The sequence below is a fragment of the Micrococcus luteus genome (genome assembly GCF_014138885.1).
Taxonomy (GTDB): Bacteria; Actinomycetota; Actinomycetes; order Actinomycetales; family Micrococcaceae; genus Micrococcus; species Micrococcus luteus.
The window spans coordinates 2,045,269-2,156,732 of record NZ_JACJIK010000001.1; the positions used below are offsets into that span (position 1 = coordinate 2,045,269).

Annotated in this window: 117 protein-coding genes, 4 tRNA genes and 1 pseudogene (2 of these 122 only partly in view); 93 read left to right on the top strand and 29 right to left on the bottom strand. The window is 72.8% G+C overall.

Features of this window, described 5'->3' with window-relative positions; all coding sequences use genetic code 11:
* The 3 genes in view from HDA34_RS09455 to HDA34_RS09465 are tightly spaced (at most 2 nt apart) and all read left to right on the top strand, a layout consistent with a single transcriptional unit that may run on beyond the window.
* Positions 1-159: the 3' portion of a thiamine pyrophosphate-dependent enzyme gene (locus tag HDA34_RS09455; protein WP_036382945.1), read on the top strand. Its footprint begins 1,044 nt before the window's first position; 159 of the gene's 1,203 nt are visible here — the last part of the coding sequence; the start codon falls outside the window, past its left edge; it ends in the stop codon at positions 157-159.
* A gap of 2 nt (positions 160-161) precedes the next feature.
* Positions 162-1,211, top strand: a complete 1,050-nt coding sequence (locus tag HDA34_RS09460) for an alpha-ketoacid dehydrogenase subunit beta (RefSeq protein ID WP_060775670.1) — start codon at positions 162-164, stop codon at positions 1,209-1,211.
* The gene (locus HDA34_RS09465) at positions 1,208-2,680 is read left to right on the top strand and encodes a dihydrolipoamide acetyltransferase family protein (RefSeq protein ID WP_134377262.1); all 1,473 of its coding nucleotides are present in this window, start codon (positions 1,208-1,210) and stop codon (positions 2,678-2,680) included. Before HDA34_RS09460 ends, HDA34_RS09465 begins: the two co-directional genes overlap by 4 nt.
* Before the next feature lie 130 nt (positions 2,681-2,810).
* Here the strand turns inward: HDA34_RS09465 and HDA34_RS09470 are convergent, their stop codons facing one another.
* Positions 2,811-3,671 carry a phosphatase PAP2 family protein gene (locus HDA34_RS09470; protein WP_044658908.1) on the bottom strand — a complete coding sequence of 287 codons (861 nt, stop codon included), beginning with the start codon at positions 3,669-3,671 and terminating at the stop codon, positions 2,811-2,813.
* Between the two features lie 110 nt (positions 3,672-3,781).
* On the opposite strand from HDA34_RS09470, the gene HDA34_RS09475 reads away from it, so the two are divergent.
* From HDA34_RS09475 to HDA34_RS09500, 6 genes are all read left to right on the top strand, one after another.
* Positions 3,782-4,468, top strand: a complete 687-nt coding sequence (locus tag HDA34_RS09475; RefSeq protein WP_044658909.1) for a hypothetical protein — start codon at positions 3,782-3,784, stop codon at positions 4,466-4,468.
* Between the two features lie 79 nt (positions 4,469-4,547).
* A complete protein-coding gene (locus HDA34_RS09480; protein WP_044658910.1) occupies positions 4,548-5,621 on the top strand; it encodes an o-succinylbenzoate synthase in 1,074 nt (357 codons plus the stop codon).
* 227 nt (positions 5,622-5,848) lie between these two features.
* Complete coding sequence (locus tag HDA34_RS09485) at positions 5,849-8,005, top strand: PhoX family protein (protein WP_170721456.1); 2,157 nt, start codon at positions 5,849-5,851, stop codon at positions 8,003-8,005.
* Between the two features lie 116 nt (positions 8,006-8,121).
* Entirely contained in the window at positions 8,122-10,059 is a 1,938-nt protein-coding gene (gene menD, locus HDA34_RS09490; RefSeq protein WP_041104939.1) for a 2-succinyl-5-enolpyruvyl-6-hydroxy-3-cyclohexene-1-carboxylic-acid synthase, read from the top strand.
* Entirely contained in the window at positions 10,056-11,456 is a 1,401-nt protein-coding gene (locus HDA34_RS09495) for a geranylgeranyl reductase family protein (protein ID WP_101967399.1), read from the top strand. Before menD ends, HDA34_RS09495 begins: the two co-directional genes overlap by 4 nt.
* Complete coding sequence (locus tag HDA34_RS09500; RefSeq protein WP_101967400.1) at positions 11,453-12,517, top strand: polyprenyl synthetase family protein; 1,065 nt, start codon at positions 11,453-11,455, stop codon at positions 12,515-12,517. The genes HDA34_RS09495 and HDA34_RS09500 overlap by 4 nt, the downstream gene beginning before the upstream one ends.
* 43 nt (positions 12,518-12,560) lie before the next feature.
* Here the strand turns inward: HDA34_RS09500 and HDA34_RS09505 are convergent, their stop codons facing one another.
* Together HDA34_RS09505 and HDA34_RS09510 are read right to left on the bottom strand one after the other, a co-directional pair.
* Positions 12,561-13,058, bottom strand: coding sequence for an HIT family protein (locus HDA34_RS09505; protein ID WP_036318075.1), 498 nt, complete (start codon positions 13,056-13,058; stop codon positions 12,561-12,563).
* Entirely contained in the window at positions 13,055-13,549 is a 495-nt protein-coding gene (locus tag HDA34_RS09510) for a hypothetical protein (RefSeq protein ID WP_041104945.1), read from the bottom strand. Before HDA34_RS09510 ends, HDA34_RS09505 begins: the two co-directional genes overlap by 4 nt.
* Positions 13,550-13,675: 126 nt before the next feature.
* Between HDA34_RS09510 and HDA34_RS09515 the strand changes: the two genes are divergently transcribed.
* A complete protein-coding gene (locus HDA34_RS09515) occupies positions 13,676-14,683 on the top strand; it encodes an IS481 family transposase (RefSeq protein ID WP_101967401.1) in 1,008 nt (335 codons plus the stop codon).
* Here the strand turns inward: HDA34_RS09515 and rarD are convergent.
* Positions 14,680-15,699, bottom strand: coding sequence for an EamA family transporter RarD (gene rarD, locus HDA34_RS09520; RefSeq protein ID WP_044659539.1), 1,020 nt, complete (start codon positions 15,697-15,699; stop codon positions 14,680-14,682). The two genes, HDA34_RS09515 and rarD, sit on opposite strands and share 4 nt — an antisense overlap.
* A 142-nt stretch (positions 15,700-15,841) precedes the next feature.
* Between rarD and HDA34_RS09525 the strand changes: the two genes are divergently transcribed.
* Both HDA34_RS09525 and HDA34_RS09530 read left to right on the top strand, forming a co-directional pair.
* Entirely contained in the window at positions 15,842-17,260 is a 1,419-nt protein-coding gene (locus HDA34_RS09525; RefSeq protein WP_044659540.1) for an FAD-dependent oxidoreductase, read from the top strand.
* 41 nt (positions 17,261-17,301) lie between these two features.
* Positions 17,302-18,597 carry an MFS transporter gene (locus tag HDA34_RS09530; protein WP_044659541.1) on the top strand — a complete coding sequence of 432 codons (1,296 nt, stop codon included), beginning with the start codon at positions 17,302-17,304 and terminating at the stop codon, positions 18,595-18,597.
* Between the two features lie 187 nt (positions 18,598-18,784).
* Here the strand turns inward: HDA34_RS09530 and HDA34_RS09535 are convergent, their stop codons facing one another.
* Complete coding sequence (locus tag HDA34_RS09535; RefSeq protein WP_134377084.1) at positions 18,785-19,288, bottom strand: hypothetical protein; 504 nt, start codon at positions 19,286-19,288, stop codon at positions 18,785-18,787.
* Between the two features lie 40 nt (positions 19,289-19,328).
* Positions 19,329-19,817: a YajQ family cyclic di-GMP-binding protein gene (locus HDA34_RS09540; protein ID WP_002856881.1), complete on the bottom strand. Its 489-nt coding sequence runs from the start codon at positions 19,815-19,817 to the stop codon at positions 19,329-19,331.
* Between the two features lie 209 nt (positions 19,818-20,026).
* Here HDA34_RS09540 and HDA34_RS09545 point away from each other — a divergent pair.
* Both HDA34_RS09545 and HDA34_RS09550 read left to right on the top strand, forming a co-directional pair.
* Positions 20,027-20,108, top strand: a tRNA-Tyr gene (locus HDA34_RS09545).
* 220 nt (positions 20,109-20,328) lie between these two features.
* Positions 20,329-22,095 (top strand): AMP-binding protein, encoded by a 1,767-nt coding sequence (locus HDA34_RS09550; RefSeq protein WP_134377083.1) that lies wholly within the window; start codon positions 20,329-20,331, stop codon positions 22,093-22,095.
* Between the two features lie 15 nt (positions 22,096-22,110).
* Here the strand turns inward: HDA34_RS09550 and HDA34_RS09555 are convergent, their stop codons facing one another.
* Positions 22,111-22,575, bottom strand: a complete 465-nt coding sequence (locus tag HDA34_RS09555; RefSeq protein WP_134377082.1) for a hypothetical protein — start codon at positions 22,573-22,575, stop codon at positions 22,111-22,113.
* Positions 22,576-22,780: 205 nt separating this feature from the next.
* Positions 22,781-23,809, bottom strand: a complete 1,029-nt coding sequence (locus tag HDA34_RS09560) for a DNA-3-methyladenine glycosylase family protein (RefSeq protein WP_134377081.1) — start codon at positions 23,807-23,809, stop codon at positions 22,781-22,783.
* Between the two features lie 162 nt (positions 23,810-23,971).
* On the opposite strand from HDA34_RS09560, the gene HDA34_RS09565 reads away from it, so the two are divergent.
* The 3 genes from HDA34_RS09565 (at position 23,972) to HDA34_RS09575 (ending at position 28,133) form a co-directional block, all read left to right on the top strand.
* Entirely contained in the window at positions 23,972-25,537 is a 1,566-nt protein-coding gene (locus tag HDA34_RS09565) for a pyridoxal-phosphate dependent enzyme (protein ID WP_134377087.1), read from the top strand.
* 61 nt (positions 25,538-25,598) lie between these two features.
* Complete coding sequence (locus HDA34_RS09570; RefSeq protein ID WP_082067610.1) at positions 25,599-26,858, top strand: cystathionine gamma-synthase; 1,260 nt, start codon at positions 25,599-25,601, stop codon at positions 26,856-26,858.
* Between the two features lie 66 nt (positions 26,859-26,924).
* On the top strand, positions 26,925-28,133 hold the full coding sequence (locus tag HDA34_RS09575; protein ID WP_044659544.1) for an amidohydrolase: 1,209 nt from the start codon (positions 26,925-26,927) through the stop codon (positions 28,131-28,133).
* A 40-nt stretch (positions 28,134-28,173) separates the two neighbouring features.
* Here HDA34_RS09575 and HDA34_RS09580 read toward each other — a convergent pair whose 3' ends face one another.
* Positions 28,174-28,803 (bottom strand): hypothetical protein, encoded by a 630-nt coding sequence (locus HDA34_RS09580; protein WP_044659545.1) that lies wholly within the window; start codon positions 28,801-28,803, stop codon positions 28,174-28,176.
* Positions 28,804-29,112: 309 nt separating this feature from the next.
* On the opposite strand from HDA34_RS09580, the gene HDA34_RS09585 reads away from it, so the two are divergent.
* From HDA34_RS09585 to HDA34_RS09615, 7 genes are all read left to right on the top strand, one after another.
* Positions 29,113-31,230 carry a DEAD/DEAH box helicase gene (locus HDA34_RS09585; RefSeq protein ID WP_044659546.1) on the top strand — a complete coding sequence of 706 codons (2,118 nt, stop codon included), beginning with the start codon at positions 29,113-29,115 and terminating at the stop codon, positions 31,228-31,230.
* 87 nt (positions 31,231-31,317) lie between these two features.
* Positions 31,318-31,389 (top strand) — tRNA-Thr (locus HDA34_RS09590).
* Positions 31,390-31,449: 60 nt separating this feature from the next.
* Positions 31,450-31,523, top strand: a tRNA-Met gene (locus tag HDA34_RS09595).
* An 89-nt stretch (positions 31,524-31,612) separates the two neighbouring features.
* On the top strand, positions 31,613-31,906 hold the full coding sequence (locus HDA34_RS09600; protein ID WP_041103577.1) for a hypothetical protein: 294 nt from the start codon (positions 31,613-31,615) through the stop codon (positions 31,904-31,906).
* 40 nt (positions 31,907-31,946) lie between these two features.
* On the top strand, positions 31,947-32,396 hold the full coding sequence (locus tag HDA34_RS09605) for an FAS1-like dehydratase domain-containing protein (protein WP_002854745.1): 450 nt from the start codon (positions 31,947-31,949) through the stop codon (positions 32,394-32,396).
* Entirely contained in the window at positions 32,396-32,887 is a 492-nt protein-coding gene (locus HDA34_RS09610; RefSeq protein WP_044659547.1) for a MaoC/PaaZ C-terminal domain-containing protein, read from the top strand. The genes HDA34_RS09605 and HDA34_RS09610 overlap by 1 nt, the downstream gene beginning before the upstream one ends.
* Complete coding sequence (locus HDA34_RS09615; RefSeq protein ID WP_044659548.1) at positions 32,884-34,083, top strand: UDP-N-acetylmuramate dehydrogenase; 1,200 nt, start codon at positions 32,884-32,886, stop codon at positions 34,081-34,083. The genes HDA34_RS09610 and HDA34_RS09615 overlap by 4 nt, the downstream gene beginning before the upstream one ends.
* A gap of 204 nt (positions 34,084-34,287) precedes the next feature.
* On the opposite strand, the gene asd is transcribed toward HDA34_RS09615, so the two are convergent.
* The 7 genes from asd to mshD form a co-directional block, all read right to left on the bottom strand.
* A complete protein-coding gene (gene asd, locus HDA34_RS09620; RefSeq protein WP_044659549.1) occupies positions 34,288-35,460 on the bottom strand; it encodes an aspartate-semialdehyde dehydrogenase in 1,173 nt (390 codons plus the stop codon).
* 10 nt (positions 35,461-35,470) lie between these two features.
* A complete protein-coding gene (locus HDA34_RS09625; RefSeq protein ID WP_044659550.1) occupies positions 35,471-35,701 on the bottom strand; it encodes an NF038396 family protein in 231 nt (76 codons plus the stop codon).
* A gap of 1 nt (position 35,702) precedes the next feature.
* Positions 35,703-36,263, bottom strand: a complete 561-nt coding sequence (locus HDA34_RS09630; protein WP_044659551.1) for a dihydrofolate reductase — start codon at positions 36,261-36,263, stop codon at positions 35,703-35,705.
* A 22-nt stretch (positions 36,264-36,285) separates the two neighbouring features.
* Complete coding sequence (locus HDA34_RS09635) at positions 36,286-37,116, bottom strand: thymidylate synthase (protein ID WP_002854751.1); 831 nt, start codon at positions 37,114-37,116, stop codon at positions 36,286-36,288.
* A gap of 82 nt (positions 37,117-37,198) precedes the next feature.
* On the bottom strand, positions 37,199-37,555 hold the full coding sequence (locus HDA34_RS09640; RefSeq protein ID WP_041103569.1) for a GNAT family N-acetyltransferase: 357 nt from the start codon (positions 37,553-37,555) through the stop codon (positions 37,199-37,201).
* A 75-nt stretch (positions 37,556-37,630) separates the two neighbouring features.
* Entirely contained in the window at positions 37,631-38,641 is a 1,011-nt protein-coding gene (locus HDA34_RS09645) for an NUDIX hydrolase (protein WP_041103568.1), read from the bottom strand.
* A gap of 138 nt (positions 38,642-38,779) precedes the next feature.
* Complete coding sequence (mshD, locus tag HDA34_RS09650) at positions 38,780-39,733, bottom strand: mycothiol synthase (protein WP_041103567.1); 954 nt, start codon at positions 39,731-39,733, stop codon at positions 38,780-38,782.
* 101 nt (positions 39,734-39,834) lie between these two features.
* Between mshD and HDA34_RS09655 the strand changes: the two genes are divergently transcribed.
* The 3 genes from HDA34_RS09655 to ygfZ all read left to right on the top strand — a co-directional run bounded on the left by HDA34_RS09655 (position 39,835) and on the right by ygfZ (position 42,690).
* Complete coding sequence (locus HDA34_RS09655) at positions 39,835-40,641, top strand: hypothetical protein (protein WP_230594474.1); 807 nt, start codon at positions 39,835-39,837, stop codon at positions 40,639-40,641.
* Between the two features lie 187 nt (positions 40,642-40,828).
* The gene (locus HDA34_RS09660; RefSeq protein ID WP_036337900.1) at positions 40,829-41,497 is read left to right on the top strand and encodes a nitrobindin family protein; all 669 of its coding nucleotides are present in this window, start codon (positions 40,829-40,831) and stop codon (positions 41,495-41,497) included.
* A complete protein-coding gene (gene ygfZ / locus HDA34_RS09665) occupies positions 41,494-42,690 on the top strand; it encodes a CAF17-like 4Fe-4S cluster assembly/insertion protein YgfZ (RefSeq protein WP_041103565.1) in 1,197 nt (398 codons plus the stop codon). Before HDA34_RS09660 ends, ygfZ begins: the two co-directional genes overlap by 4 nt.
* A 13-nt stretch (positions 42,691-42,703) precedes the next feature.
* Here ygfZ and HDA34_RS09670 read toward each other — a convergent pair whose 3' ends face one another.
* The 3 genes from HDA34_RS09670 to HDA34_RS09680 form a co-directional block, all read right to left on the bottom strand.
* A complete protein-coding gene (locus HDA34_RS09670) occupies positions 42,704-43,456 on the bottom strand; it encodes a GNAT family N-acetyltransferase (RefSeq protein ID WP_041103564.1) in 753 nt (250 codons plus the stop codon).
* On the bottom strand, positions 43,453-44,484 hold the full coding sequence (locus HDA34_RS09675; protein ID WP_036317733.1) for a 6-phosphofructokinase: 1,032 nt from the start codon (positions 44,482-44,484) through the stop codon (positions 43,453-43,455). Before HDA34_RS09675 ends, HDA34_RS09670 begins: the two co-directional genes overlap by 4 nt.
* Before the next feature lie 89 nt (positions 44,485-44,573).
* Positions 44,574-45,638 (bottom strand): PspC domain-containing protein, encoded by a 1,065-nt coding sequence (locus tag HDA34_RS09680; RefSeq protein WP_041103563.1) that lies wholly within the window; start codon positions 45,636-45,638, stop codon positions 44,574-44,576.
* A gap of 96 nt (positions 45,639-45,734) precedes the next feature.
* On the opposite strand from HDA34_RS09680, the gene HDA34_RS09685 reads away from it, so the two are divergent.
* Both HDA34_RS09685 and HDA34_RS09690 read left to right on the top strand, forming a co-directional pair.
* A complete protein-coding gene (locus tag HDA34_RS09685; RefSeq protein WP_036317738.1) occupies positions 45,735-46,994 on the top strand; it encodes an ATP-binding protein in 1,260 nt (419 codons plus the stop codon).
* The gene (locus HDA34_RS09690; RefSeq protein ID WP_041103562.1) at positions 46,991-47,689 is read left to right on the top strand and encodes a LuxR C-terminal-related transcriptional regulator; all 699 of its coding nucleotides are present in this window, start codon (positions 46,991-46,993) and stop codon (positions 47,687-47,689) included. The genes HDA34_RS09685 and HDA34_RS09690 overlap by 4 nt, the downstream gene beginning before the upstream one ends.
* Before the next feature lie 47 nt (positions 47,690-47,736).
* Here HDA34_RS09690 and HDA34_RS09695 read toward each other — a convergent pair whose 3' ends face one another.
* Positions 47,737-48,945: a pyridoxal phosphate-dependent aminotransferase gene (locus HDA34_RS09695; protein ID WP_041103561.1), complete on the bottom strand. Its 1,209-nt coding sequence runs from the start codon at positions 48,943-48,945 to the stop codon at positions 47,737-47,739.
* Positions 48,946-49,118: 173 nt separating this feature from the next.
* Between HDA34_RS09695 and HDA34_RS09700 the strand changes: the two genes are divergently transcribed.
* The 48 genes and pseudogenes from HDA34_RS09700 (at position 49,119) to ppk2 (ending at position 86,720) form a co-directional block, all read left to right on the top strand.
* Positions 49,119-49,191, top strand: a tRNA-Trp gene (locus HDA34_RS09700).
* An 80-nt stretch (positions 49,192-49,271) separates the two neighbouring features.
* Positions 49,272-49,523 (top strand): preprotein translocase subunit SecE, encoded by a 252-nt coding sequence (secE, locus tag HDA34_RS09705; protein ID WP_036317743.1) that lies wholly within the window; start codon positions 49,272-49,274, stop codon positions 49,521-49,523.
* 104 nt (positions 49,524-49,627) lie between these two features.
* Positions 49,628-50,512, top strand: a complete 885-nt coding sequence (gene nusG, locus HDA34_RS09710) for a transcription termination/antitermination protein NusG (RefSeq protein ID WP_036317744.1) — start codon at positions 49,628-49,630, stop codon at positions 50,510-50,512.
* A 132-nt stretch (positions 50,513-50,644) separates the two neighbouring features.
* Entirely contained in the window at positions 50,645-51,076 is a 432-nt protein-coding gene (rplK, locus tag HDA34_RS09715) for a 50S ribosomal protein L11 (protein WP_010080374.1), read from the top strand.
* Positions 51,077-51,153: 77 nt separating this feature from the next.
* Positions 51,154-51,861: a 50S ribosomal protein L1 gene (gene rplA / locus HDA34_RS09720; RefSeq protein ID WP_036317746.1), complete on the top strand. Its 708-nt coding sequence runs from the start codon at positions 51,154-51,156 to the stop codon at positions 51,859-51,861.
* A gap of 344 nt (positions 51,862-52,205) precedes the next feature.
* A complete protein-coding gene (gene rplJ, locus HDA34_RS09725) occupies positions 52,206-52,727 on the top strand; it encodes a 50S ribosomal protein L10 (protein WP_002854782.1) in 522 nt (173 codons plus the stop codon).
* A 69-nt stretch (positions 52,728-52,796) separates the two neighbouring features.
* Positions 52,797-53,186: a 50S ribosomal protein L7/L12 gene (rplL, locus tag HDA34_RS09730; RefSeq protein ID WP_036317747.1), complete on the top strand. Its 390-nt coding sequence runs from the start codon at positions 52,797-52,799 to the stop codon at positions 53,184-53,186.
* Between the two features lie 285 nt (positions 53,187-53,471).
* Positions 53,472-56,978, top strand: coding sequence for a DNA-directed RNA polymerase subunit beta (rpoB, locus tag HDA34_RS09735; protein WP_036317750.1), 3,507 nt, complete (start codon positions 53,472-53,474; stop codon positions 56,976-56,978).
* A gap of 83 nt (positions 56,979-57,061) precedes the next feature.
* Positions 57,062-60,958 carry a DNA-directed RNA polymerase subunit beta' gene (locus HDA34_RS09740; protein WP_036317751.1) on the top strand — a complete coding sequence of 1,299 codons (3,897 nt, stop codon included), beginning with the start codon at positions 57,062-57,064 and terminating at the stop codon, positions 60,956-60,958.
* A 310-nt stretch (positions 60,959-61,268) separates the two neighbouring features.
* Positions 61,269-61,643 (top strand): 30S ribosomal protein S12, encoded by a 375-nt coding sequence (gene rpsL / locus HDA34_RS09745; protein ID WP_002854787.1) that lies wholly within the window; start codon positions 61,269-61,271, stop codon positions 61,641-61,643.
* Positions 61,643-62,113 (top strand): 30S ribosomal protein S7, encoded by a 471-nt coding sequence (rpsG, locus tag HDA34_RS09750; protein WP_010080379.1) that lies wholly within the window; start codon positions 61,643-61,645, stop codon positions 62,111-62,113. Before rpsL ends, rpsG begins: the two co-directional genes overlap by 1 nt.
* A 118-nt stretch (positions 62,114-62,231) precedes the next feature.
* The gene (gene fusA, locus HDA34_RS09755) at positions 62,232-64,346 is read left to right on the top strand and encodes an elongation factor G (protein WP_036381535.1); all 2,115 of its coding nucleotides are present in this window, start codon (positions 62,232-62,234) and stop codon (positions 64,344-64,346) included.
* A 281-nt stretch (positions 64,347-64,627) separates the two neighbouring features.
* On the top strand, positions 64,628-65,818 hold the full coding sequence (tuf, locus tag HDA34_RS09760; RefSeq protein ID WP_036317754.1) for an elongation factor Tu: 1,191 nt from the start codon (positions 64,628-64,630) through the stop codon (positions 65,816-65,818).
* A 128-nt stretch (positions 65,819-65,946) separates the two neighbouring features.
* The gene (locus HDA34_RS09765) at positions 65,947-66,087 is read left to right on the top strand and encodes a hypothetical protein (protein ID WP_162833779.1); all 141 of its coding nucleotides are present in this window, start codon (positions 65,947-65,949) and stop codon (positions 66,085-66,087) included.
* Positions 66,084-66,551 (top strand): DUF3817 domain-containing protein, encoded by a 468-nt coding sequence (locus tag HDA34_RS09770; RefSeq protein ID WP_041103558.1) that lies wholly within the window; start codon positions 66,084-66,086, stop codon positions 66,549-66,551. Before HDA34_RS09765 ends, HDA34_RS09770 begins: the two co-directional genes overlap by 4 nt.
* A gap of 326 nt (positions 66,552-66,877) precedes the next feature.
* On the top strand, positions 66,878-67,186 hold the full coding sequence (gene rpsJ, locus HDA34_RS09775; protein WP_002857463.1) for a 30S ribosomal protein S10: 309 nt from the start codon (positions 66,878-66,880) through the stop codon (positions 67,184-67,186).
* A gap of 20 nt (positions 67,187-67,206) precedes the next feature.
* The gene (gene rplC / locus HDA34_RS09780) at positions 67,207-67,857 is read left to right on the top strand and encodes a 50S ribosomal protein L3 (RefSeq protein WP_036317759.1); all 651 of its coding nucleotides are present in this window, start codon (positions 67,207-67,209) and stop codon (positions 67,855-67,857) included.
* A 4-nt stretch (positions 67,858-67,861) separates the two neighbouring features.
* Entirely contained in the window at positions 67,862-68,497 is a 636-nt protein-coding gene (gene rplD, locus HDA34_RS09785; RefSeq protein ID WP_041103272.1) for a 50S ribosomal protein L4, read from the top strand.
* Positions 68,494-68,799, top strand: coding sequence for a 50S ribosomal protein L23 (rplW, locus tag HDA34_RS09790; RefSeq protein ID WP_002857471.1), 306 nt, complete (start codon positions 68,494-68,496; stop codon positions 68,797-68,799). The genes rplD and rplW overlap by 4 nt, the downstream gene beginning before the upstream one ends.
* Positions 68,800-68,836: 37 nt before the next feature.
* Complete coding sequence (gene rplB, locus HDA34_RS09795) at positions 68,837-69,676, top strand: 50S ribosomal protein L2 (protein ID WP_010080386.1); 840 nt, start codon at positions 68,837-68,839, stop codon at positions 69,674-69,676.
* A 15-nt stretch (positions 69,677-69,691) separates the two neighbouring features.
* Complete coding sequence (gene rpsS / locus HDA34_RS09800) at positions 69,692-69,973, top strand: 30S ribosomal protein S19 (RefSeq protein ID WP_002857475.1); 282 nt, start codon at positions 69,692-69,694, stop codon at positions 69,971-69,973.
* A gap of 51 nt (positions 69,974-70,024) precedes the next feature.
* Positions 70,025-70,390 (top strand): 50S ribosomal protein L22, encoded by a 366-nt coding sequence (gene rplV, locus HDA34_RS09805; protein WP_017487837.1) that lies wholly within the window; start codon positions 70,025-70,027, stop codon positions 70,388-70,390.
* Between the two features lie 2 nt (positions 70,391-70,392).
* Positions 70,393-71,211: a 30S ribosomal protein S3 gene (gene rpsC / locus HDA34_RS09810; protein WP_002857479.1), complete on the top strand. Its 819-nt coding sequence runs from the start codon at positions 70,393-70,395 to the stop codon at positions 71,209-71,211.
* Positions 71,211-71,627, top strand: a complete 417-nt coding sequence (gene rplP, locus HDA34_RS09815; protein WP_036317764.1) for a 50S ribosomal protein L16 — start codon at positions 71,211-71,213, stop codon at positions 71,625-71,627. The genes rpsC and rplP overlap by 1 nt, the downstream gene beginning before the upstream one ends.
* A 4-nt stretch (positions 71,628-71,631) precedes the next feature.
* Positions 71,632-71,901 carry a 50S ribosomal protein L29 gene (gene rpmC / locus HDA34_RS09820; protein WP_036317766.1) on the top strand — a complete coding sequence of 90 codons (270 nt, stop codon included), beginning with the start codon at positions 71,632-71,634 and terminating at the stop codon, positions 71,899-71,901.
* Positions 71,898-72,179 carry a 30S ribosomal protein S17 gene (rpsQ, locus tag HDA34_RS09825; RefSeq protein WP_036317768.1) on the top strand — a complete coding sequence of 94 codons (282 nt, stop codon included), beginning with the start codon at positions 71,898-71,900 and terminating at the stop codon, positions 72,177-72,179. Before rpmC ends, rpsQ begins: the two co-directional genes overlap by 4 nt.
* Before the next feature lie 342 nt (positions 72,180-72,521).
* Positions 72,522-72,890 carry a 50S ribosomal protein L14 gene (gene rplN / locus HDA34_RS09830; protein WP_002857487.1) on the top strand — a complete coding sequence of 123 codons (369 nt, stop codon included), beginning with the start codon at positions 72,522-72,524 and terminating at the stop codon, positions 72,888-72,890.
* Positions 72,891-72,894: 4 nt separating this feature from the next.
* Positions 72,895-73,236, top strand: a complete 342-nt coding sequence (gene rplX, locus HDA34_RS09835) for a 50S ribosomal protein L24 (protein WP_036317770.1) — start codon at positions 72,895-72,897, stop codon at positions 73,234-73,236.
* Positions 73,236-73,811, top strand: coding sequence for a 50S ribosomal protein L5 (gene rplE, locus HDA34_RS09840; RefSeq protein ID WP_036317773.1), 576 nt, complete (start codon positions 73,236-73,238; stop codon positions 73,809-73,811). Before rplX ends, rplE begins: the two co-directional genes overlap by 1 nt.
* 73 nt (positions 73,812-73,884) lie before the next feature.
* Complete coding sequence (rpsH, locus tag HDA34_RS09845; protein ID WP_002857494.1) at positions 73,885-74,283, top strand: 30S ribosomal protein S8; 399 nt, start codon at positions 73,885-73,887, stop codon at positions 74,281-74,283.
* A gap of 30 nt (positions 74,284-74,313) precedes the next feature.
* The gene (rplF, locus tag HDA34_RS09850) at positions 74,314-74,847 is read left to right on the top strand and encodes a 50S ribosomal protein L6 (RefSeq protein WP_036381545.1); all 534 of its coding nucleotides are present in this window, start codon (positions 74,314-74,316) and stop codon (positions 74,845-74,847) included.
* Entirely contained in the window at positions 74,847-75,221 is a 375-nt protein-coding gene (gene rplR, locus HDA34_RS09855) for a 50S ribosomal protein L18 (RefSeq protein ID WP_002857498.1), read from the top strand. The genes rplF and rplR overlap by 1 nt, the downstream gene beginning before the upstream one ends.
* Entirely contained in the window at positions 75,218-75,967 is a 750-nt protein-coding gene (gene rpsE / locus HDA34_RS09860) for a 30S ribosomal protein S5 (RefSeq protein WP_002857500.1), read from the top strand. Before rplR ends, rpsE begins: the two co-directional genes overlap by 4 nt.
* Before the next feature lie 3 nt (positions 75,968-75,970).
* Positions 75,971-76,195 carry a 50S ribosomal protein L30 gene (gene rpmD / locus HDA34_RS09865; protein ID WP_002857502.1) on the top strand — a complete coding sequence of 75 codons (225 nt, stop codon included), beginning with the start codon at positions 75,971-75,973 and terminating at the stop codon, positions 76,193-76,195.
* Positions 76,188-76,640, top strand: a complete 453-nt coding sequence (gene rplO / locus HDA34_RS09870) for a 50S ribosomal protein L15 (RefSeq protein ID WP_036317776.1) — start codon at positions 76,188-76,190, stop codon at positions 76,638-76,640. Before rpmD ends, rplO begins: the two co-directional genes overlap by 8 nt.
* Positions 76,641-76,805: 165 nt before the next feature.
* Positions 76,806-78,113, top strand: coding sequence for a preprotein translocase subunit SecY (gene secY / locus HDA34_RS09875; RefSeq protein WP_036317778.1), 1,308 nt, complete (start codon positions 76,806-76,808; stop codon positions 78,111-78,113).
* A gap of 51 nt (positions 78,114-78,164) precedes the next feature.
* Positions 78,165-78,782: an adenylate kinase gene (locus HDA34_RS09880; RefSeq protein WP_036381548.1), complete on the top strand. Its 618-nt coding sequence runs from the start codon at positions 78,165-78,167 to the stop codon at positions 78,780-78,782.
* Between the two features lie 4 nt (positions 78,783-78,786).
* A complete protein-coding gene (map, locus tag HDA34_RS09885; protein ID WP_036381552.1) occupies positions 78,787-79,629 on the top strand; it encodes a type I methionyl aminopeptidase in 843 nt (280 codons plus the stop codon).
* A 204-nt stretch (positions 79,630-79,833) separates the two neighbouring features.
* Positions 79,834-80,055 carry a translation initiation factor IF-1 gene (gene infA / locus HDA34_RS09890; RefSeq protein ID WP_010080397.1) on the top strand — a complete coding sequence of 74 codons (222 nt, stop codon included), beginning with the start codon at positions 79,834-79,836 and terminating at the stop codon, positions 80,053-80,055.
* A gap of 35 nt (positions 80,056-80,090) precedes the next feature.
* Positions 80,091-80,204 (top strand): 50S ribosomal protein L36, encoded by a 114-nt coding sequence (gene rpmJ, locus HDA34_RS09895; protein WP_002857509.1) that lies wholly within the window; start codon positions 80,091-80,093, stop codon positions 80,202-80,204.
* A gap of 274 nt (positions 80,205-80,478) precedes the next feature.
* Complete coding sequence (rpsM, locus tag HDA34_RS09900) at positions 80,479-80,847, top strand: 30S ribosomal protein S13 (RefSeq protein WP_017487821.1); 369 nt, start codon at positions 80,479-80,481, stop codon at positions 80,845-80,847.
* 83 nt (positions 80,848-80,930) lie between these two features.
* Positions 80,931-81,335 (top strand): 30S ribosomal protein S11, encoded by a 405-nt coding sequence (gene rpsK, locus HDA34_RS09905; protein ID WP_002857513.1) that lies wholly within the window; start codon positions 80,931-80,933, stop codon positions 81,333-81,335.
* Positions 81,336-81,467: 132 nt separating this feature from the next.
* A complete protein-coding gene (locus HDA34_RS09910; RefSeq protein WP_041103317.1) occupies positions 81,468-82,466 on the top strand; it encodes a DNA-directed RNA polymerase subunit alpha in 999 nt (332 codons plus the stop codon).
* Positions 82,467-82,541: 75 nt separating this feature from the next.
* On the top strand, positions 82,542-83,270 hold the full coding sequence (rplQ, locus tag HDA34_RS09915; RefSeq protein ID WP_041103274.1) for a 50S ribosomal protein L17, sunset domain variant: 729 nt from the start codon (positions 82,542-82,544) through the stop codon (positions 83,268-83,270).
* Between the two features lie 114 nt (positions 83,271-83,384).
* A complete protein-coding gene (locus HDA34_RS09920; protein ID WP_044659555.1) occupies positions 83,385-84,278 on the top strand; it encodes a tRNA pseudouridine synthase A in 894 nt (297 codons plus the stop codon).
* 277 nt (positions 84,279-84,555) lie between these two features.
* Positions 84,556-84,999, top strand: coding sequence for a 50S ribosomal protein L13 (gene rplM, locus HDA34_RS09925; RefSeq protein WP_002857519.1), 444 nt, complete (start codon positions 84,556-84,558; stop codon positions 84,997-84,999).
* Between the two features lie 41 nt (positions 85,000-85,040).
* Positions 85,041-85,529, top strand: coding sequence for a 30S ribosomal protein S9 (rpsI, locus tag HDA34_RS09930; RefSeq protein WP_036317791.1), 489 nt, complete (start codon positions 85,041-85,043; stop codon positions 85,527-85,529).
* A 200-nt stretch (positions 85,530-85,729) separates the two neighbouring features.
* Positions 85,730-86,720, top strand: a pseudogene (gene ppk2 / locus HDA34_RS09935) (polyphosphate kinase 2).
* Positions 86,721-86,788: 68 nt separating this feature from the next.
* Here ppk2 and HDA34_RS09940 read toward each other — a convergent pair.
* A complete protein-coding gene (locus HDA34_RS09940; RefSeq protein WP_134377080.1) occupies positions 86,789-87,589 on the bottom strand; it encodes a peptidoglycan recognition protein family protein in 801 nt (266 codons plus the stop codon).
* A gap of 160 nt (positions 87,590-87,749) precedes the next feature.
* Here HDA34_RS09940 and glmM point away from each other — a divergent pair, with 160 nt between their 5' ends.
* Positions 87,750-89,105 carry a phosphoglucosamine mutase gene (gene glmM / locus HDA34_RS09945; protein ID WP_180949557.1) on the top strand — a complete coding sequence of 452 codons (1,356 nt, stop codon included), beginning with the start codon at positions 87,750-87,752 and terminating at the stop codon, positions 89,103-89,105.
* A gap of 8 nt (positions 89,106-89,113) precedes the next feature.
* On the top strand, positions 89,114-89,341 hold the full coding sequence (locus HDA34_RS09950) for a hypothetical protein (RefSeq protein WP_010080407.1): 228 nt from the start codon (positions 89,114-89,116) through the stop codon (positions 89,339-89,341).
* 94 nt (positions 89,342-89,435) lie between these two features.
* On the opposite strand, the gene mscL is transcribed toward HDA34_RS09950, so the two are convergent.
* The 3 genes from mscL to coaA are packed head-to-tail and all read right to left on the bottom strand — an operon-like array spanning position 89,436 to position 91,681.
* Positions 89,436-89,858 (bottom strand): large conductance mechanosensitive channel protein MscL, encoded by a 423-nt coding sequence (gene mscL, locus HDA34_RS09955; protein ID WP_044659423.1) that lies wholly within the window; start codon positions 89,856-89,858, stop codon positions 89,436-89,438.
* A 59-nt stretch (positions 89,859-89,917) separates the two neighbouring features.
* Complete coding sequence (locus tag HDA34_RS09960; protein ID WP_123243874.1) at positions 89,918-90,667, bottom strand: M15 family metallopeptidase; 750 nt, start codon at positions 90,665-90,667, stop codon at positions 89,918-89,920.
* A gap of 3 nt (positions 90,668-90,670) precedes the next feature.
* Positions 90,671-91,681, bottom strand: a complete 1,011-nt coding sequence (gene coaA / locus HDA34_RS09965; RefSeq protein WP_044659424.1) for a type I pantothenate kinase — start codon at positions 91,679-91,681, stop codon at positions 90,671-90,673.
* A gap of 74 nt (positions 91,682-91,755) precedes the next feature.
* Between coaA and galE the strand changes: the two genes are divergently transcribed.
* The 12 genes from galE (at position 91,756) to HDA34_RS10025 (ending at position 104,489) form a co-directional block, all read left to right on the top strand.
* Entirely contained in the window at positions 91,756-92,811 is a 1,056-nt protein-coding gene (gene galE, locus HDA34_RS09970; protein ID WP_044659425.1) for a UDP-glucose 4-epimerase GalE, read from the top strand.
* A 50-nt stretch (positions 92,812-92,861) separates the two neighbouring features.
* The gene (glmS, locus tag HDA34_RS09975; protein WP_044659426.1) at positions 92,862-94,733 is read left to right on the top strand and encodes a glutamine--fructose-6-phosphate transaminase (isomerizing); all 1,872 of its coding nucleotides are present in this window, start codon (positions 92,862-92,864) and stop codon (positions 94,731-94,733) included.
* Positions 94,734-94,890: 157 nt separating this feature from the next.
* Positions 94,891-97,020, top strand: coding sequence for a glycogen debranching protein GlgX (glgX, locus tag HDA34_RS09980; protein ID WP_063190075.1), 2,130 nt, complete (start codon positions 94,891-94,893; stop codon positions 97,018-97,020).
* The gene (locus HDA34_RS09985) at positions 97,017-97,748 is read left to right on the top strand and encodes an ElyC/SanA/YdcF family protein (RefSeq protein WP_101967419.1); all 732 of its coding nucleotides are present in this window, start codon (positions 97,017-97,019) and stop codon (positions 97,746-97,748) included. Before glgX ends, HDA34_RS09985 begins: the two co-directional genes overlap by 4 nt.
* Positions 97,745-98,125 carry a holo-ACP synthase gene (locus tag HDA34_RS09990; RefSeq protein ID WP_010080417.1) on the top strand — a complete coding sequence of 127 codons (381 nt, stop codon included), beginning with the start codon at positions 97,745-97,747 and terminating at the stop codon, positions 98,123-98,125. The genes HDA34_RS09985 and HDA34_RS09990 overlap by 4 nt, the downstream gene beginning before the upstream one ends.
* Complete coding sequence (locus HDA34_RS09995) at positions 98,122-99,699, top strand: NAD(P)H-hydrate dehydratase (protein WP_101967420.1); 1,578 nt, start codon at positions 98,122-98,124, stop codon at positions 99,697-99,699. Before HDA34_RS09990 ends, HDA34_RS09995 begins: the two co-directional genes overlap by 4 nt.
* Positions 99,696-100,901, top strand: coding sequence for an alanine racemase (alr, locus tag HDA34_RS10000; protein WP_101967421.1), 1,206 nt, complete (start codon positions 99,696-99,698; stop codon positions 100,899-100,901). The genes HDA34_RS09995 and alr overlap by 4 nt, the downstream gene beginning before the upstream one ends.
* Positions 100,898-101,524, top strand: coding sequence for a tRNA (adenosine(37)-N6)-threonylcarbamoyltransferase complex ATPase subunit type 1 TsaE (gene tsaE / locus HDA34_RS10005; RefSeq protein ID WP_122054536.1), 627 nt, complete (start codon positions 100,898-100,900; stop codon positions 101,522-101,524). The genes alr and tsaE overlap by 4 nt, the downstream gene beginning before the upstream one ends.
* Before the next feature lie 10 nt (positions 101,525-101,534).
* Positions 101,535-102,206: a tRNA (adenosine(37)-N6)-threonylcarbamoyltransferase complex dimerization subunit type 1 TsaB gene (gene tsaB, locus HDA34_RS10010; protein ID WP_044659434.1), complete on the top strand. Its 672-nt coding sequence runs from the start codon at positions 101,535-101,537 to the stop codon at positions 102,204-102,206.
* Positions 102,203-102,790, top strand: coding sequence for a GNAT family N-acetyltransferase (locus HDA34_RS10015; protein ID WP_123243873.1), 588 nt, complete (start codon positions 102,203-102,205; stop codon positions 102,788-102,790). Before tsaB ends, HDA34_RS10015 begins: the two co-directional genes overlap by 4 nt.
* Positions 102,791-102,816: 26 nt before the next feature.
* A complete protein-coding gene (gene tsaD, locus HDA34_RS10020) occupies positions 102,817-103,908 on the top strand; it encodes a tRNA (adenosine(37)-N6)-threonylcarbamoyltransferase complex transferase subunit TsaD (RefSeq protein ID WP_049160281.1) in 1,092 nt (363 codons plus the stop codon).
* A gap of 50 nt (positions 103,909-103,958) precedes the next feature.
* A complete protein-coding gene (locus tag HDA34_RS10025; RefSeq protein WP_123243872.1) occupies positions 103,959-104,489 on the top strand; it encodes a hypothetical protein in 531 nt (176 codons plus the stop codon).
* An 8-nt stretch (positions 104,490-104,497) separates the two neighbouring features.
* Here the strand turns inward: HDA34_RS10025 and HDA34_RS10030 are convergent, their stop codons facing one another.
* The 5 genes from HDA34_RS10030 to HDA34_RS10050 all read right to left on the bottom strand — a co-directional run bounded on the left by HDA34_RS10030 (position 104,498) and on the right by HDA34_RS10050 (position 109,508).
* The gene (locus HDA34_RS10030) at positions 104,498-105,529 is read right to left on the bottom strand and encodes a cation diffusion facilitator family transporter (RefSeq protein ID WP_134377079.1); all 1,032 of its coding nucleotides are present in this window, start codon (positions 105,527-105,529) and stop codon (positions 104,498-104,500) included.
* Entirely contained in the window at positions 105,526-106,020 is a 495-nt protein-coding gene (locus tag HDA34_RS10035) for a transglycosylase SLT domain-containing protein (protein ID WP_123243871.1), read from the bottom strand. The genes HDA34_RS10030 and HDA34_RS10035 overlap by 4 nt, the downstream gene beginning before the upstream one ends.
* A 5-nt stretch (positions 106,021-106,025) precedes the next feature.
* Positions 106,026-107,057, bottom strand: a complete 1,032-nt coding sequence (locus HDA34_RS10040; protein WP_036315887.1) for an NAD-dependent epimerase/dehydratase family protein — start codon at positions 107,055-107,057, stop codon at positions 106,026-106,028.
* Positions 107,054-108,229, bottom strand: a complete 1,176-nt coding sequence (locus tag HDA34_RS10045; protein ID WP_123243870.1) for a zinc-dependent alcohol dehydrogenase — start codon at positions 108,227-108,229, stop codon at positions 107,054-107,056. The genes HDA34_RS10040 and HDA34_RS10045 overlap by 4 nt, the downstream gene beginning before the upstream one ends.
* Positions 108,230-108,311: 82 nt before the next feature.
* Positions 108,312-109,508: a glutamate--cysteine ligase gene (locus tag HDA34_RS10050; RefSeq protein WP_123243869.1), complete on the bottom strand. Its 1,197-nt coding sequence runs from the start codon at positions 109,506-109,508 to the stop codon at positions 108,312-108,314.
* A gap of 69 nt (positions 109,509-109,577) precedes the next feature.
* Between HDA34_RS10050 and HDA34_RS10055 the strand changes: the two genes are divergently transcribed.
* Together HDA34_RS10055 and HDA34_RS10060 are read left to right on the top strand one after the other, a co-directional pair.
* Positions 109,578-110,909, top strand: a complete 1,332-nt coding sequence (locus HDA34_RS10055) for a THUMP-like domain-containing protein (RefSeq protein ID WP_134377078.1) — start codon at positions 109,578-109,580, stop codon at positions 110,907-110,909.
* Positions 110,910-111,079: 170 nt separating this feature from the next.
* Positions 111,080-111,464 carry the 5' end (the start) of a siderophore ABC transporter substrate-binding protein gene (locus HDA34_RS10060; RefSeq protein WP_123244478.1) on the top strand. 680 nt of this gene lie beyond the right edge of the window, so only the first 385 of its 1,065 coding nucleotides appear in the window; its start codon is at positions 111,080-111,082; its stop codon lies beyond the right edge, outside the window.

Sequence of the window (111,464 nt, forward strand, 5' to 3'; positions counted from 1 at the left end):
GACGTCGCGCAGCAGCTGCGCGACGCCATGAACGCCGAGACGGAGCTCGATCCGCTCGAGCTGTTCGACCACGTCTACTCCGTGCAGACCCCGCAGCTCGCCGCCCAGCGCGCGCAGCTGGCCGAGGAGCTGTCCCGTTCCGAGAACCAGGAGGCCTGAGCATGGCGACCCTGACCTTCGCCGCCGCGCTCAACGCGGCGCTGGCCGACGAGATGGCCGCCGACGACATGGTGGTGGTGTTCGGCGAGGACGTCGGCACCCTCGGCGGCGTCTTCCGCATCACGGACGGGCTGACCGCGCGCTTCGGCGAGGAGCGCTGCTTCGACACCCCGCTGGCCGAGTCCGGCATCGCGGGCATGGCCGTGGGCATGGCCCTCGGCGGCGCCCGCCCCGTGATCGAGATGCAGTTCGACGCGTTCGCGTACCCGGCCTTCGAGCAGATCGCCTCGCACGTGGCCAAGATGCGCAACCGCACCAAGGGCGCCACGCCCATGCCGATCACCCTCCGCATCCCCTACGGCGGCGGCATCGGCGGCGTGGAGCACCACTGCGACTCCTCCGAGTCCTACTACGCGCACACCCCGGGCCTGAAGGTGTACACCCCGGCCTCGGTGAAGGACGCGTACATGATGCTGCGCTCGGCCATCCGCCTGGACGACCCGGTGGTCTTCATGGAGCCCAAGAAGATGTACTGGACCAAGGCCGAGCTCGACCTCGACCAGCTGCGCGCCGAGTTCGAGGAGGGCTGGGCCCGCGTCGAGGACAAGAAGGAGCACGGCGAGGCCTGGGCGCGCGCCGCCGTCGTCCGCGAGGGCACGGACGTCACCCTCGTCTCCTACGGCCCCTCCGTGCCCACCTGCCTCGCCGCCGCCCACGCGGCCGCGGAGGAGGGGCTCTCGGTGGAGGTCGTGGACCTGCGCACCGTGAACCCGCTGGACGAGGACACGATGACCGCCTCGGTCGCCAAGACCGGCCGCGCCGTCGTCGTCGCCGAGCCGCAGGGCTTCGCGTCCGTGGCCTCCGAGCTGGTGGCCCGGATCCAGCAGCGCTGCTTCCACTCGCTGGCGGCGCCCGTGGGCCGCGTGACCGGCTTCGACATCCCGTTCCCCGCGCCGAAGCTCGAGGAGCACCACCTGCCGAACATCGACCGCATCCTGGACGCGATCGACGATCTGAACTGGGACCTGGACGCCGAGGAGGCCCGCGCATGAGCAACACCTTCCTGCTGCCCGACCTGGGCGAAGGCCTGACCGAGGCCGACATCGTCCGCTGGCTCGTCGCCGAGGGCGACACCGTGGCCGTCGACCAGCCCATGGTCGAGGTCGAGACCGCCAAGGCCCTCGTCGAGGTGCCGAGCCCGTACGCCGGCACCGTGCTGACCCTGCACGGCGCCGAGGGCGAGACGATGGACGTCGGCAGCCCGCTGATCACCGTCGGCGAGGCCGGCGAGTCCGGTGAGGGCTCCGCGCCCGTCGCCGGCACCGATGCCCAGGCCGTCCCGCCTTCGACCGGTGCGGCCGCGGCCGAGGCCGCCCGCCCCGGCGCGCTGAGCTACCGCGAGGAGGAGATGGCCGGGGTCCAGCCGAAGCCGGACAAGGCCCGCGGCGGCGACGGCGACGTCGCCGGCTCCGACGACGAGGCCTCCGGCGCCGTGCTCATCGGCTACGGCACCTCCGGCCACAGGGCCACCTCCCGCAGCCGTCCGTCCAAGCGCGGCCGCGGCGCCGCCCGCCCGACACCGGCCCCCACGGCCGAGGCCGGCGCCCCGCGCGTGACCTCCCCGATCGTCCGCAAGCTCGCCCGCGAGAAGGGCGTGGACGTGGCCGCGCTGACCGGCACGGGCCCGGACGGCCTGATCACCCGCGCCGACGTGCTCGCCGCGGCCGAGGGCTCCACCCCGCAGACCGCCCCGACCCCGGCCCCGTCGGCCGCGGCCGCCGCGCAGGCGGGCGCCGTGGACGGGCGGACCGGCCTGGCCGTCGTCGCCCGCACCCCGATCTCGGGGGTGCGCAAGGTGATCGCGGACCAGCTCTCCCGCTCGCGCCGCGAGGTCCCGGAGGTCACGGCGTGGCTGGACGTGGACGTCACCGCCCTGCTCGAGCTGCGGGTCGCGCTCAAGGCGAAGGACCCGGAGAACGCGCCCTCGCTGCTCGGCCTGATCGCCCGCTTCACCCTGGCCGGCCTGCGCCGGTACCCGGTGATGAACGCGCGCATCGAGGCCGGGGCGGACGGCAAGGACGAGATCGTGGAGGTCGACGGCGTCCACCTCGGCCTGGCCGTGCAGACCGACCGCGGCCTCATGGTGCCCTCCGTCGAGCACGCGGAGAAGCTGTCCGCGGACGAGCTCACCGCCGCGATCAACGACACCGTCAGCCGTGCCCGCGCGGGCAGGGCCGCCCCGGCCGAGCTCACCCGCGGCACGTTCACGCTGAACAACTACGGCCCGCTGGGCACGGACGGCGCCACGCCGATCATCAACGTGCCCGAGGTCGGGATGCTCGGCATCGGCCGGATCATCGACCGCCCGTGGGTCGTGGACGGGGAGATCGTGGTCCGCAAGGTCACCGAGATGACCGTGACCTTCGACCACCGCGTCACCGACGGCGCCACCGCGAGCGCGTTCCTCACGTTCGTGGCGGACTGCCTCCACGATCCGACGGCGGCCCTCGCCCGGATCTGATCCGGACGATCCCGGCCCGCCCCCGGCCCCTGACGAGCCCTGCGATGTGGCGGCCATTCCTCGCGGATGGCCGCCACATCGCAGGGCTCGTCGTCTGGTGGGGGTGCGGCGAGCGTGCGGGGAGGGGCGGTCAGTCGGCGCGGCTGCGGCGGAAGGCCGTGCCGAGCGCACCCCACAGCAGGACCGCGGGGGAGGCGCTGAGCAGGATCCCGGCCGGCTCGGCCGCCGGGTGGGGGCCGGCGCCGCTGGTCGCGGGGGTGTCGAGGGTGAGGGCCAGCAGCGTCAGCCCGACCGCCAGGCCCGCGACGCCCAGGGACCAGAGCGTGGCCTCCACGCCGCGGGCGCCGCGCGGTGCGGGCCGGGGTGCGCCGTCGTACCGGACGAACGGCACGGCGAGCAGCCCCCAGGCGGCGGACACGAGCGCTGCGGCGGCCATGTCCGACGGCCGGTGCCAGGCCTCCGTGTAGGCGACGGCGCCGGTGCAGGCGCTGACCACGGCGCCGAGGACGGTGGTGAGCGGTCGCCACCGGGCGGGCACGAGCAGCAGCGCGGCCACCGCGGCGCCCGTCGCGAGCGTCATGTGGCCCGAGGGCAGTGAGTTGCCGCCGGACCACGGGACCCCGTCGGCGTGCTCGGGCCGCGGAAGCGCCGCCTTGAGCAGCTGCGTGGTGAGGTTGGACCCGGCCAGCACGAGGAGGGCGAGCAGCCCCCGCCGCCGCCACCGGGCCACGGCGAGCGCGCCGAGCGAGGCCAGCGCCATGCCGACCGCCAGTCCGAGCGGCAGGATCCGCACCACCTGGGAGGCCACGTCCGGCACGGTGTCCCCGTAGCGCTCCTCGACGGCGCGGAACACCTGGTACTCGAGCACCTGGCCGGCGGAGGACCACACCAGGGCGGCGTAGACCAGCACGACGCCGGCCACGCACGCGGCCAGCGCCAGCCACCACGTCCACGAGGGGAGGCGGCGGGGGGCGCGGGCGGTGGGGGGCATGGGTTCCATTGTGTCGGACGCGCAGCCGTCATGCAGGCTTCATCGGACGGTCACGCCCCCGTCGCCGCCCCGTCCTCCGCGCCTCTGAGCCGCCTGCCTAGCCTGGGGCCATGACCCGCGTGCCCCCCGCCCACGGACATCGCCCGGCCCTCCGCGACTCCACCGGCTCGGCCCCCGGCCCGGGTGCCGAGCCGGGCGCCCGGCCCCGTCTCTCGGCCGAGGACCTGCTGGCCGCCCGGGACGCCCTGGCCCCGTTCGGCCGGCTGAGCCGGCAGGAGCCCATCGAGTGGGCCGCCGAGGAGCCCCTCGCCCCGGACCTGGCCGACTTCTACCGCTACGTGGGGCCGGAGTGGCTGGAGATCGACACCCTCGGCCTGCCCGTGATGTTCTTCCCACTGGACCGCCTGTGGGACGAGCAGGCCGGCTACCGGTGGAACCACCGCACCGGTGCGCTGCTGGTGGACTGGAACGAGGACTGGACGGTGGTGGCCAAGCAGGGCGCCGACCCGTTCATCCACGCGGCCTCCACCGGCCAGGTGCTCATGGCCCCGGGAGACGAGGGCTGGGAGGACCGCCTGGACGAGCCGCGACCGGTCTTCGGGGACCTCACGGAGATGACCCGCGCGCTCGCGGCCGTGGGCACGGCGTGGGCGCGCTTCGACGACCCGTTCACCGCCGACTGGCACCTCACCGAGGAGGTGACGGCCGCCGTCGTCGCCGGCCTGGAGGGGGCGCTCGGCGCCCACGACCGCGCCGTGGACCTGGCCCGTGCCCTCGGCTACCTCCGCGCCGTCTGAGCGTCGGCGCCGACACAGACAGTCCCACCCCGCGGCGCCCGTCGGAACGGGAGCCGAGCGCCCTTTCTACACTGGCCGCATGAGCACCGCCCCCGCCCTGCCCCCGCTGCCCGGCGCGCCGGGCGGTCCCGCCCTGCCGAGCGTCGAGGAGCTGCTGGCCGACGCCGTCGCGGTCGCCGTGCCGATGCGCGTGCGGTTCCGCGGCACGGACCTCCGCCACGCCCTGCTGCTGCGCGGCCCGGCGGGCTGGGCCGAGTTCTCCCCGTTCCCGGAGTACGGTCCGCACGAGTGCGCCGCGTGGCTGGCCGCCGCGATCGAGACCGGCTGGCAGGGCTGGCCCGCCCCGGTCCGCGAGACGGTCCCCGTCAACGCCACCGTGCCCGCGGTGGACGCGGACGACGTCGAGGCCGTCCTGGCCCGCTACGGCGACGGCATCACCGCGGTCAAGGTCAAGGTGGCCGAGCACGGACCCGAGGGCGGTCTCGTCCCCGGCGGCCGCGGGGCCGACCTGGCCCGCGTGCGGCGGGTGCGCGCGCTGCTGCCCCACGCGCAGGTCCGCGTCGACGCCAACGCCGGCTGGACGCCCGCCGAGGCCGTGGACGTGCTCACCGAGCTGGCCGACGTCGGCCTCGAGTACGCCGAGCAGCCCGTGCCCGGCATCACCGACCTCGCGGAGGTCCGCGCGGAGCTGCGCGCTCGGGGCGTGGCCACCCCGATCGCCGCGGACGAGGCGGTCCGCAAGGCCGAGGACCCGCTCGCCGTCGCGGCCGCCGGGGCCGCGGACCTGATCGTGGTGAAGGTCCAGCCGCTCGGGGGCGTGCGCCGCGCCGCGGCGATCGTGGCGGCCGCGGGGCTGCCCGCGGTGGTCTCCTCCGCGCTGGACACCTCCGTGGGCATCGCCGGCGGCGCCGCGCTCGCCGCCTGCCTGCCGTCCCTGCCGCACGCGTGCGGGCTCGGCACCGCGGCCCTCTTCGAGCACGACGTCGTCGCCCCGGCCTGGCGCCCGCGCGCGGGGGCCCTCCCGGCACCGGGGGAGCGGGCACCCGCCCCCGACCCGGAGCTGCTCGACCGCATCCGGGCGGACGGGACGCGGCAGGCGTGGTGGGCCGACCGCCTGCGCGCGGCCCACGCGGTGCTGGCCGCGCAGGGCTGACGAGCCCGCCCGGTCCCCGTCGACGCGGGGCATGTGAGCCGGATTACAGCATGTCGACGGGGCGAAATCCGGCGGCCGGGAAGAGTTCAACTCGCGGCCACCTGGGCGTGGCTCGCCGCTCGGAGCGAGGGGCCAAGGTGATGGCGGCCCCGGCCGGTCTCACCCCGGGGTCGTCTCCGGCCCGGCACCGGACCCCGGACCATCCCCACGACGCGAAGGACCCCGTCATGCTGAAGCGCCTCCTCCCCATGGCCGGCCACACCCGTGGCAACCGCTCCGCCGTCACGTGCGAGCTCAAGTGCGGCAACGCGTGCGCCCACCCGGTGCCCAACACCTCGGCGAACCCGACCTTCCAGCAGATCGCGGAGACCGCCATCTCGCGCCGCTCCGCCCTGGTCGGCGGCACCGGTCTCGCCGCCGCCGTCGTCATCGGCTCCCAGGTGGCCCAGGCCCCCGAGGCGCTCGCGGACAACGGCCGGCGCCCGACCGGCGGCGGCAAGCTCCCCTTCGAGCCCATCGCGCCGGTGAGCCGCACCGTGGACACCATGACCGTGCCGGAGGGCTACGACTGGGGCACCGTGATCCGCTGGGGCGACCCGCTGTTCGCCGACTCCCCGGAGTTCGACATCGAGCACCAGACCGGTGCGTCGCAGGCCGCCCAGTTCGGCTACAACAACGACTACCTGAACATCATCACCGACGGCGGCAACGACCGCTCCGGCTACCTCGTCTCCAACCACGAGTACACCAACGAGAACATCATGTTCTCCCCGGAGTACATCGCCTCGAACTTCGAGGACGTCGTCAACGTCGGCCTCCAGGCCCACGGCCTGTCCATCGTGGACCTCAAGCGCGCCAAGCGCGGCGCCCCGTGGGAGTACGTCCGCGGCGGCCGCCGCAACCGCCGCATCACCGGCACCACCGAGTTCGAGGTCCGCGGCCCGGCCGCCGGCCACGCGCTGCTCAAGACCGTCGAGGACCCGACCGGCACCCGCGTGCTGGGCACCCTGAACAACTGCGCCGGCGGCACCACCCCGTGGGGCACCGTGCTCTCCGGCGAGGAGAACTTCAACCAGTACTTCAAGGGCCGCGGCACGGCCGAGGAGAAGCGCTACGGCATCTCCGCCGCCGCCACCAGCCGCGGCTGGGAGAAGGTCCACGACCGCTTCGACCTGACCAAGCCCGGCTACGAGAACGAGGCCAACCGCTTCGGCTGGGTCGTCGAGATCGACCCCGAGGACCCGACCTCCACGCCCGTGAAGCACACCCTCCTGGGCCGCTTCAAGCACGAGGCCGGCACCGCCGTGATCTCCCCGTCCGGCCACGCCGTGGTCTACTCCGGCGACGACGAGCGCCACGACTACCTGTACAAGTTCGTCTCCGCCGAGAAGGTCCGCGAGGGCGACAAGAAGCACAACATGCGCCTGATGGACAAGGGCACCCTCTACGTGGCCAAGTTCTCCGGCGACTCCCCGGCCGCCCAGATCGACGGCAGGGGCACCCTGCCCTCGGACGGCGCCTTCGACGGCTCCGGCGAGTGGATCGCCCTGGCCGACGAGAAGACGTCCTTCGTCCCGGGCATGTCCCTGGCCGAGGTCCTCGTCTACACCCGCCTCGCGGCAGACAAGATGGGCGCCACCAAGATGGACCGCCCGGAGGACGTCGAGACCAACCCGGTCACCGGCAAGGTCTACGCGGCCCTGACCAACAACACCAAGCGCACCGCCGTGGACGAGGCCAACCCGGTCATCGGCAACCGCGACGGCCACGTCATCGAGATCACCGAGCGGGGCGGGGATCACACCTCCACCACCTTCACCTGGGTCATCCTGCTGCTCGCCGGCGACCCGGCGGTCTCCTCCTCGGCCTACTTCGCCGGCTACCCGAAGGAGAAGGTCTCCCCGATCTCCTGCCCGGACAACCTGGCGTTCGACTCCGAGGGCAACCTCTGGATCTCCACCGACGGCCAGCCCGGCACCATCGGCTACGCCGACGCGCTGCACAAGGTCACCCTCGACGGCGCCGAGCGCGGCCGCGTCCAGCAGTTCCTCGCCGTCCCCCGCGACGCCGAGACCTGCGGCCCCGTGATCCACGACCGCGACAACTCCGTGTTCGTCAACGTCCAGCACCCGGGCGAGGACGGCACCTGGGGCGCGCACACCTCCTCCTTCCCGGACTTCCTGAGCCCGACCGGCCCGGTCCAGGTGGGCGACAAGGTCGCGGCCCCGCGTCCGTGCGTCGTCCAGGTGTTCAACGCCACCGGGAACAACGGCATCGGCAAGGGCGCCGGCAAGGAGAAGGGCAACAAGGGCAAGGGCAACGGCAACGGCAACGGCAAGGGCAACGGCAAGGGCAACGGCAACGGCAAGGGCCCGAAGGGCTGACCCCCGCCTCCGCGAGGACCCTCGACGAGGCCGTCACGGCCGGCGCCACCGCGTCACCGTGGCGGCCTCGCCGCGTCCGGGGCCCGTCCGCGCCCGGGCCTAGACTGGTGGCCACCATGACCTCCGTCGACTCCCTCTCCGTGGCACGCGCCGTCGCCACCGCCCTGATCGACGCCGGCATGCGGGACGCGGTGGTCTGCCCCGGCTCCCGCTCCGCCCCGCTGGCCTACGCGCTCGCGGCCCTCGAGCGCGCCGGCGAGGTCCGCCTGCACGTGCGGGTGGACGAGCGCTCGGCCGGCTTCCTCGCCCACGGGCTCTCGCTGGCCTCGGGGCGCCCGGTGGGCGTGCTGACCACCTCGGGCACCGCCGTCGGGAACCTGCTGCCCGCCCTGATGGAGTCCATCCACGCCGGCACGCGCGTGATCGCGCTGACCGCGGATCGTCCGCCCGAGCTGCACGGCACCGGCGCGAACCAGACCACGGACCAGAGGGGCGTGTTCGGCACGCACGTCCGCCATGCCGCCTCCCTCGGCTGCGACGCCGCCGACGGCGTGGATGCCGAGCAGCATCTGCGCCACGTGCGGGCCACCGTGCGCCGGGCCCTGCTGGCGGCCGAGGGGGTCGTCGCCGAGGCCGGTTCCGACGACGGCGCGCCCGGTCCGGTGACGATGGCAGAGGCCCCGGCCGGGCCGGTCCACCTGAACCTGCACTTCCGCGACCCGCTCGTGCCGAGTCCTGAGGAGGCGGCCGCCATGGGCGCCGCCGCGGCGCCGCACACCCCTGCTCCGGCCGTCGCCCCGACCGGCGCGAGCCCGGCCGCCGCCGCGTCGGCCTACCGGGCGCCCGGGGCGGTGCTCTCGGGGCTGCCCGAGCTGGACGTCGCCCGCCTGGACCAGCGGCGCACCGTCGTGCTGGCCTGCCACGGCGCCGGCCCCGTGGCCGCGGCCTTCGCGCTGTCCCTGGGCCTGCCCCTGCTGGCCGAGCCGTCGTCGAACGCGCGGTTCTCCGCCAACGCCATCGCCGCCTATCCGCTCCTGCTGGGCGCGGCCGGCGGGCGCGACGCGGACGCACACCCCCTTGCCGCCCGCATCGAACGGGTCGTGCTGTTCGGCCGGCCCACGCTCACCCGGACGGTCAACGCCCTGCTGGCCCGCCCCGACGTCGCCACGGCCCTGCACGCCCCCGAGCCCGCACCATGGTTCGAGCCGGGCCGGCGCCGGGAGACGCCCGTGGAGACCCTCGAGGAGCTCGCCGCCTTCGCCGGGCAGGGCGAGCCCGGCTGGCTCGCCGCGTGGCAGCACGCCTCGATGCGCGCCCAGGCCGCCGTGGAGGACGCGCTCGTCACCACCGACGCCGGCGACCGGCTCAGCCCGCAGACGGTGGCGCACGTGAGCGCCGCCATGGTCCGGGGTCCGCTCGTGCTGGGCTCGTCCTCGGTGATCCGGGACGTGGACCTGACCTGGCGGCCCCCCTCGGCGCCGGACGCGGAGGTGTACGCCAACCGCGGGCTCGCCGGGATCGACGGGACCGTCTCCACGGCCGCGGGCGTCGCACTGGCGCGCGGACGGCGGACCGTGGCCCTGCTCGGCGACCTCACCGCCCTGCACGAGGCGGGCGGCCTGCTCGTGGGCCCCACCGAGACCGAGCCGGACCTCGACCTCGTGGTCGTCAACGACGACGGCGGGGCGATCTTCGCGAGCCTCGAACACGGGGCCGTGGCCGAGGCGCCCGGCATGGCGGACCCCGTCGAACGGCTCTTCGGCACCCCGCACGGCGTGGACCTGGCCGCCCTGGCCGCCGCGTACGGCCTCCCGCACACGCGGGTCACCGACCGCGTCGACCTCGTCCGGGCCCTGTCCGACCCGGTGCGCGGCCGGCGTCTGCTCGAGGTCCGCTGCGACCGCGCCGACCGCCCGCGCGTCGCCGCCGCCCTGGCCGCGGCGGTGCGCGCCACGTTCCCGCCCGCGTGCCCCGTCCCGGACCCCGCGCCGGACGCCGGCCCGGCCCCCGCCCCGCCCACCGCCGAGCTCGCCGCCGAGGAGGCCCCCCAGTGACCGGCACGCCGACGTCGCCCGCGCCCGCCTCGACCCCCGCCGTCGTGCGCCGTGCCGACGTGCTGATCTCCGGCTGCGGCCCCGCCGGCGCCACCGCCGCCGCCCACCTCGCCGCGGCGGGGCTGGACGTGGTGGTGCTCGAGAAGACCGCGCACCCGCGTGAGAAGGTCTGCGGCGACGGCCTGACCCCGCAGGCGGTCCGGGAGCTGCAGCTGCTCGGCGTGCCCCACCGGGGTGAGCCCGGCGACGACGGCGGCTGGCGCGTCATCCGCGGCCTGCGGCTGCGCGCGGGCGAGCGCAGCGTGGACGTGCCGTGGGCGCCCACCCAGACGTGGCCGGACTACGCGCTCACGCGCACCCGACGCGATTTCGACGCCCTCCTGGCGGACCTGGCGCGCACCCGCGGCGCCGAGGTCCGCGAGCGGCACGCCGTCACCGGCGTCGTGCGGGACGAGGCCGGACGCGTGGTCGGGCTGGACGCGGAGCTGATCGCGCCGAACGGCCGCAAGACCGGGGAGACCGCCCGCTTCACCGCACCGATCGTGCTCGCGTGCGACGGCGTCTCCGCCCGCGCCGCCGTCTCCGCGGGCCTGCACCGCCGCGAGGACCGGCCCATGGGCGTGGCCGTGCGGGCCTACTACACCGCCGGCGCCGCCGTCGACGGGGCGATCCCCGCCCCGCCCGGCGACCGGGGGGAGTGGATGGAGTCCTGGCTGCGCCTGCCGGATGCCGAGGGCAACCCGCTGCCCGGCTACGGCTGGCTGTTCCCGCTCGCGGACGGCACCGTGAACGTGGGCCTGGGCATCCTGGACACCTCCCCGCAGTTCGGGAAGCTGGACTACCGCGGGCTGCTGAAGTCCTGGACCGAGGCGCTCACCGCGGACTGGGGGATCGCCGAGCAGACGTGCACCTCGCGGATCCTCGGCGCGGCCCTGCCGATGGCGTTCAACCGCACCCCGCAGCACGTGCCGGGCATGCTCCTGGTGGGCGACGCGGCCGGCATGGTGTCCCCGTTCAACGGCGAGGGCATCGGGTTCGCGATGGAGGCGGCCCGCCTCGCCGCGGAGCTGGCGGTGCAGGCGCACGCGGCCGGGACCGACGGCGCCGCGGACGCGATCCTGTCCCGTTACCCGGTGATCACCCAGCACCTGTGGGGCCGCCACTTCGCCCTCGGCGCCCGGTTCGCCCGCCTGATCGGCGATCCGCGCGTGATGAAGGCGGCGCTGGGCGCCGGGATGGCCGCACCCCCGCTGCTGCGGGCCGCGGTGAAGGTCATGGGCAACACGGTGGACGCGCGGGGCGGCGACGCCGTCGACCGGGCCGTCCGCGTGCTCGAGGCGCTCACCCCCGCGCTGACGACCGCGGGCGGCGCGCCGTTGGGTAGGCTTGCCCGGTGACCACCGCAGACCCCGGCTTCGCCCTGCCCTCCGGCTTCGAACCCCTCGCCGAGCATGGCCGTGTCCTGGAGGTCGTGCTGACCGCGCTCGAGCAGGTCGAGGAGCAGCTGGACAGCGCCCTCGGCTTCGACGACCTCTTCTCCGACACCGCCGCCCACCACCTGCTGGCCGCCGGCGGCAAGCGGGTCCGTCCGGTCCTGACGGTGCTCGCCTCCCTCCTGGGCGACCCCGCCCTGGCCTCCGGCGAGGTCGCCGACGTGGACGCGCCCGCCCGCCAGGCCGCCGTCGTGATGGAGCTGACGCACCTGGCCACGCTGTACCACGACGACGTGATGGACGAGGCCCCCGTGCGCCGCGGCGCCCCCGCCGCCCACCGACTGTGGGGAAACTCGGCGGCGATCCTGGCCGGCGACCTGATCTTCGCCCGCGCCTCCCAGCTCATGGCCGAGCTCGGCCCGCGGCCCGTGCAGATCCAGGCGGACACCTTCGAACGCCTCGTGCAGGGCCAGCTGTGGGAGACTCGCGGCCCGGCCGAGGGCGCGGATCCGATCGAGCACTACTACGCGGTGCTCTCCGGCAAGACCGGCTCGCTGATCGCCGCGGCGGGCATGCTCGGCGCGCTGCTGGGCGGGGCCGACGAGGCCGCCGTCCAGGTGATGCGCGCCTACGGCGAGAAGGTGGGCCTGGCCTTCCAGCTCGCCGACGACCTGATCGACCTCACCGGCGACGCCGAGCGGATCGGCAAGGTCCCCGGCACGGACCTGCGCGAGCGCGTGCCCACCCTGACCACGCTGCTGCTGGCCCGGGCGGCGCAGGGGGAGGGGCCGGAGGCGGAGGACGCCCGCCGGGTGCGCGCGCTCGTGGACGGGCCGCTCGACACCGACGAGCAGCTGGCCGCCGCCGTCGCCGCGCTCACGGGCCACCCCGCCATCGACGAGGCGTGGGCGATCACCCGCGGCTGGGCGGAGCAGGCCAAGCAGGCGCTCGCCCCGTTGCCGGACTCCGCCGTGAAGACGGCGCTCGAGGCGTTCGCCGACTACGTGGTGGGGCGCTCGGCCTGACGCCGCGGTCCGCGGCGTCACCGCCGTGATCCGGGGCGGCCGCTCAGTCCAGGCGGGTCGGGGCGGGGTCCAGCGCGGCCGCGAGCTCCCGGGCCTTGAGGGCGCGGACCTCCGGGGCCACCGGGTGGCGCAGCTGCCGGTAGAGCAGGTCCCCCTCGAAGCGCGGGAAGACGTGCAGGTGGTAGTGCCACACGTGCTGGTTGCCGGCGGGCTCGTTGTGCTGGCGCGTGGAGATTCCCTCCGGGGCCCACGCACGCTTCATGGCCAGCGCCACCTGCTGGGCCATCAGGGCGATGCGCTGCAGCACGCGCGGGGGCAGGTCGTAGAGGTTCTCGTAGTGCTCGGCCGGGCAGACCATGGCGTGTCCCTCGTGCTCGCCGAACCCGTCCACGGCGATGAGCACGAGCAGGTCCTCGTCCTGGTAGACGGTGTCCCCGAGCTCGCAACGGTTGCCCGGGTCGGAGACGTCGCCGGCTGCGAGCCCGCAGAACGGGCAGACGTAGCCGTCCGGGGCGTGGGAGACCGGGGCGGGCGCGGTCACCGGTCCGGCCCCTCGTCGTCGTCCTCGGGGTCCTCGAAGGTCCACGCGAGCAGGTCCGTCAGGAACTCGCTGAAGGTGCCGCCCTCGTCCTGCCACTCGCCCTCGGGCGCGTCGGCACCGGCGGAGCGCCGCCACACCAGCGGGTCCGGCAACGCCAGGTTGTCCACCGGCAGGCCCCACACGACCGTCTCGTCCGCATCCTCCAGGAACATGAGGAAGCCGTCCCGCACCTCGAGGTCCTCGGGGTCCCACACGTAGTGGTCCGTCTCCATGAGGTCGCCGCAGTTGCCCAGGGCGAGGTAGAACTCGCGGAGAGCAGCCGGGATCATGAGCCCGGCGCCGAGCTGCTCCGCCGCGGGGGACTGGGCCAGCCGGGCGTCGACGTCGGCGGGGGCGAGGCCGTCGTCCTCGGCCCAGGCGTCGCCCAGCAGGTCCGGGACGAGCCGCTGGAAGGCCGGGAGGTACACGGGGGCGGGGGGCTTGGCGGGCATGCCGCCAGTCTAGGTGTTGTGGGTCATGAGGTTCTTGCCACGAGGCGCCGGCTGAGATGAGACGAGTGGGCCTCTCCCGCAGGATGGAAGTTCCTCAACAACCCACCTGCCAGAAGAGACCCACTCATGACTCACGCTAACGCACCCCTGACCCCCACCGGCCGACTCAGGATGGTCCACCGCCACCTGCACGACGGGATCCCGCAGGCACACGTGGCCGCCGAGTTCCGGGTGAGCCGGCCCACGGTGGCCACCTGGGTCGCCCGCTACCGCGCCCAGGGAGAAGCCGGCCTTCAGGACCTGCCCAGCCGGCCGCACCGTTCACCTGCCCAGCTCGATCCGGTCCTGGTCGCCCGGATCCACGCCCTGCGGCGGGAGCGCAAGTGGTCCGCACGGCGCATCCATCACCACCTCGTCTCCGAGGGCCACCGGGTGTGTCTTCGTACCGTGGGACGGTGGCTGCACCGACTCGGGATCTCCCGCCTACGGGACCTGACCCCGGCCGGAGAAGACCTGCGCCAACGACCCCAGAAGATCACCGCCCGCGGCCCGGGGCACATGGTGCACCTGGATGTGAAGAAGATCGGGAAGATCCCAGACGGGGGCGGCTGGCGTGCTCACGGACGTGACAGTGAAGCAGGCCGTGCTTCCAAGCGCGGGCCTGGCCGGCGGGTCGGCTACACCTACCTGCACTCGGCGATCGACGGGTACACCCGCCTGGCGTACACCGAGGCGTTGGAGGACGAGAAGGCGGTGACCACGATCGGGTTCTTCTGCCGGGCCCGCGCGTTCTTCGCCGCCCACGGCATCACCGTGGACCGGGTGGTCACGGACAACGGGAACAACTACCGGGCCGTGGACTTCACCGCCAAGGTGGTCTCGCTCGGGGGCCGGCACCACCGGATCCGCCCCTACACCCCGCGCCATAACGGGAAGGTCGAACGGTACAACCGGCTGATGGTCGATGAGGTCCTCTACGCCCGCCCGTATACCTCAGAGACAGCTCGGCGTGAGGCGCTGGCCGTGTGGGTGAACCACTACAACTACCATCGGCCTCATACCTCCTGCGGGGACGCCCCTCCGGCCTCGTTGGCCCCGGCCCGAGTCAACAACGTCATGCCCTCCTACATCTAGGCGTGCGCGCCCTGCCCGGCCCGGACCGCCCGACGCTGCAGGCGGGAGGCGTTCAGCTGGTCGAGGGTGAAGACCGCCAGCGAGAGCCAGATGAGCCCGAAGCCCGCCCAGCGGGCCGCGGGCATCTGCTCGCCGAGGACCGTGACCGCCACGAGGAACTGCAGGATGGGCGCCGTGTACTGCAGCATCCCGAGCGTGGTCAGCGTCAGGGAGCGGGCCGCCGCCGAGAACAGGATGAGCGGAACGGCGGTGAGCACGCCGAGCCCGGCCATGAGCCAGAAGTGGCCGGGCCCCTCGGTGACGGTGGTGAGCAGCCCGGCCTGCGCCAGCAGCACGCTGCCCACCACGAACACGGGGATCAGCACCACGGTCTCGGCGGTCATCGCGGTCACCGCGTGCACGGGGGAGGGGAAGCGCTTCTTCACGAAGCCGTAGAGCCCGAACGAGGTGGCCAGCCCGAGCGCGATCCACGGCACCTGCCCCATCGCCGCGGACATCACGACGACGGCGGCCACCGCGATCCCGACGGCCACCCACTGGCCCCGCCGCAGCCGCTCCCCGAGGAAGAGCACGCCGAGCAGGACATTCACCAGCGGGTTCATGAAGTAGCCCAGCGACGCCTGGAGCACGTTGCCCGTGGTGACCGAGACCGCGTACAGCAGCCAGTTCACCGCGATGATCCCGGCGGCCAGACCCGTGGTGCCCCAGCGGCCGGGCGTGGCCAGCGCCGTCCCCAGCTCGCGCAGGCGGCGCATCACGGTCAGCAGCAGCAGGCAGAAGATCAGGGCGAAGCCGATGCGCACCACCACGATCTCCAGGGCCCCGGCGGGCGCGAGCACCGCCATGTAGAGCGGCAGCAGGCCCCACACGAAGTAGGCGGTGAAGCCGAGGGCCAGCCCACGCGGGTCATCGGCCGGGGCGGGGGAGACGGTGGGCAGGGCGCCGGTGTCGGGGGCGGCGCCGTCGGGGGTCACGCCGGGCCGGACAGCGGGGGAGGAGGGGCTCACGCGGACCACTGTACGGTCCGGGTGAGCACTCTCACCCAGGTTCCTCCCGGTCACGGCGGTAGACTGGGGGGTCGATCCCGCGCGCCGGTGCCGGGCCTTGCCCCGCGCTCCGCCGGCGTGCCCCGCCGTCGTCGAAAAGGACCCACCCACCGTGACCGTTCGCCCTGACCGCCCGTTGCGCATCGCCATCATCGGTGCCGGACCCGCCGGGGTGTACACGGCGGACATCCTGACCAAGGAGGAACGGGACTTCCGGGTCAGCATCGACCTGTTCGACCGGTACCCGGCCCCGTTCGGCCTCATCCGCTACGGGGTGGCCCCGGACCATCCGCGCATCAAGGGCATCGTCACCGCCCTGCACAAGGTCATGGACCGCGGGGACATCCGTTTCCTCGGGAACGTGGACTACGGCACGGACCTGAGCCTGGCGGATCTGCGTCGGCATTACGACGCGATCGTGTTCTCCACCGGGGCCGTGCGGGACGCGGCCCTGGACGTTCCCGGGGTGGAGTTGGCCGGCTCGTTCGGTGGCGCCGACTTCGCGTCCTGGTATGACGGGCACCCGGATGTGCCGCGGCACTGGCCGTTGGAGGCCACGCAGGTGGCGGTGATCGGCAACGGGAACGTGGCCCTGGATGTGGCCCGGATCCTGTCCAAGCATGCCGAGGACCTGCTGCCCACCGAGATCCCGGACAACGTGTACCGGGACCTGGCCGCCTCCCCGGTCACGGATGTGCACGTGTTCGGCCGGCGCGGGCCGGCGCAGGTGAAGTTCACCCCGCTGGAGCTGCGGGAGCTGGCGCACTCCCGGGATGTGGACATCGTGTTGTACGAGGAGGACTTCGACTTCGATGAGGCCTCGGAGAAGGCGATCGAGGAGAACAACCAGGTCCGCACCATGGTGGGGACGCTGACGAACTGGCTCATGGAGCAGGAGGACCGTCAGCAGAGCGCCTCGCGTCGGCTGCACCTGCATTTCCTCCAGGCCCCCGAGGAGTTCCTGGACGAGGACGGCGACGGCCGGGTGGACGGCCTGCGGATGCGCCGAATGGAGCTGGACGGTTCCGGTGGGGTCCGCCCGACGGACGAGACCGTGGACTACCCGGTGCAGGCGATCTACCGGGCGGTGGGCTACTTCGGTTCGCCCGTGGAGGGGGTGGAGTTCGATGAGGTGCGCGGGGTGATCCCGAACGCGCAGGGCCGGGTGCTCGACGCGGACGGTGCCCCCGTGCCGGGCCTGTACGCCTCGGGGTGGATCAAGCGGGGCCCGGTGGGCCTGATCGGGCACACCAAGGGTGACTCCCTGGAGACGATCAAGCATCTGATCGAGGACGAGCCGGGGCTGTGGACGGCCCAGGAGCCCTCCGAGGAGTCGGTGATCGAGCTGCTCGAGTCCCGTGAGGTGCCGTACACCACGTGGGCCGGCTGGCATGCTCTGGATGACCACGAGAAGTCCTTGGGTGCGCAGGCGACGGAGGCCGGTCCGGTGGCGCGGGAGCGGGTGAAGGTCGTGGACCGGGAGGAGATGACCCGCATCTCCCGCGACGGGGCCTCCGTCCCGACCGCCTGATCCGGGGCGGGCCCTGGCCGCCCCGGCGCTAGGCTTCCGGGGTGGCCCGCCTCCTCGTCGACATCACCCCGCTGCGGGTCTCACCCGCCTACCGGCGGCTGTGGCTCGGCAACACGCTCGCGTACGTGGGCACGCAGCTCACGCTCGTGGCGGTGTCCCTCGAGGTGTTCGCCCTGACCGGCTCCTCGTTCGCGGTGGGCCTGCTCGGCCTCGCCGCGCTCGTGCCGCTCGTGGTCGCGGGCCTGTACGGCGGCGCGATCGCGGACCGGCACGACCGCCGCCGCGTCGCACTGACCTCGTCGGCCGTCATGTGGCTGACCACGGTCGGCATCGCCGCGCAGGCCTGGGCCGGGCTCGAGTCGGTGCCGGTGCTGTACGCCCTCGTGGCCCTGCACTCCGGCGCGTCCGGCATCAACCAGCCCACCCGCGGCGCGATCATCCCCGCGCTCGTGGGCCTGCCGCTCGTGCCGGCGGCGAACGCGCTGAACATGATGACGTTCTCCGTGGCCCTGATGGTCGGCCCCGTGCTGGGCGGCGTGCTCGTGGCGGCGGTCGGCTACGCGTGGACCTACTCGATCGACGTCGTCACCTTCCTCGCCGCCCTGTACGCCGTGTGGCGGCTGCCGTCCCTGCCGCCGCAGCGGGGCGAGGCCGCGGCCGCCTCGGGGACGCGCGGGGGCCTGGCCTCGGTGGTCGAGGGCCTGCGCTTCCTCGGCTCGCGACCGAACCTGCGGATGACCTTCCTCGCGGACATCGTGGCCATGACGACGGCGTTCCCGCGCGCCCTGCTGCCCGCCATCGGCGCCGTGGTGCTCGGCGGCGGTGAGGCCGCCGTCGGCGTGCTGCTGGCCGCGATGGCGGCGGGCGCGTTCCTCGCGGGGCTGTTCTCCGCGCCGTTCACACGCCTGCATGCGCAGGGCTGGGGCGTGTACGTCTCGATCCTCGTGTGGGGCGCGGCGGTGGCCGCGTTCGGCGGCGTGGTGTGGTGGGCGCAGTCCCTGCCCGACGGCGATCCCCGCCTCACGCTCGCGTTCGCCCTCGCCGCGCTGTGCATGGCGGTGGGCGGGGCCGCGGATTCGCTCTCCGGCGTCTTCCGCGGCTCGATCCTGCAGTCCGCGACCCCGGACCACCTGCGCGGCCGGCTGCAGGGCGTGTTCGTCGTCGTGGTGGCGGGCGGGCCGCGCCTGGGCGAGCTGCTCACCGGCGGCGCCTCCGTGGGCCTGGGGGAGGGGCCGACCCTGCTGGCCGGCGGTGTGCTGTGCATGCTCGGCGTGACCGCGCTGATGCGGTGGGAGCCCGGCTTCCTGCGCTACGACGCGCGGAACCCCACACCCTGAGCGGGCGCGGGGTTCCGTGGCGGGAGGCTGCGAGCCCGCGACCGCCGAGGAGCGCCGAGCCAGACGTTTTTGCCCGTGAGCCAGATGATTCTGCTGCAGATCGGGCCGCGAAACCGCCGAAACGTCTGGCTCGCGGCAGCCTGAGCCGCCGTCCACGGGAGCCACCACGACGACGGCGGCCGGCGGGTCAGCGGTCGCGGTCGGCCTGGAGCGTGGCCGGCACCGCGCCGCCCAGGCGCGTCCAGTGGCGGACGAGGTCCTCGTCCGGGGCCGCCTGGAGCGTCTCGCGGGCCGCCTCCTCCGCCTTCTTGATGCGGCGCTCCAGATCCTGGTCCGCGCCCTCGTAGGCGGCCGCGTGCCGGTGGGAGCGCAGCGATCCGACGTCCTCCGTGCGACGCTCCACCACCGCGAGCTGCTCGGCGATCGCGTCCTGGTTGGCGCGCTGGGCCTTCAGGTTCGCGGGGGCGAGCACCTGGGCCACGAACCCGTGGTCGAGGAGGAGGCCCCGCGGGGCGGCGACGCCGTGACGCAGCGCGAGGTCCACATGGTCGTCGAAGGTCAGGAGCATGGCGGCCTTGGTGAACTTCAGGTCGTCGACCGGGCGGCCGTCCACGCGGGCCCGGGCCCGCGCCCGGCCGATCGTGGTGTCGGCGGACCACACGGCCCCGCGAGGGTCGATCAGGTACAGCATGGGGACTCCTGGTGGGATCGGAGGGGAGGCGGCGTGCGGATCAGCGGAAGTTCACGAACTGCAGGTCCGCGTCCTCGAAGTCCTTGAGCATCGCGATGACCGACTGCAGGTCGTCGCGGGACTTGGAGGACACGCGCAGCTCGTCCCCCTGGATCTGGGCCTTGACGGACTTGGGGCCCTCGTCGCGGATCAGCTTGGTGATCTTCTTCGCGGTGGGCTGGTCGATGCCCTCCTTCATGGTCGCCTCGATGCGGTACTCCTTGCCGGAGGCGAACGGGGCGCCGGCGTCGAGGGACTTGAGGGAGATGCCGCGCTTGACGAGCTTGGACTCGAACACGTCCTTGACGGCCTTGACGCGCTCCTCGGAGGAGGCCTTCATGAGGATCTTCTCGCCGGAGAAGTCGATCTCGGCGCCGACGCCCTTGAAGTCGTAGCGCTGGGCGATCTCCTTCTGCGCCTGGTTCAGGGCGTTGGACACCTCCTGGCTGTCCACCTTGCTGACGACGTCGAACGTGGAATCGCTGGCCACGGGTGCTCTCCTTCAGGGTCTGCGGACGGGGCGCGCCCGTCGTCGACGGCCACTGCGGGGCCGCGCGGAGCGCTCTGCGGGCCAGCCTACCGGGGACGACGGACGCGGTCCCGGGCCGATTGGCGGCGTGGCGCGGAGATGCTGTACAGTGGACTCTCGCCCGACCGGTGCGGTCGTCCTCGAGACGTCCGGCAGCCGCCGGGTGGCACGGCAGATTTCCCGAGCGGCCAAAGGGGGCTGACTGTAAATCAGCTGGCACTGCCTTCACTGGTTCGAATCCAGTATCTGCCACCGGAACGAAGACCCCGGGACCGTACGGTCCCGGGGTCTTCTGCCGTCCGGGGCCGTGGCACACCCCGCGTCCCCGCCCCGGGAGGTGGCGGCCTCCCGCCAGGCGACGTAGCCTGCCTGTGGTCCGTGTCACACCCGATGCCCTCCGCGGTCCGGCGGCGGCACGGCCGTGCATCGTGACGCCGTGCGGCGTCGCCCGACCGTCCGCGAGGAGCGCCCGATGACCGAGTCCACCGCCCCCGAGTCCTTCACCCAGGGACCGACCGACGTCGAGCTGCTCGAGCAGACCCTGGCCCAGAACCTCGACGACACCGCCCGCCGGTTCGCCGACCGCGCCGCCCTCCTGGAGTGTGGACCGGACGGGGACCCGGCCACCGGACGCACCTGGACCTACGGGCAGCTGCGGGAGGAGTCCGTGACGGTGGCCAAGGCGCTCATGGCTGCGGGCTACGAGGCGGGGGACCGGATCGGGATGTGGAGCCCCAACGTCGCCGAGTGGGTCTCGCTGCTCTACGGCGCGGCACGCGCCGGCGTCATCCTCGTGAACCTCAACCCGGCGTACCGCGCCCACGAGCTGACGTACGTGGTCGAGCAGTGCGACATGCGCGGGCTGGTGGTGGCCTGCGCGGACGCACGCATGGACCCGCCCGCCACCGCGCGGGCCGTGGCCCGTGAGTCGGCGCCGCACCTGCGGCAGCTGATCATGCTGCCGGCCGGGAGCGGCGAGGACGCCTACGCCCACGTGCAGGACGGTGACGTGGCCGGCCGGCACGCCGCCGATCCCGTGGCCGAGGGCACGTGGGCCGCCTTCCTGGCCGGGGCCGCGCGGGTCTCGGACGAGGACCTGGCCGCGCGCGAGGCCGCCACCCGGCCGGCGGACCCCGTGAACCTGCAGTACACCTCGGGCACCACCGGCTTCCCCAAGGGCGTCACGCTGACGCATCGCAACGTGCTGAACAACGGCTTCCACATCGGCGAGCTGCTGGGCTACACGGAGGAGGACACCGTGGTGATCCCGGTGCCGTTCTTCCACTGCTTCGGCATGGTGATCGGCGTGATCGCCACCGTCTCCCATGGCTCGCTCGCCGTCATCCCGGCGCGCAGCTTCGAGCCGGTCTCGGCGCTGCGGGCCGTGGCCGCCACCGGCGCGACGAGCCTGTACGGCGTGCCGGCGATGTTCATCGCCATGCTCGCCCGGCCCGAGGCGGACGAGCTGGACCTGTCCACGCTGCGCACCGGCGTGATGGCCGGCTCGACGTGCCCTGTCGAGGTGATGAAGAAGGTCATCGACCGGTTCCACATGTCCGAGGTCGCCATCTGCTACGGCATGACGGAGACCGCGCCCGTGTCCACCATGACCCGCCGCGACGACTCCCTACAGGTGCGCACCCAGACCGTCGGCCGGACCATGCCCCACGTGGAGACGAAGATCGTGGACCCCGCCACCGGTGACGTCGTCCCGCGCGGGGCCACGGGCGAGCTGTGCACCCGCGGCTACTCCGTGATGCTCGGCTACTGGGACGCCCCCGAGAAGACCGCCGAGGTGCTGGACGCCGACGGCTGGATGCACTCCGGCGACCTCGCCTCCATGGACGAGGACGGCTCGGTGCGCATCGAGGGCCGCATCAAGGACCTCGTGATCCGCGGCGGCGAGAACATCTCCCCGCGCGAGGTGGAGGAGTTCCTCTACACCCACCCGGACATCCAGGACGTCCAGGTGGTGGGCGTGCCGGACGAGAAGTACGGCGAGCAGCTCATGGCCTGCATGATCATGAAGGACGGTGTCGAGCCGCTCACGGTGGACGCCGTCCGCGAGTTCGCCGCGGGCCGGATCGCGCACTTCAAGATCCCGGCCTACGTCCGCGTGCTCGACGCCTTCCCCATGACCGTCTCCGGCAAGGTCCGCAAGGTCGAGCTGCGCGAGGAGGGCGCGAAGGTCGTCCAGGCCCAGGCCCAGGCCCACGCCCACGCCCAGGGTGCGGGCTGACGACGACCGTCACCCTCAGGCGGCGGGCAGCGGGAACACGTCCCAGATGGTGCAGACCGCCTCGGGGGCGGCGCCCAGGATCGCGGCACGGTACGTGGTCGACCACTCCCGCGGGTCGGCGTCGCGCAGGCGCCACGTGCCGTCCGTGAGCACCGCGTCCACGAACGCGGAGGTGTCGGCGGGGCTGCCGTCCTCGTGGACCAGGGGGCCGCGACGCAGGGCCTCACCCAGGTCGCCCGCTCGGCCGACGGCGTAGAGCGCGGTCTCGTCCGTGTCCAGCACGAGGCCGCAGTCCTCCTCGAAGGCGGTGATCCAGGCCATCGCGTGCCGCATGGCCTCGTCCGGGTCGGGGTGGCGGGTCACGATGAGCACGGAGCCGCGCTCGCCTGGACGCAGGGAGCCGGGCGTGCCGGGGCCGTGCGGGTCGGGCTCGCGCGGGGCGGCGGCGGTGTGCGGGCGGGGCTCGAAGGCGGTGGTCATGGCGGTCTCCTCCCGGGTGGGGACTCATCAGGGTCCCGGCGGCGCCGCGCCGGTCGGAGCGGCATCGCCCACGCTAGGAACCCGGGGCGGGCGGCCGGCCGGACCCGGCCGGGGCTGGGGAGGACACGCCGGGAGCAGCGGCCTGTGCAGGAGCGAAGGGGCCGCCCGAACGCGCCGGCACGGCCTCGGCCGGCCCGGCGTCGCGTCAGTGGGCGCGGTGGTCGGCCGGGGCGAGCTTGGGCCCGAACGCCTGCTTGCGCTCTCCGGAGAGCCCGATCATCCGCACCACCCGCTGCCGGTGTCCGGCCCACGGCGCGAGCAGGCGGAGCATCCCGGCGTCGTCGGTCCGGCGTCCCGTGAGGACCTGCCCCACGTACTGCGCCAGGTGGTAGTCGCCCACGGAGACGAGGTCCGCCGCCCCGTGGCTGCGCTGCAGCGCCTCGGCCGTGGTCCACGGCCCGATCCCGGGCACCGATTCCAGGCGCCGGGCCAGCGCAGCCACCCCGGCCGTGTCCCCGGGGGCGACCGCGTCGCCGAGCCGGTCGATGCTCGCGGCCCGCCGGGCGACCTCCAGCATGGTCCGTGACTGGGAGGGCTGCACCCAGGCCCGCGCATGCCAGTCCCACGAGGGGATCCGCAGGACGGCGGCCGGGGTCGGCGGCGGCAGCATCCCCGGCGGCACCGGGCCGGGGGCGGGCCCGTCTCCGTCGATCCGGGCGGCCAGCCGCACGAGGGTGCGCCAGCCGTGCCGCGCCTGGTCATGGGTGACCTTCTGCTCGAGCACGGCGGTGAGCAGCTGCCGGGACAGCGCGCCCGCCGCCGGCAGCCGCAGCCCGGCCCGCGTCCGCCGCGCCTCGCGCACGTGCCGCGGCAGCGCGGGCGCACCGGAGTCCGCCCGCAGCAGGGCGTCGAAGGCGGCCCAGCCGTCGTCGTGCAGGCCGAGCAGGCGCTCCACGCCGGCGACGGCGGCGCTCGCGCCCGCGCCCCACGCGCGGGCCGTCACGGCGGTGCCACCCCCTGCGGCCTCCCGGACGCCGGAGACCAGCAACGACGTCGGCCGGCCCGGCCCGCCCGACGCCGCGTCCGGGGCGGGGGAGCGCAGAGTGAGCCAGACGCCCTGCGGTGTGGCGCGGACCGTGGGGTCGGCCGCACCGCGTTGCAGGGGGCGCAGGGTGAGCGCGACGTCCACGGGGACGGGCACGCGTACGCGGCGCTCGGCGTCCGGGGCGGTCATGCCCGCACCGTACACCCGGGCCCGGACAGGACGACGTCGGCCGTGACGGCGCGCACGCCGGGCGTTGCCCCGCGTGTCCGGAGCCCTCCTTCGGCGTCCGGCCCCTGGCGTAGCGTGGGGTGCGTGACTGAACAGACCCCCGCGCCCACCCCTGCGCAGCCCATGCAGTACGCCGAGAACGTCCTCGAGCTGATCGGGCACACCCCGCTCGTGAAGCTGCACTCCGTGACGGAGGGCATCGAGGCCACCGTGCTGGTGAAGGTCGAGTACCTGAACCCCGGCGGCTCCGTGAAGGACCGCATCGCGCTGAAGATGATCGAGGAGGCCGAGCGCGAGGGCCTGCTCGGCCCGGGCGGCACCGTCGTGGAGCCCACCTCGGGCAACACGGGCGTGGGGCTGGCCCTGGTCTCGCAGCTCAAGGGCTACCGCACCGTGTTCGTCACCCCGGACAAGGTGGGTCAGGAGAAGCGGGACGTGCTCAGCGCGTACGGCGCCGAGCTCGTCGTCACGCCCACCGCCGTGGACCCGACGTCCGAGGAGTCCTACTACGGGGTCGCCGACCGCCTCGTGCGGGAGATCCCCGGGGCCTACCAGCCCAACCAGTTCTTCAACCCCGCCGCCCCGGCCTCCCACTACGAGACCACCGGCCCCGAGATCTGGGAGGACACGGCCGGCCGCGTCACCCACGTCGTGATGGGCGCCGGCACGGGCGGCACCATCACGGGCACCGGCCGCTACCTCAAGGAGGTCTCGGCGGACCGCCCGTCCGGTCCCGTCCGCGTGATCGGCGCGGACCCCAGCGGCTCGGTGTACTCCGGCGGCGCCGGCCGGCCCTACTTCGTCGAGGGCGTCGGCGAGGACATGTGGGTGGACAACTACGACCCCGCGGTCCCGGACGAGGTCATCGCCGTCGAGGACGCCGAGGCCCTGGCCATGACCCGCCGCCTCGCCGCCGAGGAGGGCCTGCTCGTGGGCGGCTCCTCCGGTCTGGCCGTCGTCGCCGGCCTGCGCGCCGCGCGCGAGCTCGGCCCGGAGGACGTCATGGTGATCGTGCTGCCCGACTCGGGCCGCGGCTACCTCGCCAAGATCTTCAACGACCCGTGGATGGACGAGCGCGGCTTCGACTACGACGTCCGCGAGACCGTGCTGCCGGCGTGGGCGCGCGGGCGCACCCGCTCGGCGGTCCCGCAGACGGACGACGACGGCGCCACGGGGGCCGCCGGCGGGGCCGGCACGCCCGTCGAGGCGCTCGAGCACGCCGACGCCGAGCCGGCGACCCGCGCGGGCACCCCCGCCGAGGCCGACCGCTGGTCCGCGACGGCGGGGGAGCTGCTGACCGAGAAGGCCGACCTGTTCCCCGGCTCCGTGCCCACCCTCGTCACCGCGGCCCCGACCACCTCGGTGGCGGACGCCGTCGCGACCATGAACCGGTACGGCGTGGACGCGCTGCCCGTGATCCTCGAGCCCCGGCACGACCTGCGGATCGGCGAGGTCCGCGGCACCGTCTCCTCCGCCGCGCTCGCGGACGCCCTCGCCGCGGGGCGGGCCACCGCGCAGACCCCCGTGGCCGACGTCATGGGCCCCGTGTTGCCCTGCCTGGGGGCGCGCACCCCGCTGCGCGCCGTCGCCCGCCGCCTCGCCCAGGACCCCGTGCTGCTGGTGCTCGAGGCCGGCCGCGTCCAGGGCGTCGTCACCCTGCACGACGTCCTCGCCCACGTCACCGCCTGAGGCCGGCCGCACCGGCCGCGCCCGCCCCACCCGACCCGATCTCTCCGAGGAGGCTCCCGAGATGACCGAGCAGAACGTCCACGAGGACCCGCACGCCACCACCCCCGACACCGGCGCCGAAGACGCCGCCGCCCACCCCCAGGGGGGAGGCTTCGGCACGCGCGCCGTGCACGCGGGCCAGCACCTGGACGAGGTGTTCGGCGCCGTCGTCCCGCCGATCCACCTCTCGAGCACGTACGCGCCCACGGCCGTCGGCGAGCTGCGGCGCGGCTACGACTACGGCCGCGGCACCAACCCCACCCGGGACGCCCTGCAGGAGCAGCTGGCCGCGCTCGAGGCCGGCGTCGACGAGTCCGGCGCGCCCCGGGCCACCGGCCTCACGTTCGCCTCCGGCCTGGCCGCGGAGACCGCGCTGATCATGGGCGCGGGCCGGCCGGGCATGACGATCGTGCTCGGCAACGACGTGTACGGCGGCTCCTACCGCCTCATCTCCCGCGTGCTCGCCCCGTGGGGCGTGGAGCACGTCGTCGTGGACATGGGGGACGCCGAGCAGGTCGCCGCCGCCGTCGAGCGCGCCGCCGCCACGGGGCCGGTCATGGTGTGGCTGGAGACCCCGTCCAACCCGATGATGAAGATCTCCGACGTCGCCGCGGTCGCCGAGGCGGCCCACGCGCACGGCGCGCTGCTCGTGGTGGACAACACCTTCGCGACGCCGTACCTGCAGTCCCCCATCGCCCTCGGCGCGGACGTGGTGGTGCACTCCACCACGAAGTACATCGGCGGCCACTCGGACGTGATCGGCGGGGCGCTCGTGATCCCGGACGCCGCACTCGCCGAACAGGTGAAGTTCCAGCAGTTCGCGGCGGGGGCCGTGAACGGGCCCATGGACGCGTACCTGACCACGCGCGGCCTCAAGACGCTCGGGGTGCGCATGGACCGCCACCAGGCCAACGCCCAGGCCGTCGCCGAGTGGCTCACCGGCCGCGCCGAGGTCTCCCAGGTGCTCTACCCGGGGCTGCCGGACCACCCCGGCCATGACCTCGCGCAGCGCCAGATGCGCGGTTTCGGCGGCATGGTCTCGCTGCGCCTGTCCGGCGGCGCCGCGGCGGCCCGCCGCGTGGCCGAGTCGACCCGCCTGTTCCAGCTCGCCGAGTCCCTGGGCGGCATCGAGTCGCTGATGAACTACCCGGCGGAGATGACCCACGCCTCCGTGGCCGGCACCGAGCTGGCCGTGCCGGACGACCTGCTGCGCCTGTCGGTGGGCATCGAGGACGCCGAGGACCTCGTGGCGGACCTGGAGCGGGCTCTGGGCAGCCTCTGACCCGCCGACGTCCGCCAGAGGTCTAGCGCACGGGTGGGGAGCACCCGGCGGCGTAGTGTGACGGGCATGACCCTCACCGCCTTCGTCAACGCCCATGTCGTCCCCATCGCCGCCGAGCCGTTCGACGGCACCCTGCTCGTCGAGGACGGCCGCATCACCGCGCTCGGCCCCGACGTCGAGGCGCCCGACGGCGCCGAGGTGGTGGACTGCGAGGGGCGCTGGCTGCTGCCCGGCTTCGTGGACGCCCACGTCCACCTCGGCATGCACGCCGAGGGCGAGGTCGGTGCGACCGCGGACGTCAACGAGATGACGGACCCGGTGATGGCCGGGGTGCGGGCGATCGACGCCGTCGACCCGAACGAGCCGGGCTGGAAGGACGCCCTGGCCGGCGGGGTGACCACCGTGAACGTGAACCCCGGCTCGGGCAACCCGATCGGCGGCCAGGCGGTGGCGCTGCACACCCACGGACGCACCGTGGACGAGATGGTGCTGCGCAGTCCCTCGGGCGTGAAGTCCGCCCTCGGCGAGAACCCCAAGAACGTCTACAAGGAGAAGGGCCGCACCCCGTCCACGCGGCTGGGCACCGCCCTCGTGATCCGCGAGGCGTTCCTGCGGGCGCAGGGCTACATGGCCCGCCGCGCGGAGGCCGAGCGCGAGGACAAGCCCTTCACCCGCGACCCCCACCTCGACGCCCTCGCCCTCGTCCTGGAGCGCACGATCCCCTGGCGCCAGCACTGCCACCGCACCGACGACGTCGCCACCGCCCTGCGCCTGGCCGACGAGTTCGGCTACGACCTCGTCCTGGACCACGGCACCGAGGCGCACCCGCTGGCCGACCAGCTCGCGGCCCGCGGCGTGCCGGTGCTGATCGGCCCGCTGTTCACCACCAAGTCCAAGCCGGAGCTGCGGGGCCGCTCGATGCGCAACCCGGGCCGTCTGGCGCGGGCCGGCGTCGAGATCAGCATCATCACCGACCACCCGGTGGTGCCCATCGACTTCCTCGTCTACCAGGCGGCGCTGTCGGTGAAGGAGGGCCTGGACCGGGAGACCGCCCTGCGCGCCATCACCCTGCATCCCGCGCGCGTGCTCGGGCTGGACGACCGCATCGGCTCCCTCGAGGTGGGCAAGGATGCCGACCTGGTGCTCTGGTCCGGCGACCCGCTCGATGTCATGCAGCGGGCCCTGCGCGTGTGGATCGGCGGCCGTCAGGTCATGGAGTACGACCTCGCCACGGCCCGGCCCGTCGTCGCCTCCGCCCGTCCCGTGGAGGACTGAGCGGCGCCGCCGCCCGGCGGCGGGGGCGGGACGCGCGGGCTCAGCGCCGCACGCGCGAGCGCACGGGCGGCAGCCAGACGAGCGCGGCGCCCAGGAGCATCACGACGGCGAGGATGATCAGCAGGCCGTTGGCCCGCAGGAACGCGGGGGCGGCCAGCAGGACGGCGATGAACGTCAGGGTCCCGATCGCCGAACGACGGCGGCGCAGCAGACCGATCCAGCCCCACAGGGACGCCGCGGCCAGCAGGGCGACGGCGGTGCCCATCGTGAACTGCCCCGTCGCGCCGCCCAGCACGCCCACCGACTCCATGCCGGTGAGCGGATCGATGACGGGCTCGCCGCTGTCCTGTGCGCGGGCCCCGTTCCAGAGGAACGCGCCCGCGATGCCGACCAGCACCACGGTGACCGCGAGCCAGTAGAGGCGCGCGACCTTCAGGAGCGGGTGGACGAGGCCGGCATCGGACTCGGCCGCGTCCCGCGCGACCAGGTCGCGCTCGCGGTCCGCGCGGCGCCGTTCCAGGCGCTCCTCGTCCTCGGCGGTGAGGCGGGCGCGCTCGGCGCGCAGCCGTGCGTCGTCGGCCCGCTGATTCTCCCGGAAGGACTGGGCGGCACGGCCGGCGGCCCGGCCGAGCCCGCGGGCGAGGGGGCGGTCTTCGCTGTTCTGGGGCACCTGCCGAGCCTATCGCCCCGGCCGGTGCGCGGCCGGGGTGTCCGAGGGCACAGCCCGGCCCGGGATCCGGTGGCGTAGACTGGGCGGACCGGATCCGGTCTCTCCCCCTGTGATGAATGAGCGTGGACGCGTGTGCCACGCCGGACTGCAGATGTCTGTGCAGATGTGTGTGCGGGTCACGAACGTCGTGGCCCTCGGGGGCTGCCGGGTGGACGGAATCATCTGACCCAGCTGGCCCCTGCGCCCCACGACGTCGACCCGCGACCGACGTCCTCCGGCGTGCGCCCGCGCATCCCCACAGGAGGACCCATGTCCGACATCCTCGATCCCCAGACCACCGCCGAGGTCGCCCCCGAGCTCGCCGAGGCGGAGCAGGAGGCCACCGGGACCGTCCCGCAGGTCGACGCCGCCGAGCCCGCCGCCCCCGAGGCCCCGGCCGGGCCCGCCGGCCCCACCTTCCTGGACCTCGGCCTGGACGCCCGCGTGCTGGCCGCCGTCGAGGACCTGGGCTACACCCGCCCCTCGCCGATCCAGGAGGCGACCATCCCGCTGCTGCTGGACGGCCGCGACGTCGTGGGCCTGGCCCAGACCGGCACCGGCAAGACCGGCGCGTTCGCGCTGCCGGCCCTGTCCCGCCTCGCCGAGACCACGGACGTGACCGGGCGCGCGGACACCCCGCAGGTGCTCGCGCTCGCCCCGACCCGCGAGCTCGCCCTCCAGGTGGCCGACGCCTTCGACAGCTACGCCAAGCACCTCGACGACGTCTCCGTGCTCGCCGTCTACGGTGGCTCCCCGTACGGCCCGCAGCTGGCCGGACTGCGCCGGGGCGCGCAGGTCGTCGTCGGCACGCCGGGCCGCGTGATCGACCATCTCGAGCGCGGCTCGCTGGACCTCTCCGACCTGCAGACCCTCGTGCTGGACGAGGCGGACGAGATGCTGCGCATGGGCTTCGCGGAGGAGGTGGACCGCATCCTCGCCTCCACCCCGGACACGAAGCAGACCGCCCTGTTCTCCGCCACCATGCCCCCGGCCATCCGCCGCATCTCCGCCCAGTACCTGAACGCCCCGGAGGAGGTGGCCGTCGCCCGTCAGTCGACGACGTCCGCCACCATCCGCCAGCGCTACCTCCAGGTGGGCCACCAGTGGAAGTTCGAGGCCCTGAGCCGGATCCTCGAGACCGAGGAGCACGACGGCGTCATCGCCTTCGTGCGCACCCGTGCCGGCACCGAGGAGCTCGCCCAGAAGCTCACGCGCGCCGGGTTCAAGGCCGTGGCCATCTCCGGCGACATCGCCCAGAAGCAGCGCGAGAAGACCGTCGAGGACCTGAAGGCCGGCCGCGTGGACATCCTCGTGGCCACCGACGTCGCCGCCCGCGGCCTGGACGTCGAGCGCATCTCGCACGTGGTCAACTACGACATCCCGCAGGACGCCGAGTCCTACGTGCACCGCATCGGCCGCACCGGCCGCGCCGGCCGACAGGGCGACGCCGTGCTCTTCATGACCCCGCGTGAGCGCTTCCTGCTCAAGCAGATCGAGCGGACCACCCGCCAGCAGGTCGAGGAGATGGCCGTGCCCTCCGTCGCCGACGTCAACGCGGCCCGCAAGCGCCGCTTCGCCGACGGCATCACCCGCACCCTCGAGCGCGCCTCGGAGGAGGAGCTGGCGGTGTTCGGTGAGATCGTCGCCGCGTACGTCGACGAGCACGAGGCCGAGCCGGCGCGCGTGGCCGCCGCACTGGGCATGATGGCCCAGGGCGGCCGCCCGCTGCTGGCCCGCGAGCAGGAGATCCCGTTCGGCGGCGCCCGCGGCCGCAAGGACCGCGACGGCGGCCGCGAGGGTGGGCGCGACGGCGGCCGTGAGCGCGGCACGAGTGACGGCCGCGGCTCGCGTGGCCCGGCCCGGGAGCCCGCGGCCGGCAACGCGACGTACTGGATCGCCGTCGGCCACCAGGACCGCGTGCGGCCGGGCAACATCGTGGGCGCGCTGGCGAACGAGGTGGGCCTGCCCGCCTCCGCCATCGGCGCGATCGACCTGCGCGGCAACCACTCGCTCGTCGAGCTGCCGGCGGACCTGACCTCGGCCCAGCTCGAGGCCGCGGCCAACGCGGAGATCAACGGCCGTCGCCTCGGCCTGCGCAAGGACACCGGTCGCCCGACCCGCGCCGAGCGCGACGGCGAGGACCGCGGCGGCTTCCGCAAGGACCGCGGCGAGCGCGGCGAGCGCGGCGGCTTCCGCGGGGACCGCGACGGCGGCCAGCGCGGCGGGTACCGCAAGGACCGGGACGACCGCGGCTCCCGCGAGGATCGTGGCGGCTTCCGCAAGGACCGGGACGACCGCAGCTTCCGTGGCGACCGCAGGGGACGCCCCGGCGGCCGCAAGCCCCGCTGGGGCGCCCAGGAGCGCTCGGATCGGGGCGCCCGCCGCTGATTCCGCCGGGGTGCCGACCCCGCCGGAGGCCGTGACCGGGGCCGATTTTGCATCGGCCCCGGGGCCCTGGTAGAGTCTCACCTCGTTGCCCCGATAGCTCAGTGGTAGAGCGCCATCTTGGTAAGATGGAGGTCCCGGGATCGATTCCCGGTCGGGGCTCTGACATGAGAGCCCGCCCTCGCGGCGTGAAAACCGTGAGTGCGGGCGTTCTCGTGTCGTGGCGGCGTAGCTCAGCTGGTTAGAGCGCACGACTCATAATCGTGAGGTCGGGGGATCGAGTCCCCCCGCCGCTACGGAATCGGACGGACCCGGTCACCTCCTCGGAGGGGCCGGGTCCTTTCGCGTTCCGGGGCCCGTCCGTCGCCCCGGTAGCCTGGCGGGCATGTCCACGCGTCGCCCCGCCCACCAGCCCACCCGCGGCACCGCCGCGCCCCGCGGCTTCGTCTCCCCGTGGGAGCACGGCTCCCGGCTGTACCGGACCCTCGTGCTGACCGGCTCCGCGCTGTTCCTCGTGGGCATCGTGCTGGCGGTCGTCGGCGGCACCACCGGACGCCTCGCCGTCTCCGGGACCGCCCTGGGCGTGCTCGGCGCGGGCGTCGCCGTTCACCTGTCCGCTCAGCTCGTGCGCTTCCGCCAGGCCGCCCGCCGGCAGGGGGAGCGGCGCCCCGGCCGTTAGGCTGGACGGCAGTCGAGAACCGTCCCGCAGGAGGCCCGAGTTGAGCGTGAACCCCGACGTCGCCGGGCGGAGCTATCCGCCCGCGCCCCCCTTCCAGGTCGGTCGTGAGGCGGTCCGCGGCTTCGCCGAGGCCGTGCAGGCCCAGCATCCCGCGCACCACGACGTCGCGGCCGCCCGGGCCCTGGGACACGCCGACCTGGTCGCCCCCCCGACCTTCGCCGTCGTCATCGCCCAGCGCGCCGAGGCCGCCGTCGTCGCCGATCCCGAGCTGGGCATCGACTTCTCGCGCGTGGTCCACGCGGACGAGCGCTTCGTCCACCACCGCCCGCTGGTGGCCGGGGACGAGGTCGTGGCGACCGTGCGGGTCGAGGCCGTGAAGTCCCTCGGCGGCAACCGCATGGTCACCACCGTCACAGAGATCGCGGATCTGGACGGCGCACCCGTCTCCACCGTCACGTCCACCCTGCTGGTCCGGGGAGAGGAGTCCTGATGAGCACCGCCCCCCGCCTGTCCGACCTCGCCCGGGGCGAGGTGGTCGGCACGCGCACCGTCACGTTCACCCGCGCTGACCTCGTCGCCTACGCGGGTGCCTCCGGCGACCGCAACCCGATCCACTGGTCCCCGACGTTCGCCGAGCACGTCGGCCTGCCCGGCGTCATCGCCCACGGGATGCTCACCATGGGCGCGGCCGTGCAGCTCGTCTCGGACTGGGCGGGCGACCCGGGCGCCGTCGTCGACTACCAGACCCGCTTCACCGGCATGGTGCCCGTCGCGGACACCACGGTCCGCACGGACGACGACGGCGCGCCCGTCCCCGGTGCCACGCTCGAGGTCGTCGGCACGGTCGGCGCCGTGGACGAGGCTGCCGGGACGGTGCGGATCGACCTGAACGTCACCAACCCGGACGCGGCGAAGCCGCGCGTGCTGACCAAGGCGCAGGCCGTGGTGCGCCTGGCCGACCCCGCGGGGGAGAGCGCGTGAGCGAGCGGCTGGCGGACCACACCACCACCCGCGTCGGCGGGCCCGCGCGCGCGTGGGTCACCGCGCGCACCGAGGCTGAGGCGATCGAGGCCGTGCGCGCCGCCGACGCGGCGGGCGAGCCCCTGTTCGTCCTCGGCGGCGGTTCCAACACCCTCATGGCGGACTCCGGCTTCCCCGGCACCGTCGTGCGGCTGGCCTTCGAGGGCATCGGGGTGCTGGACGGGCCGGTGCCCGGCGAGGGTGAGGCGCCGCCCGTCGGCGACGGGGCCCGGCTCGCGGACCACGAGGGGGAGGCCGTCGTCGTGCGGGTCGCGGCGGGCCATCCGTGGGACGACGCCGTCGCATGGACCGTGGCGCACGGGCTCGGCGGGATCGAGGCGCTCTCGGGCATCCCGGGCTCGGCCGGCGCGACGCCCGTGCAGAACGTCGGCGCGTACGGCGCGGACGTCTCGCAGGTGCTCGTCGCCCTGCGCGCGTGGGACCGGGAGGCGGGCGACGTCGTCGAGCTGACGCCCGCGGACCTGCGCTTCGGCTACCGCGACTCCGTGATCAAGCGCTCCATGCTGGAGACCGGCGCGCCGAGTCCCCGGTGGATCGTGCTCTCGATCGACCTGCGGCTGCGTCGCGCCTCCTCCGACGCCGAGCCGACGGCGCCGGTCCGCTACGGGCAGCTGGCGGCCGCGCTCGACGTCGAGGAGGGCGCCCATGCCCCGCTCGCGGTGGTCCGCCGCGAGGTGCTGGCCCTGCGCGCCGCCAAGGGGATGGTGTCCGATCCGGCGGACCCGGACACGTGGTCCACGGGCAGCTACTTCACAAACCCGATCGTGCCCGCGTCCGTGCGGGCCTCCCTGCCCGACGGCGCCCCGGCGTTCGCCGCCGGCCAGGCCGAGGACGGGACGCCGCTCGTGAAGCTCTCGGCGGCCTGGCTGATCGATCGCGCGGGCTTCGCGAAGGGCTTCGGGCTGCCCGAGGTCGCCCCCCGCGAGGGCGGGCCGGACGGCCGCGGAGCCGACGGCACCGGCCTGGCCGGGGGCCGCGCGTCGGTGTCCACGAAGCACACCCTCGCCATGACCAACCGCGGCGACGCGACCACCGAGGACGTCCTGACGGTCGCGCGCACCGTGCGCGACGGCGTGCGCGAACGCTTCGGCGTCGAGCTGCACCCCGAGCCGATGATCATCGGCACCAGCCTCTGACCCCTCACTTTCGTTCGGGAAACGGCGCCCTCAGGAGTGCTTTCGTTCGGGAAACGGCGCCCCTTGGCGGGGCGGGCGCCGTTTCCCGAACGACAACGACCGAACACCCGCCGTTTCCCGAACGAAAACGGGGGCCGGGGGCGGGGGGCCGGGTACGGGGGCCGGGGCTGGGCCGGGTGCGCGCCGCCGCGCCGGCGTCGCGGCTCAGAGGTTGCCGGTGGCGATCATCAGCATGCGGCGCACGGGCTCGGCCGCACCCCACAGCAGCTGGTCGCCGACGGTGAACGCCGACAGGTACTCGGGACCCATGTTGAGCTTGCGCAGCCGGCCGACGGGGATCTGCAGGGTGCCGGTCGCGGCGATCGGGGTCAGGTCGGTGACCGTGGCCTCCTTGGTGTTCGGCACCACCTGCACCCACTCGTTGTCCGCGGCGATGATCTGCTCGACCTCGTCCAGCGGCACGTCCCGGGTGAGCTTGAGGGTGAGGGCCTGCGAGTGGGAGCGCATGGCGCCGATCCGCACGCACAGCGAGTCGAACGGGATCCGGTCCGCCCCGGTCAGTCCGAGCACCTTGTTGGTCTCGTCGTAGGCCTTGCGCTCCTCGCGGGAGACGCCGTCGCCCAGGTCGGAGTCGATCCAGGGGATCAGCGAGCCGCCCAGCGGCACGCCGAACTGCGTCGAGTCCAGGCCGTCGCGCTGCAGCTCGATCACCTTGCGGTCGATCTCGAGGATCGCCGACGCCGGATCGGCCAGCTCGGCCCGCACCGCGCCGCCCAGCTCGGCGTACTGGATGAGCAGCTCGCGCATGTGCCGGGCACCGCCGCCGGAGGCCGCCTGGTAGGTCATGGCGGTGCCCCACTCGACCAGGCCCGCCTTGAACAGGCCACCGAGGCCCATGAGCATGCAGGAGACGGTGCAGTTGCCGCCGATGAAGTCCTTCGTCCCGTTCGCCAGGGCGGCGTCGATCACGCCGCGGTTCACGGGGTCCAGTGCGATCACGGAGGTGTCCGCCATGCGCAGGGTGGAGGCGGCGTCGATCCAGATGCCGTCCCAGCCGGCGGCGCGCAGCTTCGGGTACACGGCCTGCGTGTAGTCCCCGCCCTGCGCGGTGAGGATCACGGGCAGGGCCTTGAGCGCGTCCACGTCGTACGCGTCCTGGAGCACGCCCGGGTCACCGGCCATGCCCTCGAGCACGGGCGCGGGACCGCCGGCGTTGGACGTGGAGAAGAAGACGGGATGGATACGGGCGAAGTCGCCCTCCTCGGCCATGCGCTGCAGGAGGACGGACCCCACCATGCCGCGCCAGCCGACCAGGCCCACGGTGGGCACGGCGGCCGCGTCGGGGGCGTTCACAGATGCGGGGGCAGCGGAAGTCATGCCCTCCAGGCTAGCGGCCCTGCTGCGCGCGCTTCCGCTTGTTCCACGCGATGAAACCGCCCACGGCGAACACCTGGGTCAGCACGAGCAGGAACACCAGCCCGGCGATGGTCTTGCCCTGCAGCACGAGGATCAGCCCGAACACGGCGCACACGAACGCCAGCACGGGCAGGACGACGAGCGCGAGGAACGAGACCGCCTGCGGGGAGAGCAGACGCTGGTCGGAGTCGGTCGGGGCCATGTCAGTCGCGTTCCCATCGTTCGAAGCGGTGGCGCGGGCCGGAGGCGGAGTCCAGCCACGCGTCGGGGGCGGGCTCGACGGCGGTGCGCCGCCAGCGGGCGTCGAGCAGCGGGGCGTGCGTGTCGCCGTCGACGTCGGCGTCGATCACGGTCACCTCGGCGCGCGAGGCCACGTCGAGGGCCTGCTCGTAGAGCGTCGCCCCGCCGATCACCCACACGGTGTCACAGCCGTCGGCCTCGGCCGCGGCGGCCAGGGCCGCCCCGAAGTCCGGCACGACGACGGCGCCCGCGGCCCGCAGCTCCGCGCCGGCCTCCTCGGTGGCCGTCAGGGTGCGGGAGACCACGATGTTCGTGCGCCCGGGCAGCGGGCGGAAGCGCGCCGGGAACGACTCCCACGTGCGCCGGCCCATGATCACGGGGTGGCCGTGCGTGTGGGCCCGGAAGTGCGCGAGGTCCTCCGGGACGTGCCACGGCATGGTGCCGTCGCGACCGATGACGCGCTCGGGGGTCTGGGCCCAGATCATGGCGATCACGGGCTCGGTGGGACGGGTGGCCCGGCTCATGGGGTCGCTGCGCATCCTCGGCTCAGACGGCGATCGGCGCCGTGATGGTGGGGTGGTGACGGTAGTCGAGGACCTCGAAGTCCTCGTAGTCGTAGTCGAAGATCGACGCGGGGGTGCGCCGCAGCCGCAGCCGCGGGTACGGGTACGGCTCGCGGGAGAGCTGCTCGCGCACCTGCTCCTCGTGGTTCGCGTAGATGTGCACGTCCCCGCCGGTCCACACGAACTCGCCGGGAGTCAGCCCGGTCTGCTGCGCGACCATCACCGTGAGCAGCGCGTACGAGGCGATGTTGAACGGCACGCCGAGGAACAGGTCCGCCGAGCGCTGGTAGAGCTGGCATGAGAGCCGCCCGGGGGCGCCGTCCTGACCGGGGGAGACGTAGAACTGGAACAGCGCGTGGCACGGCGGCAACGCCATCTCGTCCACCTCGGCGGGGTTCCACGCGGTGACGATGTGCCGGCGCGAGTCGGGGTTCGTCCGGATCTGCTCCACGACCTTGGCGATCTGGTCGATGTGGCCCCCGTCCGGGGTGGGCCACGAGCGCCACTGCACGCCGTAGACGGGGCCGAGCTCGCCGTCCTCGTCCGCCCACTCGTTCCAGATCCGCACGCCGCGCTCCTGGAGCCACCGCACGTTCGAGTCCCCGCGCAGGAACCACAGCAGCTCGAGCGCGACCGACTTGAAGTGCACGCGCTTGGTCGTGATCAGCGGGAAGGACTCGGCCAGGTCGAAGCGCAGCTGGCGGCCGAACACGCTGCGCGTGCCCGTGCCGGTCCGGTCCGTCTTGACGGCCCCGTGGGCCATCACGTCGGCGAGGAGGTCCTCGTAGGGGGTGGGGATGCTCACCCGGCCCACTCTAGCGATCCGAGCGGACGCGCTGAGCGTCGTCGACGGCCCGGCGGAGGCGGGTACCGGCAGGGCAGGGCCCCGCCCCCGGTCAGCCGTGGAAGACCATGTCCTGGTACTCGGGGTAGCGGCGCAGGTAGTCCTCCACGTAGGAGCACTCGGGCACGATCCGGTCACCCTCCGCGCGCAGCCGGTCCAGGACCATGGTCACGAGGGCGCGGGCATAACCGCGGCGGCCGAACTGCTCGTCGATGATGGTGTGCTGCAGGCGCAGGACCACGGTGTCCTCGCCGTCCGCGCCGCGCACGGTCTCCTGGTCGTAGCCGAGGAACCCGATGAAGGTCCCGTCCTGGCGCAGCTCGAAGCGCTGACGGTCCGGGTCCCGGGTCACCGTGAGGCGCTCGTGGACGATCTTCTCGGGCTGGCTCTGGGCGGCGGTGTTCTCCATGACCCGAGCCTAGGGCCGGGGGCGGGCCCGCTCAACGGTGGCCCGGTCGTGCGGGCCGAGGCCGGCGCGGGCGGCTCAGTCGTCCCAGGGGTCGTAGACCTCGACGGCCACCACGTCGCCGTCGAGGTCGAGCGCGCGGTGCGCCACCAGCACAGCGCCGGGCCGCAGCCACGGATCCTCGGTCGGCAGGGCCCGCAGCACGCGGTCCGCCTGGCCGGCGGCCGCGTCCTCGACCACCTCGAACAGGGTCGGCAGCACCGGCCGGTGCGTGCACACGACCAGCGGCCGGGAGCGGCCCATGAGCTCGGCCATCACCTTGCGGGTCTTCTTGGGCTTCTCCCGGGCCGTGGTCTCCGTGAACGCGCCCTTGGTCTTCAGCGGCAGCCGGCTGGACTTCACGAGCGGGGCCAGCGTCTCCACGCAGCGGCGCCACGGGGAGGAGACCAGCCGCTCCGGCCGCCAGGCCGACACGAGGCCCTCGACGGCGAGCGCCTGCCGCCGGCCCGTCGCCGCCAGCGGGCGCTCCTGCTCGGCGCGGGACCACGAGGAGCGGGGCTTGGCCTTGGCGTGGCGCAGCACCAGCAGCGGCACGGTCCGCAGGCGCCCCCGGGAGGCGGCACGCAGCAGCAGGTCGAGCGGTTCGTGATCCGAGTCGTTCGTCAGCAGCCGCCGGGCCTCGTCCGGCCCGACCCAGCGGACCTCGTCCACCTCGTCGCCGTCGGGGAGGGCGCGCTGGCCGTCGACCTCGGCGGCCCAGTACCAGACCTCCTTGCTCTGACGTGCGCCCCGCTTGCCGGGCACCTCGTACGCCGTCACGCACAGCGGGATGCCCGGCCGCAGCTCGAGGCCGACCTCCTCGCGCAGCTCGCGCACCGCGCACTCCGGCAGGGTCTCACCCGGATCGAGCTTGCCCTTGGGCCACGACCAGTCGTCGTAGCGGGGCCGGTGGATCACCATCACCTCGAGGCCGCCGGGCACGCGGCGCCACGGCAGCATGCCGGCGGCCAGCACCTCGGCGCGGGGGCCTTCCGAGACACGGTCCTCCGTGGACCAGCGGGCGACGCGGTCGGCGTGGGACGAGGGCATGGGGCGGGTTCCTCTCGGGGTGCGGCGGCCGCGACGACTGCTGGGGCAGGGCACGGGGCGTGGCCGACCCCGCGGGGGCCGGCCACACCAGGATACGAGGCCGCCGGGATGTGCCCGGCCGGCCCCCGCCCGAGGGTCTCAGGGGCGGCGGTACTGGGCGTCGGCGGCGAACAGCTCGAAGCCGAGGGACGCGTAGAGCGCGACGGCGGCCGTGTTGTCCGCGTCCACGTACAGGTCCACGACGTCGACTCCCTGTTCCGCCATCCGGTGCAGCCCCGCCAGCGTCAGGGCCCGACCGAGGCCGAGGCCCTGGGCGTCGGGGGAGACGCCCACGGCGTACACCTCCCCGACGCGCGGGCCGTCGGCTCCGGCATCCGGCTCCACCTTCGTCCAGTGGAAGCCGAGCAGCCGCCCGTCCGCCTCGCGGGCGGCGAGCAGGAGGCCGTCGGCGTCGAACCAGTCCTCCGCCATGCGGTCGTCGAGGTCGGCGCGGGTCAGGCTGCCCTGTTCGGGGTGGTCCGCGAAGGCGGCGGCGTTCACGTCCAGCCAGGCCTGCTCGTCCTGGCCGGGGACGAAGCCGCGCAGGGCCACCCCGTCGGCGAGCCGCACCTCCGGCAGGGCGGCGAGCGCCGCGTGCGACAGGCGCATCCGGCGCAGCTCGCGGACGGGCTCGAGGCCGTGCCGCCGGGCGAGCCGGACCGCCCCCGGGAGCATGCCGTGGGCCCAGACGCTCGTGGTCGCCTCCCGCGCCAGGTCCCGGACCGCGGCGGCCGCGGCGTCGGCCAGGACGGTCCCCCGTCCGGTGCGGCGTGCGGTCGGATCGACGACGAGCTCGAGCACGGCCGCCGCGCCCTCCGGCACGAGCACGGCCGCCCCGTCGATCGCCCCGTCCGTGCCCCGGGTGGCCCCCCACCAGAGCTGCCCGCCGCGGGCGAGCAGCACGCGCGTCTGGTCCGAGAGCGGGGGATGGCCGTCCGCCGCCCCGGCACGGTCGGCCAGGTCCAGGACGGCGCTCGCCTCCTCCGGGCGCGGGGTGACGACGCGCGGCATGCCGTCGGCGTCGGAGGTCGTGGGGGTGGGGTGTTCGGCCATGCCGGCCACCCTACGGAAGGAGGACGGTGGCCCGCGAGGTGCGCCCCGCCGTCGCCCGCCCAGGGCCCAGCCGGTGCGCACCTGGCAGGATGGGGCAGGTGATGCGCTTGTCCATGGCCCTGAGTGCGGCCGTCGCCGCCCTCGTCCTGGGCGGTGCCGCGTTGCTGGGCCCGGTCCCCGCCGCCCTCGCCGCCGCCGTCGTGATCCTGGTCATCGCCTGGGGCTGGCCGCGGCAGATGGGGGCGCCCGCGCGCCTCTCGCTCAGCGTCACCCTGGCCGTCGCCGGGGGCATCGCGGTGCTGCTCATGCTGCTGTGGCCGCCGCTCGAGGACGGCCACAGCGGGGCCTGGACGCTCTTCGAGCCGCTCGCCGTCGTCGTCGCCTGGAGCACCATGGCCTCGTTCGTCGTCCAGCTGGTGCGCGGGACCGGCCGGCCGCTGCGCCTCGAGTCCACCGTCGCCACGATGGGCGGGGCGTTCATGGCCGTCGTGACGGCGTGCTGGGTGGCCGTCTCACGCTGGAGCGACACCCCTGCGGTCGCCGGGCTGGTCATCACGCTGGCGGTCACGGTGGCCGCGGTCTCCCTCGTCGGCCTCACCCCGTGGATGCAGGGCCGGCCGGGAGTCCTGGCGCTCGTCGTCATCCCCCTCGGCACGGTGCTCGCCTGGCCCGTCTCGGCGCTGGCCGGCGTGGGCGCCCGGGACCGGCCGGCCGTCACGGCCGCGGCGCTCGCGGTGGCCGTGCTGGTGTCCCTGACCGCCGCCACGGCGCCGTCGTCGCGGCCGCGACCCGAGGACCGGCCGGTGGGCACCACCCTGCGCCCGCGCCGGGCGGGTTACGCCCTCGCGTTGGCGCCCGTGGGCGCGGCCGGCGTGGTGGCGCACGTCATGGTGGGCTTCCTGGCCTGACAGGTCGGGCCCGCTCGGTAGGATGTCCCGCATGGATACCCTTCTTGCGCTCGAGATCTTCTTCCTGGCCCTCGTGGTCCTGGCCGGCCTGGGCATGGCCGCCGTCGCCGCGGTCGTCATCAGCGGCCTCTTCAAGGGCCAGCGCTGAGGACGCGCGGCCCGCTGTCGGGCCGCGCCGTGATCTGCCATGGCGACTGAACTCCCGTACGACCTCACCCCCGAGCTCGCGCCCCTGTCCTGGCTCATCGGCAGCTGGGAGGGCCAGGGCCGCCTCGGCGACGGCTCCGCCGGGACCGAGATCTTCTATCAGCGGGTGGACTTCACCGAGCACGGTCTGCCGTTCGTGGAGTACCGCGCCGAGTCGTGGCTGTGCGAGGCGGACGGCACGCTGCTGCGTCCGCTGACCGTGGAGTCCGGCTTCTGGCAGGTGGACCGGGCGCGGCGCGACGGCGACGTCGGCCCCGGCATGCGCCCGGCGGACATCGTCCCCGCGTTCCGCTCCGCCGAGGACGTCGAGCGGCTGCGCGCCGGTGACGAGGGCTTCGGCCTGACCGCCACCATCACGCATCCGGGCTCGCTGTCCGAGCTGTACTACGGCCGCATCAAGGGCCCGCAGCTGCAGCTGGCCACGGACGCGGTCCTGCGTGGCTCCGCCGCCGGCCCGTACCACCGGGCCACCCGCATGGCCGGTCTCGTGAACGGGCAGCTGTTCTGGCGCTGGGACGTCGCGGACGCCGCGGGCGCCGAGCTCGAGGCGCACGCCTCCGCCATCCTGGACCGCATGCCGAGCGCGGCCGAGGGTCGGCTCGCTCCGGGGGCCGAGCGTCCTCGCGGGGCTCGCGGGGAGCAGTCGTGACGACCTCCCGCAGCCCGCTGCTGGACCTGGCCGTGGCCGAGCCGCAGGGGCCGGCCGGCGGCGCCGTCGAGGGCCGCGGCCCGGACGCCGGCGTCGCCGCGCACTACGGTCGCCCCCTGCCAGAGCAGCGCGCCCTCGCCCGGGGCCGCGCCCTGGTCGACCTCTCCCACCGGGCCGTGCTCTCCGTGTCCGGCCCGGACCGGCTGAGCTGGCTGCACACGCTCGGCACGCAGCACGTCGAGACGCTGCCCCCCGGCACGAGCACCGAGATCCTCTTCCTCGACGTGCAGGGGCGGATCGAGCACGCCGCCCACCTGCTCGAGGACGGTACCGCGGCCTGGCTCGTCACGGACCGCGAGGACGGCCCGGGCCTGGCCGCGTGGCTCACCTCGATGCGCTTCTCCCACGACGTCACGCTGCGGGACCACACCGGGGCGGTCGCCGTCGTGGGCGCCACCGCGCCCGTGCCCGGCTGGGAGGACCGCACCGTGTGGCTGGACCCGTGGCCGCGCGTCGGGGCGGGCGGCTGGGCCTACACGGCCGATCCGGATCCGGCGACCCACCCGGGTGCGGACTGGTCCTGGCGCGAGTACCTCATCACCCGGGCCGACCTCGAGGCCACCGTCCGCGCGCTCGGCACGGGCGTGCTCGCGGGCTGGTCCCTGGCGGGCACGACGGCGGCCGAGGCGCTGCGCATCGAGGCCGGCCGCCCCCGCCGGGCCCTCGACGTGGACGACCGCGCGATCCCGCACGAGCTGGACCTGCTGCGCACCGCCGTGCACCTCGAGAAGGGCTGCTACCGCGGTCAGGAGACCGTGGCGCGCGTGCACAACCTGGGCCGCCCGCCCCGCCGCCTCACCCGCCTGCTCCTGGACGGCTCCGTCCACGCGCTCCCCGAGCACGGTGCCCCCGTGATCCTCCGGCCGGCCGAGGACACGCCCGAGGCCCGCGCCGCCGCCCGTCCGGTGGGGACGGTCACCGCCGCGGCCCAGCACCATGAGGCGGGCGCCGTCGCCCTGGCGCTGCTCAAGCGCACGGTGCCCGTGGACGCCGAGCTGCTGGTCCGCGAGGACGCTCCCGGCGAGGACGGTGCCGCCGAGGGCGGCTGGATCGCCGCGAGCCAGGAGCCGCTCGTGTCCCCGGACGCCGGGCAGGTCGTCGGCCGACCGCGCGGCGTGGGCCGCCTGCGCTGACCGACTCGCCGGCTCAGTCCAGCGCGAGGACGGTCCGCGTGCCCGCCGCCTCCAGCCCGACGGCGATCGCCACGTGGTGCGCGGCTGTGTGGCCCGCCAGCACCTCGGCGAACGGCAGCAGCCCCTCCAGCGCCGCCCGGTCCATCGCCACGGCCACCGCGTAGCGGCCGAGCCCACGACCGCGCAGCCGCGGTGGGGTGAGGGTGCCCAGCGAGGCCAGCACGCCGCCCGTCACGCGATGCCCCGCCGCCGCCACCGCGGCTTCGATCGCCCGTCCCGCGCCGTCGTCGGGAACGAGCGCGACCGAGGACTCCCAGGAGGGGACACCCGCCTCGGCCATGTCGTCTGCGGGGGCCTGCGCGACCACGGCGTGGACGTGGGCGGGGTCGTCGGACACGGCGACGGTGCGCGAGGGGTCGACCGGCGGCGGTTCCTCGGTCGCGTAGAGCGTGAACTCGCCACGCGAGCGCACCGCCTCCCCGGCGGCGGCCCGCACCGCCGTCCGCAGCAGGGCCGACTCCACGCCCAGCGCCTCGGCGGGCACGCCGCGGCAGGCACGCGTGAACCACGCCGGCCCCGCCACGACGGTGGCCCAGGGCAGGGCCAGCACCTCCGCCTCGGCCCCATCCGGCCGGACCACCTCGATGCGGCGCGGCTCGGCGCCCGCCGCCGGGGCGTCGCCGGGCAGCAGCGCGGTGTCGGGCAGGCCGAGCCGACGCGCCAGCCCGAGGGCCAGCACGCCGACGGCGGGGTGGTCGGGTCTCACCGGCCGAACAGGATCTTCGCCTCGTCGTAGCGCGAGACCGGCACCTTCTTGAGGCCCTTGAGGGCGGCGCTCATGGGGATGGAGATGATCTCCGTGCCGTTGGCCGCCACCATCTGTCCCCAGCGGCGCTGCGCGACGAGGTCGACGGCGCCCATGCCGAAGCGCGTGGAGAGCACGCGGTCCGTGGCGGTGGGGGCGCCGCCGCGCTGGATGTGGCCCAGGATGGTGCTGCGCGTCTCGATGCCCGTCATCTCCTCGATCTCGCGGGTCACCCACTCGCCGATGCCGCCCAGACGCGGCCGGCCGGACGCCTCGACGCCGGCCTCGGCCAGCGGGTCGTCGTGGCCCTCGGGGACGAAGCCCTCCGCCACCACGACCAGCGGGGAGCGACCGCGGTCGTGGACCTGCTGCACCCACTCGGCGACCTGGGACATCGGGGTGCGGACCTCGGGGATGAGGATCGCGTGGGCGCCGGCGGCCATGCCCGAGTGCAGGGCGATCCAGCCGACGTGGCGGCCCATGACCTCGGCGACCATGCAGCGGTGGTGGGACTCGCCCGTGGTGCGCAGCCGGTCCATGGCGTCCGTGGCGATCTGCACGGCCGTGTCGAAGCCGAACGTGTAGTCGGTGCCCTGCAGGTCGTTGTCGATCGTCTTGGGCACGCCCACGATCGGCAGCCCGTCCGCGGCCAGGCGGTTCGCGCCGGCCAGGGTGCCCTCGCCGCCGATGGCGATGACGGCGTCGATGTCCAGCTCGCGCAGGTTGCGGAGCATGTTCTCCGGGCCGCCGCCCTCCGCGTTGTAGGGGTGCGTGCGGGAGGTGCCGAGGATGGTGCCGCCGGTGCGGGCCAGGCCGCGCACGCGGGAGCGGGGCAGGTCCTCGACGTCCTTCTCGATCAGGCCGGACCACCCGTTGCGGATGCCCACCATCTCCATGTCGTACGACTTGATGCCGTGCAGGACGGCGGAGCGGATGACGGCGTTGAGGCCGGGGCAGTCGCCTCCGGAGGTGAGCATTCCGACGCGCATGGGGGTCCTCTCGGGCGTTCTCGTGGGGGTCGGCACCACCCTAGGCGTGCCCGCCGCGTCGCGTCAGGGGACGGGCGACGGGCGGCGGGTCAGCCGAGGGCCACGAGGACGGCGACCTGGAGGGCCGTCGCACCCACGAGGATGCCGCTCGCCGGGCCGAGGGTGCCGGGACGACGGCCGCTGAGCAGAGCGCCCAGCAGGACGGGGGCGATCACCGCGAGCGCGGCGACGAGCATGGGCACCGCCAGCAGCGTGGGGGTCGGACCGACGCCGAGCAGCAGGCTGATCCCGAGGGCGGCGAGCGCGGCGAGGACGGCCCCGGCGTAGGTGGCGGCCTGCGCGATCGGCCCGAGGCGCGGCTTCGCGGCCGTGGCTGCGGACCCCGAGCCGGTCGGGGCGGTGGCCGCCCGGGGGGCCTCCTCGGCCAGGCGCGTCGCGGCTCGCCGCTCGCGGGAGTGGACGTGGTCGCGCCAGGTGCCGGTCGCGGGGTCGATCCACTCGGGGCGGAAGCCGTGCGGGTCGGTGACCTCGGCCGCCCGCTCGCGCGGACCTCCGCCGACGTACCAGGCCGGGCGCGGCACGGCGTGGGCGGGCTGGTCGGCGTCGGGGACCCGGCCCGGGGCCACGCGGGCCTGCGCCCGGCCGTCCCAGCGGGTCACGAGCCACCAGACGAGCACGGCCAGCGCGCCCAGGCCCAGGAGGGAGCCGGGGCCGCCCACGGCCGGGGCGATGAGGGTGAACCCGGCGCCGAGCAGCAGGTTGAGGGCGCCGATCGCCCCGATCACGCCGATGGCCACGGTGGCGTCCTGCCACTCCCTGCGGCGCAGGCGGCCGAACTGCACGCGTCCGTCGGCGTCGGGGAGCACGGCCCAGGCGGCCGCGTAGGCCAGCAGGCCCAGGCCCGCGGAGACCATGCACACGGCGACGAACACGCCGCGGGCGAGCAGCGGGTCGATGCGGTAGCGCTCGGCCACCCCGCCGAGCACCCCGCCGACCCACGAGGCCGGCGAGCGGCGCACGCCCCAGCTCAGGACGGCGCGGCGCAGCCAGCCCGGCAGGGCGTCCAGTCCGTCGGGGCCGGTCTCGCCCGAGGCGGCTCCGTCGGGGGCGACGTGGGGGCCGGGGCCGGTGAACGGGTCGTGTGTGCTCGTCATGTCTCCATCCTCGTCCGCCTGCGGCCCCCGCCCATCCGGGAACTCCCGGAATCCTCCCCGGATGTGCCGCCCCGTCCGACACGGCAGGATGGGGGCATGCCCACCCCGTCCGCGCCCGCGCCGGCCCCGCGTCCGCCGTTGATGCGGCACGGGGCCGACCGTCCGGTGTCCGGCGTCGCCGCGGGGCTCGCCCGGCACCTCGGGATGCCCGCCGGCCGCGTCCGCGCGGCCCTGGCGCTGCTGAGCCTGCTGGGCGGCGCGGGCCTGGCCCTGTACGTGTGGCTCTGGCTGCTCATGCCGGAGGAGGGTCCGGACGGCGCCCCCGCCGCCGACGCCCCCACCCTGCGTGGTCGCGCCCCCGAGGTGCTCGAGCGGGTGCGCGAGGGCGGCTGGCCGGTGCTGCTGGCCGCCGTGGTGCTCGGCGTGGGCGTGCTGACCGTCGCGGACGGCCTCGGCCTCACCGTCGACTGGGCGCTCGTGGGCCCGGTGGCCGTCCTCGTGATCGGCCTCGGCCTGGCCTGGATGCAGCTCGACCTGGCGGGCGGGCCCCGGGCCGGGCGGAGCGGACGACTGGTCCGCCTCGTGCTCGGCACGGCCCTCGTGCTGCTGGCGGTGCTGGCCATCGTCCTGGGCGCCGTGAGCTCGGGCGAGCTGTGGCGGGCTCTGCTGGCCGCCGTCGCGATGCTCGCCGGCGCGGCGCTGGTGGCCATGCCCTACGCCCTGGCCTGGCTGCGCCGACGCGACGCGGAGCGGACCGCGTTCGCGGTGCAGGCCCAGCGCGCCGAGATCGCGGCGCACCTGCACGACTCGGTGCTGCAGTCCCTCGCCCTCATCCAGCGGCGCGCCCAGGACGCGGACGTGGTGGCCCGGGTGGCCCGCGCCCAGGAGCGTGAGCTGCGTCAGTTCCTCGCCCTGGACTCCCGCGGCGGCCCGCACTCCCTGGCGGAGGCGCTCGACCAGCACGCCGCCGCCGTCGAGGACGCCCACGGGGCCCGGGTGGAGGTCGTGGCCGTGGGGCGGGCCGCGGGGGCGTGGCTCGAGCCGCTCGCGGCCGCGGCGCGCGAGGCCATGCAGAACGCGGCCCGGCACGCCGGCGACGCGCAGGTCTTCGCGGAGGCCGGTGAGGACGACCGCGGCCGCACCGTCGCGGAGGTGTTCGTCCGGGACCGCGGCCCCGGCTTCGACCTGCCCACGGTCCCGGCCGACCGGCTCGGCGTGCGGGAGTCGATCCTCGGCCGCATGGAGCGTGCCGGCGGGACCGCCCGCATCCGGTCCGGCCCGGGCGGCACCGAGGTCCACCTGACGCTGGCCGAGCCCGAGGGTGCGCGAGCGCGCACCGGACAGGAGCACCCATGACCGACCCCGCCCCGCGCACGGCCGTCATCGTGGACGACCACGCGATCTTCCGCTCCGGCCTGCGCGCCGACCTGGACCCGGACCGACTGGCCATCGTCGGCGAGGCCGGGGACGTGGACGAGGCCGTCCGCACCGTGCTGGACCTGGCGCCGGATGTGGTGCTGCTGGACGTGCACCTGCCCGGCGGGGCCGGCGGCGGGGGAGCGGAGGTGGCCGAGCGCGTCCTCGCGCGCCGACCCGCGCAGCGGTTCCTGGCCCTGTCCGTCTCGGATGCGGCCGAGGACGTCGTCGCCGTGATCCGTGCGGGGGCCCGCGGCTACATCACCAAGACGGCCTCCGGCGCGGAGGTGGCGGACGCGGCGGTCCGCGTGGCCGACGGCGACGCGGTGTTCTCGCCCCGGCTGGCCGGGTTCGTCCTCGACGCCTTCCGCGGCACGGCGCCCGCGCCCCCGCTCGTCCCCGCCGCGGCGGCGAGCGGGGCTGCGGCCCCCGACGAGGACCTCGACCGGCTCTCGGCACGGGAGCGGGAGGTCATGCGGCTGATTGCCCGCGGCTACACCTACCGGGAGGCCGGGGCGGAGCTGTTCATCTCGGACCGCACGGTCGAGACCCACGTGTCCTCCGTGCTGCGCAAGCTCCAGCTCTCCAACCGCCACGAGCTGACCCGCTGGGCCGCGCGCCGCGGATACGCCTGAGCCCCGCGGCACGCGGCGTCGCGGGGCTCAGGGGCGGGGTGTGCGGCTCAGGCGCTGAGCAGGGCGCGGATGCGCTCGACGCCCTCGGCGAGGTCCGCATCGCCCAGCGCGTAGGACAGTCGCAGGTAGCCGGACGGGCCGAACGCCTCGCCGGGGACCACGGCGACCTCCGCCTCGTCGAGGATGAAGGCGGCCAGCTCGGCCGACGTCGTGGGGGTGACGCCGCCGCGGTAGGTCTTCCCGAGCGCCTCCCGCACGTCCACGTACGCGTAGAACGCACCCTGCGGGGTGGGACAGTGGAAGCCCGGCACGGCGTCCATGGCTTCGACCATGGCCCGGCGCCGGCGGTCGAACGCCGTCTTCATCTCCGCCACGGCGTCCAACGGGCCGGCGATGGCGGCCAGCGCGGCCCGCTGCGACACGTTGGCCACGTTCGAGGTGGCGTGGGACTGCAGGTTCGTGGCGGCCTTGACCACGTCCAGCGGGCCGGCCATCCACCCGACGCGCCAGCCCGTCATGGCGTAGGTCTTGGCGACGCCGTTGAGGATCACGGACTGCTCCGCCAGCTCGGGCACGGCGCGGACGATCGAGGTGAACGGCATGCCGTCGTAGGTCAGGTGCTCGTAGATCTCGTCGGTGACCACCCACAGCCCCCGCTCCCGTGCCCACCGGCCGATCGCCGCCGTCTCCTCGGGGGAGTACACGGCGCCGGTGGGGTTGGAGGGGGAGACGAACAGGAGCACCTTGGTGCGGTCCGTGACGGCCTCGTCGAGCTGGTCCACGGTGACCTTGTAGCCCTGCTCGGGGCCGGCGAACACCTCGACCGGCACGCCGCCGGCCAGGCGGATCGCCTCCGGGTAGGTGGTCCAGTAGGGGGCGGGGACGAGCACCTCGTCCTGCGGGTCCAGCAGGGCGGCGAAGGCGTTGTACACGGCCTGCTTCCCGCCGTTGGTCACGAGCACCTGGGCGGCCTCGAGGGACACGCCGGAGTCGCGCAGCGTCTTGGCCGCGATCGCCTCGCGCAGCTCGGGCAGGCCGGCGGCGGGGGAGTAGCGGTGGTTCTTCGGGTCCCGGGCCGCGGCGACGGCGGCCTCCACGATGTAGTCCGGGGTGGGGAAGTCGGGCTCGCCGGCGCCGAAGCCGATCACCGGGCGCCCGGCGGCCTTGAGCTCCTTGGCGCGGGCGTCGACGGCGAGGGTGGCGGAGGGCGCGATGGCGGACAGACGGGCGGAGACGCGGCGGGCGGGCGCGGCCATGAGGACCTTCTTCGAGCTCGACGGGGAGGGCGGGGCGGAGCGGGGCTCCGTCCTGCCAGGGTACTGACTGCCCGGGGCCCGTTCGACTCCCGCCGCCCGATGGCGTATCCTGGATCTCCGGTACCGCGTTCGCGGTCGATCCCGCGAGGGTTCGGTCGGCTCCGTCGGTTCGAAGGGTAGTGGCGCAATTGGTAGCGCAGCGGTCTCCAAAACCGCAGGTTGCAGGTTCGAGTCCTGTCTGCCCTGCTCGATGCCGGGCCTCGTGCTCGGCATCGGACGTGTAGAAAGCGATTCGGCGATCCGACGAGTGAGGCCACGTGACTGAGATGGCGGCGAACGGCGGGGGGCCCGCCCCCACGCCGAGCAGGCAGCGTCGCGGGCTGTTCGCGCGGATCGCGCTGTTCCTGCGCCAGGTGGTGGACGAGCTCCGCAAGGTCGTCACCCCCACGAGCGAGGAGCTGCTGCGCACGACCGGAGTGGTGCTCGCCTTCGTGGCGTTCATGATCCTGCTGGTCATGGGGCTGGACTGGGTGTTCGGCACCGTGGCGGGTCTCCTGTTCGGCGCCGGCGGCCTCTGAGCCCGGCGCGGACGGTCCCGACGTCGCAGGACGCGTCCCCCGCACGCCCGTGAGGGCCCTCCCCGACGGCAGGGCCCGCCGTCCGTCAGCAGAAAGCAGGAACCGTGTCCGAGCAGGAACTGGATCGTCAGCCCGCCGAGGAGTCCGTCCCGATGTCGGAGGACGCCGTGGCCGAGGAGACCGCCGAGACCGCGCAGGACGCCGGCACGCCCGTCGAGGACGCCCTGGACGAGGTCGCCGGCAGCGGTGACGAGACCGCCGAGGCCACCGTGCAGGAGGCCGACCTGGCCGTCGCCGAGGGCGAGGACGCACCGACCCCCGTCGAGGAGCAGTCCGACGACGAGCCCGCCGTGGACCCCGCCGAGGAGCTGCGCACCCGCCTGCGCCGCCAGCCCGGCGACTGGTACGTCGTCCACACCTACGCCGGCTACGAGAAGCGCGTGAAGACGAACCTCGAGGCCCGCATCCTGACCCAGGACATGGAGGACTCGATCTACGAGATCGAGGTCCCCATGGAGGAGGTCGTGGAGATCAAGAACACCACGCGCAAGATCGTCTCGCGCGTGCGCATCCCGGGCTACGTGCTCGTCCGCATGGACCTCGACGACGCCTCGTGGGGCGTCGTACGGCACACCCCGGGCGTCACGGGCTTCGTGGGCAACGACGCCCACCACCCGCAGCCGCTCAGCCTGGACGAGGTGTACGACATGCTCGCCCCGTCCGTGATCCAGGAGGCCGCCCGCGCCGCCGAGAAGGCCGGCCTGGCCGTCCCCGCCGCGGCCGAGTCCGGCGCGCCCGCCGCCCCCGCGATCCACGTGGACTTCGAGGTCGGCGAGTCGGTCACCGTCAACGACGGCCCGTTCGAGACCCTCCCGGCCACGATCTCCGAGATCAAGCCGGAGGCCCAGCAGCTCGTGGTGCTCGTCTCGATCTTCGAGCGCGAGACCCCCGTGACGCTGTCCTTCAACCAGGTGACCAAGGCCATCTGAGGACACCCGACGCTTCCGCACCGGGCCGGCCGCCTGCCGGCCCGGACGCGGCACCGGCCGCCGCGCCACGGCGGCCACCGCCCCCGGTGCGCTCCTGCGCCGAGGGTCCCCCAGTGAGAGAAGGATCCACTCATGGCTCCCAAGAAGAAGGTCACCGGTCTGATCAAGCTTCAGATCCAGGCCGGCGCCGCCAACCCGGCCCCGCCCATCGGCCCCGCCCTGGGCCAGCACGGCGTGAACATCATGGAGTTCTGCAAGGCGTACAACGCCGCCACCGAGTCGCAGCGCGGCAACGTGGTCCCGGTCGAGATCACCGTGTACGAGGACCGCTCGTTCACCTTCGTGACCAAGACCCCGCCGGCCGCCGAGCTCATCAAGAAGGCCGCCGGCGTCGCCAAGGGCTCCGCCACCCCGCACACGGCCAAGGTCGGCACGCTGACCCAGGCCCAGTGCGAGGAGATCGCCCAGACCAAGATGGAGGACCTGAACGCCAACGACGTCCAGGCCGCCGCCAAGATCATCGCGGGCACCGCCCGCTCGATGGGCATCACCGTCGAGGGCTGACGCCCACCCCCACCCCCTTCCAGTGGCAGGGCCGAGCGCGGCCCGCAGACCACGACTGCACAAGGAGAAGAACGCAGATGGCACAGCGCAGCAAGGCATACAAGGCGGCCAAGGCCGCGATCGGCGAGGATCTGTACTCGCCGGTGGAGGCGATCCGCCTCGCCAAGGAGACCAACCCCTCCAAGACCGACGCCACCGTGGAGGTGGCCCTCCGCCTCTCGGTCGACCCCCGCAAGGCCGACCAGATGGTCCGCGGCTCCGTGAGCCTGCCCCACGGCACCGGCAAGACCGCCCGCGTCGTCGTGTTCGCCACCGGTGACCGCGCCGAGGCCGCCCGCGCCGCCGGCGCGGACGTCGTGGGCGACGACGACCTGATCGCCCGGATCTCCGAGGGCTGGGTGGACTTCGACGCCGCCGTGGCCTCCCCGGAGCTCATGGGCAAGGTCGGCCGTCTGGGCAAGGTGCTCGGCCCCCGCAACCTGATGCCGAACCCCAAGACCGGCACCGTGACCCCGGACGTGGCCAAGGCCGTGGCCGACATCAAGGGCGGCAAGATCGACTTCCGCGTCGACAAGCACTCCAACCTGCACTTCATCATCGGCAAGACCTCCTTCGAGGCCAAGGCCCTGGTGGAGAACTACGCCGCAGCCCTCGAGGAGGTCCTGCGTCTGAAGCCGTCCTCCTCCAAGGGCCGCTACATCTCCAAGGCCACCGTGGCCACCACCTTCGGCCCGGGCGTGCCCATGGACCCGAACGTGACCTCGGTGGACTCCTCCGAGCTCTGAGCCACGCGGCCCCGGTGATCGGGGCCCACGACGTCGGCCGGTCGTCCCCGCAGCGGGGACGACCGGCCGGCGTCGTCCCGGGTCGATTTTGCGGGCCCGCCCCGGACGTGTACGCTGGTGCCTACCGAAGACCGCCGGTCGTGGTGCCCTGCCTCCGGGCAGAGCCCACCGAAGGATCTCCCTGACGGAGACGGCCCGCGCAGGTGAACGTGAGCCACGCTCGCATCCGCACGTCGACCCTCCGGGTCCGGCCGCGTCGATGCTCCTGCTGCGCCCCGTGCATCTGCACGGGGCGCTTTCTCGTCTCGGGGTGGCGGTTCCCACGCATCATCGAGAGGAGTGCCATGGCGACGTCCGCGAAGGAGTCGGCGGTGGCTGAGCTCACGGACCTGTTCCGTGAGTCCAGCGCCGCTGTTCTGACGGAATACCGTGGCCTGACGGTGACGGAGCTCAAGCAGCTGCGCGACTCCATCCGTCAGGACGCGACCTACGCCGTGGCGAAGAACACGCTGGCCGAGATCGCGGCCAAGGACGCCGGTCTGGAGGGCCTCGAGGCTCACCTGTCCGGTCCCACCGCGATCGCGTTCGTGACCGGGGACCCGGTCAACGTCGCGAAGGCCCTGCGTGACTTTGCCAAGGATCACGAGAAGCTCGTGCTCAAGGGCGGCTACATGGATGGCCAGCCCCTGGACGAGGCCGGCATCAAGAAGCTCGCGGACCTCGAGTCCCGCGAGGTGCTGCTGGCCAAGTTCGCCGGCGCGATGAAGGGCAGCATGTCCAAGGCTGCCGCCCTGTTCCAGGCGCCGCTGTCCAAGACCGTCCGCACGGTCGAGGCGCTGCGCGCCGCGCAGGGCGAGGCTGCCTGAGCAGTCCGCCCCGGGCTGCACGGCCCACCACTTCACACGTAGTCAAGACGTACCCGTAAAGGAGCCATCATGGCCAAGCTGACCACCGAAGAGCTGCTCGCCGCGTTCGAGGAGCTGACCCTCATCGAGCTGTCCGAGTTCATCAAGGCGTTCGAGGAGAAGTTCGACGTCACCGCCGCCGCCCCCGTGGCCGTGGCCGCCGCCGGCGGTGCCGCCGGCGGTGCCGAGGCCGCCGCCGCCGAGGAGAAGGACGAGTTCGACGTCGTCCTCGAGGCCGCCGGCGACAAGAAGATCGGCGTCATCAAGGAGGTGCGCGCCCTCACCTCCCTCGGCCTGAAGGAGGCCAAGGACCTGGTGGACGGCGCTCCCAAGCCCATCCTCGAGGGCGTCAACAAGGAGACCGCCGAGAAGGCCAAGGAGCAGCTCGAGGGCGCCGGCGCCACCGTCACCCTCAAGTGATGATCGCGGCCTGAGCCGCATCACGCCTCCTCACGAGGCCCCCGGACCCGCGCTGCGGACCGGGGGCCTCGTGGCGTCCCGGGTCACGCACCCCCGGCTGGACAGGGGCGACGGGCGCGGATAGGATGGATCTTTGCATCTCCCCTGTTCCGTGCCGCCCGCAGGACCTCGCGTCCCGCCGTGGCCCGCACGGTTCCGCACGGCCTTCATATAGCGGTGGGCCGGCGCCGCCGTCTCGCGGCAGGGGAGCGAACGGAACCCAGAAGGCCTGTGGAAGGATCCTACGTGGTCGCCTCGAGCACCTCCAACGAAACCGCTACCGTCTCCCCGCGATCCGGCGCCTCCGCCGGACGCGTCTCCTTCGCCAAGATCTCCGAGCCGCTGGACGTGCCGGACCTGCTGGCGCTGCAGACCGAGTCGTTCGACCGCCTGATCGGCAATGAGCGGTGGGCCGCGCGCGTGGACGCCGCCCTGGCCGCCGACGACCACTCCGTGCCCGTCACCTCGGGACTGACGGACATCTTCGAGGAGATCTCCCCGATCGAGGACTTCCAGGGCACCATGTCCCTGTCCTTCGCCGAGCCCGAGTTCGCCGACGCGAAGATGACGGAGGAGGAGTGCAAGGATCGCGACGCGACCTTCTCCGCCCCGCTGTACGTCAAGGCCGAGTTCATGAACAACACGACCGGCGAGATCAAGCAGCAGACCGTCTTCATGGGCGACTTCCCGCTGATGACCCGCAACGGCACGTTCATCATCAACGGCACCGAGCGCGTCGTCGTCTCCCAGCTGGTCCGCTCCCCGGGCGCCTACTTCGAGCGCACCCCGGACAAGACCTCGGACAAGGAGATCTTCTCCGCGAAGATCATCCCCTCGCGCGGCGCCTGGTTCGAGCTCGAGGTGGACAAGCGTGACCAGGTCGGCGTCCGCCTCGACCGCAAGCGCAAGCAGCCCGTGACGGTGCTGCTCAAGGCCATGGGCTGGACCGAGTCCCGCATCCTGGAGGAGTTCGGCCACTACGACTCCATCCGCGCCACCCTCGAGAAGGACGGCACCGCGGACCAGGACGAGGCCCTGCTCGACATCTACCGCAAGCTGCGCCCGGGCGAGCCGGCCGCCGTCGACGCCGCGCAGACGCTGCTGAACAACCTGTACTTCACCCCGAAGCGCTACGACCTCGCCAAGGTGGGCCGCTACAAGCTCAACCGCAAGCTCGGCGTGGACGTGCACCTCGGCGACCCCAACGCGTCTGTGCTCACCGAGGACGACATCGTCCAGATGGTGCACTTCATCGCCGCGCTGCACGCCGGCGAGACCGTCATCAAGGGCACGCGCGACGGCGAGCCGGTGGATGTGCGCGTGGAGATCGACGACATCGACCACTTCGGCAACCGTCGCATCCGTGCGGTGGGCGAGCTGATCGAGAACCAGATCCGCACCGGCCTGTCCCGCATGGAGCGCGTCGTGCGCGAGCGCATGACCACCCAGGACGTCGAGGCGATCACCCCGCAGACCCTGATCAACATCCGCCCCGTGGTGGCGGCGATCAAGGAGTTCTTCGGCACCTCGCAGCTGTCCCAGTTCATGGACCAGAACAACCCGCTGGCCGGCCTGACGCACAAGCGTCGCCTGTCCGCGCTCGGCCCGGGCGGCCTGTCCCGCGACCGTGCCGGCATGGAGGTCCGTGACGTCCACCCGTCGCACTACGGCCGCATGTGCCCCATCGAGACCCCGGAAGGCCCGAACATCGGCCTCATCGGGTCGCTGGCGACCTTCGGCCGGATCAACTCCTTCGGCTTCATCGAGACCCCGTACCGCCGCGTGGTCGACGGCCGGGTCACGGACACCGTGGACTACCTGACCGCCGACGACGAGCTGGCCTTCCAGATCGCCCAGGCGAACGCCCCGGTGGATGAGGACGGCCGGTTCGAGGAGGAGTTCGTGCTCTGCCGCCAGCGCGGCGGCGACGGCGAGCCCGTGCTCTCGACCGTGGACGAGATCGACTACATGGACGTGTCCCCGCGCCAGATGGTGTCGGCGGCCACCGCCCTGATCCCGTTCCTCGAGCACGACGACGCCAACCGCGCGCTCATGGGCGCGAACATGCAGCGTCAGGCCGTGCCGCTGCTCCGCTCCGAGGCCCCCTACGTGGGCACCGGCATGGAGAAGTACGTGGCCGTGGACGCGGGCGACTCCGTGACGGCCACCCAGGGCGGCGTCGTGACCGAGGTGGCCGCGGACCTGGTGACCGTCATGAACGACGACGGCACCACCACGCACTACCCGATCATGAAGTTCGCCCGCTCGAACCAGGGCAACGCCTACAACCAGCGGGTGCGCGTCTCCGAGGGCGAGCGGGTGGAGCCGCTGAGCATCATCGCCGACGGTCCCGCCACGGACAACGGCGAGCTCGCGCTCGGCAAGAACCTCCTCGTCGCGTTCATGCCCTGGGAGGGCCTGAACTACGAGGACGCGATCATCCTGTCCCAGCGCATGGTCTCGGAGGACGTCCTCACCTCGATCCACATCGAGGAGCACGAGGTCGACGCCCGCGACACCAAGCTGGGCGCCGAGGAGATCACGCGCGACATCCCCAACGTGTCCGAGGAGGTGCTCTCGCAGCTCGACGAGCGCGGCATCATCCACATCGGCGCCGAGGTGGAGGCCGGCGACATCCTGGTCGGCCGCGTGACCCCGAAGGGCGAGACCGAGCTGACCCCGGAGGAGCGCCTGCTGCGCGCGATCTTCGGCGAGAAGTCCCGCGAGGTCCGCGACACGTCCCTGAAGGTGCCGCACGGCGAGTCCGGCACCGTCATCGGCGTGCGCATCTTCGACCGCGACGAGGACGACGACCTGCCCCCGGGCGTGAACCAGCTGGTGCGCGTCTACGTGGCGCAGAAGCGCAAGATCACCGACGGCGACAAGATGGCCGGCCGCCACGGCAACAAGGGCGTCATCTCGAAGATCCTGCCGCTCGAGGACATGCCGTTCCTGGCGGACGGCACCCCGGTGGACATCGTGCTGAACCCGCTCGGCGTCCCCGGCCGCATGAACCTCGGCCAGGTCATGGAGCTGCACCTGGGCTGGGCCGCCTCGCGCGGCTGGGACATCCAGGGCGAGCCGGAGTGGATCAAGGACCTGCCGAACTTCCCGCGGCAGTCCGGTCCGGTCAACGTGGCCACCCCGGTGTTCGACGGCGCCGAGGCGTACGAGATCACGGGCCTGCTCGGCCACGTGAACGTGACCCGCGACGGCGACCGTCTCATGAGCGACAGCGGCAAGGCGCAGCTGTTCGACGGCCGCACCGGCGAGCCGTTCCCGGACCCGGTGTCCGTGGGCTACATGTACATGCTCAAGCTGCACCACCTGGTGGACGACAAGATCCACGCCCGTTCCACGGGCCCGTACTCGATGATCACGCAGCAGCCGCTGGGCGGTAAGGCCCAGTTCGGCGGCCAGCGCTTCGGCGAGATGGAGGTGTGGGCGCTCGAGGCGTACGGCGCGGCGTTCACCCTCCAGGAGCTGCTGACCATCAAGTCCGACGACATCCACGGCCGCGTGAAGGTCTACGAGGCCATCGTCAAGGGCGAGAACATCCCGGAGCCGGGTGTTCCCGAGTCCTTCAAGGTGCTCATCAAGGAGATGCAGTCCCTCTGCCTGAACGTGGAGGTCCTCTCCGCCGACGGCCAGGCCATCGAGATGCGCGACGCGGAGGACGAGGTCTACCGCGCCGCCGAGGAGCTGGGCATCGACCTCTCCCACGCCGAGCCCAGCTCGGTGGAGGAAGTCTGAGCCGGGCCCGATCCCGCATCCACAAGACGTCACCTGAGAACCACTGAACCAAGGGAGTTCACCGGAGCATGAGCGTGAACAGCATGTCCACTGACAACTCTTTCGGCCTGATGCGCATCGGCCTGGCCACGGCGGAGGACATCCGCCGCTGGTCCTACGGCGAGGTCAAGAAGCCGGAGACCATCAACTACCGCACCCTGAAGCCGGAGAAGGACGGACTCTTCTGCGAGAAGATCTTCGGCCCCACCCGTGACTGGGAGTGCGCGTGCGGCAAGTACAAGCGCGTGCGCTTCAAGGGCATCATCTGCGAGCGCTGCGGCGTCGAGGTGACCCGCTCGAAGGTGCGCCGCGACCGCATGGGCCACATCGAGCTGGCTGCGCCGGTCACCCACATCTGGTACTTCAAGGGCGTGCCCTCGCGCCTGGGCTACCTGCTGGACCTGGCGCCGAAGGACCTCGAGAAGGTCATCTACTTCGCGGCGTACATGATCACCTCGGTGGACGAGGAGGCCCGGCACCGCGACCTGGCCAACCTCCAGGCCGAGTACGACCAGGAGACCCGTGTCCTGGCCGACCAGCGTGACTCCGACATCGCCGCGGTGGCCGCCGACCTCGAGAAGGACCTGGCCAAGCTGGAGTCCGAGGGCGCCAAGGCCGCCGAGAAGAAGAAGGCCCGCGACGCCGCGGACAAGACCATGGCGCAGATCCGCAAGCGCGCGGACGCGGACCTGGACCGCAAGGAGCAGGTCTGGGACCGCTTCAAGAACCTCAAGGTCGCCGACCTCGAGGGCGACGAGGGTCTGTACCGCGCCATGCGGGACAAGTACGGCCAGTACTTCGAGGGCTCGATGGGCGCGGAGGCGATCCAGCGTCGCCTGCAGACCTTCGACCTCGAGGCCGAGTCCGAGATGCTGCGTGAGACCATCAAGACGGGCAAGGGCCAGCGCAAGACCCGCGCCCTGAAGCGCCTGAAGGTCGTCAACGCGTTCCTGACCACGGACAACTCGCCCGAGGGCATGGTCCTGGACGCCGTCCCGGTGATCCCGCCGGAGCTGCGTCCGATGGTGCAGCTGGACGGCGGCCGCTTCGCGACCTCCGACCTCAACGACCTGTACCGTCGCGTGATCAACCGCAACAACCGCCTGAAGCGGCTGCTCGACCTCGGCGCGCCCGAGATCATCGTCAACAACGAGAAGCGCATGCTGCAGGAGGCCGTGGACTCGCTGTTCGACAACGGCCGCCGCGGCCGGCCGGTGACCGGCCCGGGCAACCGCCCGCTCAAGTCACTCTCCGACATGCTCAAGGGCAAGCAGGGCCGGTTCCGTCAGAACCTGCTCGGCAAGCGCGTGGACTACTCGGGCCGCTCGGTCATCGTGGTGGGTCCCCAGCTCAAGCTGCACCAGTGCGGCCTGCCGAAGCAGATGGCGCTGGAGCTGTTCAAGCCGTTCGTGATGAAGCGTCTCGTGGACCTGAACCACGCGCAGAACATCAAGTCCGCCAAGCGCATGGTGGAGCGCTTCCGTCCGCAGGTCTGGGACGTGCTCGAGGAGGTCATCACCGAGCACCCGGTCCTGCTGAACCGCGCCCCCACCCTGCACCGTCTGGGCATCCAGGCCTTCGAGCCGCAGCTCGTGGAAGGCAAGGCCCTGCAGCTGCACCCGCTGGTCTGCTCCGCGTTCAACGCGGACTTCGACGGCGACCAGATGGCGGTCCACCTGCCCCTGTCGCCGGAGGCCCAGGCCGAGGCGCGCCTGCTCATGCTCTCGAGCCACAACATCCTGAAGCCCTCGGACGGCCGTGCGGTCGCCGTGCCGGCCCAGGACATGATCATCGGACTGAACCACCTCACCACGGTGCGTCCGGACGAGGTCGGCGCGGGCAACCTGTACGCGACCGTCGGCGAGGCCATCATGGCGTTCGACGGCGGCGACCTGCACCTGAACGCGCCCGCGCGGATCGGCGTCGAGGGCTTCGTGCCGTCGGCGGACGTGCCGGCCCCCGAGGGCTGGTCCGAGGGCGAGATCGCCCTCATCGAGACCACCCTGGGCAAGGTGCTGTTCAACGAGCTGCTGCCGGACGACTACCCGTGGCTGGACAAGCAGGCGACCAAGGGCACCCTCGGTCAGCTGGTCAACGACCTGGCCGAGCGCTACCCGATGGTCGTCACCGCGCAGACGCTGGACAACCTCAAGGACGCCGGCTTCCACTGGGGCACCTGGTCGGGTGTGACCGTGGCGATCTCGGACATCACCTCCGACTTCGACAAGGCCGCCATCATGGAGGGCTACGAGGAGCAGGCCCAGCGCGTGCAGCAGCAGTACGACAAGGGCCTGATCGCGGACGACGAGCGTCGCTCCGAGCTGATCGACATCTGGAACAAGGCCACCGACGAGGTCGCCGCGGCCATGAAGGACGGCCTGCCGGAGCTCAACACCATCAACCGCATGGTGTCCTCCGGTGCGCGAGGCAACTGGCTCCAGGTGCGCCAGATCGCGGGCATCCGCGGCCTCGTGGCCAACCCGAAGGGTGAGATCATCCCGCGTCCGATCAAGTCCTCGTACCGCGAGGGCCTGTCCGTGCTCGAGTACTTCTCCGCCACCCACGGCGCCCGCAAGGGCCTCGCGGACACCGCGCTGAAGACCGCGAACTCGGGCTACCTGACCCGTCGTCTCGTCGATGTGTCCCAGGACGTCATCGTCCGCGAGGACGACTGCGGCACCGAGCGCGGCCTGTCCGTCACGATCGCCGCCCCGAACGCCGACGGCGAGCTGGTGGCCCACGAGCAGGTCGAGAACTCGGCCTTCGCCCGCACGCTGGCCCAGGACGTCACGGGCGAGGACGGCACGGTGCTGGCCTCGGCCGGTGCGGACGTGGGCGACGTGCTGATCGGCGAGCTGGTGGCCGCCGGCGTCACGGAGATCAAGGTCCGCTCGGTCCTGACCTGCGAGTCCGCCGTGGGCACCTGCGCGAAGTGCTACGGCCGCTCCATGGCCACCGGCCAGCTGGTGGACATCGGCGAGGCCGTCGGCATCATCGCGGCCCAGTCGATCGGTGAGCCGGGCACCCAGCTCACCATGCGCACGTTCCACACCGGCGGTGTGGCCTCGGCCGACGACATCACGCAGGGTCTGCCCCGCATCCAGGAGCTCTTCGAGGCCCGCACCCCGAAGGGCGTGGCCCCGATCTCCGAGGTCGCCGGCCGCGTGACCATCGAGGACACCGAGGCGTCCGTGCGCCTGCTGCTCACGCCGGACGACGGCTCCGAGGAGATCGCCTACCCGGTGCTGCGCCGTGCGCGCATCCTCGTGGCCGACGGCGAGCACGTGCCGGTGGGCACGCAGCTCGTGGCCGGCGCCGTGGACCCGAAGCAGGTCCTGCGCGTGCTCGGCCCGCGGGCCGCGCAGCGGTTCCTCGTGGACGAGGTGCAGAACGTGTACCAGTCCCAGGGCGTGGGCATCCACGACAAGCACGTGGAGGTCATCGTCCGGCAGATGCTGCGTCGCATCACCGTCATCGAGTCCGGTGACACCGACCTGCTGCCGGGCGAGCTCACGGACCGGGCGCGCTTCGTGGCCGCCAACCGCGCCGCCGTCGCTGAGGGCCGCCAGCCGGCCTCCGGCCGCGACGAGCTGATGGGCATCACGAAGGCCTCGCTGGCCACGGACTCGTGGCTGTCGGCCGCGTCCTTCCAGGAGACGACCCGCGTCCTGACGCAGGCGGCCATGGAGGGCAAGTCCGACCCGCTGCTGGGCCTGAAGGAGAACGTGATCATCGGCAAGCTGATCCCGGCCGGCACGGGCCTGGACCGCTACACGAAGACCGTCGTGGAGCCGACGGAGGAGGCGAAGGCCAACCTGTTCGCCTCGCCGGCCGGCTTCGCGGACTTCGACTACCCGGGTCTGGACCAGTCGCTCGGCGAGAACGACTTCCACGCCGTCTCGTTGGACGACTACGACCGCGGGGGCGACTTCCGCGCCTGATCCCCGTCCCCCAGGGGGCCCGCCGTTCCGCCGCTCACGCGGGGGAGCGGCGGGCCCCTTGGCGTGCGGGGCCGGCTCGTCGACGGCGCCGGGGCGTGCTATGCTGTCAAGGATTGTTTTTCGTGTGGCAAATTGGACGCTGTCCGGGTCGCGGGGTCATTGCGCGGCAGATGCCACACTTTTGCACGCCTGCGGACGTCTGCTCGTTGCGAGCCCCCACAGGGAGAGGCAGAGCAGAGGAACGAGCAGCCGGCGCCCCGGGCGCCGGTCGATCACGTCAGCGATCACCGAAACACAGGAAGGCTGAAGAGTGCCTACGATTCAGCAGCTGGTCCGCAAGGGCCGCTCACCCAAGGTCGTCAATACGAAGGCCCCTGCCCTGCAGGGGAACCCCATGCGTCGTGGCGTGTGCACCCGTGTGTACACCACCACGCCCAAGAAGCCGAACTCGGCGCTGCGCAAGGTCGCCCGTGTGCGCCTGAACGGCGGCATCGAGGTCACGGCCTACATCCCCGGCGAGGGCCACAACCTGCAGGAGCATTCGATCGTGCTCGTCCGCGGCGGTCGTGTGAAGGACCTGCCCGGCGTGCGCTACAAGATCGTGCGCGGCGCCCTCGACACCCAGGGCGTGAAGAACCGCGGCCAGGCCCGCTCCCGCTACGGCGCCAAGAAGGAGAAGAAGTAATGCCTCGTAAGGGTCCTGCGCCGAAGCGCCCCCTCGTCGTCGATCCCGTCTACGGCTCCCCGCTGGTCACGCAGCTGATCAACAAGGTGCTCGTCGACGGCAAGAAGTCCACCGCCGAGCGCATCGTGTACGGCGCGCTCGAGGGCGCCCGTGCCAAGAACGGCGCCGATCCCGTGGCCACCCTCAAGAAGGCCATGGACAACATCAAGCCGGCCCTCGAGGTGCGCTCCCGCCGCGTCGGCGGCGCCACCTACCAGGTGCCCGTCGAGGTCAAGCCGGGCCGCTCCACGGCCCTGGCCCTGCGCTGGCTGGTCGGCTTCTCCAAGGCCCGCCGTGAGAAGACCATGACCGAGCGTCTGATGAACGAGATCCTGGACGCCTCGAACGGCCTGGGCGGCGCCGTGAAGCGTCGCGAGGACACCCACAAGATGGCCGAGGCCAACAAGGCCTTCGCCCACTACCGCTGGTGATCCGTGTGGCCCGGGGCGCGCGATCCGCGCCTCGGGCCGCAGGTGCGTCCTCTCGGACGGGCCACCCACCGCATCCACCTCACGAGCCCCCCCATTCCACCCGACCAAGGGAGACACCGTGGCACAGGACGTGCTGACCGACCTGCACAAGGTCCGCAACATCGGCATCATGGCCCACATCGATGCCGGCAAGACCACCACCACCGAGCGCATCCTGTTCTACACGGGTGTCAACCACAAGCTGGGCGAGACCCACGACGGCGGCGCGACGACGGACTGGATGGAGCAGGAGAAGGAGCGCGGCATCACCATCACCTCCGCCGCGGTGACCTGCTTCTGGAACGACCACCAGATCAACATCATCGACACCCCCGGCCACGTGGACTTCACGGTCGAGGTGGAGCGCTCGCTGCGCGTGCTCGACGGCGCCGTCGCCGTGTTCGACGGCAAGGAGGGCGTGGAGCCCCAGTCGGAGACCGTGTGGCGCCAGGCGGACAAGTACAACGTCCCGCGCATCTGCTTCGTCAACAAGATGGACAAGCTGGGCGCGGACTTCTACTTCACCGTCGACACCATCGTGAAGCGCCTCGGCGCGCGTCCGCTCGTGATGCAGCTGCCGATCGGCGCCGAGAACGACTTCGTGGGCGTCGTCGACCTGCTCTCCATGAAGGCCTTCGTGTGGCCGGGTGACGCCAAGGGCGACGTCACCATGGGCGCCTCCTATGAGACCCGCGAGATCCCCGCCGAGCTCCAGGAGAAGGCCGAGGAGTACCGCAACGAGCTCGTCGAGGCCGTCGCCGAGACCTCCGAGGAGCTCATGGAGAAGTACCTCGAGGGCGAGGAGCTCACCGTCGAGGAGATCCAGGCCGGCGTGCGCCAGCTGACCGTGAACGCCGAGGCCTACCCGGTGTTCTGCGGCTCCGCGTTCAAGAACCGTGGCGTGCAGCCGATGCTGGACGCCGTGGTCGCCTACCTGCCGAACCCGCTGGACGCCGGCTCCGTCAAGGGCCACGCCGTGAACGACGAGGAGGAGGTGCTGGAGCGCGAGGCGTCGAAGGAGGCCCCGTTCTCGGCGCTCGCCTTCAAGATCGCCACGCACCCCTTCTTCGGCACGCTGACCTTCATCCGCGTGTACTCCGGCCGCCTGGAGTCCGGTGCGCAGATCCTCAACGCCACCAAGGGCAAGAAGGAGCGCATCGGCAAGCTGTTCCAGATGCACGCCAACAAGGAGAACCCGGTGGACGAGGTGGTCGCCGGCCACATCTACGCCGTGATCGGCCTCAAGGACACCACCACGGGCGACACCCTGTGCGATCCCGCGAACCCGATCATCCTCGAGTCGATGACCTTCCCGGAGCCCGTGATCTCCGTGGCCATCGAGCCGAAGACCAAGGGTGACCAGGAGAAGCTCTCCACCGCCATCCAGAAGCTCGTCGCCGAGGACCCCACGTTCCGCGTGAACCTCAACGAGGAGACCGGCCAGACCGAGATCGGCGGCATGGGCGAGCTCCACCTGGACGTGTTCGTGGACCGTATGAAGCGCGAGTTCAAGGTCGAGGCCAACGTGGGCAAGCCCCAGGTCGCGTACCGCGAGACCATCAAGCGCAAGGTCGACAAGGTCGACTACACGCACAAGAAGCAGACCGGCGGCTCCGGCCAGTTCGCCAAGGTGCAGCTGTCCTTCGAGCCCCTGGACACCGCCGAGGGCGAGGTCTACGAGTTCGAGAACGCCGTCACCGGCGGTCGCGTGCCCCGCGAGTACATCCCCTCGGTGGACGCGGGCATCCAGGACGCCATGCAGTTCGGCGTGCTGGCCGGCTACCCGATGGTCGGCGTGAAGGCCACCCTGCTCGACGGCGCGTACCACGACGTCGACTCCTCGGAGATGGCGTTCAAGATCGCCGGCTCCCAGGCCTTCAAGGAGGGTGTCCGCAAGGCCAACCCGATCATCCTCGAGCCGCTGATGGCCGTGGAGGTCCGCACCCCCGAGGAGTTCATGGGCGACGTCATCGGCGACCTGAACTCCCGCCGCGGCCAGATCCAGTCCATGGAGGACGCCACCGGCGTGAAGGTGGTCAACGCCCTCGTGCCGCTGTCGGAGATGTTCGGCTACATCGGCGACCTGCGCTCCAAGACGCAGGGCCGCGCGGTGTACTCGATGACCTTCCACTCCTACGCCGAGGTCCCCAAGGCCGTGGCGGACGAGATCATCCAGAAGTCCCAGGGCGAGTGACCGCAGGTCACCTGCTCTGAACGACCTGCCCCGGGTCGGCCGCCGCAGCCGCGGCCGGCCCGGGGCGACCGGACCGCCCTCCCCGGCGCGGCGGTCCGCGATCAGGACGGGTCAGGTCCGGTCCGCTTCCGGCGGTCCCGACGGCCTGGAACCGGACTGGCCCTCGTGAGGCCGGGATTTCCCCAACCCCGCACCATCCGAGTAGACTCAGTCAAGTTGTCAGCACGTCGCAGGCGGCTGAGCAGTCTTCTTGACGATGAACCAGTTCTTAGGAGGAACTAGTGGCAAAGGCAAAGTTCGAGCGGACGAAGCCGCACGTCAACATCGGCACCATCGGCCACGTTGACCACGGCAAGACCACGCTGACCGCCGCCATCTCGAAGGTCCTGTACGACAAGTACCCGGACCTGAACGAGGCCCGTGACTTCGCGACGATCGACTCCGCCCCCGAGGAGCGTCAGCGCGGCATCACCATCAACATCTCCCACGTGGAGTACCAGACCGAGAAGCGTCACTACGCCCACGTGGACGCCCCCGGTCACGCCGACTACATCAAGAACATGATCACCGGCGCCGCTCAGATGGACGGCGCGATCCTCGTGGTCGCCGCCACCGACGGCCCGATGGCCCAGACCCGTGAGCACGTGCTCCTGGCCCGCCAGGTCGGCGTGCCGGCCCTGCTCGTGGCCCTGAACAAGTCGGACATGGTCGAGGACGAGGAGCTCCTCGAGCTCGTCGAGATGGAGGTCCGCGAGCTGCTGTCCTCCCAGGACTTCGACGGCGACGAGGCCCCGGTCATCCGCACCTCCGGTCTGAAGGCCCTCGAGGGCGACCCCCAGTGGGTCAAGTCCGTCGAGGACCTCATGGAGGCCGTGGACGAGTTCATCCCGGACCCGGTCCGCGACAAGGACAAGCCGTTCCTGATGCCGATCGAGGACGTCTTCACCATCACCGGTCGTGGCACCGTGGTGACCGGTCGCGCCGAGCGCGGCACCCTGAAGATCAACTCCGAGGTCGAGATCGTCGGCATCCGCGACGTGCAGAAGACCACCGTCACCGGCATCGAGATGTTCCACAAGCAGCTCGACGAGGCCTGGGCCGGCGAGAACTGCGGTCTGCTGCTGCGCGGCCTGAAGCGCGACGACGTGGAGCGCGGCCAGGTCGTGGTGGAGCCGGGCTCCATCACCCCGCACACCAACTTCGAGGCGAACGTCTACATCCTGTCCAAGGACGAGGGTGGCCGTCACAACCCGTTCTACTCGAACTACCGCCCGCAGTTCTACTTCCGCACCACCGACGTCACCGGCGTCATCACGCTGCCCGAGGGCACCGAGATGGTCATGCCCGGCGACACCACCGAGATGTCGGTCGAGCTCATCCAGCCGATCGCCATGGAGGAGGGCCTCGGCTTCGCCATCCGCGAGGGTGGCCGCACCGTGGGCTCCGGCCGCGTCACCAAGATCACCAAGTGATCTGACGCATCCCGTCTCGTGGCTCCGTTGAGCCGCTGACGCGCGACGCCCCCGTCTCCGGGTCCCCCGGAGGCGGGGGCGTCGCCGTGTCCGACGACGGCGCGGCGGCGGCGGCTAGGCTGGGGAGCATGCCTGAACTGCTCATCCTCATCGTGGTGCTCGCCGTGGCCGTCGTGGCCGTGCGCTGGGCGCTGCGGACCTTCCGTCCCGAGATCGACCGTGCCCGGCGCATCCGGCGCGCGAACCGCGGCGGGGAGCTGGAGCGATGAGCCTGCCCGGCCCGCGCCGCCTCTTCGCCGTCACGGCGATGGCCGAGATGTTCACCTGGGCCGGTCTGCTGATCGCCATGGGCCTCAAGTACGGCGGAGTCACGGAGCGGATGGTGCCGATCGCCGGCGGCGTCCACGGCTTCGTGTTCCTCTGCTACCTCGTGGTGACGGTCGCCGTGTGGATCGATGGGCGGTGGCCCGTGGCCCGCGGACTCCTCGGCCTCGGTTCGACGATCGTCCCGTTCATGACGGTCCCGTTCGAGCGGGCCCAGCGGCGGCGCGGCGAGCCGGCGTCGCGGTGGCAGGTCGTGGACCGCGCGCCGGGGGAGCGGGGGCCCCTCGAACGGCTTCTCGTCGTGGTGCTGCGCCATCCGGTGGTCAGCGCGCTCCTGGCGGTCGCCGTGGTCGCCGTCGTCTTCACCCTGCTGCTCAATGCCGGCCCGCCCACCGAGTGGGGCCGCTGAGCCCGGGGGACCGCCGGGCCCGGCCCGCCGATTGGCGGACTGGGCCCGCTTCTGTCTATACTGATTCGGTTGCTCAAGCGCCATTGCGCTGTCGTCGTGTGTCTCGCGGCGGCAGCTCGGCCCAGATGTGACGTCACCACTCCGACCCGCCACAGGCGTGTGCCCTCCCAGGAATGCGACACGCCCGACCGCGTGGACCGGAGTCCGGCGGCGGCGAGGAACCCGGTCCGACCGGATTCGCCCCGCGCGGGTGGAGGACAAGAAGGCGGGCACGATCCGCCGCACAGGGACAGGAACAGCACACCCGACGAGAGAGGCGTGACGCCATGGCGGGACAGAAGATCCGCATCCGGCTGAAGTCGTACGACCACGAGGTCATCGACGTCTCGGCCCGCAAGATCGTTGACACGGTCACGCGCGCAGGCGCGACGGTGGTCGGCCCCGTGCCGCTGCCGACGGAGAAGAACGTGTACTGCGTTATCCGTTCTCCCCACAAGTACAAGGACAGCCGCGAGCATTTCGAGATGCGCACCCACAAGCGGCTCATCGACATCATCGACCCGACCCCGAAGGCCGTCGACTCGCTCATGCGACTGGACCTGCCCGCGGACGTCAACATCGAGATCAAGCTCTGAGAGGGAGGTGCTGAGAGACTATGACCAACACCCAGAACATCAAGGGCCTGCTGGGCACGAAGCTCGGCATGACCCAGGTCTGGGATGAGGACAACAAGCTCATCCCTGTGACCGTGGTCAAGGCAGACCCGAACGTCGTCACCCAGCTGCGCTCCGAGGAGACCGACGGCTACACCGCCGTGCAGATCGCCTACGGCCAGATCGATCCCCGCCGCGTGACCAAGCCCCTGGCCGGTCACTTCGAGAAGGCCGGCGTGACCCCGCGTCGCCACCTGGTCGAGCTGCGCACCGCCGACGCCGCCGAGTACTCGCTCGGCCAGGACGTGACCGTGGAGGTCTTCGAGGCCGGCCAGAAGGTCGACGTCGTGGGCACCACCAAGGGCAAGGGCTTCGCCGGCGCCATGAAGCGCCACGGCTTCGCCGGTGTGGGCGCCTCGCACGGCCAGCACAAGAACCACCGCAAGCCCGGCTCCGTGGGCGGCGCGTCCACCCCCGGCCGCGTGTTCAAGGGCCAGCGCATGCCCGGTCGCATGGGCGCCGTGCGCCAGACCACCATGAACCTGACCCTCCACGGCATCGACGTGGAGAACAACCTCCTGCTGATCAAGGGCGCGGTGCCCGGCTCCAAGGGCCAGGTCGTGCTCGTCCGCAGCGCCGTGAAGGGAGCCTGAGACCATGGCTGAGAACTCCGTGAAGACCGTCCAGGTCGATCTGCCCGCCGAGCTCTTCGACGTGCAGTCCAACGTGCCGCTCATGCACCAGGTCGTCGTCGCCCAGCTCGCCGCCGCCCGTCAGGGCACGCACAAGACGAAGCGCCGCGGCGAGGTGTCCGGTGCCGGTCGCAAGCCGTTCAAGCAGAAGGGCACCGGCCGCGCACGTCAGGGCTCCATCCGCGCCCCGCACATGACCGGTGGTGGCGTCGTCCACGGCCCGACCCCGCGTGACTACTCGCAGCGCACCCCCAAGAAGATGAAGGCCGCCGCCCTGCGCGGTGCCCTGTCGGACCGCGCCCGCAACGGCCGCGTCCACGTCATCGAGGCCCTCGTGTCCGGGACCACCCCGTCCACCAAGGCCGCCAAGGCGGGCCTCGCGTCCCTGAACACCGGCCGCAAGAACGTGCTGCTGGTGATCGACCGGGCCGACGACGTCGCCGCCCTGTCCGCCCGCAACCTGCCCGCGGTCCACACCCTGTACGCCGACCAGCTGAACACCTACGACGTGCTCGTCTCCGACGACGTCGTGTTCACCCAGGCGGCCTACGAGGCGTACGTGGCCCAGGCTTCCGGCGCCAAGAAGGAGGATGCCCAGTGAGCGGCTCCATCAACAAGGATCCCCGCGACGTGATCATCGCTCCCGTCGTGTCGGAGAAGAGCTACGGTCTGATCGACGAGGGCAAGTACACCTTCCTGGTCGACCCGCGCTCCAACAAGTCCGAGATCAAGCAGGCGGTGGAGCGCATCTTCAACGTCGACGTGGCCTCGGTCAACACCCTGAACCGTTCCGGCAAGCGCCGTCGCACCCGCTTCGGGTGGGGCCAGCGCAAGTCCACCAAGCGTGCCATCGTCACGCTCAAGGACGGGACCATCGACATCTTCGGAGGTCCGCTCGCCTGATCGGCGTGCGGAGACCACTTAATCGAGGAACTGACACATGGCTATCCGTAAGTACAAGCCGACCACCCCGGGCCTGCGTGGCTCGTCCGTGGCCGACTTCGCAGAGATCACCCGGTCCACGCCGGAGAAGTCCCTTCTCCGTCCGCTGCACAAGACCGGCGGCCGCAACAACACCGGTCGCATCACCACCCGTCACAAGGGCGGCGGCCACAAGCGCCAGTACCGCCTGGTCGACTTCCGTCGCCACGACAAGGACGGCGTGCCCGCCACCGTCGCGCACATCGAGTACGACCCGAACCGCACCGCCCGCATCGCGCTGCTGCACTACGCGGACGGCGCCAAGCGCTACATCCTGGCCCCGGCCAAGCTGAAGCAGGGCGACGTGGTCGAGGCCGGCCCGAACGCCGACATCAAGCCCGGCAACAACCTGCCGATGCGCAACATCCCCGTGGGCACCACCATCCACGCGGTGGAGCTGCGCCCCGGCGGCGGCGCCAAGATGGCCCGCTCCGCCGGCGCGTCCGTGCAGCTGGTCGCCCGCGAGGGCAAGTACGCCCAGCTGCGCCTGCCCTCCGGTGAGATCCGCAACGTCGACGTGCGCTGCCGCGCCACGATCGGCGAGGTCGGCAACGCCGAGCAGTCGAACATCAACTGGGGCAAGGCCGGCCGCATGCGCTGGAAGGGCGTCCGCCCGACCGTCCGCGGCGTCGTCATGAACCCGGTCGACCACCCGCACGGCGGTGGCGAGGGCAAGACCTCCGGCGGTCGTCACCCCGTCAACCGGAACGGCAAGCCCGAGGGCCGCACGCGTCGTCCGAACAAGGAAAGCGACAAGCTCATCGTGCGTCGCCGTCGTACCGGCAAGAACAAGCGATAAGGGAGCAGGGAAGACATGCCTCGCAGCCTGAAGAAGGGCCCCTTCGTCGATCAGCACCTCTACCTGAAGGTTCTGGCCGAGAACGAGAAGGGCAGCAAGAACGTCATCAAGACCTGGTCCCGCCGGTCGATGATCATCCCGGACATGCTGGGTCACACCATCGCGGTCCACGACGGACGCAAGCACGTCCCGGTGTTCGTCACCGAGTCCATGGTGGGTCACAAGCTGGGCGAGTTCGCCCCGACCCGGACCTACCGCGGCCACGTGAAGGACGACAAGAAGGGCAAGCGCCGCTGAGCCTGAGGGCACAGCACGCTTGACCTTCTCGAGAATCGAAAGAGAGAAGCAATGGAAGCCAAGGCAATTGCGCGCCACCTGCGCGTGACGCCGATGAAGGCCCGGCGCGTCGTCGACCTGGTCCGTGGCAAGCAGGCCACCGAAGCACTGGCCATCCTGAAGTTCGCCCAGCAGGGCGCTTCGGAGCCGGTGTACAAGCTGGTGGCCTCCGCGGTGGCGAACGCCCGCGTCAAGGCGGACCGCGAGGGCCAGGCCTTCGACGAGGACGCCCTCTACATCACCGAGGCCTTCGTGGACGAGGGCCCGACCATGAAGCGGTTCCAGCCCCGTGCTCAGGGCCGCGCGTACCGCATCAACAAGCGCACGAGCCACGTGACCGTGGTCGTCGCGTCCAAGGACGAGAAGGGTGGGAACTGACAATGGGCCAGAAGATCAACCCCAACGGGTTCCGCCTCGGCATCACCACCGACCACGTCTCGCACTGGTTCGCGGACTCCCACAAGGAGGGCCAGCGCTACGCTGACTTCCTCAAGGAGGACGTCAAGATCCGCGAGCTGATGACCACCGGCATGGAGCGCGCCGGCATCTCCAAGGTGGAGATCGAGCGCACCCGTGACCGCGTGCGCGTGGACATCCACACCGCGCGTCCGGGCATCGTGATCGGCCGCCGCGGCGCCGAGGCCGACCGCATCCGCGGTGAGCTCGAGAAGCTCACCGGCAAGCAGATCCAGCTGAACATCCTCGAGGTCAAGAACCCCGAGACCGATGCCCAGCTGGTGGCGCAGGGTGTGGCCGAGCAGCTCGCCTCGCGCGTGGCGTTCCGCCGCGCGATGAAGAAGGCGATCCAGTCCGCCATGCGCGCCGGCGCGCAGGGCATCCGCATCCAGTGCTCCGGCCGCCTCGGCGGCGCCGAGATGAGCCGCTCGGAGTTCTACCGCGAGGGTCGCGTGCCGCTGCACACCCTCCGCGCGAACATCGACTTCGGCAAGTTCGAGGCCAAGACCACCTTCGGCCGCATCGGCGTGAAGGTCTGGATCTACAAGGGCGACCTGACCGCCAAGGAGCTCGCGGCCAAGGAGGCCGCGCAGCCCTCCGGCCGTGGCCGTGGCGGCGAGCGCCGCGGCGGCGGTGAGCGTCGTCGTCGCAACGATCGCGCCGAGCGTGCTCCCCGCCAGGAGAACGCCGGCGCCGGCGCCGAGACCCCGGCCGCCGCTCCCGCTGAAGGAGGCAACGCCTGATGCTGATCCCCCGTCGCGTCAAGCACCGCAAGCAGCACCACCCCAAGCGTTCCGGCGCCGCCAAGGGCGGCACCACCGTGACGTTCGGCGAGTGGGGCATCCAGGCGCTCACGCCGGCCTATGTGACCAACCGTCAGATCGAGGCCGCCCGTATCGCCATGACCCGCTACATCAAGCGTGGCGGCAAGGTCTGGATCAACATCTACCCGGACCGTCCGCTCACCAAGAAGCCCGCCGAGACCCGCATGGGCTCCGGCAAGGGCTCGCCGGAGTGGTGGGTCGCCAACGTCAAGCCCGGACGCGTGCTCTTCGAGCTGTCGGGTGTCACGGAGGACGTCGCCCGCGAGGCGCTCCGCCTGGCCATCCACAAGCTGCCGCTGAAGGCCCGTATCATCCGTCGAGAGGGTGGTGAGTGATCCCATGGCGATCGGCACCAAGGATCTGAACGTCGAGTCCCTGGACGGGATGGACAACGCCCGCCTGCTGGAGGCCCTGAAGTCCTCCAAGGAGGAGCTGTTCAACCTGCGCTTCCAGGCCGCCACCGGTCAGCTGGACAACGCCAGCCGGCTGAAGGCCGTCAAGCGTGACATCGCGCGCATCTACACGATCCTGCGCGAGCGCGAGCTGGGCATCCGCGGCGATGTCGCCGCCGAGGCGCAGGCCGAGAAGAACGAGGAGGCTGCCAAGTGACCGAGCAGACCCCGGCCGTCTCCGAGGAGCGCGGCTACCGCAAGGCCCTCCGTGGCATCGTCGTCTCCGACAAGATGGACAAGACCATCGTCGTCGAGGTCGAGGACCGCAAGAAGCACTCGCTCTACGGCAAGGTGCTGAAGACCTCGAAGCGCGTGAAGGCGCACGACGAGGACAACACCGCCGGCGTGGGCGACCGCGTCCGCCTCGCCGAGACCCGCCCGCTGTCCGCCTCCAAGCGGTGGCGTCTGGTGGAGATCGTCGAGCGCGCCAAGTGATCGACCCGGCCCCCTGAGGGCCGGCGACGCAGAGGGCCGCCCCGTGCACTGGCACGGGGCGGCCTTGTGCGTTAGACTCTGATATTCGTGCGCCCTCTCGTTGGCAGGACCATCCATCCTGTGTGCCGAGGGCCGCGCACGCCGATCCCGGATCCGCCTCGGCCCTGCCCTGCGCGCCCCTCCGCTCTCGACCTCCCCGACGCTGTCTGAACACGCGTCGCCGGGGGACGACGGCGGGCGGCCCGCCTCGGGGGAGGGGTAAGCGTCCCGGGATGCCCGTTCAACCGTTCCGCAAGGCTCGCCCATCGTGGGGGAGAACCGGCGCGACGCTAGGAGAGACAAGTGATCCAGCAGGAGTCGCGGCTCAAGGTCGCCGACAACACCGGTGCGAAGGAAATCCTGACCATCCGTGTTCTCGGCGGTTCCGGACGCCGCTACGCAGGCATCGGCGACACCATCGTCGCCACCGTGAAGGACGCCATCCCCGGCGGCAACGTCAAGAAGGGCGACGTCGTCAAGGCCGTGGTGGTCCGCACCCGCAAGCAGTCCCGCCGTCCCGACGGCTCGTACATCAAGTTCGACGAGAACGCGGCGGTCATCCTGAAGACCGACGGCGAGCCCCGTGGCACGCGCATCTTCGGCCCCGTGGGTCGCGAGCTGCGTGACAAGAAGTTCATGAAGATCGTGTCGCTCGCCCCGGAGGTGATCTGACCTCATGGCCAAGATCAAGAAGGACGACCTCGTCCAGGTCATCAGTGGCAAGGACAAGGGCAAGCAGGGCAAGGTCCTGCGCGTGTTCCCGGCGGATGAGCGCGTGCTCGTCGAGGGCGTGAACCGCGTGACCAAGCACCTGCGCGCCGGCCAGGACAACAACGGTTCCACCGAGGGCGGCCTGCAGGTCGTCGAGGCCCCGATCCACATCTCGAACGTGGCCGTGGTGGACCCGGAGACCAAGAAGCCGACCCGTGTGGGCTACCGCTTCGAGACCGTCGAGAAGGACGGCGTGAGCAAGACCGTGAAGGTCCGCTTCGCCAAGGCCTCGGGGAAGGAGCTGTGATGACCGAGGTGCAGCAGACCGAGAAGGTCACCCCGCGTCTGAAGACCAAGTACCGCGACGAGATCCGCGGCGCCCTGCAGGAGCAGTTCCAGTACGGGAACGTCATGCAGGTGCCGGGTCTCGTGAAGGTCGTCGTCAACATGGGCGTCGGGGAGGCCGCCAAGGACTCCAAGATCATCGACGGCGCGGTCGCCGACCTCACCGCCATCACCGGCCAGAAGCCGATGATCACCAAGGCCCGCAAGTCCATCGCGCAGTTCAAGCTGCGTGAGGGCATGCCCATCGGCACGCACGCCACGCTCCGTGGCGACCGCATGTGGGAGTTCCTGGACCGCCTGGTCACGCTCGCGCTGCCGCGCATCCGTGACTTCCGCGGCCTGTCCGACCGCCAGTTCGACGGCAACGGCAACTACACCTTCGGCCTGTCCGAGCAGACCGTGTTCCACGAGATCGATCAGGACAAGATCGACCGCGTGCGCGGCATGGACATCACCGTGGTGACGACCGCCAAGAACGACGACGAGGGCCGCGCGCTGCTCAAGGCGCTGGGCTTCCCGTTCAAGACCGACCAGTAAGACCTCCACGCCACAGGTCCTCCACCGGTGAACCGGTGGCGGAAACCACGGCGAGAAAGGGCGTGAAGCCCACATGACCATGACCGATCCCGTCGCAGACATGCTGACCCGTCTGCGCAACGCAAACTCGGCCTACCACGACACCGTGTCCATGCCGTCCTCGAAGCTGAAGACTCGCGTCGCCGAGATCCTCAAGGCCGAGGGCTACATCCAGGACTGGCGCGAGGAGGAGGCCGAGGTCGGCAAGAAGCTGACCATCGACCTGAAGTTCGGCCCGCAGCGTGAGCGTGCGATCGCCGGCCTGCGCCGCATCTCCAAGCCGGGCCTGCGCGTGTACGCGAAGTCCACGAACCTGCCCCACGTGCTGGGCGGCCTCGGCATCGCCATCCTGTCCACCTCCTCTGGTCTCCTCACGAACCAGCAGGCCGCCAAGAAGGGCGTGGGCGGAGAAGTCCTCGCCTACGTCTGGTGACGGGCAAGACGGAAGAAAGGCTGAACTGACATGTCTCGAATCGGACGTCTCCCGATCACCATCCCCGCCGGCGTCGATGTGACCATCGACGGCGACCGCGTCTCCGTGAAGGGCCCCAAGGGCCAGCTCGAGCACTCGCTGCCCACGCCCATCACGGCCACCCTCGAGGAGGGGCAGGTCACCGTGGCCCGCCCCGACGACGAGCGTGAGTCCCGCTCCCTGCACGGTCTGACCCGCACCCTCATCAGCAACATGGTCGAGGGCGTGACCAACGGCTTCTCCAAGCAGCTCGAGGTCGTCGGCACCGGCTACCGCGTGCAGGCCAAGGGCCAGGACCTCGAGTTCGCCCTGGGCTACTCCCACCCCGTCCCGGTGAAGGCGCCCCAGGGCATCACCTTCACGGTGGAGGGCAACAAGGTCACCGTCGCCGGTATCGACAAGCAGCAGGTCGGCGAGACCGCCGCCAACATCCGCAAGCTGCGCCGCCCCGACCCGTACAAGGGCAAGGGCGTGCGCTACGCGGGCGAGCAGATCCGCCGCAAGGCCGGAAAGGCAGGTAAGTGATGTCTACTCTGAAGGTGAAGGGCAAGGGCAAGTTCAACGCCCGCACCCGCCGCCACCTCCGGGTGCGCAAGCGGATCTCCGGCACCACCGTCCGTCCCCGCCTCGTCGTCAACCGCTCTGCACGGCACATGTTCGTGCAGGTCGTGGACGACACGCAGAGCCGCACGCTCGCGTACGCCTCCACCATGGAGGCCGACGTGCGTGCGCTCGAGGGCGACAAGACGGCCAAGGCCAAGCGCGTGGGCGAGCTCGTCGCCGAGCGTGCCAAGGCGGCCGGCATCGAGGCCGTGGTCTTCGACCGCGGCGGCAACAAGTACCACGGGCGCGTCGCGGCCGTGGCCGACGGTGCGCGAGAGGGTGGGCTGCAGCTGTGACCGAGAACATCAACCAGAAGGACACTCAGGTGACCGAGAGCACCGAGACCACCGTCTCCGAGACCGGGTCGGGCTCGGCGAGCCAGACCACCGAGCGCGCCACCGGTGGCCGCGGCGGTCGCGACGGCGGCCGCGGTGGCCGTGACGGCGATCGTCGTGGCGGCCGTCGCGACGACCGCAACCGTCGTGGCGCCCAGGACGACGAGAAGGACCAGTTCCTCGAGCGCGTCGTGGGCATCAACCGCGTCTCCAAGGTCGTCAAGGGCGGCCGCCGCTTCTCCTTCACCGCCCTCGTGGTGGTGGGTGACGGCGACGGCACCGTCGGCGTCGGCTACGGCAAGGCGAAGGAGGTCCCCGCCGCGATCCAGAAGGCCGTGGAGGAGGCCAAGAAGTCCTTCTTCCGCGTCCCCCGCGTCGGCTCCACCATCCCGCACCTGGTGCAGGGTGAGGACGCCGCCGGCGTCGTGCTGCTCCGCCCGGCCTCCCCGGGTACCGGCGTGATCGCCGGCGGTCCGGTGCGCGCCGTGCTCGAGTGCGCCGGCATCCACGACGTGCTGTCCAAGTCCATGGGCTCCGTGAACGCGATCAACATCGTGCGCGGCACCGTGGACGCACTCAAGAAGCTGGAAGAGCCCCAGGCCGTCGCCGCCCGCCGCGGCAAGGCCCTGGACGAGATCGCCCCCCATGCGATGCTGCGCACCATGGAGAACGATCGCGCCCAGAAGAGCGCGAAGGCAGGTGCGTGAGCCGTGTTTGAGCCCACTCGCAAGAACATCCAGCCCTCGGACGCCACCCTGGTCATCACCCAGACCCGCGGCGTCACGGGCTCCAAGCAGAACCATCGGGACACCCTGCGCTCGCTGGGCCTGAAGCGGATCGGCCACCAGGTCACCCGCAAGGCCGACGCGGTGACGGTCGGCATGGTCAACACCGTGCCGCACCTGGTGTCCGTGGAGGAGGTCAACAATGGCTGACAACGACGCCATCAAGGTCCACGACCTGCGTCCGGCCCCCGGTGCCAAGACCGCCAAGACCCGTGTGGGTCGCGGTGAGGCGTCGAAGGGCAAGACCGCCGGTCGCGGCACCAAGGGCACCAAGGCCCGTTACCAGGTCCGTGCGGGCTTCGAGGGCGGCCAGCTGCCCCTGCAGATGCGTCTGCCGAAGCTCCGCGGCTTCAAGAACCCGTTCCGCACGGAGTACCAGGTCGTGAACCTGGACAAGCTCTCCGCGCACTTCCCCGAGGGCGGTGAGGTCACCGTGGACGCGCTCGTGTCCAAGGGCCTCGTCCGTCGCGGTCAGCCCGTGAAGGTGCTGGGCACGGGGGAGATCACCTCGGCCGTGCAGGTGAAGGCGAACGCCTTCTCCTCGTCCGCCGTGGAGAAGATCCAGGCCGCCGGCGGGTCCACCGAGACCCTCTGACACGCCGACCCATCCACCGAGGGCCCTGGCCCGGAGCAGCCGCTCCGGACCAGGGCCCTCGGTCCGTCCGTGTAGACTCGCACAGCGGCCGCCCCGGTGTGGCCGCCGTCTCGTGCCCCGCCCCGCGGCCGGCGCGCGCCCCACAGGACCACCGCAGGAGGACTCGTGCTCAAGGCCATCGCCCGGATCGTCCGGACGCCTGACCTGTTGCGGAAGATCGCCTTCACGCTCGCGCTCATCGCCGTCTACCGGATGGGCGCCTTCGTACCGGCCCCCGGGGTGGACTACCCGGCGGTGCAGCAGTGTCTCGCGGCGGGCAACGCCCAGGGCGGCCTGTACTCCTTCGTGAACATGTTCTCGGGCGGGGCGCTCCTGCAGGTGTCCGTCTTCGCGCTCGGCATCATGCCCTACATCACGGCGTCGATCATCGTGCAGCTGCTGCGCGTGGTGATCCCGCGCTTCGAGCAGCTCCACCAGGAGGGCCCGCAGGGCCAGGCGACGCTGACGCAGTACACCCGCTACCTGACCCTCGCCCTCGCCCTGCTGCAGGCGACCACGATGGCCTCGCTGGCCCGCACCGGGGCCCTGCTCGGATGCAGCCTGCCGCTGCTGCGCGACGGCTCCATCCTCACGGTGCTGCTCGTGGTCATCGCCCTGACCACCGGCTGTCTCATCGTCATGTGGTTCGGCGAGCGGATCACCGAGAACGGCGTGGGCAACGGCATGTCCCTGCTCATCTTCACCTCCATCGCGGCGGGCTTCCCGGCCGGCCTCGGCCAGGTGGTCCAGACGCAGGGCTGGCGCGTGTTCGCGATCGTCATGGGGATCGGCCTGCTCACCATGCTGGCCATCGTCTTCGTGGAGGAGTCGCAGCGCCGGATCCCGGTCCAGTACGCCAAGCGGCAGATCGGCTCGCGGACCGTGGGCGGGTCGAGCACCTACATCCCGGTCAAGGTGAACATGGCCAACGTCATCCCGGTCATCTTCGCCTCCTCCGTGCTGATGCTCCCGAGCATCCTCATCCAGTTCAACACGCCGCAGGACGGCAGTGCGCCGGCCCCGTGGATCACGTGGCTGAGCCGGTACTTCGGCCCCGGCGACCACCCGGTGTACATGGCCCTGTACTTCCTGCTCATCATCGGCTTCACGTACTTCTACGTGTCCATCACGTTCAACCCGGTGGAGATCTCGGACAACATGAAGCGCTACGGCGGCTTCATCCCCGGCGTCCGCGCCGGCCGGCCCACCGAGCGTTACCTGCAGTACGTCATCAGCCGCATCACGCTCGTGGGCGCCCTCTACCTCGGTATCGTGGCCATGATCCCGCTGATCGCCTTCGCGGTGATCGGCACCAGCCAGAACTTCCCGCTCGGCGGCACGTCCATCCTCATCATGGTGGGCGTCGGCCTCCAGACCGTGAAGCAGGTCAGCGCACAGATGGAGCAGCGCCACTACGAGGGCCTGCTGCGCTGAGCCCCGACCCGATCCCGCAACGCCGTCCGTATCGACAGTGAGGAACACACGATGACCCGCATGCTGCTCATGGGCCCTCCCGGTTCCGGCAAGGGCACCCAGGCCACCCGGATCGCCGACAAGATGGGGATCGTCCCGATCTCCACCGGTGACATCTTCCGCCACAACGTGAAGTCGATGACGCCGCTCGGCGTCGAGGCCAAGAAGTACATCGACAACGGCGACTTCGTCCCCGATGAGGTCACGAACCGCATGGTCGCGGACCGCATCGCCCAGGCCGACGCGGAGCACGGCTTCCTGCTGGACGGCTACCCGCGCACGAAGGGCCAGGTCGAGGCGCTGGACGCCATGCTCGCCGAGTCCGGCCAGTCGCTGTCCGCCGTCGTCGAGCTGGAGGTGCCCGACGAGGAGCTCGTGGAGCGTCTGCTCAAGCGTGCCGAGATCGAGGGCCGCGCGGACGACACCCAGGAGGTCATCGAGCACCGCCTGGACCTGTACCACCGCGAGACCGAGTCCGTCATCCAGGAGTACGTGGAGCGCGGCATCGTCGCCCGCGTGGACGGCACCGGGCAGATCGACGACGTCACCGAGCGCCTGCTGCAGGCCGTGTACTCCGTGCGTGCCGCCACGGGCTCCCTGCCCGTGATCCAGCCGGGCGCGGAGTCCTGACCCCGTGATCGGCCGCCGCTCGCTCGAGCTCAAGACCGCCCCCCAGCTGCAGGCCATGCAGCGCGCGGGGGTGGTCCTGTCCGAGGCGTTGGACGCCACGCTGGCCGCGGCCGCGCCGGGCGTCACCACCGCGGAGCTGGACGCCGTGTTCGCGGGCGTGCTGGCCGAGCGCGGTGCCACGTCCAACTTCCTGGGCTACTACGACTTCCCGGCCTCGATCTGCACCTCGGTCAACGACGAGGTCGTGCACGGCATCCCCGGGGACCGGGTCCTGCAGACCGGCGACGTGCTGAAGGTCGACGGGGGCGCGATCGTGGACGGCTGGCACGCCGACTCGGCCCGCACGGTGATCCTGGGCTCCTCCGCGGCCGGCACCGCGGACCCGGCCGACGAGCGCCTCTCGGCGATCACGCGGGAGGCACTCTGGGTCGGCATCGCGGCCTTCGCCTCCGCCACCCACGTCGGGGACATCGGGGACGCCATCGACGACTTCGTCTCCGCGCAGCCGGGCGAGGAGCTCGGCATCCTCGAGGAGTACGTGGGGCACGGCATCGGCTCGGCCATGCACCTGCCGCCGGACGTGTTCAACTACCGCACCGGCCACCGGGGGCCCAAGATCCGCCCCGGTCTGGCACTCGCCATCGAGCCGATGCTGGTGCGTGGCTCCATCGACACGAAGGTGCTCGCGGACGACTGGACCGTGGTGACCCTCGACGGCGCCCGCGCCAGCCAGTGGGAGCACTCGGTCTGCCGGCACGACGGCGGTGTGTGGGTGCTCACCGCGCCCGACGGCGGCGCCTCCGAGCTCGCCCGGTTCGGCGTGGTCCCGGTCCCGCCGGGGGAGTGAGCGGCCCGAGCTGTCGGCCGTCCGTCCCGCCCGTCCGGCGGACCGGGCGGCCGTCGTCGTCTGTGCTGGTTCTCAGACCGAGAATGCGGTATCATCGAACGTTGTTCGTGTGCGCGCACTCGTGTGCGCCGGCGAGCAGACCCGTTCCCGCCCCGTCACCCGGCCCTCCGCGGCCGTGCCCGGGGCATGACGATTGTGGAGGACATGGCTAAGAAGGAAGGTGTCATCGAGGTCGAGGGCACGGTGTCGGAGGCATTGCCGAACGCGATGTTCCGGGTCCGTCTGCAGAACGAGCACGTCGTGCTCGCCACGATCTCCGGAAAGATGCGTCAGCACTACATCCGCATCCTCCCCGAGGATCGCGTCGTGGTGGAGCTTAGCCCGTACGACCTCAACCGGGGTCGGATCGTGTACCGATACAAGTAAGAACCCCCGTCCAAGCGAGCGCAGGAGGAAGAGCCGTGAAGGTTCAGCCGAGCGTGAAGCGGATTTGTGACAAGTGCCAGGTCGTGCGCCGTAAGGGCCGCGTGCTGGTGATCTGCTCGAACCCGCGCCACAAGCAGCGCCAGGGCTGATCGCCTCCCCGGGAGCCCGGGGAGCGACGCCGTCGCGTTGACCACACCACCCACCGGCCATCGGGCCGAACAGCAGGGACAGCGGTCCACCCCGTGAGGGGAGGGCCCCCACCTCCGGCCGCAGGGGCCGGAGACCGACGACGGCGGACGCCCGCCGCGGAGCACGCCGGATCTTCCCCGGCGCCGCGACGACGGGTCCGCGAGGCCCAGTGCCGCGTCGTGCGGGACGTCTCTGGTGCAGACCCCTGCTGCAGAAGAACAGGAGGACGGCCACATGGCTCGTCTTGCAGGCGTTGACATTCCGCGCGAGAAGCGCGTGATCATCGCACTCACGTACATCTACGGTGTGGGCAAGACCCGCGCTGAGGAGACCCTCGCCGCCACGGGCATCGACCCGAACATCCGCGTGAAGGACCTCTCCGACGAGCAGCTGGTGCAGCTGCGCGACCACATCGAGGGCAGCTACAAGGTGGAGGGCGACCTCCGCCGCGAGGTGGCCGCCGACATCCGTCGCAAGGTGGAGATCGGCTCCTATGAGGGCCTGCGCCACCGCCGCGGCCTGCCGGTGCGCGGCCAGCGCACGAAGACCAACGCCCGTACCCGCAAGGGCCCCAAGAAGACGGTCGCCGGCAAGAAGAAGTGATCCTGCACCGGCGGTGACCGCGTCCACGTCCGGACGCCCCGCCCGCAGCATCAGCACCAGCAGCTTTCCCGGAGGAGAATCACATGCCCCCCAAGACTCGCGCATCGGCTGCCCGCAAGCCGCGTCGCAAGGCCAACAAGAACATCACCGTGGGCCAGGCCCACATCAAGAGCACGTTCAACAACACCATCGTGTCCATCACGGACACCACGGGTGCCGTCATCTCCTGGGCCTCGTCCGGCGAGGTCGGCTTCAAGGGGTCGCGCAAGTCGACCCCGTACGCCGCGCAGATGGCCGCCGAGCAGGCCGCCAAGCGTGCGCAGGAGCACGGCATGAAGAAGGTGGACGTCTTCGTGAAGGGTCCGGGCTCGGGCCGCGAGACCGCCATCCGCTCCCTGCAGGCCGCCGGCCTCGAGGTGGGGTCCATCCAGGACGTCACCCCCATGGCCCACAACGGCGCTCGCCCGGCGAAGCGCCGCCGCGTCTGACCTGAGCGCTGTGTCCGCGTCCGCCCCCGCCCGGGGCGGACGCGGACAGGTCTGCGGACCTGCCCCCACCCCGTCCTCGTTTCCACCCACCGCGTGCGTCATATGGCGGACGCTCGCCGAAAGGAAATGTCCGTGCTCATTGCACAGCGCCCCACGCTGACCGAAGAGGTCGTCTCCGACCGTCGTTCCCGGTTCGTCATCGAGCCCCTGGAGCCCGGCTTCGGCTACACCCTCGGCAACTCCCTGCGCCGCACTCTGCTCTCGTCGATCCCCGGTGCTGCCGTGACCAGCATCCGCGTGGACGGCGTGCTGCACGAGTTCAGCACCGTCAACGGAGTCAAGGAGGATGTCACCGAGATCATCCTCAACATCAAGAAGCTCTCCGTCTCCTCGGAGAACGACGAGCCCGTGGTGGCCTACCTGCGCAAGCAGGGGGCCGGCGTCGTCACCGCCGCGGACATCACCGCGCCGGCCGGCGTCGAGATCCACAACCCGGACCTGCACATCGCGACCCTGAACGCGAAGGGCAAGTTCGACATGGAGCTGACCATCGAGCGCGGTCGCGGCTACGTGACCGCCGCCCAGAACAAGTCCGCGGACGCGGAGATCGGCCGCATCCCGGTCGACTCCATCTACTCCCCGGTCCTCAAGGTGACCTTCAAGGTCGAGGCCACCCGTGTGGAGCAGCGCACCGACTTCGACCGTCTGATCCTGGACGTGGAGACCAAGGAGAACATGCTGCCGCGTGACGCGGTGGCCTCTGCCGGCTCCACCCTGGTCGAGCTGTTCGGCCTGGCCCGCTCGCTCAACGTCGAGGCCGAGGGCATCGACCTGGGTGACGAGCCCGAGGTCGTCGAGGGCTCCGCCGACCTGGCCCAGCCGATCGAGGAGCTCGAGCTCACCGTGCGCTCGTACAACTGCCTCAAGCGCGAGGGCATCCACACCGTGGGCGAGCTCGTGGGCCGTTCCGAGGCCGACCTGATGGACATCCGCAACTTCGGCGCGAAGTCCATCGACGAGGTCAAGGAGAAGCTCCAGGAGCTGGGCCTGTCCTTCAAGGACTCGCCGGCCGGCTACGACCCGCAGGCGCACGCGCGCCAGATGGACGACGACCCGTTCTCGGACTACTGAGCCGATTCCGCACCACCTGACATCTTCGACCCGACGCCGCAGCCGGCTGCAGGGTCCCACCCGAGGAGAAACACCATGCCTACCCCCACCAAGGGTCCGCGTCTGGGCGGCAGCCCGGCCCACGAGCGCATCATGCTGGCGAACATGTCCGCCCAGCTGTTCGAGCACAAGTCGATCACCACGACGCTCACCCGCGCCAAGCGCCTGCGCCCGTACGCCGAGCGCCTGATCACCTTCGCCAAGAAGGGCGATCTGCCGGCCCGCCGCAAGGTGCAGGGTCTCATCGCCGCCAAGAACCGCACCAACAAGGCGGTCGTGCACGAGCTGTTCACCGTGATCGGCCCGGCGATGGCCGAGCGCAACGGCGGCTACACCCGCATCACCAAGATCGGCAACCGCCAGGGCGACAACGCGCCCATGGCCGTGATCGAGCTGATCATGGACCCGATCTCCGGCAAGCAGGCCGTGGTGCGTGAGGCCGAGCAGGCCGCCGCGTCCGCGCCGGCCGCGCCGGCCGAGTCCACCCCGGTGGAGGCCGTCGACCCGGCCGCCACCGAGGAGGTCACCGTGGCCGAGTCGCAGGAGGCCGCCGCCGAGATCGACGGCGCCGTGCCCACCAACGAGGACGGCTCGGCTCCGGCCGAGGCCACCATCAAGGGCAACGCCAGCTCGAAGAAGTACCACGTCCCCGGCTCGCGCTGGTACGACCAGACCACCGCCGAGGTCTGGTTCTCCACCGTCGAGGAGGCCAAGGCCGCGGGCTTCGAGCCCGCCGGTGGCGAGGCCGCCCAGAAGATGGCCTGACGCCATCGCGGGAGTCCGCGTCCGTCCCCGTGACGACGCATCGGCGAAGGGCCGTCCACCACTCGGTGGGCGGCCCTTCGCCGTCCCCGGCCCCGCCCCGCTGAGAGGAGCAGCATGAGCGAGCAGCACCGCCCGGACGCCCCGTCGGCGCCCGGGGAACCCGCGTCCGTGCGAGTCCGCCTGGACCTGGCCTACGACGGCGGCACCTTCCACGGCTGGGCCCGCCAGCCCGGTCTCGACTCGGTCCAGGGTGCGCTGGAGGACGGGCTCGAGCGGATCCTGCGCCGGCCCGTGCGCACGGTGGTCGCCGGCCGCACCGACGCGGGGGTGCACGCGCGCGGCCAGGTCGTCCACCTCGACCTGACCGAGACGGAGTGGGCGGGCCTGACCCGCGGCCGGCCCGGCCTGGAGCCGGCCACCTCCCTCACCCGCCGCCTCGGCGGGGTGCTCTCCGGGTGGGGCGGGGCCGTCGTCGTGCACGGGGCGCGGCGGGCCCCCGCGGGCTTCGACGCGCGGTTCAGCGCGCTGTGGCGCGAGTACGAGTACCGGATCGACGACGCACCCGCCGCGCGTGATCCGCGCACGCGGGGCTTCACCCACTGGCACGGCGCCGCCCTGGACGATCGCCTCATGGCGCTGGAGGCCGACGCCGTCCTCGGACTGCACGACTTCCTGTCCTTCTGCCGGCCCCGCGCGGGCGCCACGACCATCCGCGAGGTGACGCACCTGGAGGTGCGACGCGATGAGGACGGCGTCGTGCGCGTCCGGATCCGGGCCGACGCGTTCTGCCACAACATGGTCCGGGCGATCGTCGGGGCGCTGCTCCAGGTGGGGGAGCGGGCACGCGAGCCCGGCTGGCTCGCTCACCGGGTGGCGAGGCCTGCCCGCGACTCCGAGGTGCGCCTCGCCCCGCCCGGGGGGCTGACGCTGCTCGCCGTCGGCTATCCCGACGAGGCGGAGGAGCTGCACCGGCGCGCCGAGGGCACCCGGGCGAAGCGGACCCTGTGAGCCGGGGTGGCCCGCGGTGGCGGCTTTTGGCTCCGGGGCCCGCGTTCGGTAGGATGGGTGGACGTTGCGCATGCCCGCACCCGGATGCGTCGTGCCGCGAGTGGCTCAGTTGCATGGCCTTCAGCTCGCGCCGCACCCCCGGGGCATCGGGCCCGGACGCCTTCCAGCCCTCACCTGGGGGACCGGCGCGCACGGAGAACTGACAGCGCGAGCGCGCCGGAATCACGACCCGGCGGGCAGGTGCTGTGGACCACCACCGACCCTGAAGGCAGACAACGTGCGTACGTACTCTCCCAAGCCTGGCGACGCCGACCGTCAGTGGCACATCATCGATGCCACCGACGTCGTCCTCGGCCGCCTGGCCTCCCACACCGCCACCCTCCTGCGCGGCAAGCACAAGCCGACGTTCGCCCCCCACATGGACATGGGCGACTACGTCATCATCGTGAACGCCGAGAAGGTCGCCCTCACCGGCGCCAAGCTCGAGAAGAAGCGCGCCTACCGCCACTCGGGCTACCCGGGCGGCCTGAAGTCGCAGTCCTACGCCGAGCTGCTCGAGACCAACCCGGTCCGCGCCGTGGAGAAGGCCGTCAAGGGCATGCTCCCGAAGAACTCGCTGGCCGCCCAGCAGCTCTCCAAGCTGAAGGTGTACAAGGGCGCCGAGCACCCGCACACCGCCCAGCAGCCCCAGACCTTCGAGATCGGCCAGGTCGCCCAGTGACCCCGGCGGGCCACTGACGCAGACCTTCCCTGAGGAGAACCATGAGCATCAACGAGAACGACGACGTGGAGCTGACGAGCTACACCTCTGAGTCCACCGCCGCCGCCGAGGCCCCCGTCGCCTCCGAGCGCCCGGCCCTGACCGTGCCCGGCTCCGCCGTCGGCCGCCGCAAGGAGGCCGTGGCCCGCGTGCGCCTCGTCCCCGGCTCCGGCCAGTGGACCATCAACGGTCGCGCCCTGGAGAACTACTTTCCGAACAAGCTGCACCAGCAGGAGGTCTCCGACCCCTTCACGCTGCTGGAGCTGACCGGCGCCTACGACGTGATCGCCCGCATCCACGGCGGCGGCCCCTCCGGCCAGGCCGGTGCGCTGCGCCTGGGCATCTCCCGCGCCCTCAACGAGATCGACCGCGAGCACAACCGCCCGGCGCTCAAGAAGGCCGGCTTCCTGACCCGCGACGCCCGCGTCATCGAGCGCAAGAAGGCCGGCCTCAAGAAGGCCCGCAAGGCCTCGCAGTTCTCGAAGCGCTGATCCTGCGCCGCACGGTGTCCCCACCGTGCCCCCGCCGACGCCCCGTCCCGCTCCTCACGAGCGGGGCGGGGCGTCCGCCGTCTCCGTGGGCCGGCGGCACCTGACCCAGGGGTAATATGAAGGCGCATGGCGACGACGCCATGACGGGCCGCTCGCCCGTCCGGTGCGCGGTCCGATCGGAGACACCCTCGGGAGCCGCCGTGGCCGAGAACACGAGTCCCACGCCCGACCCCCGCACCCGTGGCGAGCACGGCACGGAGCACGCCGCGCAGGCCCCCTTCGCCGTGACCCGTGACTACGCCGCCGAGGTGGACGAGATCCGGGAGCTGGGCCGCAAGCTCGGCGGGGAGAAGAAGACCCCCCACCCCGGACCCGCAGGCCTGGCGTGAGGGCTACCCGTACAAGACCAAGCTCAGCCGCAAGAGCTACGAACGACGCAAGCGCGAGCTGCAGATCGAGCTGCTGAAGATGCAGCTCTGGGTCAAGGAGACCGGCCAGAAGGTCCTGATCATCTTCGAGGGCCGCGACGCCGCCGACAAGGGCGGCGCCATCAAGCGCTTCAACGAGCACCTCAACCCCCGCGGCGCCCGGACCGTGGCCCTGGAGAAGCCCACGGAGGAGGAGGCCTCGCAGTGGTACTTCCAGCGCTACATCCAGCACCTGCCCTCCGGCGGTGAGATCGTGATGTTCGACCGCTCCTGGTACAACCGGGCCGGCGTCGAGCGCGTCATGGGCTACTGCACGGCGCAGCAGTACCTCGAGTTCATGCGCGAGACCCCTGAGCTGGAGCGCATGCTCGTCAACTCCGGCGTGCACATCATCAAGTTCTGGTTCTCCGTGTCCCAGCGCGAGCAGCTCAACCGCTTCGCCGCGCGGGAGACCGACCCCGTGCGTCGCTGGAAGCTCTCGCCCACCGACCTGGCCTCCCTGGACAAGTGGGACGACTACACGAACGCGAAGGAGGCCATGTTCTTCTACACGCACACGGCCGACGCCCCGTGGACCGTCGTGAAGTCGAACGACAAGAAGCGCGCCCGCCTCGAGGCCATCCGCCATGTGCTGCACACGCTGCCCTACCCGGACAAGGACGAGCGCATCGTCCACCGCCCCGACCCGCAGATCTGCGGCCCGGCCAACGAGCTGGCCGAGTACGGCGAGGTCTCCGGCGGATCGTTCCCGCGCGTGCGCTGACCGGGCCGCGCACGACGGCGCCCCTCACCGTCCGGTGAGGGGCGCCGTCGTGGGGAGCGGGGGCGGGTTCAGCCGCGCTCCTCCTCCACGTACTCCGGGGTGACGTGTGCGTCGTCGAAGAGGTTGTCCGCCCCGAAGCCCTCCGAGACGTGGTACTCGCCCGAGGCCAGGGAGAGGCGGACGTCCTCGCGCAGCATCGGCAGCTTGGCGTAGAACGCGTCGCCGCAGCAGCTGGTGGCGGTGACGTCGCGGTGGCCGATGATGCGGGACGGCGGCAGCTCGTACTGCTGGCAGATGTAGGCGACGAGCGGCACCAGGCCGGCGTAGAGGCTCTGCGGCGGCGGGTTCAGCATGTACAGCCCCTCGCACTCGATGCCGAGCGCATACGCGTTGAACCCGAGCGCGTGGACGCCGAGCATGAACGTCTGTCCGCCCTCGAGCGCGTGCCGGGAGCCGTGGCGGCCCTCCATCGCGAAGCCGCCGCGGGAGACGGTGAAGTGCTGCCCGGTGTCGCCCCAGTCGTTCGCGGGGCTCATGTGCGCGTTCTGGACCACCTGCGCGATGCTCTCCGCCGCCTCCCGGGAGCCGTCCGTGACGTTCGGCGTGGTGGTGTGGTGGATCACCAGGTAGGAGGGGCGCTCGTTCAGGGTCTGCAGGTAGTAGTTGGGCTGCATGGCGCCCCACTGCGCGGTGGTGATGATGTCCGGGGCGGGCAGGCGGGTGGCCTGCTCGTCGCCCTCCGAGCTCTGCTCGGCCTGCTCATCACGCCCGCAGCCGGCCACGCCGGCAGCGATCGCCAGGCCCGTGCCGCCCAGCACGCTGCGGCGCGTCCAGGAATGGGGGAGCGGGGGCGGGGTCACGTCGGGCATGGATCGAGGTCCTTCGGGTTCGGGGCGGGGCCTCCCGGGCGGATGTGAGCGGACGGGCGCGGCCGCGGGGGCTCGACCGGTCCGATGCTACCGCCCCCCGGCCCGTTTCGTGACCCTCCCGTGATGCAGGCCGCAGGGGCGGCCCCTACACTGACTGATCATGTCGAGATTGTTCGGAACCGATGGCGTCCGTGGCCTGGCCAACGAGACCCTCACCGTGGAGTTGTCCGTCCAGCTGGCCCAGGCCGCCTCGCCCGTCCTCGGCGCGGAGGCCTTCGACGCCGGCCGACGCCCGGTCGCCGTCGTGGCCCGGGACCCGCGCATCAGCGGCGAGTTCATCACGGCCGCCGTGCAGGCGGGCCTGGCGTCCTCGGGCGTGGACGTGTGGGACGCCGGCGTGCTGCCGACCCCCGCCGCCGCCTATCTCGTGGGGGACCTGGACGCCGACTTCGGCGTGATGATCTCCGCCTCCCACAACCCGGCCCCGGACAACGGCATCAAGTTCCTCGCGCGCGGCGGCGAGAAGCTGACCGACGCGCAGGAGGACGAGATCATCCGCCACCTCGAGGGCGTGACGCCGCGACGGCCCCAGGGCGCGGACGTGGGCCGCGTGCGCGTCTTCGCGGACGCCGAGGACCGCTACGTCCTCCACCTCCTGCAGACCCTCCCGCACCGGCTGGACGGGCTCAAGGTCGTCCTGGACTGCGCACACGGCGCGGCCGCCGGCTGCTCGCCCGAGGCGTTCCGCGCCGCCGGCGCGGAGGTCGTGGTGATCGGCGCGTCCCCGGACGGGCTCAACATCAACGACGGCTACGGCTCCACCCACCTCGAGAAGCTCCAGGCGGCCGTGCGCGAGCACGGCGCGGACCTCGGCATCGCGCACGACGGCGACGCCGACCGGTGCCTCGCCGTGGACGAGCACGGCGAGGTCGTCGACGGCGACCAGATCATGGGCGTCATGGCCGTGGCCCTCAAGGACCGCGGCGTCCTGCGGGATGACACCCTGGTCGTGACCGTCATGTCCAACCTGGGCCTGAAGCTGGCCATGGGCCGGGAGGGCGTCCAGCTCGTCGAGACCCAGGTGGGCGACCGCTACGTCCTGGCCGGCATGAAGCTCGGCGACTACTCGCTCGGCGGCGAGCAGTCCGGCCACGTGATCTTCTCGGACCACGCCACCACCGGTGACGGTGTCCTCACCGGCCTGCAGCTCGCCTCGCGCGTCGCCGAGACCGGCACCCCGCTCTCCGAGCTGGCCGCGGTGATGGACCGGCTGCCCCAGGTCCTCGTGAACGTGCGCGGCGTGGACAAGTCCCGCGCCGCCGAGGACGAGGCCGTCCAGGCGGCGGTGGCCGAGGCGGAGGCCCGCCTCGGCGAGACCGGCCGCGTGCTGCTGCGCCCGTCGGGCACGGAACCGGTCGTGCGCGTCATGGTCGAGGCCCCGGACGAGGAGACCGCCGGCCGGGAGGCCCAGGTGCTGGCCGACGTCGTGCAGCGCGAGCTGCGCCTGCACGACTGACCGGACCGATGACGTCGGACGCGGCCCCCCGGCCCCGCCGCTGGACCCTGTTCGCGGGGCTGCTCGCGGGGCTGGCGGTCCTGTGGTCGGCCGCGTTCCTCGCCGTGGACGCGCCCGTGTGCGCGCGGCAGAGCGCCCCCGTGGAGTGGTTGCCGTGCCTGGATCCGGACCGGCAGGACTCGGAGGTCGCCCCGGACGCCGGGTCCAGCGCGGACCGGACGACGTCGCGGCCCTGAGGGCACGGCCCCGGTGCCGCCGAGGGCATGAAGGAAGGGCCCGGGGCGACTCGTGTGAGTCGTCCCGGGCCCTTCGGCGTCGGACAGGGGGAGATCAGAGGGTGGTGGTCCCGGAGGTGGGGCCGCCGCGGCGCTCGGCGAGCAGGTCGCGGATCTCGGTGAGCACGGCGACGTCGGCGGCCACCTCCTCCTCGGCGGGGTCGATGCCGAGGCGGCGGTTGCGGGCCTCGATCATCTTGTTCATCGGCATCACGATGGCGAAGTACACGGCCGCGGCGATGAGAAGGAAGTTGACGATCGCGGTGAGCAGCACACCGAACTTCACGTCGTTGCCGTTGACCGTCAGCACGGCGAACGAGTCGAAGTTCGGCGAGCCCACGGCGGCGGCGATGAGCGGCATGAGGACCGCCTCGACGAGCGCGTTCACGATCTTGCCGAAGGCGGCGCCGATGATGACGGCGACGGCAAGGTCGAGGACGTTGCCCTTCATGATGAAGTCTTTGAATCCCTGGAGCATGGGGAGAATCCTACGTGTCACGAAGGCGGCGGGGTACAGGGTCGAGCGAGTCGTGCGTCTCAGTCCGTGTAGTCCGGCGCCGGCGGCAGACCCCACGCGGTCTCGAGGACGCCGCCGGCCGCCTCGACCCGGGCCGCCTCCGCGGACCCGACGTAGCGCAGATGCCAGGGCTCGTGGGCGAAGCCCGTCACGTCCTCGGCCCCGGCGGGGTAGCGGATGACGAACCCGTACTCGGCGGCGTGCGCGGCCACCCAACGGCCCGCGGCGGTGTCGCCGAAGCACGCTTCCAGGTCACACGCGGGGGTCGCGGCGTCGCCCACGTCCCAGGCCAGGCCGGTCTGATGCTCGGAGTACCCCGGACGCGCGGAGACGCGGTCGGCCTCGGCGCGGCCCAGCTCGTCGACCCAGTGGCCGTACGTCCGGACCTGGTAGTCGTACGAGCGGTAGGCGCTCAGGGTGGTGAGGCGGTGGCCCGCCGCCGCGGCGGCATCCAGCAGGTCAGCGGCCGCCGTCGCGGCCTCCGCCCGCAGGGGCAGCTCGCTGCCGGGCACGGCCACCAGATCCGAGGGCGCCCAGTCGGGCGGGGCCACGGGGCGGGTCTTGTTCACGACGACGTCGAGGGTGGCCGGGTCGGCGTGCGTGCCCGACGACGGCGCCGTGCTCGAGGCGGCGCGGGACGACGCGGCCGCGCTCGCGGAGCCGGACGTCGGCGTCGTCGGCGTCGAGGACGGGCCCGCGGCGGGCGTGCCGCAGCCGGCCGCGAGCAGCGCGAGCGCGGCCAGCGCGGCGAGCGGGAGGGGGCGACGCATGGGTCAGACCTTCCTCAGCAGCACGCGGGTCACCTCGTGTTGCGCGTTCTTCGTGAGCACCAGCCGGGCGCGCCCGCGGGTCGGGCGCACGTTCTGCTCGAGGTTCGGGCCGTTGATGGAGTCCCAGATGGACTCGGCCGTCGCCTGAGCCTCGGCGTCCGACAGGGAGGAGTACCGGTGGAAGTAGCTGCGCGGGTCGGCGAAGGCCCCCGAGCGCAGACCCATGAACCGGTCGATGTACCAGGACCGGATCCAGGACGCGCGCGCGTCCACGTACACCGAGAAGTCGAAGAAGTCGGAGACGGAGAGCCCGGCGGTGCCGTCGGCCCGGGTGCGCGGCGGGGCCAGCACGTTGAGTCCCTCCACGATCAGCACGTCGGGACGGTGCACCACCTGTTCCTCGCCCGGCACGATGTCGTAGGTGATGTGCGAGTACACGGGCGCGCGCACCTCCTGCGCCCCGGACTTGACGTCCGCCATGAAGCGCAGCAGCGCGCGGCGGTCGTAGGACTCGGGGAAGCCCTTGCGGGACATGATGCCGCGCTCGTGCAGCACCGCGTTGGGGTGCAGGAAACCGTCCGTGGTGACCAGCTCGACGCGCGGCGTCGTCGGCCAGCGGCGCAGCATCTCCTGGAGCACGCGCGCCGTCGTCGACTTGCCGACGGCGACCGACCCGGCCACCCCGATCACGTACGGGGTGCGCCCCGTCCGCTCGCCGAGGAACGCGTTGGTCGCGCTGCGCAGGGCCGCGGAGGCCTCCACGTTGATGCTCAGCAGGCGCGAGAGCGGAAGGTAGACCTCGGCGACCTCGCGCAGGGACAGATGCTCGCCGAGGCCGCGCAGACGCTCCACGTCTGCCTGGTCGAAGGGCTGCGCCATCTCCGAGGCGAGACGGGCCCAGGTCTGGCGGTCCAGCTCCACGAAGGGGGAGCGCTGGTGGCCGTCGGGCACGGCGTCCGCGGGCTCCTCGGGGCCCACGAGGGGCAGCTCGGAGGTCGGGGGGGTGTAGGTCACCCGATCCATTATGGCCGCGGCCCGCCCGGAGCGGGCCCCCGCGTGACGTCACAGGGCCCGGATAGGATCGGCCCATGCGCGTTCTCGTGACCGGCGGTGCCGGATACCTCGGATCCCACACCGTGCTCACGCTGCTCGAGGCGGGCCACGACGTCCTCGTCCTGGACAGCCTGGTCACGGCGACGACGACGTCGCTCGAGCGCGTCGCCGAGCTCGCCGGAACGCGTCTGGGCGGGTCGCGGCTGCGCCTGCACGTGGCCGACATCCGCCGCCCCGAGGACTACCGCGGGGCGCTCGCGGACTTCGGCCCGGCCGCACTCGTGCACTTCGCCGGGCTGAAGTCGCCCACCGAGTCGATGACCCGCCCCGCCGCCTACTACGACGTGAACGTGGGCGGCACGGCCGCCGTCGCCGAGGCCGCGCTCGCGGCCGGCGTCCGCACGGTCCTGTTCTCCTCCTCCGCGACCGTGTACGGCGACCGCGCGCCGGTGCCGGTCGCCGAGGACGCGGCCACGGACCCGGTCTCGCCCTACGGACACTCCAAGCTCATGGCGGAGCAGGTGCTGCGCGACGTCTGCGCCACGGTCGACGGCGGCGGGCTGGCGATGCTGCGCTACTTCAACCCGGTCGGCGCGCATCCCTCCGGGCGGCTGGGCGAGGACCCGAGCGGGGTGCCGGCGAACCTCATGCCCTTCGTGGCGCGGGTGGCCTCCGGCGCGTACCCCGAGCTGCGGGTGTTCGGCGCGGACTTCGACACGCGCGACGGCAGCGCCGTGCGCGACTTCATCCACGTGATGGACCTCGCGGAGGCGCACGTGGCCGGGCTCGACTGGCTCGCGGCCCGCGTGGCGGCCGGGGGCGGTGCGACGACCCGGGTCTGGAACATCGGCCGGGGCGAGGGCGTCACCGTGTTCGAGATGGTGCGCGCCTTCGAGGCGGTCACGGGCGGCCGCATCCCGTACCGCGTGGTCGAGCGCCGGCCCGGGGACATCGCCGAGTCGTGCGCCGCCGTGGACGCGATCGGCGCCGAGGTGGGCTGGCACGCCCGGCGCGATGTGACCGCGATGGTGCGGGACCTCTGGGCCTGGCAGGAGGCCAACCCCGCGGGGTTCTCGTCCCGGACGGAGTGACCCGGCCCGCCGTGCGCCGAAGTCGGGTCCGGCCCGGTATTCTCGTGCGCATGTGCGGAATCGTCGGATACATCGGCCAGCCCCAGTCGGATCGTGAGCACGGCGCTCTCGACGTCCTGATGGAGGGCCTGCGCCGTCTCGAATACCGCGGATACGACTCCGCCGGTGTGGCCGTGGTGGACGGCGGTCAGCTGTACCACCGGAAGAAGGCGGGCAAGCTCGCCAACCTCGCCGAGGAGCTCGCCGAGCACCCCATCCCCACCGGCCTCGTCGGCATCGGCCACACCCGGTGGGCCACCCACGGCGGCCCCACCGACCGCAACGCCCACCCGCATGTGGCGGACGAGGGCCGCCTGGCGCTGATCCACAACGGCATCATCGAGAACTACGCCGAGCTGCGCGAGGAGCTGCTCGCCAAGGGCGTCGAGTTCCTCTCCGAGACGGACACCGAGGTGGCCGCCCACCTCCTCGCCGACGTCTACCGGAACGCGGCCGGCCAGGACCTGACCCGCGCCATGCAGCTGGCCTCCCAGCGCCTCGAGGGTGCCTTCACCCTGCTGGCCGTGCACGTGGACCACCCGGACCGCGTGGTGGCCTCGCGCCGCAACTCGCCGCTCGTCGTCGGCCTGGGCGAGGGGGAGAACTTCCTCGGCTCGGACGTCTCCGGCTTCATCGACTTCACCCGCGAGGCCATCGAGCTCGAGCAGGACCAGGTCGTGACGATCACGGCCGACGCCGTCGAGATCTCGGACTTCCGGGGCGGCCCCGCCGAGGGCAAGCGCTTCACCGTGGACTGGGACGCCTCGGCCGCGGAGAAGGGCGGCTTCGAGACCTTCATGGAGAAGGAGATCCACGACCAGCCCCAGGCCGTGCAGGACACCCTGCTGGGCCGCACGGACGCCGCCGGCGCCCTGATGCTGGACGAGCTGCGGATCGACCCCGAGGAGCTCAAGGCCGTCGACAAGATCATCGTCCTGGCGTGCGGCACGTCCGCCTACGCGGGCACGGTGGCCAAGTACGCCATCGAGCACTGGTGCCGGATCCCCGTGGAGGTGGAGCTCTCCCACGAGTTCCGCTACCGCGACCCGATCATCGACCCGCACACCCTCGTGGTGTCCATCTCCCAGTCCGGCGAGACCATGGACACCCTCATGGCGGTCCGCTACGCCAAGGAGCAGGGCGCCCGCACCGTGTCCATCTGCAACACCAACGGCTCCACGATCCCGCGCGAGTCGGACGCCGTGCTCTACACGCACGCCGGCCCCGAGATCGCCGTCGCCTCCACCAAGGCGTTCCTGGCGCAGATCACCGCCGCCTACCTGCTGGGCCTGTACCTGGCCCAGCTGAACAAGAAGCTGTTCAGCGGCCAGATCAAGGACATCCTGGCGGACCTCGGGGCGATCCCCGGCAAGATCGAGGAGATCCTCGCCGCCAAGGACCAGGTCAAGGAGCTCGCCCGCTCCATGGCCGACGCCACCTCCGTCCTGTTCCTCGGCCGCAACGTGGGCTACCCGGTGGCCATGGAGGGCGCGCTCAAGCTCAAGGAGCTCGCGTACATCCACGCCGAGGGCTTCGCCGCGGGCGAGCTCAAGCACGGCCCGATCGCCCTGATCGACGACGGCCAGCCGGTCTTCGTGGTCATGCCCTCGCCCATGGACCGTCACTCGCTGCACGCCAAGGTGGTCTCGAACATCCAGGAGGTCCGCGCCCGCGGCGCCCGCACCTTCGCGGTCGCCGAGCGCGGCGACGCGGCCGTGCGCGGCCAGGCCGAGGTCGTCTTCGAGGTCCCCGAGACCCAGCCGATGCTCATGCCGCTGCTGACCACGGTCCCGCTGCAGATCTTCGCCCTCGAGCTCGCCACGGCGAAGGGCTACGACGTGGACCAGCCGCGCAACCTCGCCAAGTCCGTCACGGTGGAGTGATCCGCCGCTGAGGCCACCGAGACCTCTCCTGCCGGGCCCGGCCGCCACACAGCGGCCGGGCCCGCGACGCGTCCGGGACGGTGTCCTCCCGCCCCAGTAGACTCCCCGAGGAGGCCCGCCGCACCCGGCGGGCCGCACGACGAGACCCCGGAGAGCCATGCACACAGTGGAGATCGGCCAGCCGTACCCCCTCGGGGCCACCGTGGACGAGACCGGCACCAACTTCGCCCTCGCGGTCTCCCGCGAGGTGGAGGCGGTCGAGCTGTGCCTCGTCGCCGACGACGGCACGGAGACGCGCATCCCTCTCGAGGAGCGGCACGGCACCACATGGCACGCCCACGTGGCGGGCATCGGCCACGGGCAGCGCTACGGCTACCGCGTGCACGGCCCCTGGGACCCCGCCCGCGGCCTGTGGCACAACCCGGCCAAGATCCTCGTGGACCCGTACGCGCGGGCGTTCACCGGCGACTACGAGTGGGGCCAGCAGCACCACTCGTACGACTTCGACGAGCCGGACCGCATCGACACCTCGGACAACCTGGGCACGAGCATGCTCGGCGTCGTCGTCGCCGAGGACTTCGACTGGGGCGATGACGCCCCACCCGCCGTCGAGCTCACGGACACGGTGATCTACGAGACCCACGTCAAGGGCATGACCAAGCTGCACCCCGCCGTCCCCGAGGAGCTGCGCGGCACCTACGCGGGCATGGCCCACCCGGAGGTGGTCCGCCACCTGACCGAGCTCGGGGTGACCGCCGTCGAGCTGATGCCCGTGCACCAGTTCGTCAACGACGCCACCCTGCAGGAGAAGGGGCTGAGCAACTACTGGGGCTACAACACGCTCGGCTTCTTCGCCCCGCACGCCGCCTACGCCTCCTCCTCGGAGGTGGGCGGCCAGGTCCGCGAGTTCAAGCAGATGGTGAAGGACCTGCACGCCGCTGGTCTCGAGGTGATCCTCGACGTGGTCTACAACCACACGGCCGAGGGCAACGACAAGGGCCCCATGCTCAGCCTGCGCGGGCTGGACAACGCCGGCTACTACCACCTCGTCGAGGGCGACGAGCGGCACTACATGGACTACACGGGCACCGGGAACTCGGTGGACCTCTCCAGCCCCAAGGCCCTCCAGCTGGTCATGGACTCCCTGCGCTACTGGGTCACCGAGATGCACGTGGACGGCTTCCGGTTCGACCTGGCCACCACCCTCACCCGGGTGGAGGGGGAGCAGGGCCCGGACATGTTCTCCGGGTTCTTCGACGTGGTCCGCCAGGACCCGGTGCTGCGCACCGTCAAGCTCATCGCCGAGCCGTGGGACGTGGGCTGGGGCGGCTACCAGGTGGGCAACTTCCCCGGCCTCTGGTCCGAGTGGAACGGCATGTACCGGGACACGGTGCGCGACTTCTGGCGCGGCGAGCCCGGCACCCTCGGCGAGTTCGCCACCCGCCTGACCGGCTCGGCCGACCTCTATGAGGGGGACGGGCGCGGCCCCGGTGCGTCCGTGAACTTCGTCACGGCCCACGACGGCTTCACGCTGCGCGACCTCGTCTCCTACAACGAGAAGCACAACGAGGCCAACGGCGAGGACAACAACGACGGTGAGGCGCACAACCGCTCGTGGAACTGCGGCGTGGAGGGGGAGACCGACGACCCCGAGGTCGTGACGCTCCGCGCCCGCCAGCGCCGCAACTTCCTGGCCACCCTGCTGATCAGCCAGGGCGTGCCCATGATCAGCCACGGCGACGAGCTGGGCCGCACCCAGGGCGGCAACAACAACGTCTACTGCCAGGACAACGAGATCTCGTGGATCGACTGGTCCGCCATGGACGACTCGCTCGTGGCGTTCACCCGCGACCTGATCGCGCTGCGCCGTGACCACGCGGTGTTCCGCCGTCGCCACCACTTCGACGGTCGCCCCGCGGCCCGCGACGTCGAGGCGCCCCTGCCGGACATCGTGTGGCTCGAGCCGGACGCGACCGCCAAGACGGAGGACGACTGGGGCGCCGAGGCCCGGTCGATCGGCTTCTACCTCAACGGGCACATGCTCACCCGCGGGGACGAGGAAGGGGAGGAGCCCTACCGGGACTTCTACGTCCTCATGAACGCGTGGTGGGAGCCCGTGCCGTACACCCTGCCCGGGCCCACGTTCCCGGCGGAGTGGGAGGTCGTCGTGGACACCTCGTCCCACGTCGCCCCGGACGGCACCCGCCCCCGCGTGCGTGCCGGGGACGTGCTTGAGCTCCCGGCCCGCTCCACCGTCGTGCTGCGGCAGGTGCCCGAGGGCGCATGAACGAGCGGGTCGACCGGGGGCGCGTCCGCCGTGGCCTGCCGCGGTGGGCGCGGGCCCTCTGCGCCACCGTGGCCACCCTGGCGGCGCTGGCACTGGCCTTCGGCGCGGGGTGGGCCACGCACGCCGTGACGGACCCGCACCCGGACGACGCACCGCGTGTGGACGCCCTCCTCGTCCTCTACAGCCAGCCCCGCGTCTACGACGCCGCGATCGAGCTCGCCGCGTCCGGCCTCACCGACCGGCTCTTCGTCTCCGCGTACCTGGGGCCGGACGGGCACGAGAAGCTGTGCGGCGGCCCGGAGGAGCGCGACCCGCGGCTGGCCGGCGTCACCGTCGAGTGCTTCGCGCCCGATCCGGTGACCACCCAGGGCGAGGTCATCCACGCGGGCGACCGCATGCGCGAGCTCGGCCTGCACCACCTGGGCGTGCTCACCTTCCACCAGCACGTGGAGCGCGCGCGGCTGCTGGCGGAGCGGTGCTTCACCCCCGAGGAGGGCCGTGTGTCCCTGTACGCGTTCGACGCCGGCTTCGACCGGCTCGGCCGCCTGCAGCACGGCGTCTACGGCGTGCTGGCCTACGGGAAGGCGATGCTCACGCCGGGCTGTGACCAGCAGCTGCCCGGCGTGCTGCAGTGGCCGCTGGACCTGGCCAAGCGACTGCGCGGGCAGCCCGTCGGGGACGAGGCCGGCGCCGTCGTCGTGGGCGCTCGGCGGGCGGGGGCGACGTGATCGTCGGCGTGGGGGTGGACGTGGTGGACGTCCCGCGGTTCCGGGCGCAGCTCGAGCGCACGCCGGCGCTGCGCGCACGCCTGTTCACCGAGGACGAGCGGGACCTGCCGCTGCGCTCGCTGGCCGCGCGCTTCGCCGCCAAGGAGGCGATCGCCAAGGCCATGGGCGCCCCGCCCGGGATGATGTGGCACCACTGCTGGATCCCGCGCCCGGACCACGGCGACGGCCGCCCCACCGTGCACCTGACCGGCACCGTCCAGGCCCAGGCCGAGGCCCTGGGCATCACCCACTGGCACCTCTCCCTCAGTCATGACGGGGACGTCGCCACCGCCTACGTGGTCGCCGAACGCCGCGCGGCCGAGGAGGAGTCCGCATGACCGCCGATGACCTGACCCGCATCGCCGTGACCGGCTCGGCCGTGCGCACGGCCGAGGAGCCCCTGCTCACGGCCGGCCGCGGCCCGGAGCTGATGCGCGCCGCCGCCTGGGCCCTGGCCGAGCACGCCGCCGCCCTGCTGCGTGAGCGCGGCCCGGTGGCCGGGGCGACCGTGGCCGCCCTCGTCGGGCCCGGCAACAACGGCGGGGACGCGCTGTTCGCCCTCGCCTTCCTGCGCGGCCGGGGCGTGGCCGCGGTCGCCGTGCCCGTCCGCCGGGACGACGACGGCGCCCCGCGCTGGCACGCCGAGGGCTGGGCTGCGCTGCGAGCGGCCGGGGGACGCCGCGCCGACGCGGTGCCGCCCGAGGCCGCGCTCGTGGTGGACGGCGTGCTCGGCACGGGCTTCACCGGCGAGTATGAGCTGCCCGCTGCGGCGCGCGCGCTGCCGGCGGAGGCGCTCGTGCTGGCGTGCGACGTGCCCTCCGGCGTGGACGCGGACACCGGCGAGGTGCGGGGGGAGGCCCTCCGCGCGGACACGACCGTGACGTTCGGCGCCCTCAAGTCCGGTCTCGTCCTCGGGGAGGGGGCGGCGCGCGCGGGCACCGTGCACGTGGTGGACATCGGGCTGGGACCGCACCTGCCGACGTCGCCGGCCGCGCGGCTGGGCGTGATGGACGAGGCCGCCGCACGGACCGCCCACCCGGCCCCCGCGGCCGAGGCCCACAAGTACACGCGCGGCGTGGTGGCCGTCGTCGCCGGATCGGAGCGCTACCCGGGGGCCGCCGTGCTCGCGAGCGCGGGCGCGCTGCACACGGGCGCGGGCATGGTGCACCACGCCGGGCCGCAGACCACCCGGGACCTGGTGCTCGCCGCCCACCCCGAGGCGCTGGTCTCGGCGGAGGGGCCCGAGCCGTCGCGCGCGGACGCCTGGGTGGCCGGCCCCGGCCTGGACACCGAGCACGACGCGCGGCGGCGCTGGGCCGGCGTCCTCGCCGCGCTCGAGGAGCGGCCGGAGGCGGCCCTGGTCGCCGACGCCTCGGCCCTGGACCTGGTCACCGCCGCCGAGCTGCGGTCGCTGCGCGCGGCCGGCACGCCCGTGGTCCTGACGCCGCACGCCGGGGAGTGGTCCCGCCTGCGCGAGCGCGTCCCCGCGGACGGTGCCGACGCCGCCGACCCGCTCGCCGCGCTGCGGGCGTGGACGTCCGAACACGGCGCCACGGTCCTGTTCAAGGGCCCGCGCACCCTCGTGGTCGCCCCGGACGGCGAGGCGTGGGTCGTGACCGGCGGCGGGCCCGACCTCGCGATGGGCGGCACCGGCGACGTGCTCTCCGGGGCGATCGGTGCCGTCCTGGCCGCGGACGTGGCGCGGCGCTCGCGGGCGCGCCGGGCCGGGGAGGATCCCGGCCCGGCGCCCACGGCCCGGCTCGCGGCCGCCGCCGCCTGGCTGCACGCCCGGGCCGGGGCCGACCAGGCCCGCGCCGGGCGGATCACCACGGCCACGCTGCCGACCGCGCTGGGCGCGCGCGTCGCGCACCTGTGGTGGCCGGACGACGCCGAGCCGGAGGCCGTCCGATGAGCCGCGCCGACGTCAACCCGGCGGACACCGAGCGCGCCGCACGCATCGACCTGGCGGCCGTCCGGCACAACGTGGGCGTGCTGCGGGAGCGGATCCGGCGCCCCGACGGCGGCCGGCCGCTGCTGACCGCCGTCGTCAAGGCCGACGCCTACGGCCACGGCGCGGTGGCCGTCGCCCGCGCCGCCGCGGCCGCCGGCGCGGACCGGCTCGGGGTGGCCCACGTGCGCGAGGCCCTGGCCCTGCGCGCGGCGGGGGTGCCCCTGCCCGTGCTCGCGTGGCTGCACACCGGGGCCACGGACTTCGCCGCCGCGGTGGAGGCGGAGGTGACCCTCGGCGTCTCGGGCTGGGACCTCGACGCCGTCGCCGACGCCGTCCGCGGGCTGCGGGCCCGTGGCGGGGCCGGACCCGAGGCCCGCGCGGTCCTGCATCTGAAGGCGGACACCGGCCTGGGCCGCCACGGCTGCACGCCCGAGCGGTGGCCCGCGCTCGTCGCGCGCGCCGCCGAGCTCGAGGCCGCGGGCCTCGTGCGGGTGGAGGGCGTGTTCTCCCACCTCGGCGTGGCGGACGAGCCGGACCGGGCCGCCGAGACCACGGCGCAGCTGCTGCGGTTCGAACGGATGGCCGCCGAGGCCGCCGAGACGCTCGGCCACCCGCTGCTGCGCCACCTGGCCAACACGCCCGCCGCCCTCGCCCGGCCGGACACGCACCTGGACATGGTGCGCGTCGGCCTGGGCCTGTACGGGCTCTCCCCGTTCGCGGACGTCACCGCGGCCGAGTTCGGACTGCGCCCGGCCATGTCCTTCGTCACCGTCCTGGCCAACGTCAAGGCCGTCCCCGCCGGGCAGGGCGTGTCCTACGGGTTCCGCCACGTTACGGCGGAGCCCACCACCCTCGGGCTCGTGCCCCTCGGCTACGCCGACGGCGTCCCGCGCGTCGTCGAGGGCACGCGCGTCCACGTCGGCGGCCGGACCGTCCCCGTGGTGGGCCGCATCGCGATGGACCAGTTCGTGGTGGACCTCGGCCCGGACGCCGCGGACGCGCCCGGCGACGCCGTCGAGCTGTTCGGACCGGCCTCCGGCATTCCGGTGGAGGAGTGGGCCGCGGCCGCCGGGACGATCAACTACGAGCTGGTGACCCGCATCGGAGGCCGCGTGGACCGGCAGCACGTGGACCCCACGCCGACCCAGGAGGCCCGCCCATGAGCGACCACGCGATCCCCGCCCCCGGCGCGACCCTGCCCGAGCCCGTGCTGACGGCGACGGTCCCGCTCGAGGGCGCCGACGGCACCCGGGCGTTCGGCCGCGCCCTCGCCGGGGTGCTCCGCGCCGGCGACGTGCTGATCCTCACGGGCGACCTCGGCGCGGGCAAGACGACCTTCACCCAGGGGCTGGCCAGCGGATTCGGCGTGGCCTCCGGCGTGGTCTCGCCGACGTTCGTCCTCTCCCGCGTCCACCCCGCCCCGGCCGACGCCCCGGCGGGCACCCCGGACCTCGTGCACGTGGACGCGTACCGGCTGCGCTCGGCGGGGGAGCTCACGGACCTCGACCTCGACGCGAGCGTGGACCGCTCCGTGACCGTCGTCGAGTGGGGCCGGGGCATGGCCGAGTCCCTCGCCGGGTTCCCCGAGGACCCGGACGCCTCGTGGCTGGACATCGAGATCGTCCGGGCCCGCGGGGGTGAGGACGCCCCCGCGGCCCCGGCGGGGGAGGGCGAGGACGGCATCGTCACCGACTTCTCCGACGAGGACGGGGGCCAGGCCGAGGAGCTGCGTTCGGCCGTCGTGACCGGCCGCGGCCCGCGCTGGGTCGGCGTCGTGCTTCCGTAGACTGGCGGCCATGGCCCTGCTCCTCGCGATCGACTCCTCCGCCGCCGCCTCCGTCGCCGTCCTGCGGGACGGTGAGGAGCTCGCGCACTGGGCCACGGACGACACCCACGCCCACGCCGAGGTGCTCGCCCCCGCGGTGCAGACCGTGCTCGGCGAGGCCGGCGTCACCGGCACCGCGCTGGACGCGCTCGCGGTCGGCGTCGGCCCCGGACCCTTCACGGGGCTGCGCGCGGGTCTGGCGACCGCGGCCGCCCTCGGCCTGGCGTGGGACGTGCCCGTGCACGGGGTCCGCAGCCTCGACGCGCTCGCCCACGCGGCCGGCGTCGACGCCTTCCGCCACGGGATCGAGGAGTTCGTGGTCGCCACGGACGCCCGCCGCCGCGAGGTCTACTGGGCCCACTACGCGCAGGTCGGCGGGCAGCCGACGCTGCTGCACGGCCCCTTCGTCTCGCCGGCGGACGAGGTCACCCCGCTGCCCGTCTACGGCGCGGGGGCCGGGCTCTACCCCGAGGCGCTGCGCGCGGTGCCGGACTGGGAGACGGCCACGCCGTCCGCCGTCGGGGTGGGGCAGGTGGCCGAGCTCGCCCTGCGGCGCGGCCGCGGCCTCGTGCCCGCCGAGCCGCTCTACCTGCGCGAGTCCGACGCCAAGGTCCCCGGCCCCCGCAAGCGGGCAGGCGCGTGAGCCCGGCCGAGCCGGCCCCGACCGACGACGGGCGCCCCGCCGAGGACGAGCACGGGCTGCCGCCCGGATACCTGCTGCGCCCCATGACCGTGTGGGACATCCCCGAGGTGCTCGCCCACGAGGCCACCCTCTTCCCGCTCGACGCCTGGCCCGCGCACTTCTACGAGGAGGAGCTCGCCCAGACCGGCCCCGCCGGCGGACGGGACGCGCACGGCCGCCCGCCCACCCGGGACTACCGCGTGGTCGTCCGCGACGTGCCCGCGCCCGGCTCCGCGGACGACGACGGCCCCGCCCCCGGCGAGATCGTCGGCTACGGCGGGATCATGGTGGTCGGCGACGTCGCCGACGTGCAGACCGTGGGCACGGTCGCGGCGGCGCAGGGGCGGGGGATCGGGGCGGCCCAGCTGCGCTGGATGGCCGCGGAGGCCGCGGCGCGCGGTGCGAGCTCGCTCATGCTCGAGGTCCGGGCCTCCAACGCCGCCGCCCGGCGACTCTACGCGCGCCACGGATTCGAGGAGCTGCATGTGCGCCGCCGCTACTACCCGGGCGGCGAGGACGCCGTGATCATGCGCAAGGCCCTGTGACCGGGCCGCTCACTAGACTGGAGCCCATGCCCACCGCCACCGCAGCCCCCCTCGTGCTCGGCATCGAGTCCTCCTGCGACGAGACCGGCGTCGGCGTCGTCCGCGGCACCGCCCTGCTGGCCCACGAGGTCGCCTCCTCCGTGGAGGAGCACGTGCGCTTCGGCGGCGTGATCCCGGAGATCGCCGCCCGCGCCCACCTCGAGGCCCTCGTGCCCACGATCCGCCGCGCGCTGGACACCGCCGACGTCACCCTCGCGGACCTCGACGCGATCGCCGTCACCTCCGGCCCGGGTCTGGCGGGCGCGCTCATGGTGGGGGTCGCGGGGGCGAAGGCGCTGGCCACGGCCCTCGGCACGCCCCTCTACGGCATCAACCACCTCGTGGCGCACGTGGGCGTCGGCATGCTGGACGGCGTGCGGCCCGCGCAGTGGGACGACCTGCCCGCGGACCTGGGCGCGCTGCTCGTCTCCGGCGGGCACACCGAGATCCTGCGCGTGGGCCGGATCAGCTCCGAGGTCGAGCTGCTGGGCTCGACCATCGACGACGCGGCCGGCGAGGCGTACGACAAGGTCGCCCGGCTCATCGGGGCGGGCTACCCCGGGGGCCCCGTGATCGACCGGCTCGCCGCCCAGGGCGACCCGACGGCCTTCCGCTTCCCTCGCGGGCTCACCGCGGGCAAGTTCGTCGGCAGCGCCGAGGAGCCCGGCCCGCACCGGCACGACTGGTCCTTCTCCGGGCTGAAGACCGCCGTCTCCCGCGCCGTGGAGCAGTTCGAGGCCCGCGGCCTCGAGGTGCCGCGCGCGGACATCGCCGCCTCCTTCCAGGAGGCCGTCGCGGACGTGATCACCGCCAAGGCCGTCCGCGCCTGCCGCGAGCACGGGCTCACCCACCTGATGCTCGGCGGCGGCGTCGCGGCGAACTCGCGCCTGCGCGCCCTGCTCGCCGACCGGTGCCGCTCCGCCGGCATCGAGCTCACCGTCCCGCCCGTGAACCTGTGCACCGACAACGGGGCGATGGTCGCCGCGCTCGGCGCACGCCTGGTGCGCGACGGCGTCGCCCCCTCCGACGCGTGGTTCGGCGCGGACCCGGGACAGCCGGTCGAGGTCGTCAGCGTCTGAGCGCGCCCGGCCTCTTGCCGCCACGCCCACGCGTTCCGTAGGCAGGGCCCATGACCGGTCATGATCACCCCCGCCCCGAGTCCATCTCCGCCGCCGTGGACGAGCAGATGCTGGAGGACTTCCTCAATCAGCACCTGCTCGGCTCCCGCTCCGGTGTGAAGGCGTTCCGCGCCGCCGAGCAGACCTGGGCCGGCACCTCGCAGGAGGCCGCGCTGCGCCGCCTCGGCGACGCCGTCCAGGACGACCAGGACCGCCTCGAGGCGCTCATCGGCGAACTGGGTCTCCGCACCCCGCTGGTGGACCGGGCCGCCGGCGCGGCGGCCGAGGTCGGCGGACGCCTCAACCCCGTGAACGCGCTGCGCACGCGCGGCTCCGGCTGGACGCAGATCGAACTGGACCTGCTGCAGGGCATGCTCCAGGCCAAGCTCGCCATGTGGCGCGTCCTCGAGCAGCTGGCGCCGCACCTGCCGGCGATCGACGCGGAGGAGATGCGCGGGCTGTGTGAGAAGACCGCGGAGCAGCGGCGTGGGGTCGAGCGCATCACCTCCGCCACCCTCGAGGGACGGTTCCTGGCCGGCTGAGGCCCGGGCTACTCCTCGCCCGTCTGATGCTCCCCGGACCGACCGCCGTGCACCTCGGCGGGCAGCTCGTCCACCGGCGCGACGACGACGTCCTGCAGCTTCCAGTCCAGCGCGGCGATCGCGTCCCGCAGCGCGCAGCAGCGGGCCACCGTCACGTCCGCCCCCTCGTGCGGCACCACGAACATCTCCACGTGGAACACGTGGCCCTCATCCCGGACGCGGGCGCCCGCATGGCGCACCCACGGCTCCGCCCAGGCGACCCGCTCAACACGGTCGATGAGCGGGTGCGGCCGGGCGCCGTCGATCGTGGCGGCGCGGCGATCCGCCAGGTTCGTGACGGCCTCCTTCAGGTTCTTCCAGCCGTCCAGCAGGATGCTCACGCCCACGAAGATCGCCGCAGCGGAGTCCGCCCACCACCAGCCCAGGCCGATGCCGGCCACGCCGACGATGGTCGCCACGCCCGTCTGCCAGTCCGCCTTGTTCATGTCCGCGTCCGCGTACAGCACGCGGTCGTGGAGCTGCTCGGCCAGCCTGAGCTTCTTGTGGCCGAGGATCATGGGCCCCGGCACGGACAGGGCCATCACGGCCATCATGAACCAGCCCTGCCACACGGTGTGCCCGAACAGGTCGAACGTGCCGATGGGCGGGTGCTCCGCCGTCACCAGGCCCAGGATGGAGTCGCCGACGAGGACCACGCCCATCACGGACAGGGCGACGGCGGCCACGAGGTGCCCCACCCCGACGGACCGGTGAGAGCCGTAGGGCCGGGCCCGCGTCGGGGCCATGCGGGCCACGCGCAGGGCGACGAGGAACACGATCGGTGGGATCAGGGAGAGCAGGTCCTCGATCCACGCGGCCCGCATGGCCTGCGAGGAGCCCATCACGATCGCCACGAGGACGATCGTGACCACGATCACCCCCAGCGTCGCCCATTCGAGCCGCTTGGCCTGCTGGACCACGCGCTCGATCTCCGGGGGCAGCTCCGTGGCGCCGAACCGGCGCCCGCTCGGCCCCGTCTCCCGGGTGTCCCGCCGCGTCATCGGGCCTCCTCCGCTGCGCGCTGGTCGAAGTACGCCTCGAGGGCCGTGAGCATCTGATTCTCACCCAGGGGCACGGCCATCACGAGCTTCACCGGCTCGCCGTCCGGGCCCTCCGCCTCGGCGTAGTCGCGGGTGATGCTCGCGTGCGACGTCCACGGGGACGCCGACGTCAGGCCGCCGGCCACCAGGTCCACGTCGCCCTTCTCCAGCGCGGTCATGAGCGCCTCCTCCCCGGCCACGGTCCACTCGACGCGTGCGTCGTGCGCCGCCGCGAACCCGCGGATCAGGTCGGGCTCGGGGCCGACGGGCTCGGCGCCCGAGGCGTCCACGTGGGGCGGGTGGTGCACGACGCCGGCGCGCAGCACCCCGCCCGTGACGCGGTCCAGGGTGCCGTCCGGGTCGGCGGGGTAGCCGGAGGAGGTGCAGGCGGTGAACCCGAGGGCGGCGCCCCCGAGCAGGCCCGTCAGGGCGGCCCGGCGGGTGAAGGTCATCGCCCTCATTCCGTGGGCGAGTGCGAGCGGTGCCCGGCGTTGCCCAGACCTTCGGCACCGTCGAGATGGTCGAGCACGAGGCGGACCGCCTCCCGGGCGTCGGTGGTCTCGGACCAACCGGTCGCGGCGCGCAGGGCCGTGGTGTCCATGATGGGCACCGCTGCGGCCATGTCCACCCACCCCGGGTCGGTGGGCTGCAGCCGTGCCCGGTAGCTCAGCGCCGCGGCCGCGCGGAATAGGCCCACGGGCAGCTCCAGGATGCGGCGCGCCCCGAGGACGGTGCCCATGGTGTGCGCGTCCAGCACGGGGTCGGCGGCCACATTGAAGGCGCCGCCCGCCCGGTGGACGATCACGCGCCAGTACGCGTCCGCCACGTCCTGGGCCGTGAGCGCCTGGAATCGCAGGCCCCGCGGGAACGGGAGCACCGGAGTGCGCAGGCGGGCGACCAGCCGGGCGGGGACGAGGTCGCCCAGGAAGTAGTCCTTGATCTCGGGCCCGGCGGCGGACTGGAAGATCAGCCCGGGGCGCAGCCGGGTCACGAGCAGCTCGGGGTGCTCGGCCTGCACGCGGTCGAGGATCGACTCGACCTCGGCCTTCTGCGCGGCGTAGTGCGAGGTGGGGACCCCGGTGGTGGGATGGGACTCGGGCACGGCGCGGCCCTTCGGCCCGGGCCCGTACGCGCCCACCGAGGACGCGTAGACCAGGTGGGGCACGCCCGCCTCGGCCACGGCCCGGAACACCCGCTCGTTGCCGGCCACGTTGACGGCGCGCAGGTGGTCGCGGTCGCGGTTGGGGCGGATCACCCACACCAGGTCGACGACGGCGTCGGCGCCGGCCACGATCTCGCGCAGCCGCCCCGCCGCCGTGGGCTCCGCCACGTCCAGGCGGTGCCACTCGACGCCGTCGTAGGGCGCTCCGGCCCGGTCCGGGCCGCGCCGGCTCACGCCCACGATCGAGCTCACCTCGTCCGCGGCCTGGAGGCGGTGCAGGACAGCGGTGCCGACGTTGCCCGTCGCGCCCAGGACGACGATCCTCACGGCTTCAGGACCACCTTGATGCAGCCGTCCTCCTTCTTCTGGAACGTCTCATAGAGGGCGGGCGCGTCCTCGAGCGGGGCGGTGTGCGTGGTCAGGTCGAGCACGCCGAGGGGGTCGGACGGGTCGTCGAGCAGGGGCAGCAGGTCGTCCACCCAGCGACGGACGTTGCACTGGCCCATCGTCAGGGTGACCTGCTTGTCGAACAGGGTGAGCATCGGCATCGGGTCCTTCATGCCGCCGTAGACCCCGGAGAGCGACACCGTGCCGCCACGCCGGACCGCGTCGATCGCGGTGTGGAGGGCGCTCAGGCGGTCGACGCCGGCGGTCTTCATGGCCGCCCGGCCGAGCGCGTCGGGCAGCAGGCCCACGGCGGTGTGGGCCGCATGCCCCGCCGGGGAGGCGTGCGCCTCCATGCCGACCGCGTCCACGACCCCGTCGGGGCCGCGGCCGCCGGTGCGCTCGCGGAGCACCTCGGCCTCGCCGCCGTCGGCGTCCAGGACCTCGATGCCGTGCCGGGCCGCCATCGCGCGGCGCTCGGGGACCGGGTCGACGCCGATCACCCGGTACCCCAGGTGCACGCCGATGCGTGCCGCCAGCTGGCCGATGGGGCCGAGGCCGAGCACCGCGAGCGTGCCGCCGTCGGGGACGTTCGCGTACTGGACCCCCTGCCAGGCGGTGGGGACGACGTCCGAGAGGAACAGCCACTGCTCATCCGGGCCGGTGTGCGGCACCTTCACGGGGCCGTAGTCCGCGTGGGGCACGCGCAGCAGCTCGGCCTGCCCGCCGGGGACGGAGCCGTAGAGCCGGGAGTAGCCGAAGAGTGCGGCGCCGGAGCCCTGCTCCCGCACCTGGGTGGTCTCGCACTGGGACTGCAGCCCGCGCTGACACATCCAGCACCGCCCGCAGGAGATGGTGAAGGGCACGACCACCCGGTCACCGGGCCGGATGTGGGTGACCTCGGACCCGACCTCGCGGACGATGCCCATCGGCTCGTGGCCGATCACGTCCCCCGCGTCCATGAACGGCCCCAGGACCTCGTACAGATGCAGGTCCGACCCGCAGATGCCGGTCGAGGTGACCTCGATGATCGCGTCCGTCGGCTCCTGGATCCGCGGATCCGGGACGTCCTCGACGGCGACGTTGCGCTTTCCCTGCCATGTGAGTGCTCGCATGGTGCGACCGTAGACGCGCCGGACGGGCCGGGGGAAGCATGGAGACGCGGCAGGGCCGCCACCTCGCCGGGGGAGCGGCCGCTCAGCCGGTGCGGCCGTCCAGCGACGCGCGGGTGCGGGCGGCGGCGTCCAGCACGACCGCGCGCAACGGGGCCACCGCGTCATCCGTGTCCTCACCCGCGGCCGGCGGGCCGGCCAGGGCCTGTGCCTCCACGCGACGCTGACGCGCGGCGCCACCGTCGTCGATCATCGCCTGGACGCCGGCGAGCTCCGCCGCGCAGCCCAGCCGCTCGGCGACCGGGGTCAGTCGCTCGATCTCCGCCGGCAGGTGCTCCGCCAGCGGGACCTGGGTGCCCCGGGCGTCCACGATCACGGTGGCGTCCATGCCGTACCGGGCGGCGCGCCACTTGTTCTCCTGCACGTGCCACGGCGGCAGGACCTCGACCGTCTCACCGCGCTCCAGGCTCGCGGACAGGTCATCCACGAGGCACTGCGTGTAGGCGGTCACGGCGGCGATCTCCTCGAGCGTGGCCAGGCCGTCGCACGCGCGCATCTCCACCGTGCCCAGGCGGGGCACGGCCCGCACGTCCCAGCGGCACTCGGTGACGTCCGCGATCATGCCCACCTGCTCCATCTGGGCCACGCAGCGCTCGAAGCCCTCCCACTCCTGGAACTGGAACGGCAGGCCGGCCGTGGGCAGCTGCTGGAACAGGAGGGTGCGCTGGGACTGGTAGCCCGTGTCCGTGCCCGCCCAGAAGGGGGACGAGGCCGAGAGTGCGAGCAGGTGCGGCACGCGGTTGACCAGGCCGTTCACCACCGGCATGGCCTTGGAGACGTCGTCCAGGCCCACGTGCACGTGCACGCCGAAGATCAGCAGCTGCCGACCCCAGTACTGGGTGAGATCCAGCATGCGGTCGTAGCGCTCACTGGGCGTCGAGGGCTGCGCGATCGCTTCCGCGAACGGGTGCGTGCCCTGGCAGAACAGGGAGATGCCCCGCGCAGCCGCGGCGTCGGCCACGCGCGCGGCGATCCGGCCGAGGTCCGCCGTCGCGGCGTCGACGCGCTCGTGCACGCCCGTGACGAGCTCCACCGTGTTCTGCAGGAGCTCGCTGGTCATGTGCGGGTTCACGTCGTCTTCGGCGAGGCCCTCGGCCGCATGCAGGGTGCGCAGCAGGTCCGGGGCCTCGGAGCGCAGCTCGCCGGACACGGCATCCACGAGCGCGAGCTCCCACTCGATTCCGAGAGTGGACTGCGCGGAGTCGGCGAAGGGCAGAGTCATGCCGCCCATCCTAGAAGCCCCGGCCCGGTCTGTGCCCGGTGTCCACGCTTCGGACCTAGGGTGGGGCGCATGGCCCGCCCCCGCCCCGCCTCCCGCCCGCCGCGCCCCACGGCCGCCGCCTCGGAGGCGGACGCCACCGCCCTGGCCCCCGTCCTCGAGCCGGGGGGCCGCGCGCTGCTCGACTCCCTCGCCGGGTACCGCGAGGCCGACGCGCTCGCGGTCTCCTCCCGCCTGCGTGCGGCCGGGCATCCTCCGGAGCGCGTGGCCGCCGCGCTGACCCAGGCCGCGCTGCGGTCCCGGGCGGAGGCCCGCCTCGGGCGGCAGGCGCGCCGGATGCTGTTCACCCGCGACGGCCTGGAGCAGGCCACCCGCCCGCTGGTCGCGGGCCTGCACGCGGACCGGCTGGCGGCCGCGGGGGCCCGGCGCGTCGCCGACCTCGGCTGCGGTCTCGGCCTGGACGCGCGCGCCTTCGCCGACCGGGGCCTGGACGTCGTGGCGGTGGAGCGGGACGCCGTCGTCGCCGCGGCCGCCGAGGTGAACCTCGCCGGCCACCGCGGTGCGCGTGTGGTGCACGGCGACGCCGTGGCCTGGGCCCGCGCCCACGTGCCCGCCGAGGCGGACGCGGTGTGGCTGGACCCCGCCCGCCGTCAGGTCGGCGGGGGCGGGTCCGCGCGCGTGTTCGACCCCGAGGCGTTCTCCCCGCCCCTGAGCGTCGTGACGGACATCGCCGCGACGGGCGTGCCGGTCGGGGTCAAGCTCGGCCCGGGGCTTCCGCACGAGGCCGTGCCGGAGGGCGCCGAGGCCGAGTGGGTGAGCATCGACGGCGACGTCGTGGAGGCCGCCCTGTGGTTCAACGCGGCGGCCCGCCCCGGGGTGCGGCGGGCGGCGCGCGTCATGACCGTCCGGGGTGGGGAGACGACGACGGCGCAGCTCGTCTCCGGCGCGGACTTCGGCGACTCGCCCGAGGTCGAGGCCGTGGGGGAGGAGGGCATGGCAGGGCTCGTCGGCGCGGTCCTGCACGAGCCGGACGGCGCGGTCATCCGGGCCGGACTCGTGACGGACCTGGCCGTGTCCTGGCCCGTGCCGACGCGGCAGCTGGACCCCCACCTGGCCTACCTCGTCGCGCCCGAGCCCGTGCACGACGGCCTGGCCCGCGCCCATCGGATCGAGGCGGTGCACGGCTTCCACCTGGCCTCCCTGCGGCGCTGGGCGAAGGAGACCGGGGTGGGCCGGCTGGACGTGAAGAAGCGGGGCATCCGCGAGACGCCCGAGGAGGTGCGTCGCGCCGTCCTCGGCGGGGCGAAGCCGGGCCGGCGTGGCGGGGCCGGACGGCACGCCACCCTCGTGCTGGCGCGCGTGGGTCGGTCGCGGTTCGCCCTCGAGGTGACGCCGTTGGACTGACGGGGCTCGAGGCCGCGGGCCCCGGGCGGCGGGAGCCGTCGAACCCCCGTTGGGGGATTACGGCACCCTCGTGTACGGTATTCGACTGAGGCAAGGCTCACCTCCACGGGAGCGCGCCCACCACCCCGACTGCTCATCCCGGGGCAGCCCCGCCGCCCAGAAGGAGAACCATGCCGCGTTCCGTCAGCGCCCCCCGCCTCGCCCGTTTCGCCCTGACCTCGGTGGCGGCCCTCGCCCTCGTCGGCTGCTCCGCCGGCGGCGCGGCCACGGGCTCGTCCTCCGCGAGCGCCTCCGGCGAGTCATCGGCCTCCGCGAGCGCCGCCGGCGGCTCCTCGGCCGCCTCGGGCGGCATCGCGACCGGGGTCACCGTCACCGACATGTCCGGCGCCGAGGTCACCCTGCCGGAGGAGGTCGACTCCGTCATCGCCACGGACAACCGCATCTTCCGCACCCTGGACGACTGGGGCGTCGAGCTGTCTGCCGCGCCGAAGCAGATCATGTACAAGGGCGAGGGCGGGCCCTCCTACCTCCAGGACGACTCGGTCGCCGACATCG

Bases quoted from the DNA above. Each gene is read 5' to 3' on its own strand.
- HDA34_RS09460 (WP_060775670.1), top strand. From the start codon at position 162: ATGGCGACCCTGACCTTCGCCGCCGCGCTCAACGCGGCGCTGGCCGAC.
- HDA34_RS09465 (WP_134377262.1), top strand. From the start codon at position 1,208: ATGAGCAACACCTTCCTGCTGCCCGACCTGGGCGAAGGCCTGACCGAG.
- HDA34_RS09470 (WP_044658908.1), bottom strand. From the start codon at position 3,671: ATGCCCCCCACCGCCCGCGCCCCCCGCCGCCTCCCCTCGTGGACGTGG.
- HDA34_RS09475 (WP_044658909.1), top strand. From the start codon at position 3,782: ATGACCCGCGTGCCCCCCGCCCACGGACATCGCCCGGCCCTCCGCGAC.
- HDA34_RS09480 (WP_044658910.1), top strand. From the start codon at position 4,548: ATGAGCACCGCCCCCGCCCTGCCCCCGCTGCCCGGCGCGCCGGGCGGT.
- HDA34_RS09485 (WP_170721456.1), top strand. From the start codon at position 5,849: ATGCTGAAGCGCCTCCTCCCCATGGCCGGCCACACCCGTGGCAACCGC.
- menD (WP_041104939.1), top strand. From the start codon at position 8,122: ATGACCTCCGTCGACTCCCTCTCCGTGGCACGCGCCGTCGCCACCGCC.
- HDA34_RS09510 (WP_041104945.1), bottom strand. From the start codon at position 13,549: ATGCCCGCCAAGCCCCCCGCCCCCGTGTACCTCCCGGCCTTCCAGCGG.
- HDA34_RS09515 (WP_101967401.1), top strand. From the start codon at position 13,676: ATGACTCACGCTAACGCACCCCTGACCCCCACCGGCCGACTCAGGATG.
- HDA34_RS09535 (WP_134377084.1), bottom strand. From the start codon at position 19,288: ATGCTGTACCTGATCGACCCTCGCGGGGCCGTGTGGTCCGCCGACACC.
- HDA34_RS09550 (WP_134377083.1), top strand. From the start codon at position 20,329: ATGACCGAGTCCACCGCCCCCGAGTCCTTCACCCAGGGACCGACCGAC.
- HDA34_RS09555 (WP_134377082.1), bottom strand. From the start codon at position 22,575: ATGACCACCGCCTTCGAGCCCCGCCCGCACACCGCCGCCGCCCCGCGC.
- HDA34_RS09560 (WP_134377081.1), bottom strand. From the start codon at position 23,809: ATGACCGCCCCGGACGCCGAGCGCCGCGTACGCGTGCCCGTCCCCGTG.
- HDA34_RS09565 (WP_134377087.1), top strand. From the start codon at position 23,972: ATGCAGTACGCCGAGAACGTCCTCGAGCTGATCGGGCACACCCCGCTC.
- HDA34_RS09570 (WP_082067610.1), top strand. From the start codon at position 25,599: ATGACCGAGCAGAACGTCCACGAGGACCCGCACGCCACCACCCCCGAC.
- HDA34_RS09575 (WP_044659544.1), top strand. From the start codon at position 26,925: ATGACCCTCACCGCCTTCGTCAACGCCCATGTCGTCCCCATCGCCGCC.
- HDA34_RS09585 (WP_044659546.1), top strand. From the start codon at position 29,113: ATGTCCGACATCCTCGATCCCCAGACCACCGCCGAGGTCGCCCCCGAG.
- HDA34_RS09600 (WP_041103577.1), top strand. From the start codon at position 31,613: ATGTCCACGCGTCGCCCCGCCCACCAGCCCACCCGCGGCACCGCCGCG.
- HDA34_RS09610 (WP_044659547.1), top strand. From the start codon at position 32,396: ATGAGCACCGCCCCCCGCCTGTCCGACCTCGCCCGGGGCGAGGTGGTC.
- asd (WP_044659549.1), bottom strand. From the start codon at position 35,460: ATGACTTCCGCTGCCCCCGCATCTGTGAACGCCCCCGACGCGGCCGCC.
- HDA34_RS09625 (WP_044659550.1), bottom strand. From the start codon at position 35,701: ATGGCCCCGACCGACTCCGACCAGCGTCTGCTCTCCCCGCAGGCGGTC.
- HDA34_RS09630 (WP_044659551.1), bottom strand. From the start codon at position 36,263: ATGAGCCGGGCCACCCGTCCCACCGAGCCCGTGATCGCCATGATCTGG.
- HDA34_RS09640 (WP_041103569.1), bottom strand. From the start codon at position 37,555: ATGGAGAACACCGCCGCCCAGAGCCAGCCCGAGAAGATCGTCCACGAG.
- HDA34_RS09645 (WP_041103568.1), bottom strand. From the start codon at position 38,641: ATGCCCTCGTCCCACGCCGACCGCGTCGCCCGCTGGTCCACGGAGGAC.
- mshD (WP_041103567.1), bottom strand. From the start codon at position 39,733: ATGGCCGAACACCCCACCCCCACGACCTCCGACGCCGACGGCATGCCG.
- HDA34_RS09655 (WP_230594474.1), top strand. From the start codon at position 39,835: ATGCGCTTGTCCATGGCCCTGAGTGCGGCCGTCGCCGCCCTCGTCCTG.
- HDA34_RS09660 (WP_036337900.1), top strand. From the start codon at position 40,829: ATGGCGACTGAACTCCCGTACGACCTCACCCCCGAGCTCGCGCCCCTG.
- HDA34_RS09675 (WP_036317733.1), bottom strand. From the start codon at position 44,484: ATGCGCGTCGGAATGCTCACCTCCGGAGGCGACTGCCCCGGCCTCAAC.
- HDA34_RS09680 (WP_041103563.1), bottom strand. From the start codon at position 45,638: ATGACGAGCACACACGACCCGTTCACCGGCCCCGGCCCCCACGTCGCC.
- HDA34_RS09685 (WP_036317738.1), top strand. From the start codon at position 45,735: ATGCCCACCCCGTCCGCGCCCGCGCCGGCCCCGCGTCCGCCGTTGATG.
- HDA34_RS09690 (WP_041103562.1), top strand. From the start codon at position 46,991: ATGACCGACCCCGCCCCGCGCACGGCCGTCATCGTGGACGACCACGCG.
- HDA34_RS09695 (WP_041103561.1), bottom strand. From the start codon at position 48,945: ATGGCCGCGCCCGCCCGCCGCGTCTCCGCCCGTCTGTCCGCCATCGCG.
- secE (WP_036317743.1), top strand. From the start codon at position 49,272: ATGGCGGCGAACGGCGGGGGGCCCGCCCCCACGCCGAGCAGGCAGCGT.
- rplK (WP_010080374.1), top strand. From the start codon at position 50,645: ATGGCTCCCAAGAAGAAGGTCACCGGTCTGATCAAGCTTCAGATCCAG.
- rplA (WP_036317746.1), top strand. From the start codon at position 51,154: ATGGCACAGCGCAGCAAGGCATACAAGGCGGCCAAGGCCGCGATCGGC.
- rplJ (WP_002854782.1), top strand. From the start codon at position 52,206: ATGGCGACGTCCGCGAAGGAGTCGGCGGTGGCTGAGCTCACGGACCTG.
- rplL (WP_036317747.1), top strand. From the start codon at position 52,797: ATGGCCAAGCTGACCACCGAAGAGCTGCTCGCCGCGTTCGAGGAGCTG.
- HDA34_RS09740 (WP_036317751.1), top strand. From the start codon at position 57,062: ATGTCCACTGACAACTCTTTCGGCCTGATGCGCATCGGCCTGGCCACG.
- rpsG (WP_010080379.1), top strand. From the start codon at position 61,643: ATGCCTCGTAAGGGTCCTGCGCCGAAGCGCCCCCTCGTCGTCGATCCC.
- HDA34_RS09765 (WP_162833779.1), top strand. From the start codon at position 65,947: ATGCCTGAACTGCTCATCCTCATCGTGGTGCTCGCCGTGGCCGTCGTG.
- HDA34_RS09770 (WP_041103558.1), top strand. From the start codon at position 66,084: ATGAGCCTGCCCGGCCCGCGCCGCCTCTTCGCCGTCACGGCGATGGCC.
- rpsJ (WP_002857463.1), top strand. From the start codon at position 66,878: ATGGCGGGACAGAAGATCCGCATCCGGCTGAAGTCGTACGACCACGAG.
- rplC (WP_036317759.1), top strand. From the start codon at position 67,207: ATGACCAACACCCAGAACATCAAGGGCCTGCTGGGCACGAAGCTCGGC.
- rplD (WP_041103272.1), top strand. From the start codon at position 67,862: ATGGCTGAGAACTCCGTGAAGACCGTCCAGGTCGATCTGCCCGCCGAG.
- rplB (WP_010080386.1), top strand. From the start codon at position 68,837: ATGGCTATCCGTAAGTACAAGCCGACCACCCCGGGCCTGCGTGGCTCG.
- rpsS (WP_002857475.1), top strand. From the start codon at position 69,692: ATGCCTCGCAGCCTGAAGAAGGGCCCCTTCGTCGATCAGCACCTCTAC.
- rplV (WP_017487837.1), top strand. From the start codon at position 70,025: ATGGAAGCCAAGGCAATTGCGCGCCACCTGCGCGTGACGCCGATGAAG.
- rpsC (WP_002857479.1), top strand. From the start codon at position 70,393: ATGGGCCAGAAGATCAACCCCAACGGGTTCCGCCTCGGCATCACCACC.
- rplP (WP_036317764.1), top strand. From the start codon at position 71,211: ATGCTGATCCCCCGTCGCGTCAAGCACCGCAAGCAGCACCACCCCAAG.
- rpmC (WP_036317766.1), top strand. From the start codon at position 71,632: ATGGCGATCGGCACCAAGGATCTGAACGTCGAGTCCCTGGACGGGATG.
- rplX (WP_036317770.1), top strand. From the start codon at position 72,895: ATGGCCAAGATCAAGAAGGACGACCTCGTCCAGGTCATCAGTGGCAAG.
- rplE (WP_036317773.1), top strand. From the start codon at position 73,236: ATGACCGAGGTGCAGCAGACCGAGAAGGTCACCCCGCGTCTGAAGACC.
- rpsH (WP_002857494.1), top strand. From the start codon at position 73,885: ATGACCATGACCGATCCCGTCGCAGACATGCTGACCCGTCTGCGCAAC.
- rplF (WP_036381545.1), top strand. From the start codon at position 74,314: ATGTCTCGAATCGGACGTCTCCCGATCACCATCCCCGCCGGCGTCGAT.
- rplR (WP_002857498.1), top strand. From the start codon at position 74,847: ATGTCTACTCTGAAGGTGAAGGGCAAGGGCAAGTTCAACGCCCGCACC.
- rplO (WP_036317776.1), top strand. From the start codon at position 76,188: ATGGCTGACAACGACGCCATCAAGGTCCACGACCTGCGTCCGGCCCCC.
- HDA34_RS09880 (WP_036381548.1), top strand. From the start codon at position 78,165: ATGACCCGCATGCTGCTCATGGGCCCTCCCGGTTCCGGCAAGGGCACC.
- infA (WP_010080397.1), top strand. From the start codon at position 79,834: ATGGCTAAGAAGGAAGGTGTCATCGAGGTCGAGGGCACGGTGTCGGAG.
- rpsM (WP_017487821.1), top strand. From the start codon at position 80,479: ATGGCTCGTCTTGCAGGCGTTGACATTCCGCGCGAGAAGCGCGTGATC.
- rpsK (WP_002857513.1), top strand. From the start codon at position 80,931: ATGCCCCCCAAGACTCGCGCATCGGCTGCCCGCAAGCCGCGTCGCAAG.
- rplQ (WP_041103274.1), top strand. From the start codon at position 82,542: ATGCCTACCCCCACCAAGGGTCCGCGTCTGGGCGGCAGCCCGGCCCAC.
- HDA34_RS09920 (WP_044659555.1), top strand. From the start codon at position 83,385: ATGAGCGAGCAGCACCGCCCGGACGCCCCGTCGGCGCCCGGGGAACCC.
- rpsI (WP_036317791.1), top strand. From the start codon at position 85,041: ATGAGCATCAACGAGAACGACGACGTGGAGCTGACGAGCTACACCTCT.
- HDA34_RS09940 (WP_134377080.1), bottom strand. From the start codon at position 87,589: ATGCCCGACGTGACCCCGCCCCCGCTCCCCCATTCCTGGACGCGCCGC.
- glmM (WP_180949557.1), top strand. From the start codon at position 87,750: ATGTCGAGATTGTTCGGAACCGATGGCGTCCGTGGCCTGGCCAACGAG.
- HDA34_RS09950 (WP_010080407.1), top strand. From the start codon at position 89,114: ATGACGTCGGACGCGGCCCCCCGGCCCCGCCGCTGGACCCTGTTCGCG.
- mscL (WP_044659423.1), bottom strand. From the start codon at position 89,858: ATGCTCCAGGGATTCAAAGACTTCATCATGAAGGGCAACGTCCTCGAC.
- HDA34_RS09960 (WP_123243874.1), bottom strand. From the start codon at position 90,667: ATGCGTCGCCCCCTCCCGCTCGCCGCGCTGGCCGCGCTCGCGCTGCTC.
- galE (WP_044659425.1), top strand. From the start codon at position 91,756: ATGCGCGTTCTCGTGACCGGCGGTGCCGGATACCTCGGATCCCACACC.
- glmS (WP_044659426.1), top strand. From the start codon at position 92,862: ATGTGCGGAATCGTCGGATACATCGGCCAGCCCCAGTCGGATCGTGAG.
- glgX (WP_063190075.1), top strand. From the start codon at position 94,891: ATGCACACAGTGGAGATCGGCCAGCCGTACCCCCTCGGGGCCACCGTG.
- HDA34_RS09985 (WP_101967419.1), top strand. From the start codon at position 97,017: ATGAACGAGCGGGTCGACCGGGGGCGCGTCCGCCGTGGCCTGCCGCGG.
- HDA34_RS09995 (WP_101967420.1), top strand. From the start codon at position 98,122: ATGACCGCCGATGACCTGACCCGCATCGCCGTGACCGGCTCGGCCGTG.
- alr (WP_101967421.1), top strand. From the start codon at position 99,696: ATGAGCCGCGCCGACGTCAACCCGGCGGACACCGAGCGCGCCGCACGC.
- tsaE (WP_122054536.1), top strand. From the start codon at position 100,898: ATGAGCGACCACGCGATCCCCGCCCCCGGCGCGACCCTGCCCGAGCCC.
- tsaB (WP_044659434.1), top strand. From the start codon at position 101,535: ATGGCCCTGCTCCTCGCGATCGACTCCTCCGCCGCCGCCTCCGTCGCC.
- tsaD (WP_049160281.1), top strand. From the start codon at position 102,817: ATGCCCACCGCCACCGCAGCCCCCCTCGTGCTCGGCATCGAGTCCTCC.
- HDA34_RS10025 (WP_123243872.1), top strand. From the start codon at position 103,959: ATGACCGGTCATGATCACCCCCGCCCCGAGTCCATCTCCGCCGCCGTG.
- HDA34_RS10030 (WP_134377079.1), bottom strand. From the start codon at position 105,529: ATGACGCGGCGGGACACCCGGGAGACGGGGCCGAGCGGGCGCCGGTTC.
- HDA34_RS10035 (WP_123243871.1), bottom strand. From the start codon at position 106,020: ATGACCTTCACCCGCCGGGCCGCCCTGACGGGCCTGCTCGGGGGCGCC.
- HDA34_RS10045 (WP_123243870.1), bottom strand. From the start codon at position 108,229: ATGCGAGCACTCACATGGCAGGGAAAGCGCAACGTCGCCGTCGAGGAC.
- HDA34_RS10050 (WP_123243869.1), bottom strand. From the start codon at position 109,508: ATGACTCTGCCCTTCGCCGACTCCGCGCAGTCCACTCTCGGAATCGAG.
- HDA34_RS10055 (WP_134377078.1), top strand. From the start codon at position 109,578: ATGGCCCGCCCCCGCCCCGCCTCCCGCCCGCCGCGCCCCACGGCCGCC.